The following is an 85,504-nucleotide window of genomic DNA, read 5'->3' as shown; positions in this document are numbered from 1 at the left end:
ACTTTTTTTAAAAATAATCGTAATTATAAACAAACCGCAGAAGATCTTTTTGTCCATCCAAAGACCGTTCATTATCGAATAAACAAACTTGCCGATATCTTAGCTCTTGATTTTTCAAATTCGGTAGAGTTAGTTAATTATGAATTAGCTACTTACTTTCTTCATATGAAAAAAGAAAATACCTTCATTTAAGATAAAATTTTTAACAAATAGACAAAAAAATAGTGCTGGCAAACAAAAAACTTCCTTGTTTGCCAGCACTCACTCTTATGATTTTATTCTGTCACTTCTAAATCTACTTCACCAACGTGTTCAAAACTTGCCTTGTAATGCCCTTTTTCCAAGGGTTCGGGTAAAACAAAAGTACCTGAGGAAACAAATTGTCCAGCTTTTAATTTTTTTCCATGCTTTTCTAATTCTTTAGCCAACCACAAAACAGCTTTAGCTGGATGACCTAGCACTTCTGTTGAAGGCCCCTCTTTTACAAATTTATCCTCTAAAGTCAATGTTGCTTTAATAGCAGCAACATCTGAGTAAACCAATTTTCGCGGATTACCTATAACAATTGCGCCATTGACTGCGCCATCAGCAACCACTTCATACAAACTAGCTTTAGGAAACCAATCTTCATAGCGTCCGTCCGGCACTTCAATTCCCGGAGCCACACGACATTTTTCAAAAACCTGCTCTGCAGTGTCATCAGAAGAAATGGGTTCATCTACTAAAAAGACAAGTTCCAGTTCTAATAGTGGACGATTATATTCCTTTAAAGAAACAGTATTTTTTACTGTGACATCTGTCATACCACCGTATAAAGGAGAGTCACTAGCAAAAAGTTCTTGTGTCTCTTGGCTAGTTAAGCTGATCTTATAACCAGCTAGCTTTTCTCCTGCTTCTTCTTTAAGTTGCAACACCTCATCTTGAATTTGATAAGCTTCTGTTTTGTCATTAAGGCCTAATTCACCTAACTTTAAAGGTGTATTTGTATGATAAGCTTGATAAAGCTTTTCCACAACTGACATAACTTCCCTCCCAAATATTAGTTATTTTGTAAATTTTCCATTGTGTTGTCAAATTTTGTTTTAATATACTGAGCCGAAAGTCGCAATTTTTCAATCTCTTCATCTGTTAAATCAAGTTGTAGTGTTTCGACGACGCCAGCTTTTCCTATCACAGCTGGATAGGAAAGGTAGGTATTATATTCATTACGAAAGTTTGAAACTGGCAGTTCTGCTCTAGCATCACTCATTACAATATCAGCCAATCGCACAGCTGCTGTTGCAATACCATAGCTCGTATAGTTTTTCCCATGCAATACAGTAAAACCTCCAGCCCGAGCAATTTCATCTAATTGAGTAAAATCAACGGGACGCTCTTGTTCGACTTCTACAATCGGTTTTCCCAAAACATTAACAGTCGACCAAGCAGTAAATTGTGAATTTCCATGTTCACCTAAGTTATACCCAGCAACAGAACGTGGATCGGTCTTAAATACCTTCCCTACCGCACGTTTCATCCTAGCTGAATCTAACAGCGTACCTGTACCAATTACTTGGTTTTTGGGTAAGCCTGTCATCGTTTGATAAATCGCTGTAATAACATCACAAGGGTTTGTAATATCAATTAATACACCATCAAACCCTGAGTCTTTAATTTTTAACGCGACTTTAGCCGCTTGTTGGCTAGTAAAGGGTAATTCCACAAAGCGATCGTTTGTCGTATTATTTTCCAATAATTTTATATTTCCTATAGCTGAAATGACAACATCTGCATCCTTTAACGCAGCGTAATCATTGACAATTAATTTGGTATGAAAAGTTGCGTTTGCCATAGCATCTTCAAAATCCAAAGCATCTGCATTTACCTTAGCTTCATTGGTATCAATCAAAACCATTTCATCAGTTAAACCTTTGGCAATAATATCATGCGCAACGGTAGACCCAACATGTCCCATACCAATGACACCTATTTTTCGGGCCATTTGATCACTCCCTATCATTAACAATCCTTAAACGTTGACTGTATCCTTTTTAATAAAAAGAAAACCAATTTTATAAAGTACTATCGGTTTTCTTTTCTTAGCAATTTTATTTAGACCTCAACCTTTTGGATCCAACCTTCTGGTGCTGGACGATCGCCTAATTGGATCCCTACAAGTTCGTCATACAATGCTTGTGTTTTTGGTCCTACTTCAGTTTCGTTAAAGATATACTTTTTACCATGATAGGTTAAAGAACCCACAGGAGAAATAACAGCTGCCGTTCCCATGGCTCCAGCTTCAACAAACTGATCAATATCTTCTAAAGCGATGGATGTTTCTTTAGGATTCAACCCTTGTTTTTCCGCAATTTCAACTAAGGATTGCTTCGTGATTGACGGCAAAATCGAATCCGACTTAGGGGTTAAAAATTGCCCATCTTTAGTAATACCATAAAAATTAGCTCCGCCAAATTCGTCGATGTATTTATGTTCTCTTGGGTCTAAATACAAACAATCCGCGTAACCTTCTTTTTTAGCTTGCGTCGCTGGATATAAGCTGCCTGCATAATTACCCGAAGTCTTAACTTGGCCTGTACCCGCAAAAGCAGCACGATCAAAGTCACTAATCAGATAAGGTGTAGGTGTCAAACCTTGCACATAAGCCCCCACTGGCGTTGCGTAAATACGAAATTGAAACTCTGTTGAAGGTGCTACGCCGACAAGCGGTTCTGTGCCGATCATAAATGGACGAAGGTACAAAGATCCCCCTGTACCATAGGGTGGCACATATTCTTCGTTAGCACGGACCACTTCTTTGACAGCTTCAACAAATTTATCAGCAGGATAAGCTTCCATCGCCATTCTTTTGGCAGAATTTGCAAAACGTTGTGCATTCATTTCCGGACGAAAAAGATTGATAGTGCCATCTTTTTGCCGATAAGCCTTCAGTCCCTCAAAAATTTCCTGCCCGTAATGTAAAACCTCTGCTGCTTCTGAAAGATGCATTGTTGAATCGGTGGTTAATTCACCTTCCTGCCACTTTCCCTCTTTAAATTCTGCCTTAAATCTATAAGGTAAGTCTCGATAATGAAAGCCCAAATTATTCCAATCCAAATCTTCTACTCTTTGTTTTACCATATAAAAAATCCCCCTCAACTAAAATAAAATTCTCTATAACAACTAAATACGCCCCACAAAGCTTATGCTTTATAGGGCGTTTCCACGGTACCACCTATTTTTTGCTTTGAATTTCACTCAAAACCTCCACATACGGCTAAATATTGTTTAAGCATATGCGTCCTTTTTAATGGTAGGCAACCAGCAAAAACGTTTGTTTTCACCACTCCGAGCTGATAAATTTGCAGGCGACGTTGATTTTTTTCAGCTAGCAAAATCTCTCTAAAAACGTCCAATACCTCAAATAAGACTCATCATTGTGTTTTGTGTTATTTATTTACTGAATAATCTAACTCTTCTGACAAAAGAAGTCAACCTTTTTCTAAAAATTTTCAAAATTAAGACAACTAAAATGAAAATGAGTAGGAAAAAACGATATTTTCCATTTTACCTAGTCTTTCCAATGGATTATTGGACATTTTATTTTATATTTCTTCCTCATTCTGCAAAGCTTTTTGTAAATTCTGATAAAAGTCTTTGCCATAGTCGTAGATAATCTGCGGCTGCCAGTCAGAAGAAGCCTTTTCTTTTTGTAACATCGGTTGAATCCATTGGTTAGTTGGTAAAAGCTTAAGCAAACGATGTCTAGAAAATTGAGAAAACAACAGGTTTCGTCCATACAAAATAGCTAATTGCGCTTGAAAATGAGAATTGTTAAATAACTGGAGAAAAGAGTTAACATTATTTCGATCCGTTAGAAATAACTCTGTTTTCATAAAATCAGTTCGCAAATCTAGCGGCTGCTTTTTAAAAGCTTCAAAAATTTCCTCTGGTAAGCGAATTGCCCACACGAAGCCATTTTGCTGGCACTTATCTAATAAATACAAAATAGCTAATTGGCTTTTTGACATTTGAAACCAATCTTTTGTATTTTCACTTCTAGAAAGTATTCTTTGAAGCATTTCAGGTAAACGGATTAAATCCGCAGGTGATCCGACATCAATGGAAAGCTGCTGAGCATTTTTCAGCCACAATGGATGGTCTGCTATACGTAAAGTCAACCAGCTATTTTGTTTTTTTCTATTATTCTTTTGCAGTAAACTATATACACTCATATCAGTTTTGGAAATATTATAAGCAAATAGCTCTATGAAACTCGGCAGTTCCTTTTTTATAGATGAAATAATTTGCTTTTGCCCGAATTTACGAATTTGTTCTCGGTCTTGTCTCATCTACAGCGTCCTTTCTGTTACTTTTATTAAATTAGGACAATTCCAGCTTGCCTGTATACAGTTGGTAATAGGTCTTTTTGTTTGCAATTAACTGTTCATGCGTTCCTCGTTCTATAATTTGTCCATGGTCTAAAACAATAATCACATCAGAGTTTTAAATGGTTGATAGACGATGAGCAATGACAAAAACTGTTCTACCTTTCATTAGAGAGTCCATACCATCTTGAACTAACCTTTCAGTTAAAGTATCGATACTTGAAGTTGCTTCATCTAAAATCAAAACCGGATGATTCGCTAAAGCAGCACGAGCAATGGAAAGTAATTGCTGTTGACCTTGCGAAAGATTTGATTCTTGACCGCTAATAAATGTATCATATCCATCCGTAAATTCTTCAATAAAACGATGAGCATTGGCTAGCTTAGCAGCTGCAACGACCTGTTGATCCGTTGCAGCTAGATTCCCATAACGAATATTTTCTCGGATGGTGCCACTAAACAAATGCGTATCTTGTAACACCATGCCTAAAGAACGTCGTAAATCTGCTTTTCTTATCTGGCGAATGTCGATTCCATCATAAAAAATCGTTCCTTGATTAATATCATAAAACCGATTAAGCAAATTGGTAATCGTTGTTTTTCCAGCCCCTGTTGCACCAACTAAAGCGATCTTTTGTCCAGAATGTGCGTAAAGAGAAATATCATGAAGAATCGTCTGATTTTCCTTATAACCGAAAAAAACCTGATCAAAACGAATATCTCCTTTTACTTCAGTATAAACAACACTACCATCTGCTTGTGGCTGTTTCCAGGCCCAACGTCCGGTCCGCTGAGAACTTTCTCTTAACTGTTTTTCTTGTTGATAAACATTTACCAACCTCACCTCTCCACTATCTTCTTCCGGTTTGGTATCAATCAATTCGAAAATACGTGCTGCTCCAGCCAAAGCCATTACAATAAAATTAACTTGTTGGGAGATTTGGTTGAGTGGACCACTGAAACTTCTACTTAATTGTAAAAAAGCAATCAACGTTCCAATCGATAAAGTAATCATCCCTTCGATCGATAAAAGTCCTCCTACCAAAGCAATTAAGACATATTGTAAATTTCCCAAATTAATCATGATAGGAAGTAAGATATTGGCCAACTGGTTGGCTTTGGATGCATCATCAAATAACCGATCGTTTTTTTCCACGAAACCCCGTTTTGTTTCTGCTTCGTGAGTAAATACTTTAATCACTTTTTGACCAAATGTCATTTCTTCAATATAGCCATCCACATCACCTAAAGAATGCTGTTGGTAGACAAAATAGCGAGCACTTAAACCGGCAATTTTCTTTACTACAAAATAAATCATACTAACCGTAAATAAAACCACAAAAGTCAAAGGAACATTTAAGGTTAACATTGCAATAAAAACGCCTAACATTTGGGTAGCTGCTTGAAAAACTTGGGGAATACTTTGAGAAATCATTTGCCTAAGCGTATCAATGTCGTTTGTATAATGGCTCATGATATCTCCAGAAGGAGTTTCGTCAAAAAACCGAATCGCTAATGCCTGCATTTTAGCAAACATCTCATTTCGTATATTTTTTTGCGTCCCCTGACTGATTGTAACCATCAATCGATTAAACAACAAAGCTGAGATGACCCCAATAAGATAGATAACTGCCATAATTAAAATGACCTTTAAAAGGCCAGTGTAAACCGGATTACTTTGTGATAAAAGAGGCGAGATATAGTCATCTACCACTCTTTGAATAAATAAAGAACCCAAAGTATTGGCTGCTGTGCTCAATAGAACAAACAAAATGACAAACAGAAAGTTAATTTTATAATCCCGCCATATATAGCCTAGGATGCGTAGCAAAGGCGCTAATGTTTTATTATTTTGCATTTGCTTCACCAAATCCTTTCGTTTGTGCCTGGTAAATTTCCTGATAAATCGCGCTGGTTTGTAATAGTTTTTCGTGGGGACCTATATCATTAATTTGTCCATTATCAAGAACAATAATTTTATCAGCATCTTGTACAGACGTAATCCGTTGAGCAACAATAAATTTCGTGGTGAGAGGCATTTTCGTTCGAAAAGTTTCAAGAATTTTCGATTCAGTCTTCGTATCAACAGCGCTGGTTGAATCATCTAAAATTAAAATTTTGGGATTCTTCAATAGTGCACGCGCAATACACAAACGTTGCCTTTGCCCTCCTGAAACATTCGTACCTCCTTGTTCAATATGGGATTTGTAGCCGTCTGGAAGTTCTTGTATAAATTCATCTGCTTGTGCCATAATACAAGCTTCTCGGACTTCTTCTAGCGTTGCTGTTGGATTTCCCCAACGCATATTTTCCAGTATTGTTCCAGAAAATAACACATTATTTTGTAAAACAACGCCAATAATTTTTCTAAGTGTGTCCATATCGTAATCTTGCACGTTTCTTCCAGCAATCTCAATTTTCCCTTTTGTTACATCATACAAACGAGGAATTAATTGTACAAGCGTCGTTTTGGCACTTCCTGTCCCACCAACAATTCCAATGGTTTCGCCGGTTTTTGCTGAAAAAGTAACATCTTTAAGGACGTCCTGCCCCAGCTTTGTAGGATATTGGAAAAAGACATGCTCAAAACAAACTCGACCATCAGAGATAGTTTTTAAGGCCAGCTGATTATTTTTTAAATCACTTTCTTCATCCATAACCGCTACAACCCGCTCAGCAGAAGCACGAGAAATTAAAAACATGACAAATACCATGGAAAACATATTCAAACTAATTAAAATTTGAAAGGTATAAACAAATAAACTAGATAATTCTCCTGTAGTCATTGTTTGACTTACAATCAAATGAGCGCCCACCCATGAAATCAGTAAAATACAAATATAAGCCGTTGACTGCATAAGCGGCTGGTTAAAAGCTAATAATTTTTCAGCTTTAGTAAACCGTTTATAAACCACTTGGGAAATATTTTGAAATTTATTTATTTCGAAAGCTTGTCTTACATAAGCCTTCACCACTCGAATACCATGTAAATTTTCTTGTACAATATTGTTTAAATGATCATAACTACGAAATACACGTTCAAAGATGGGGTGAACTTTTCTGCCAATAAAAATTAGCGTACCAGCTAAAAATGGGGCCACGACGACAAAAATCAACACCATATTCGGGTTAATCAAAGCTGACATAATAATTGCAAAAGTAAATTGAACTGGGCTTTTAATCATAATACGTACCAACATTTGGTAAGCGTTTTGTAAGTTCGTCACATCAGTCGTCATTCGCGTAATCAAACTTGGTGCTGTGAATTTATCAATATTTGAAAAAGAAAATGTTTGCACGTTAAAAAATAATGTTTTCCGTAAATTTTTAGCAAAACCAGCAGAAGCAATCGCTGCATAACGACCAGATAAAGCGCCAATAAATAAGCCTAATATAGCCAATAAAATAAGCAAACTGCCAATTTGCCAAACAATCGATGTTTCATTTTGCGAAATTCCCTCATCTATAAGAATTGCCATTAAGGTGGGAATTAAAATTTCTATAAATGATTCAAAAATCACAAAGACCATGCTAAGCGCAGTTGCTTTTTTATACTCACCTAAACAACTTAAAAGCTTTTTTATCATTAGCAGAACTCCTTTTGATAACCTAAATTAAACCTATTATAGCAAAAAATAAAGCGGTTGCTAAAGTAAATAATAAATTTCACATGTTATTTGTAAAAAAGCAAAAATCTCGCTCTAAAATAACTTGCAAAGTTTTTTACCAACAATAAGGAGCTACCATTGCCTTCTTTTTTAAACTTGAAGATTTTTGAAAATATCAAAAGCCGAAAATGTTATCTATCAAGAATAAGAGTTTTTCCGGCTATTGAAAAGATGTTTTATTTAACTATTTTTTCTACTCAATTTCTACTTGCTCAAACTCTTTTACTGCATCGCCTGTAATCATCTTCCCGTTAGACGGCAAAGTGATGGGATCGCGATTAACAGCGACCATTTCGGCATCCGAAGATGCATATTGAATTAAACCAGCAAAAGGATACACCACAAAAGAAGTCCCCGCTACAACGATCAGGTCAGCTTGACTAATTGCTTCTACAGCTTTTTCGATCTTTTGTGTATCAATCGCTTCTTCATATAGCACAATATCTGTTCGTAATATTCCGCCACAGTTTTTATGGTACATGCTCGTTAAATAATCTTTTAGTTCAACATCCTGTCCACATTTTTGACAGTAGATAGAATAAATGTTGCCATGAAATTCAACTAAATGCTGAGGATCTGCACCAGCAGCAAGATGCAAGCCGTCGACATTTTGAGTAATAATATCTGCTTTTCCCCGGCGGGTAAATTCCGCCATTTTTTTATGAATAACATTTGGTTTAGCCTCTGGATAGATCATGTTATTTTTAACAAATTCATAATGTTTTTCGGGTTCGTTTGCTAAACAGCTATGACTTAACAAATATTCCGGGGCTTCTCCTGTAGAGTATAAACCGTTTTTTGAACGATAATCTGGGATACCAGACGCTGTCGATACACCAGCTCCAGTCAAAAATACAATTTTTCTTCCAGCGTGCAATAAGTTATTTAATTTACTCATTTAATTTCCTCCTTTGATAAGTGCAAAAAACACACAAGTAGTAGCTTCCTTGTGCGTTTTTTATAATCGTCTACTTTTTATTCATCATGTTTTATAAAACCTGTTTCTGCTATCGTTGGACCTGGCTTTTCAAGTGCTTTTTTTAACGCATTCCAAGATAATGTAGCACATTTGATACGAGCAGGAAATTTTGAGACACCGCTAAGTATCTCGGCATCACCTAATTTTTCTGCATTTTTTATATCTTTTCCTTGTACTAATAAAGAAAAAGTCTCTGCTAAATCCATGGCCTCTTCTATTGTTCTTCCTTTAACGACTTCTGTCATCATAGAGGCACTGGCCGTTGAAATTGAACAGCCGTGACCAGAAAAAGCAATCTCATGAATTGTATCATCTTTTATCTCAAGCTCCAAACAAAGGACATCTCCACATGTAGGATTATTTAACTCTATATGGTAGTTGGAATTTTCTAAATTTCCATGATTACGAGGGTGACTGGAATGGTCTAGGATAACCTGCCGATACAAATTTTGTAATTTAGAAAGTGCCATATTTAAAAAACTCCTTTGTCTCTTTGACCGCTTCAACTAAACGATCCGCATCTTCCTTTGTATTATATAAATAAAAACTTGCTCTTACCGTAGCTGCAACACCCAAATATTGTAAAAGAGGTTGTGCGCAGTGATGACCAGCTCGAGTTGCAACTCCTTGCATATCTAAAGCAGTCGCTACGTCATGTGGATGCAAATCATCTAAATTAAAAGCAATTACACCAGTATGTTCATAAGGGTCCTGCGGGCCATAAACTGTTAAACCTTCAATTGCCTGTAATTTGGGCAACACATAGGAGACCAGCTCTTTTTCATGCTGAAAAATCTCTACTAAACCTATCTTATCCAAATAGTCTATCGCCTCACCTAATCCGATTCCGCCAGCAATATTAGGCGTTCCTGCTTCAAATTTCCAAGGCAAATCCGCCCAAGTACTCTCATATAGGTGAACAAAATTAATCATTTCACCGCCAAATTCTACTGGTTCCATTTGTTCTAACCATTCTTGCTTGCCATATAACACACCAATTCCTGTCGGTCCACACATTTTATGTCCAGAAAAGGCATAAAAATCAACATCCAATTCTTTTACATTAACTGGCATATGAGGAACTGCTTGTGCTCCATCTACTACCATTATTGCCTGATGTAAGTGAGCTAAGTTCGTCAATTCAGCGATCGGATTTAACACACCTAAAACGTTGGAAGCATGGGTAATCGCTACAACTGCTGTTTTATTTGTAATCTGCTTTTTGGCTTCTTCCATGTCTAAAAATCCTTTTTTAGTTAAAGGAATATATTTTAAAACAGCCTTTTTTCTTTTGGCTAATTGTTGCCAAGCTACAATGTTAGAATGATGTTCCATATAGGAAATAACAATTTCATCACCTGCTTGTACAAAGCGATCACCAAAACTTCTAGCTATCCAATTTAAACTAGCTGTCGTTCCCTTAGTAAAAAGAATTTCCTCTGTTTTTTCAGCATGAATGAACTGGCATACTTTTTCTCGAGCTGTTTCATATTTCTGTGTTGCCCGCTGCGCTAAAGTATGCACTCCACGATGGACATTGGCATTTTCTTTCCGATAGTAGTTTTCAAGTGTTTGTAAAACAGCTTCTGGTTTTTGGGTTGTCGCTGCATTATCCAAATACACTAAGGCCTCATCATTTACAACTTGTTCTAAAATGGGAAACTCCTGGCGCAGCTTTTGAGCATTTATCACGCTTGTAACTTCCTTTCAATAACATTCACTAGCTCTTCTTCTACTTCTTTTATCGGTATAAAGCTTAAAACAGTACTTAAAAAGCCGCGGATGACCAAACGTTCTGCTTCTTTTTTAGGTAAGCCACGACTCATCAAATAATACATTTGCTCAGGGTCCACGCGACCTACACTAGCAGCATGACCCGCGGTCACTTCATTTTCATCAATCAACAAAATAGGATTGGCATCCCCGCGTGCCTTACTAGAAAGCATTAATACACGGCTTTCTTGTTGCGCGTCTGCCCCTTTTGCTCCTTTTAAAATTTGACCGATTCCATTAAAGGTTAATGTCGCACGATCACGAATAACACCATGCTGCAAGATATGCCCAATTGAGTGAGAAGCTTTGTTTGTTACGCGTGTATCAATCGCCTGCTTTTGATTTAAAGCGCTGATGGCAACTACATTGGTTTCAGCATGAGAACCTTCTCCTTCTAATTCAGAATCAAAATCCCCTATGACATCTCCCTCATTCATAACACCTATTGCCCAATCAATTGAAGCATTACGCAATAAATAGCCGCGCCTTTTTATATAACAAGAAAGATTTTCTCCTAATTGGTCAATTCCTGCAAACTTAATTTTAGCTTCGTCTTTAGCAATCACTTCTACCATCACATTGGCTGACACATTTTTTGCTGAACTACCTTCTGAAATAAAACGTTCAAGATAGCTAAATTCGCTATTTTCTTCCGCTACAATTAAAACATGCTTAAAAAAATGACTAGGCAAATCACTGTTATGATAAAAAACGGCTTCAATAGGTTGGGGAATAACCACATTTTTAGGAACATATAAAAATAATCCGCCGTTCATAAATGCAGCATGAGCTGCTGTTATTTTGTCCTCTTCTACTGAAACTGCTTTTGTCATGTAATATTTTTTCACCAATTCAGGGTATTGCTGCATCGCTGTAAAAATATCAGTGAAAATCACCCCTTTATCGACCAGGTCTTGGGGTAATTGTTCAAAAATAACTTTATCCCCTTGCTGAACTAAAACAGGACCTTCTTTTTTATTGTCAAGAGTAGAAAGATTATTAGTTATTTCTTGCTGCCGGGCTAAGCTCTTTTCATCAATGTTAAATAAAGGCCAATGATCATAACGTACTCGTTCAATTCTGCGTAAATCCAAAGCGTCCACTTTCTTTAATGCTGCTTGACGCAAATTATACATCCATTCAGGTTCTTTTTTTGCTATCGAAAAAGCGTTAACTGCATCAAGATAATCTATCAGATTTTTTTTCATAATCCTTGAGCCTCCCTACGCCTTTTCCTCTTCGTATTCAAAACCTAATTCTTTACTGATACCAGCATACCCTTCTTTTTCTAAACGTTTTGCTAGCTCTGCGTCCCCCGTTATAACTACACGACCGTCCATCATAATATGAACCACATCCGGTGTAATATAATTTAACAAACGCTGATAGTGAGTGATAATTAATGCGCCGAAATTTTCACCACGCATAGCATTGACTCCTTTAGCAACCACTTTTAGGGCATCAATATCAAGACCGGAATCAATTTCATCTAAGATGGCAAACGTGGGCTTTAGCATCAATAACTGTAAGATTTCATTTCGTTTTTTTTCTCCACCGGAAAATCCTTCATTTAAATAACGTTCGGCCATTTCTTCTGGCATATTTAGCAGTGCCATTTTTTGATCTAGTTCCTTAATAAATTGCATGACCGAAATTTGATCATCTTCCGCTCTTTTTGCATTAATAGAAGCGCGCATAAATTCAGCATTAGTAATCCCTGGAATTTCACTAGGATATTGCATAGCTAAAAACAAACCTAAACGTGCACGTTCATCTACTTCCATTTCCAGCACATTTTGTCCGTCGAATAACACTTCTCCTTGGGTTACTTTGTAATTTGGATTTCCCATAATAGCTGCTGATAAAGTTGACTTCCCGGTTCCATTAGGACCCATAATAGCGTGAACTTCTCCTGACTTGAGTACAAGATTGACACCCTTTAAAATTTCTTTATCTTCAATAGCTACGTGTAAATCTTTTATTTCTAAAATGGACATAGACTTTCCTCCATATTCTTTCTCTGTTCTCATTCATTGTAGACCAATTGTGAAAGAAGTTCAAATAACAATAGTAAACTTCATTTCAATAAAACTGAGTTAATTATTTAGAAAATCCGTTTTATTTTGTTATACTTTAATTAAAAGGAGGCGATTTCAATGAGATATCATTTGGAACCGATCACACAAAAAAATTGGCGCAAAGTTGCTCAGTTATCCGTAGCGCCTAATCAAAACGAACTAATTGAAGACAACGCCGAGTCATTACTAGAAGCTGCTTACGATTCATCCTATGATTGGACCCCAATTGCATTATGTGTTGACAATAAAATTGTTGGCTTTGCGATGATTGGAGCAGAAGACAAACAAAATAGAACGATTTTATTCGATCGTTTCATGATTGACCATAATGAACAAAAACAAGGGTATGGCCATGCGCTTTTCCAAGCAGTTTTAACTTATTTAGAAAATCGCTTTAAAGTGGATCATATTTATATCCGAGTACATCAAAAAAATGAACAAGCGATTCCTTTTTATGAATCATTTAACTTTGAGTTGACAGGTGAAAAAGACCCTAAAACAGAGAAGAAATTGATGTGGCGAAAAGTCCAGCGATAGACAAAAAGAGCTAAGACAAGAACATGAACTCTACTCAGTCAAGTAGACAGTAAAAAATTGTCTTAGCTTTTTTATTATTTTAAACTTGCCCCAATCTCATACCTTTTTGATAAATTGGTAATGACATTTGGAACAGTGGATCTTTATCTTCCCTTTGCCTTTAGGTGCTCGCAATGCTTTCTTACATTGCGGGCAGTGAAAATAAACGTAATTTTTACGATTTTGAAAAGCTTCTTTTCTTAATTTAAAGAAATTCTTTGTTTTATTTTTCCAACGTAAATATTTCTGATTTTCATTAGAACGAACATAAATACGTTTGGAGAAAAAACGATAGTAAACAATAACTATCAATAGCAGAGGGAGTAAATTTACCAATGGAATTGTGATAAATATATTCAAAATAAGTAGTGCTGCTGTTAAAATAAGCAACATTTTATTTAAAGAGTCGAAAACACCATATCTTCCTCGCATAAATTGAACGATTTTATTTTGCCAATTATATCTCATACATGATTCTCCTACTTATATTTATTATTACCATAGCACCCGCAGAGTAAAAAATTTTTATTTATGAAAAACACCTTACAAGCAATGACTACTTATAAGGTGTTCTTAAGGCTACTTTTATTTCTTATCTTTTTTGTCTTCTGATGTATTATCTTTCAACATTGCCTTTCTTGAAAGATTAATCCGTCCTTGCTTGTCAATTTCTGTTACTTTGACAAGAACTTCATCACCGACATGAAGAACATCTTCTACTTTATTTATTCGTTCGTTTGCTATTTGTGAAATGTGGACTAGCCCATCTTTGCCTTTTGCAATATTGACAAAGGCACCAAACTTTTCAATTCGAACGACTTTACCTAAATAAACTTCACCGGGCTTAATTTCTTTTGTCAAGTCTTTAATAATCGATACCGCTTTTTTAATCATTTCTGCATCAGAAGAAGCAATAGAAACATTGCCTTCTTGGTCAATATCAATTTTCACACCTGTTTCATCAATGATGCCATTAATGACGTCTCCACCCTTGCCGATAACGTCTTTAATCTTTTCTGGGTCAATCGAAATCATTTCAATCTTCGGTGCGTAAGAGCTTAATTCTTGTCTTGGTTGAGCAATCGTTGATGTTAGTTGTTGCAAAATCTCCATCCGTGCTTGTTTAGCTTGCGCTAAAGCTTCACGAAGAATTTGTTCTGTAATCCCTTGAATTTTGATATCCATCTGCAAGGCAGTAATTCCATCTTTGGTTCCGGCAACTTTAAAGTCCATATCCCCTAAGTGGTCTTCCATTCCTTGGATATCTGTTAGAATCGTATAATTTTCACCATCAGAAACAAGTCCCATAGCGATTCCAGCAACCGGCGCCTTAATTGGAACCCCTGCATCCATCAATGCTAAAGTGCCTGCACAAATACTTGCCTGTGAAGAAGAACCGTTTGATTCTAAAACTTCAGCAACTAAACGAATTGTATAAGGGAATTCTTCTTCGCTTGGAATAATTTGTGCTAATGCGCGTTCACCTAGTGCCCCATGTCCGATTTCTCGACGTCCTGGAGAACCTGCACGTCCGGTCGAGCCTACACTAAATTTAGGAAAATTATAATGATGGATAAAACGTTTCGATTCTTCTACGCCTAAACCATCGATAACTTGATGTTCGCCCAAAGGAGCCAATGTACATGCCGATAAAGCCTGTGTTTGTCCGCGTGTAAACAAACCTGAACCGTGAACACGCGGCAGCAAACCTACTTCAGAAGAAAGCGCTCGGATTTCATCAATTTTTCTACCATCCGGACGGATTTTATCAATGGTAATTAATTCGCGCACTACATCTTTTTCCAAATCTTCAGCAATTTGTGCAACTTCATTTGCTAAATGTTGTGCTTCCTCTTCTTCTAATTCATCAATTTGGTTTTCATACGCTTGTTTAACTGTTTCTTTCACGTTTTCAATTTCATCTTCACGTGCTAACTTTTCTTCTGTTAATACTGCGGTTTTCATTGTTTGATAATAAGCATCGTAAATTGTCTTTTGTAGATCTTCATCCACTTGCAACAAAGAAATTTCCATTTTTTCTTTGCCGCAGCTTGCTGTAACTTCTTCTTCAAAAGCAACCAATTCTTGAATCGCTGCATGACCAAACATCAAGGCACCTAACATATCTGCTTCAGTAACTTCTTTTGCGCCAGATTCAACCATATTAATGGCTTCACTAGTACCTGCCACTGTCAAATCAATATCTGATTTTTCATGTTGCTCTACGGTTGGGTTCAAAATATATTCTCCGTCAACACGGCCAACTTCCACACCTGCAATAGGACCATCGAATGGGATATCTGAAATGGATAAGGCCAACGATGAACCTAACATTGCTGCCATAGCTGGGGAGCAATCTTGCTCGACACTCATCACCGTATTTGTTACCTGAACTTCATTACGGAATCCTTCTGCAAACATTGGGCGAATCGGACGATCGATTAAACGTGCGGTCAATGTAGCATCCGTACTAGGACGTCCTTCCCTTTTGATAAAACCTCCAGGGATTTTTCCTACTGCATACATTTTTTCTTCATAATTGATCGTTAATGGGAAAAAGTCTGTTCCCTTTGCTTCTTTTGAAGCCACAACTGCACTTAATACTACAGTATCACCATAACGCACCAAAACAGCTCCATTTGCTTGTTTGGCAAGTTGTCCAACTTCTACTTGTAAGGGACGTCCTCCCCAAGTTGTTTCAAAAACTTGTTTTGTCATAACTTCTCCTTTTCTACTGTGCGTATAGGCTTGCTACTAAACAAATAAAAACATTGAAGTCTATTCAGTGCTTTTATTTGGTTAGTAGTTCAATCAAGCCAACAGTCACAGCTTTTTTATTAATTTATTAAAGTATAATATTTTAACATCCGTACTTACTACACCTTTTTTGCCGTCTAGTACGGTTCATCTCTCCGCTTAGCTCCCTTTGGTCGCTAAATCGTAGTGATTCGGTTTGGGGAACTACGCTCGTTCCTCTCGCCTAGTACTGTTCATCATCTTCTCTTAGCTCCCTTTGGTCGCTAAATCGCAGTGATTCACAGCAAAAAAGTGAGATCCGCTAGAACCCCACTTTTCTTTTTATCTTGATTAACGACGTAATCCTAAAGCTTGAATCAATTCGCGGTAACGAGTCACATCTTTATTACGTAAATATGCTAAAAGGTTACGACGATGTCCTACTTTTTTCATCAATCCGCGGTATGAATGGTGATCCTTTTTATGTTCACGAATATGTTCGTTCAATGAATTGATATCTTCAGTCAAAACAGCGATTTGAACTTCTGGTGAACCCGTATCTCCTTCATGACGCGCAAACTTTTTGATGATCTCATTTTTGCGTTCTTGTGAAATTGCCATTTTCTTCACCTCTTTTTCCTTATTCCTGTAACTGAGTAAAACGTTGGTGACTCGTTAAACTAAGAGACAGGCTATGCCTACAATAGACACAGGTATACTTTACTTGATTCTGACAAAAAAAGCAAGTTTGTCAGTTTATTTCTTGTTTTTTCTTTTTATGCTTTGCAAACATTAAGAAAAGTTTCAGTTCTTTTACATTATGAATGCACAAACTTGCATCTTAGATCAAAATCACCTACAATCAGACTTATCCAAAAAAGAAATGAGGGATATTATGCAATCCATTACCTTGCAAGACTTTCGTTCATTGCTTGGACAGTCCATTGCTGTTTTGGATATTAGAGATAAAGGCGCTTATAAAGAAAACCATATTAAAGGTGCCATCTCTATGCCAACAACTAGTCTGCCTAATCGGTTAGCTGAATTAGATAAGAATACGACGTATTACGTTTTAAGTCATTCTGGGCGTCGTTCTGAGATTATCGCTGAATTTTTAAATAATCATGGATACCAAGCAGTTCACGTTATTGGCGGCATGAAAGCATTAAAACAAGTTGCCGCTTGATAAATAAAAAAGCGTTGCAGCAAACATACAAGCTGCAACGCTTTTTTATTTATTTTTTTCATTTGTTGTATTTTTTGGTTCTTCATCTTCTGTATAAAGCCCAGAAACTACCTTATACCAATTAAAGACATTGGTGATAACCACCTTTAAAGCCGCATACGCCGGTACCCCTAAAACAACTCCAAAAAAGCCAAATAATTTACCTGCTGTTAATAATACAAATAAAATAGTAACTGGATGTATAGCTAACTGATTGCCTAGTACTAATGGAGAAATGAGGCGTCCTTCAATCGTCTGTTCAATAGCAAATACAATAATGACTTTAACTAATAACACAGGACCTCCAACGATCCCTAGAAAAATCGCCGGTATCATCGCTAAAAATGAACCAATATATGGAACTAAATTTAAAAATCCTGCAATTACGCCTAAAGTAATGGCATAATCTAAACCAATAATTGAAAAACCTACCATAAATAAAATAGCTACCGCAAAAGCAACAGCTAACTGCCCTCGAATGTAAGAAGAAACCTGCTGATTCATTTCTTTTAGCACTCTTAAGGTAGGCTGGCGCATTTTTGTTGGTAAAAATTGAACAAAATAAGGTGCAATTTTTTCCCCGTCTTTTAACAAATAAAATAAAATCACTGGCATTGTAACAATTGCAATAAAGATCGAAGCAACGGCACCAAAAAAGTTCCCAATACTTTGAACCGTCGTTTTCGAAATATTTTGTACTACATCGGTAATGGAGGACATAATTCTTTCACCAGAAATAGCGATTTGATCTTGAACTTTATCAAAAATTGGGTCAGAAAAAAAGTTTGCCAGAGCAGCTTGGACTGTATTAATATATCCTGGTAAACGATCGATGAAAGTAGCTGTCTGTTCCCGTATTTCTGGGACAATTACAACAACTCCCCAAGCAATGAGACTAGCAACTATAATGAATAAAGCAACAATGCTATAGTAGCGTTTAATCCCTTTTCTTTCAAAAAAGTCGACCACTGGATTCATCAAATAAAACAAAATCCCTGCTAGTATGATCGGTAAACCAACAATAGCCAAAAATTGCCAAACAGGGGAAAAAAGATAAGAAACTTTTGTAAAAAGATTGATAATCAATAAAACTAACAAAACAACTAATAGCCCTGTTACAAACTGATTATCTAAAAACCACTTCCAAAACCAGGAAAAAGGTCGTTTATCCTTTTTTTCCATAAAAAATTTCCTCCTCTAGCAATAAGTAATTGTCATCCCTTCAGAAATATCCGGAACTTTTGCCGGTGTTAAGTAAACACTACTTGACATTTTGTTTTGTGCATCCTCAGAAAATACAAACGAAGTGTGTTGAATTGTCTGTAAATTTTGATTGACTAAACGTCCTACATAGGTCACTTGGTATTCTTGCTCGCCGAAATAAACCTTATTCCCTGCAGTTAATTCAATTTTTTCAGGTTCATCTATGGCTTGTATGATCGAATAAGGTTTTAGCCCTTCAGTCACATTTTCTCCGAAAAATATCAGTATGTTTTCATCTTTATCAACGGCTTGATCGCCAACTTGCAAGATTTTACCTTGTTGCATATATGCGTTCCTCCTAGTATCTTTTTATAATTAGAATTATACCACATTAATCCCTTAGCCGAAGGAATTCCGTTTTAATTCTGTGCTTTTAACAAGTAAAACAGATTTTTTTCTAACTATTCTATGGTAAAATAAAGTGTGCATAATTTACAAGGAGGAATAATATGCGTGAAAGAATATTATTAGGAACTTATACCAGAGGAGAAAGTAAAGGAATTTATTCAGCTCAATTGGACACACAAGAAAAAAAGCTGTCAGATTTAACTCTTGAAGCTGCAGAAGTAAGCCCGACTTATTTAGCACAAAGTCAAACAAAGAATCTTTATAATGTCACTTCTGTTGATGATAAAGGCGGAATAGCTGCTTACGATTCTTCATTTAATTTTTTAAATGCAGTAACTGAAGAAGGGGCTCCTTTGTGCTATGTTGCAGTTGATAACCAAAGACAGTTAGTTTATGGCGCAAATTATCATAAAGGCGAAGTAAATGTCTATCAAATTTTAGCCGATGGGTCGCTCAAAGCTAGCGATGCTGTCTACCATGATGAACCGACAGGTCCTCATGAAAACCAAGATCATGCACATGCCCACTATGCAAACTTAACTCCCGATAACCGCCTAGCTGTTTGTGATTTAGGTACTGACTGTGTGTACACCTACGACGTATCCGCAGATGGAAAGCTAACAGAAACCGCCGTATTTCAAGCACCGGCTGGTACTGGTCCTCGACACCTTGTTTTCCATCCAAATGAAAAATACGCTTATCTTTTCGGCGAGTTGGATAGCACGGTAACTGTATTAACTTACGATGCAGCCACAGGACAATTTACACAAGATAATAAATTATCCACGATACCGGAAGATTACCATGACTTTAATGGCGGCGCAGCTATCCGTATTACTTCAGATGGAAAATTCCTTTACGTTTCAAACCGTGGACATAACTCACTTACTGTCTTTGCTGTAAAAGATAACGGAAAAAACTTAGAAACGATTCAAAATATTTCAACTGAAGGCGACTTTCCCCGTGATTTTAATCTAGATCCGACTGAAAAATTTATTGTTTGCGGCCATCAAAAATCAGACAATCTTACACTATTTGAACGTAATGAGCAAACGGGAGAGCTTACTCTTATTAGCAAAGACTTCTATGCTCCTGAATGTGTCTGCGTATTATTTGGTTAATCATAAAACCCAAGCGAACTTTTACTAATAAAGATCGCTTGGGTTTTTAATTGTTTTTCATATGCTATCTTTTCTAGTAAGTCTTCTGAATACTTTCCTTTATTAAAATAAATATTACAAATAAACTATTTTTGTGGCAATATTTTGCAAAAAAGTGGCTTCATGTTCCACAACTAGCATAGTTGGTTGCACACTTTGAATCACCGCTTCTAATTGTTCATGGTTAAAAACGTCTAAATAATTTAACGGTTCATCCCAAATGAATAACTCTGCTGGTGTAGCTAATGATTTCGCTAATTCTACGCGTTTGCGTTGACCTAAACTCATCTGTTCAATACGATTAGCAAATACTTTACGTTCCACTCCTAATTTATGCAAATTAGTCAGTAATTCTTCGTACGATAAATGGTGTGCTTGAGCAAATTCTTGCAGCGTTCCGGTGTTATCTTCATAATTTTGCCGCACATAGCTGATACTTAAATCGTGTGCGAAAGTCGCTTTTCCGCTGACCTTTCCGTTAAACTCTCCTAATAAAAATTGGATAATCGAAGACTTTCCAGAACCATTGGGCCCTTGAATCGCTAAACGCTGCCCTTGTTTAATTTCAAAAGAAGCAGGGGGAAACAGAGGCTGTTCTGTATAGCTAAGTTGCAATGCTTCTACTTTGAGTAATTGCTTATGATAAGAAGGCTGATAGTTCATGGTTAAAGACTCAACATCTTCAATATCATACAATAAACCCTTTTTTTCATCAGCCTTTTCTTCCATACGGTTAACAATAGCTTTAGAGCGCTTCATCGTACGGGCTGCCCTGGCTCCAATGGCTCCCGTGTCATAAATCGCACCGCTGCCTTTTTGCGTAGGCTTCCCTTTTTTATCTTTTTCTCTACTACGTGACCACTCAGCTTTTTCCGCAGCTGATTGCTGCAGTCGTCCGATTTCTTTTTTTAGCTTTTGATTTTGTTCTTGTTCGTAACGGTCACGTTTTTCTTTTTGCTCTTCATAAGTAGCAAAGTTTCCTTGATATAATACAAGTTGGCTTTTTTCAATCGAAAGGATATGATCTACTATCTCATTAACAAAACTACGGTCATGACTTACTACAATAAATCCACTTCTTTTTGCTTTTAAATAATCAGCTACTTGTTGGCGAGCAGTAATATCTAGATGATTGGTTGGCTCATCAATTAAAGGAAAATATTGGTCATCAACAAATAACAAAGCAAGTAATGCTTTTGTCTGCTCTCCACCTGACAAACTAGCAAAAGGGCGCCATAAAATTTCAGGGTCTGCCTGTAATAGATTTAATTCTCGCTCCATTTCCCATAAAGCAAAAGCAGACACTTCTTGCAAACAATCATAGGTTAATTGGGTTTTATCGGATATTTCTTGTGGAAAATAGGTAAACTTCAACTGATGACTAATTGTCCCGCTATAAGAATATTTTCCTAACATTAACTGTAGTAAAGTCGTTTTGCCGCGACCATTTCTACCAATTAGCCCCAGTTTCCACTGAGTATCAATAACTAAATTTGCTTGATCAAACAGCAAACTTGCCATAGTGTCAAAACCAAACGTTAAATTCTTCATCTCAATCTTACTCATCATCTTCACCTCGCCTTGCTTGTTAAAGCAAGAAAAAATGCCAATCCTATTTTCAAGGACGGCATTTCAAAAAAGGTATACAAAAAGACCTTCAAAGAAAAATAGCCGACCTTGAAAATCTGCACACTGCTCCCTTTATAAAAGTTACAGTCTTTTTGCAGCCTTCAACTAATCGACTTAATTTTTCAATAGAAGATCCCTCGTTTCTGTATTTATTGATTTTAAAGTAACATATTCAGCTAAGCTTGGCAAACTAAAACATTGCTTTAAAATTTATATCAAAGAATTCGTGATTTTTTGTAAAGCAAGAGCAATACTATCTGTTGCTTGGTCTTGCTTTTGTTCAGCAGCATCAAAAGCTGCGACATCAACATCGTTAGTGATACTTTCTATCATGTCCTGGCAACCATCCACATAGCTTTGATAGGCTTGCTCCATTTTTTTATGAACGCCCATTACGCGAGCAGGGACTCGCAAACCAGACAATGTTTTAAGCAGCTGGCGATATTGTGCTGTGCCTTTTTTAAAGACTTCAACTGTTTCTAACTGCTTATCCTCTGTTAATTCATCTATTTTGTCTTCATCGATCAGTGTACGAATTTCTTCATAATGAGAATTCATTGTTTCTCCAACTTCTTCTGTTTCTTTGACAATCTGATTGATTTTTTGCATGTAAAAATTAGGATTGGGTTTCAAAAGTTTATCCCTCTTTCTTTTTTATTCGATAAACTTATTTTACCTTGTTTCTTTTCATTAGAAAAGAGTAAACTCCTTACTTCAAAAAAGAAGAAAATATACTTAATCTTCTTCATTTACTTCAAGCACTTCACCGCTTTGAGCATTTATTTTTACTTCAACTTCGTTGTGCCCTTTTTTTACTTCAACTTCCCAATAAGTAATCTTTAAATCCTTATCTAGTTTCCAATCGACTGCTTCACCTCCGCCTGCTTCATCGGTAGCGATTTTCGCTGCTTCTTGTATGCTTAAAAGCTTTGTTAAATCAACTTTATCCTGTGCTCGTTTTTTTCCATCTTGTTCATTTGTATCCAATTTTTCCGTTTCTTGCTTTTCAGTATTTTCGTTTTTTGCATCAATTCGCAATTCATATTCTGTATCATCATCTAAGCCTTCAACTTCATAATAATACTTTCCATTTGAACGCTCTAAATTGATTTCTGTAATGTCTGTATCTGGCAATTCATCTTGATAAATTTGGATGGCATCTGCTACTGAAACGCTGATTTGGTCTTGCTTATAGGAAGCTGTTTCTTCTGAATTTGAGCTTGCTGACTGCGAAGAAGTAGAACCGCTATCTAAAGTTTGACTAGTTGTAGTACTTTGAGTGGTTTGAGAACTTCTACTTTGTTCTGATTGTTCGTCCTCACTTTGCGTACATCCTGCTAATGTCAATGTTGCTACAAACGGCATGATATAAAACAACGCTTTTCTCATCAAAAGTCCCTCCCTTTGAGTTATGTACTTAAACTTCTATCTTCGTTTCACTTTCATAGTAGCCTTATCTCACAATAAACACAATGATTTGAGCTTAAAAAAGCCTCGATACGATAACGTATCGAGGTCTTCTTTTAAGATTTGCCCATTGCGCGCTGTACAACTTTCACAATTTCTACAATTGGGATAATCGCAAAGGATGTTCCTAGCACAATCCCCCATTGGTACATGTCTAAATGGGCCACTCTAAAGATATCGTTTAGACCCGGCACAATAATAATGATCATCATCATGACAAAGGAGAGTAAAATCGCCCAATTAAAGGATCGATTTCTAAAAGGCCCTACCTTAAATAAAGATTGATGGATGGATTTCACATTAAAGGCATGGAATAACTGCATCAACCCCAAAGTCGCAAAAGCCATCGTCAAAGCATCTTCGTGAATCGCATTATACGTCGCATGGACCGGCCATTGGATGGCAGACCAATAAACAAATAATACCGAAGCTGCTTCTACAATCCCTTGATAAACAATGCTGCTCATCACACCGCCAGAAAAGAAATTTGATTTCTTGCCCCGTGGTTTGTGCTGCATCAGATTTCTTTCTGCCGGTTCCATCCCCAGAGCGATTGCCGGGAAGGTATCCGTTACAAGGTTAATCCACAACAAATGAATCGGAAGCAAGGTATCCCATCCCATCAAAGTGGAGATGAACAACGTTAAAACTTCTCCTAGGTTGGCTGCCATCAGATATTGAATAGCTTTTTGGATATTAGAGAAAACTTTTCGTCCTTCTTCTACAGCTACAACAATAGTGGCAAAGTTATCATCGGCTAATACCATATCAGAAGCGCCTTTAGAAACTTCCGTTCCAGTAATTCCCATACCGATTCCGATATCGGCTTGTTTTAGCGCCGGCGCATCATTGACGCCATCGCCTGTCATACCTACAACTTTTCCTTCTTCTTGCCAAGCACCGACAATTCGCACTTTATGTTCTGGCGATACCCGAGCATAGACCGAATATTTTTCAACATTTTGTTTAAATTCTTCATCTGACATCTTATCAAGCTGAGCTCCTGTCAATACAGCATGCTCATCGCCTTTATTAATGATGCCTAAACGAGCAGCAATCGCTTCAGCTGTGTCTCGGTGATCTCCTGTAATCATAATTGGCCGGATGCCAGCGCCTTTAGCTTCTTTTACTGCTTCCGCAGCTTCTGGACGTTCCGGATCGATCATCCCCACAAGCCCCGCAAATATTAAGTCATTTTCAACCCATTGAGGCTCCAAAGTTTCGGGCACTTCTTCAATATATTTATAAGCCGTTCCTAAGACACGTAAGGCTTGCCGTGCCATATTTTGGTTATTGTCCAAAATCGTTTGTTTTTGCTTTTCATCTAATGTTTTCACTTCGCCGGAAAGCAACACTTGATTGGTTCGTTCGAGTAAAACATCCGGTGCCCCTTTAACAGCCACCAAGTAATTTCCCTCTGCTAATTTATGGATCGTACTCATCATTTTTCGATCTGAATCAAACGGAAGGTCTGCCACACGGGGTTCTTTTTTGACCGCTTCTCTTACATCAAATCCTTTATTTAAGCCAAACTGCACCAGCGCTGTTTCTGTTGGGTCTCCTAATAATTGCCCTTCTTTACCAAACTGGGTATCATTGGCAAAATTCATAATTTTAAGCGCCATATTATCTTGTGAAATTTCATCTGAAGCTGCATATTGATGATCATCAACATACAGTTTTTCTACAGTCATTTGGTTTAATGTTAAAGTCCCCGTTTTATCGGAAGCAATAATATCGGTAGCTCCTAAGGTTTCAACCGCCGGTAATTTTCGAATCATCGAATTCCGCTTGGACAATACTTGCGTCCCTAAAGCTAAAATAATCGTTACAATCGCTGGTAGTCCTTCCGGAATGGCAGCTACTGCAAGAGAGATGGAAGTTAACAACATATCCACCCAGCCACGATCGTTAATTCCTGTTCCCACAAAGAACATCACAATCGCTATACCGATAATCGCATAAGTCAAGAATTTCCCTAACTGGTTCAAATTGCGTTTTAGCGGCGTTTGCGTTTCGTCTGCAGAAGCAATCATTCCCGCAATTTTCCCCACTTCTGTCGTCATGCCGGTGTTTACTACAACACCTTTCCCACGCCCATAGGTCACATTACTATTCGAATAAGCCATGTTTACCCGATCGCCAATACCGATATCCTCACCTTCAAGGACGTCTAATTTCTTTTCAACCGGTACTGATTCACCGGTCAAGGCGGCTTCCTCGATCTTTAAAGAACTCGCCTCTAACAGCCGCATATCTGCCGGAACGACATCGCCTGCTTCTAATAAAACAATATCCCCAGGTACGAGCTGCTCACTATTTACTGTGATTCTATGGCCATTACGTAAGATATTGGCTTCTGGCGTTGACATTTCACGCAAAGCTTCAATCGCTTGCTCAGCTTTCGATTCTTGAACAACCCCCATAACGGCATTAATTACAACGACCGCCAAAATGATAATCGCGTCAACCCATTCTCTATTTCCCTCTTCATTCGGAACAATAGCTGAAATCGCCGCAGCGACTAATAAGACGATGATCATTAAATCCTTAAATTGAGCAATAAATTTTTGCAAGGTCGTCGTCGTTTTTCCCTCTTCTAATTCATTGGGCCCATATTCAGACAAACGCTGCTCGGCTTGCTCATCAGTAAGACCTTCTGAAGAAGTATCCAGCTCATTTAACACTTCTTCTGAATTTTGGGAATAAAAAGCTTGGGATAGCTGTTCCTTTTTTTCCTTTTCTTCTGGCATAGTTCTCCTCCTCTAAATTTGTCACACAAGAATATCTTAAAAAAATAGACTTGTGTATGCCAAAAAACATACATAAGTCTCACTAATTAAGGCAACACCAGAAATTTCTTCCAGGGTTGGTGATGTTGCCACAGCGTGCTTGCTGCTAGTTACTCCCTTATGAAAAATTATTGATAAAATTATTATACAAGATGTTGTGCGGCATTACAATTTTAAAAAACAAATATTCGTAAAAAGCTTGCAGAAAGTTTTTCCATATGTGCACCCATGTTTTCAATAAAAAAAAGCACATCATTTTTTTCTTCCTATAAAGATTACGCTATACATAATTATTTCAATAAAAAATACCACCTTGTATTTGGCAAGATGGTATTTTTTAAATTTAAGCGACAATAGCACCATTAGGCATTTCTTTAGGTGCTTCAACAATCTTTAATTTGCCCGTTGCGGGATCTTCTGCTGAAAGAATCATCCCTTGGCTAACCTGTCCTCGCATTTTACGTGGTTTTAAGTTGGCCACAACAACCACTTTAGTTCCAATCAACGCATTAGGGTCTGGATAAAATTCAGCAATTCCTGAAAGGATTTGACGATCTTGTTTATCACCACAAGCTAAACGGAATTGTAGTAATTTATCTGCTCCTTCCACCTTCTTGCAATCAATCACTTCAGCTACTTTTAATTCGACTTTATCAAAATCATCGTACTTAATTTGTTTGTTTTTTTCAGAAACAAGTTCAGTTTCTTCAGGGTCCCATTTAACAGTTTCGTCATTTGTTTGTGTGCCCTCTGCCATTTTATTTTGAATGTAAGCTATCTCAACTTCTGCATCTAAACGTGGAAAGATAGGAGAACCCTTACTAACCACTTTTGTATCATGAGGGAACTCACCAAACCGTAGTTCTTGTAGTTCTTTAGGTTCTTCGTCAAGACCTAGTTGTTTGAAAATCTTCGTTGAAGTTTCAATCATCACTGGTTGTAAAAGAATTGCTGTAATACGTAAACTTTCAGCTAAATGTACCATGACACTGTTTAATTCTGCTTTTTTATCTTCTTCTTTAGCTAATTTCCAAGGTTCAGTTTCATCAATGTATTTATTGGCTCGCGAAATTAAACCCCATATTTCAGAAAGCGCAGTACTAAATTCCATCTTATCCATCGCTTCACGGTAACGACCCACTACGTTCGCAGCTGTCGTCGACAATTCGCTATCGTATGGAGTTACTTTAGAAGCATAATCGGGAACAATTCCGTCACAATATTTATTAATCATCGCAACAGTACGATTCAACAAGTTGCCCAAATCATTCGCTAAGTCATAATTTACCCGAGAAACAAAATCTTCTGGCGTAAACACACCGTCACTGCCAAAAGGAACAGAACGTAAAAGATAATAACGTAAAGCATCTAAGCCATAACGTTCTACCAACATTTCAGGATACACAACGTTTCCTTTTGACTTAGACATTTTACCGTCTTTCATTAGTAACCATCCGTGCGCAAAAACTTGTTTGGGTAAAGGAAGCCCCAATGCCATTAACATAATCGGCCAATAAATTGTATGAAAACGTACAATTTCTTTACCTACCATGTGCACATCAGCTGGCCAATATTTTTCAAAGTTGGTTTCATCTTCCGAGCCGTAACCTAAAGCTGTAATATAAGTTGACAAAGCGTCAATCCAAACATAAACAACATGTTCAGGGTTCGCATTGACCGGGATTCCCCAATTAAATGTCGTCCTTGAAACGGCCAAGTCTTCTAAACCAGGTTCAATGAAGTTTTTTAGCATTTCATTTTTTCGCGATTCAGGTCGGATAAATTCAGGATGCTCTTCATAATACTGTACCAAACGGTCAGCGTACTTACTCATCCGGAAAAAATAAGATTCTTCTTGAATAAGTTCAACTTCATGCCCACTGGGAGCTTTCCCGCCGATTACATTTCCTTGTTCGTCACGGTATACTTCTTCTAATTGTTTTTCAGTGAAAAATTCTTCATCAGAGACAGAATACCAACCTTCGTATTTTCCTAGATAAATATCTCCTTGATCTAATAACTGCTGAAAAATCTTTTGCACAGCTTTTTGGTGATAATCATCCGTTGTACGAATAAATTTATCATAACTAATGTCTAAGGTTTTCCATAGTTTTTTAATATCAGCCGCCATTTTGTCCACATAGTCTTGCGGCTCTACTCCTAATTCTTCTGCTTTTTGTTCAATTTTTTGCCCGTGTTCATCTACACCGGTCAAATAAAATACGTCAAACCCCATTAAACGCTTATAACGAGCCATTGCATCACAGGCGATCGTTGTATAAGAGTTTCCAATATGTAATTTACCACTAGGATAATAAATCGGTGTAGTAATATAAAATGTTTCTTTTTCCCCCATGGGTAAAAGTTCCTCCTTTAAAGACAAGTTCATACTTTTGATAGTATAACATAATTTAATTCACCTGTTCTATTTTTCTAGTCTGAATTTGTTATTTTCTTATTAACAAAATTATTTTTTGAGATAAAAACAACTTTTGCTATAATAGATTTAGCTCAAATTTTTAAGGAGTCCTTATGACAAAAAAACAAAAACAATCCGCTACTATCTTTTTTATTCTTACTATTTTGCATACCTTATTTTGTAATTTCTATACGCAAATCTATGCCTTTATGAACATACAAGACTGGCTTACACCTTTTTTAATTGCTACTTTGCTTTTACGGCTGGCACTTTTGCTTGCTTTGTTTTGGACAGGCCTGCGTCAAGTACAAAAAAATAGAAAGCTGGCACTTTTTTATTTGCTATTATTTTTCTTTAACTTAGTCATGATTTTTGCTTTTTACTAGTTTCACCACAAATATGCTACAATGCTAAGAAAACCGATGCAAAACACTTTCTCTAGTGTTTTTCAAAGTGAGGGAAAGCTATGGAATTCTCTTCTAAAAAAGAAGAAAAAAATTATTATCAACATATCGCAAGTGAACAAGAATTTTTAGAGTGGTATAAAAGACAAGAACGGCCCACCTATCAAAAGCCTTCAGTGACGGTTGATATGGTCTTACTATGCTATAACAAAGATACAGATCAAATTAAAGTACTTCTCATACAACGGCGTAGTCATCCTTATCGTAACTCATGGGCTTTACCGGGAGGTTTTGTCAATCCGAACGAGTCGACTGGAGACAGCGTCCTCCGCGAAACAAAGGAAGAAACCGGTGTTGCAATATCAGCAAAAAATATTGAACAACTACATACTTTTAGTACCCCTGATCGCGACCCGCGCGGTTGGGTCATCACGGTCAGTTATCTAGCTTTTATCGGAGAAGCCATACTATCAGCTGGTGATGATGCAAATCAAGCACGCTGGTTTTCTTTGGAACGTAAAAAAGATCACCTTTATCTGATAGATGGCGATGTAAAAATTGTTCTTGACTTAAAAACACAAAAATCCTTAAGTGAAGACACGCTGGCTTTTGATCACAGTCAAATTATCGTTAAAGCATTTAACCGTATTGTAAATAAAATGGATCATGAACCGCAAGTACTGCAAGTCTTGGGAGACACTTTTACGATCACAGAAGCTCGCAAGGTTTTTGCTAAATTTTTAGGTGTAGATTACCACTCTATCGATCACTCGAATTTCAAGAAAAGTTTGATCGAATTCTTAGATGAAGTAGGTGAACGACCTTCTGGAGTAGGACGGCCATCAAAACTTTATCAACTAAAAGAAAACTTTTATGATAACTAAGCTTTCTATGTCCTGTTTAAAAAGACTACCTTTTGTTAATAAAGGTAGTCTTTTTACGGTTTTTTATAATTAGTGAACAGCATTTCCTAGAAACAAAAATCGAAAAAGATTTTTTATATCCCCTAGGCGATCCCTGGCGTTCCGTCCAGTTCTTAACACTCATAATGACTAATAACTGTTTTATTCAAACGTTCAATGGCGAGTTTTCTTTTGTTCTCACATTTTCTACTGCATCAACAAAGATAATTTTTTTACCATACCACTGTACTTTATATTGAAGTTTGCGCAAAAAATGATGCCAATCTGTTTCTGAAAAATTCATGTTCTCCATAAAAGTTGGTGTTTTTTCTAAATAAATATAATCGTAGTCTCTTACTAAGCGATAAGATACTTGGTTCATGTAATTCTTTTTTTGTTCATTTTTTGCCATATACAGTTTTTGTACTTTCACTTTTTGCTTTTGATAATTTTTTGCTTTTTCAAGTAAAACCTTACGATTTTTCGCTGCTTTTGCTCGGACTTTCAAGCGTTTCATCGCTTTATCCAGTTGCCATTGCAGCTTCTCCTGCCTAAAAGCAGGCAGATAATTAGTTGCAGGTATCTGAACTAAATGCTTTGGACAATAGGAAATAGCAATTGATTTCCCAGTTTTGGGTAAAGGAGTAACTTCTTCTAAGCAGAGAATAGAAACAAAAAATAGTTGATTATCTTTAGCAGAAATCGTCGCTGATTTAATTTCACCTAAAACCTCTCTATGCAGGTTTACGTTAATCAAAGTTTTTAATTTAGGTAATTTTAGCTGATTACCAACAAAATAAATTGTATGTTTCTGGTTATTTGTCGTATAAGTTTGCCAGCTGTTTTTCTTTGTTTTTAATTTAGGATAACCTGCTCTTTTACTAAAATAATTTTTAAAAGCACGGTCTAAATTACGTTGGGCGTTCGCTAAAGCTAGACTATCCGTCTTTTTTAAAAACGGATAGTCCAGTTTTAATTTAGCCGGAGATACGTCTGTCTTATACTCTCCTTCTTGCAAAGCTTTTTGCCGAGCAAGTAACAACTGGTTATAGGTAAAACGTACACAGCCGAAAGTCTGTATAAAATATTGTATTTGTTTTTCATCTGGGTAAATACGAAATTTATAACCTTTTAATACTTTCACTAGGTCCTCCTTTTTCATGAGGCCTTAAAAAATATTTGACTTTTCACCAGGAAAGCAAATCAAATTTAGATGGCTTGCTTTTCAGCCGCGGCCTTTTTATCTGCAAGTTTTTCTTGATACTTCGTTTTTTCCTCTTCAGTGGCATAAATATAATGTCCAGGCGCAATTTCTAGCATTTGTCGAAGTACATCTGGCTGATCCTGTTCACCTGTGTATTTGATTCTTTTTCTCGTTTGCTCGTATTCCGGATCTGGTAAAGGAATGGCCGAAAGTAAACTTTCTGTATAAGGATGAACGCCATAATTATAAATATCATCACTTGTGCCTACTTCTAATAACTTCCCATTGTGCATGACTCCAATATGGTCGCTAATATGTTTAACCATAGACAAATCATGTGCAATAAAGAGATAAGTCAAATTATGTTCTTTTTGCAAATCTTGTAATAAATTAACTACTTGGGCTTGAATCGATACGTCCAAAGCCGAAATCGGCTCATCACAGATGATAAATTTAGGGTCTACGGCTAAAGCACGTGCGACCCCGATTCTTTGACGTTGTCCACCAGAAAATTCATGAGGATAACGTGTCCCATGGTTAGGATTTAGCCCTACGGTTCTCAATAGTTCGTTTACTCGCTCATTACGTTCATTTTCTGTTTTTGCTAAACCATTAATGTCGATTCCCTCGGCAATAATATCGCGCACTTTCATCCGTCCATTTAAAGAGGCATATGGGTCTTGAAAAATCATCTGTACATCACGGCGAAAGACATTCATTTCCTTTTTACCATGTAATTTCATTACGTCTTTACCGTCAAATTCAATTGAACCATCTGTTGGTTTATTTAATCGGATGATGGTCCGACCTGTAGTAGACTTTCCGCTACCTGATTCACCAACCAAACCGAATGTCTCACCTTCATAAATGTGAAAAGTAATATCATCGACCGCTTTTACTTCATCTTTGCGACCTGTATTAAAGTACTGTTTTAAATTTTTTACATCTAATAAAACTTTCTTCATTTACTTTCCTCCATTTCTGGCTGCTTTTTCTTTTTAAATTCTTCCCAACGCAGCAAAATTTCTTTAGGAGGCTCTACTTTAGGTGCTTGTGGAGCTAGCAGCCAAGTAGCGGCTTTGTGTGTGCTAGAAATCTCAAAGAATGGCGGTTGTTTTTGTGTATCGATTTTCATAGCATATTCATTTCTAGGATAAAAAGCATCGCCGGTAGGTGGCTCTAATAAATCTGGCGGCGTTCCTGGAATAGCATACAACCGATCGCCTGTTCCTTCTAATGTAGGCATTGACCCCAAAAGTCCCCAAGTATAAGGATGCTGTGGATTATAAAAGATTTCTGCCGCCGTACCAATTTCTACAATTTTACCCGCATACATAACTGCCACACGGTCCGCGACATTTGCTACAACACCTAAATCGTGAGTAATAAAAATTGTCGAAGAGTTTACTTTTTGCTGGATGTCTTTTAGTAATTCTAAAATTTGCGCTTGGATTGTTACATCCAAAGCAGTCGTTGGTTCATCAGCAATTAAAATTTCTGGATAACAGATCAAAGCCACAGCAATGACAATCCGCTGACGTTGTCCGCCAGAAAACTGGTGAGGATAATTTTTCAATCTTTTTTTAGCATTCGGAATGCCTACAAGCTCTAATAGCTCTAAAGCTTTTTGTAAAGCATCTTTTTTAGATACTTTTGTATGTTTTAACAAGGACTCAGCCACTTGTTTGCCAATTTTCATGGTCGGGTCAAGAGAAGTCATCGGGTCTTGGAAGATCATTGAAATTTCTTTTCCACGAATTTTTTGCATTCGTTTTTCAGAGTTTTTTAGAATATCTTCTCCGTTAAATAAAATCTCGCCATTTTCTACTACCGCATTACTAGCTAGTAACCCCATAATACTTCTTGTTGTTACAGATTTTCCACTACCTGATTCGCCTACAATAGCTAGCGTTTCTCCTTCATATAAATCAAAGCTTACATCACGAATCGCTTGAACTTTTCCGGCAAAGGTAGTAAACGAAATTTCCAAATTTTTTACTTCTAAAACTTTTTTCATCAGGCTCACTCCTTCATCTTCGGATCAAACGCATCTCGTAATCCATCTGCTAATAAGTTAAATCCAATCATAATCACTGAAAGAACAACAGCAGGTATTGCCATTTGATAAGGCAAGAACAAGAAAGTTTTGTATCCATCGTTTAGCAACGTACCTAAAGATGCAGAAGGTGGTCTTAATCCTAGCCCAATAAAGCTTAGGAAGGCTTCAAAGAAAATCGCTTCTGGAATACTAAACATCATTTGTACAATAATGACGCTAGAAATATTAGGTAAAATATGTTTAAAAGCAATCTTCGTCCTACTTTCTCCTAAAGTTGTCGCTGCTAAAACAAATTCTTGGTCTTTTAGCTTTAGCGTCTGGGCTCTTACAATCCTAGCCATCGGTATCCAATTGGTAATAGCCATCGCAGCTACAATAGAAAAAATTCCCGGTTTAAATATAACAAGCATCAAAATCATCACAACTAAGTTAGGAATTCCAGATAAAACTTCTAAAATACGCTGCATGACATTATCCACTCTACCGCCTAACAAGCCAGAAATTAAACCATAAGTTACACCAAAAACGATGTCTAACGCCGCTGCAATAAAGGCAATCAATAAAGAGATTCTTACTCCCATAAATAGACGGCTCAGTAAATCGCGCCCTAGCCCATCTGTCCCTAAATAAAAATGAACATCGTCAGGTACATTAGCAGCTTCATATTTATCAACTAATTGCCCACCAACTTCAGATACCCCATTTAATCCGTTAATATCTACTCCTGGAATTTTAGGAGGTAAATTAATATAACTAACATTTTGTTCGGTCGGGTCATGTGGTGATACAAAAATAGTTACAACTGAAATTACAATGACAATCAAAAGAAAAATGGATGAAAAGACAGCTGCTTTATTCTTTTTCAGACGGCGCCATGAATCTTGTAAGAAATTCAACGAAGGAGCTGTAATTGCTTCTCGTTCGACTTTTGTACTTTTTTCTAAAGGCTCAAATTCAGAAGAAGGAATTTGTGCTAATTGGTCTTTTGTATAGTTATTATCTTCCATTATCCACGACTCCCTTCTGATATACGAATACGAGGGTCAACAATGCCATATAACACATCCACAATAAAGATAATTGACACTAACATCGTAGAATAAAGAATGGTTACTGCCATAATGGTTGGATAGTCGTTTGTCATAATTGATTTAACAAATTGTTCACCAATCCCAGGTATCGCAAAAATATTTTCAACAACTAAAGAACCCGTCATCAATCCAACTGCTAGAGGACCAAGCAAAGTTAAAATTGGAATTAAGCTGTTACGAAGCCCATGTTTAAAAGCTGTCTCCCAGCGACTGAGCCCTTTTGACTTAGCCAATTCTACTTGATCACTGTGCAAAACTTCTACCATCTCTGTTCGTATAAACCGAGCAGAGTCAGCTAGTGGCGACATTGCTAAAGCCAGTGTAGGTAAAAGTGTATAAGCAAAGCTTTCCCATTTAGCGATAGGTAGCACTTCTAATTTGATAGCAAAAACATATTGCAATAACACAGCAAATACAAAGTTAGGGATAGAGCGTCCTAAAATGGCAATCAAAGTACTCAAGGTATCTACCCAAGTATTTTGTTTCATTGCTGAAATTGTGCCTAGGATGATACCAAAAAATGTACCAAACCCAATGGCTTGTAAACCTAGCTGAACAGAAGGACCAATACGTCCGCCTAGTAGATTGGATACCGCTTGGTTTTTAAATTGGAAAGAAATACCAAAATCGCCCTTCATAATATTTATTAAGTAATTTCCATACTGTACGATTATTGGTTTATCCAATCCCATTTGCTTGTTTAGTAAAGCAATTTGTTCTGGACTTAATTTTTCAGCGTTCGTATATGGTGTCCCTGGCAGAAATTGCATCATGAAAAAAGTGATCGTTGCAATCAACCATAGGGTAATCGCCATAAAAAATACACGCTTTAACAGATATTTGATAAAATCATTCACGTTTTTTCCCCCTATTCTTTGACTTCTAAGCAATATTTTTATACATTAAACATATCTTTATTTTCATAATTTAAGAAAGGAAATATTCATGCGAATAAAAAAAAGTTCTTGGATCATCAGCCTAACAAGTCTGTTAGTCAGCTTTTTGCTTACAATCATCCAAAAAGATTTTTCCCTTACTGTTTTATCCGATAATTTATTTTTGTTTACTCTATTTTTTCTGATTATCGGCGGCTTTCTTTGGGTATTTTCTTCTGGTTTTTTTGATAATTTTCAACGCTCTTTCAAGAAAAGAAATAAAAAAACAAAAACAGAAGGCATGAAATTGTCAGAAGTCGGTCGTTCCAGCTTTCGTTTCTGGCTAGAACCTGCAGGAATACTATTTTTATTAAGCCTGCTAACGTTATTTTTGGCAAGCTTTTAATCAATAAAGACTGAGACACTGCCATTAGCAGTCTGTTGTCTCAGTCTATTTTTATCTTGAGATTGCCGTAAAAACTATTCTTCTATTGATGCCCACTTAAAGTCATACTGAACACCAGCTGGATGAACAACAACTCCTTTAACTCTGTCTGCTCTTAGATGAGCTTCGGCTTGTTGATACAATGGAATAACACCTTGTTCGTCCATAATAATATTTTCAGCTTTTACCAAGTTATCCCAACGTGCTTCTGGGTCGTTGGCATTTTCGTTTGCTGCTTCCTCCACTTGTTTATCGTACTCTTTGTTACTGTAATGACCTTCATTATTTGAAGCTCCGGTTTTGAACAAATCGATAAAAGCACTTGGGTCAGCATAATCAGCACCCCAACCAGTAATGACTAAATCAAAATCTCCGGAAGTTGAACGATCTAAACGGACTGAAAAAGGTACAGAACTTGATGTAATCTTCACACCGTCTAAAGTATCTTCAATTGCATCTTGCAAATATTCTTGTACTCGTTTAGCTCCGTCAGTATCATCGCCTAATACTTCAATGTCTAACGAATCGATATCTAACTCTTCTTTGGCTTTTTCCCAATATTTCTGAGCTTTTTTCTGATCGTATTCTAACTTACTGCCAGCGTCTTTTGTGAAATCATCATCTGTTTTTGGATTACTACTCATGTCACTTGGTACAAGGCCAGAAGGTGCAATTGAACCATCCGCCAAAATTGAATCTGACAAAGCATCTCGATCGATAGAATAAGAAATAGCTTTGCGCAAGTTTTCATTACGATATGGAGAATCTTTATCCTCTTGGTTTAATTGCAAATAAAAAGTAGAAGCCTTTGGCTGAGTAACATAATTCGGATCGTTAGCCATTTGCTGTGCTAGCTCTCCGCTTAGTGTGACATCATCTGCCTGTCCATCTTGGAATAAGTTCAAAGAAGTTGACGCTTCTTTTACAACGTTAACATTAATTTTATCTAAAGAAACGTTATCTGCATCCCAATAATCTTTATTTTTTTCAAAAGTCCAATCGGTATCTGAACCAGGGCCATCAAAATCAGCTAAAGTAAATGGTCCATTGTAAACCATATTATCGCTTGTCTTTGCATAGTCACTGCCATTTTCTTCTACAACGTCTTCATTTTGAGGGAAGAATGGAGGGAATGCCAATAAATAATCAAAGTATTCTGTTGCTTTGTTTAATTTGATTTCTAACTCATAATCATCTATTGCTTTAATACCTAGTTCGTCTAGATCCTTATCTCCATTATTAACTTCTGTTGCATTTTCAACTGGTTCAAAAATGTAAGCAAATTCTGATGCTGTTTCGGGATCTACTGTACGTTGCCAACCATACACATAATCATCCGCTGTTACTGGGTCCCCATTTGACCATTTGGCATCTTCACGTAGTTTTATCGTATAAGTTTTCCCATCTTCTGAAACATCTGCTTCTTCCGCTGCTCCTGCAGGCTGTGGTTTATTATCTTTATCTAAACGATAAATTCCTTCATAAACGTTATTTAAAGCAGTGAAACTAACTGTGTCTGTTGCTTGCGATAAATCCGCTGTTGGCATTTCTTGCCTTTCGATAAAAGTAAATTCGTTACCAGAAGTGCCAGAACCGCTTCCTGCAGCTTCACTGTCGCTTGAACTATTAGTTGAACCTGTAGTACAACCAGCAAGAGCGACGGTACATGCTACAAATAAACCAAAAACATATTTCTTTTTCACACCACTTGCTCCTTTTTTTATTGGGAATTTTCAGAATTATTATCTTTTTCTGAAGTTATATAAGATTGTAATTATTAATTATTAAAAAATCAAGAGAAAAATGGAAATAAAATGAGGAAGCCATAAGTAATTTTTAGAAAAGAGCGAATTATCAGCAATTTCACTAATAAAAAAACCCCAGATATTTAACTGGGGTCTGTAACATAAGCAAATTATTCTGTGACATAAGTGGTTCGATAAGAAACCGAACGTCCAAAAGGAAAAACTTGTAAACCTTCAAGTCGATCGGTTTTTAAGTAAGCGACGGCTCCTTGGTATAAAGGTAGTACAGCAGCATCTTCTTCTACTAGGAGTTTTTCCATTTCGCGCAATTTTTTCCAACGTGCATCAGGATCATTGGCCAATGTTGTACGAGCTTCTTCGAGACCTTTATCATAATCTGGATTATCATAACCTGAAGAATTTAATCCACTTTTAGAATCATAAAAATTCAAAAAGTCAATTGGATCTGCATAATCCGGTGTCCAAGTACCAAAAACTAAATCAAAATCTCCTTCTGTTTGTAAGTCTAGCCGATTTTGTAAAGGAACTGATTTTAATGTGATTGTTAACCCGGGGAGAGTTTCTTCTAATTGTCCTTGAATAAACTCAATCGTTTTTTTACTCATTGCTGCATCTGCCGAAAGTAACTCTAAAGTAATCTCATCTTTGCCAAGCTCTTTTTTTGCCTTTTCCCAAGACGCTTGGGCAGCCTTTTTGTTATAAGGTAAAAGATCGCCATTTTCTTCTCGGAAATCTTCTCCTGTGGAAGGGTTATCAGCAAAATCAGCTGCAACAAATCCATTCAATGGCGTAGAACCATCAGATAAAATATTCTGAGTAAAGTTTTTCTTGTCTATTGCCTGTAAAATGGCTTTTCTAACATGCACATTGCTAGTTACTTCCCGTTTCTGGTTAGGACTGATGTAGCCTACCATGGCTTTAGGTTCAAAATGTGCATGCTCATCATTTTGATATTGCTGAGCTTGTGTATCGGCTAATAAAGTATAGTCTAATTGATTATCATTAAACAGGTTCGTTCCGGTAGCCACTTCTTTGACCACTTGTACATTGATTGTTTCCATTTGTACATTATCTTGGTCCCAATATTCTGGGTTTTTTTCTAATGTCCAATTTTCATTATTTCCATCCCAGCCATTAATTACAAAGGGGCCATTACCAAGAAAGTTTTCTGTGCTGGTACCATATTGTTTGCCTTTGTCTTCGGCAAACTCTTTTTGTTTGGGCATAAAAGGAGTCCCTGTCAAAATTTCGGGTAAAAATGGTAAAGGGTCTTCTAGCTGTAGCTCCAAAGTGTTATCATCAATTGCTTTAGCCCCTAATTCATCTACCTCTTTATCACCTTCACGGATTGCTCGTCCGTTTTTAAAGATATCCATCCGATTACTACTGCTAGAAGCGGTCTCAGGGTCAACTACTGATTGAAAGGCGTAAACAAAATCTTCTGCTTTTACCGCCGTTCCATCGCTATAGTTCGTATCTTTTAATTTAAATGTGTAGGTTAAGCCGTCTTCGCTGACTTCTGGCTCTTCACTGGCCAAAGCTAACTCTGGTTTACCATCTTCATCATAACGATACAAACCTTCTGTTAGCTGACCAATCATATCAGAGCTGTTTACATCAGTATACTGAGCACTATCTAAGGTTGACAATTCACCTGAAAGTGAGACAGAAATTTCTTGTTGTACTGATCCACCGTTGGAACTCTCATCTGAGTTGTCGCCATTTTTAAAACAAGCTGTGAGCACGAATAACCCTGCAAATAATATAAAACCTAACTTTTTCATAAAATCTACTCCTTCTCATTTTTTAAGTTTATAGATTTTTTACTACATAATGAAATATTGTCATTTCATTAGGCTGAACTTCAAAAGCAAAATCAGGATGCCATTGAACGCCTAATAACCGTTGTCCCTTGTTTTCCACAGCCTCAATAACGCCATCTGGACAAAAAGCAGATTCAGTTAAGCTAGTGGAAACGCGATTTAAAGCTTGGTTATGAAAGGAGTTGACATTTGCCTTTGTTCCATAAATCTGTTGCAAAATACTGTAATCTTTGGTGAGTAACTCATGAGAAGGTTGCTCTTTAGGAATAGGAATTTGCATATGTAAAATCTTAGTAAATGACGATAAATCCTGTTTCAAATCCCCGCCAAAAAACACATTCATTAATTGCATTCCCCGACAAACAGCAAACACTGGTTTATTTTGAAGCAAAGCTTCATCTAAAAGCGCTAATTCAAAGCGATCACGAGCTTCAGAATAGCTACCTTGAACAGTTTTTATCTGCTTATAAAATTTAGGAGAGACATCTTGACCGCCGGCCAATATTAATTTATCGATTTGGGAGATATATTCTTTAGCTAAGTTCTCTTCACCAATGGGTAAAACAAGTGGCAGTCCACCAGCTTTTTGAACAGCTTTTACGTAACCTCCAGGCGTATAACTCACTGGCAAATGATGTAACGCTTCACCTGAGTCCAACACTTCATTTGCCGCAATGCCAATAATTGGGCGTTTCACGTTGCGTCCTCCTTCCTCTTTACTTGTTAAAATCATAGCGTCTTTGTTTACAGCTGTCAACAAATCAAGCTGTAAAAAACTATATCCAAAGAACTTCCATTTCTTAAAAAGAGGCTATGTCCCAGACCTAATCAAAAGCTTCTCTTTATTTTGATTTTAAAGTATAAACAAAAGAACCCGATGGTTTAATTAAACATCGGGTTCTTTTGTTTTAAAATTATTTTATTCTAGAGGTTCATCTTGATAAGAATCTTCTGCAGGTTCTTCAGTCTTGTCCACTAACACCTTCCGTGGTTTACTACCTTCTGAAGCGCCCACCACATGATTAGCTTCTAATTCATCAACTAATCGTGCTGCACGATTATAGCCGATTCTAAAGCGACGCTGTAATAAAGAAACACTAGCCGTTTGCATATCAATAACCAACTCTTTGGCTTGATCATAGAGTTCATCTTCTGATTCCTCTTTTTTGTCTTTAGCGACCTCTTCATCAGAAACCATCATTTTTTCTTCATAATTAGCTCCCTGTTGATCAGTCACAAATTTAACTACTTCTTCTACTTCTTGGTCAGAAATAAACGCTCCTTGCACACGTATACCTTTATTTTCACCCATTGGTAAAAATAACATATCGCCACGTCCTAGTAATTTTTCTGCACCGTTAGAGTCGATAATAGTGCGCGAATCTGTACCACTAGATACCGCAAAAGCAATTCGCGAGGGAACATTGGCTTTAATAATGCCAGTGATGACATCCACACTGGGACGTTGCGTAGCTAAAATCATATGGATTCCTGCAGCACGAGCCATTTGCGCTAAACGAGTAATCGCATCTTCTACTTCATTGCTAGCTACCATCATCAAATCAGCCAACTCATCGACAATCACAACAATGAACGGCATTGTTGGATATTTTTGCCCTTCCGTTTGATTCTTTTGTTTAATCATTTCATTATAACCTGTAATATTACGTACACCTGTCGCAGCAAATTTTTCATAACGTTCTTCCATTTCTTTCACGACTTTTTGTAATGCTTGTGCCGCTTTTCTTGGATTCGTTACAACGGGGGTTAAAAGATGCGGAATGCCATTATAGACATTTAATTCAACCATTTTGGGATCAACCATCATTAATTTGACCTCATGCGGTTTTGCCTGCATTAAAATGCTTGTAATAATCCCATTAATCGCGACAGACTTCCCGCTACCTGTCGAACCAGCAACAAGTAGATGGGGCATCTTAGTCAAATCAGCCGTCTGAATTTTGCCAGAAATATCTCTTCCTAGTGGGACTTCTAGGATATGATCCGGGTGAGCCGGTGTTTCATCAATCATCTCTTTAAAAGCTACGGTGCTAACTGTTTCATTAGGAACCTCAATCCCTATTAATGATTTTCCTGGAATCGGAGCTTCCATACGAATATCTTTAGCAGCAAGAGCTAGAGCTATATCGTCGGAAAGATTGACAATTTTACTAACTTTAACACCGATTGCGGGTTCAATTTCAAATTTAGTTACAGATGGACCTAAGCTAGCTTTAACAACTTTGGCATCTACCCCAAAACTTTTGAATGTTTTTTCCAAAATCGTAATATTTTTTTCGATCTTTTTATATTCTCCACTCTGATCGGTTGATTTCACCTCAGATAAAAGTGATGATGGCGGCAACTCATAATCCTCATCTTCGACTTCTTGTGAGATTTCAAACTCAAGCGGTTTGCCATCATCTGCAGTTTCTTCTGTTAAATTTACATCCGTAGCTTTGTCTTCTGCATTTTTATTTTTACCAGCAGTTTGGCTTTGCTGATAACTATCGATTGGAACAAAACTTAGTTGTTCTACTTCGCCACTGGCTTCTTCTTTTTGTTCTTGTGCTAATTTTTCTGCTTCAGACAACGGGCGTACTTGATTTTTTTCTTGTTCTTTTATTTGACGTAACGCAGCTTCACGTTCTTGTGCTTGCTTTTGTGCTTTCTGTTCTTTTTTTGCTTGTTTTTTAGCCTCTTTATCCGCTTGTTTTTGTGCTCTTTTCTCAGGATTACCTTCAATGAATTTTTGTAATTTCTCTTTTATTTTATGCAAAAACTCTAATAACTGCTGACTATCCATTGAACTTACAAAATAGCCTCCCCATACGATCAAAAGTACAGCAATAACATAACTACCGATTTTTGAAACCAAAAAGAAGGTCAATTGATAAAGCAATGCCCCTATCATTCCGCCACCAACATTGGCACTTACTTGTTGATTTTGAATATCTCCCAATAATATTTGCCAAGTCGTTGATAAAATCTGCGGATCAGTGGTCTGGACCCTACCAAATAATTGGGCATGGAAAAAAATTAACACGCCTAAATAAATAAAAAGCCCGCCAATCAGTTTTCTTCCGTAAGTTATTTTAGCTTCGTTATTTTTGATCATTACCCATAGGCCATAACCAGCTAATAAGATACAAAGAACGGGATAAGTATTTCCACCAATGATACGAAAACCATTAGCTATTAACGTTCCTAAAAAGCCTAATTGAAATAGTGCAAATACAGCAAATAAAATAAATAAAAAACCACAGGCTATTAACGTTAATTTTTCTTGCTGGCGCATTTGTTTTTTTGTCTTACGTTTTTTCGTGCGCTTTCTTTTTTGTGCCATTTCATCCCTCTTTTCATTCTCATCCATTATACAAAAAAAAAGAAGGGAACAAAAGTTTCTTCCCTACTTTCTTTAATTTTTCTCAATCAGGTGATACATCTTCCCCGAACCATTTTTCTGAAATCTTTGCAAATTCTCCGTTATCTTGTAGCTCTTGTAGTCCGTTATTAACTTCTTCTAACAATTCATCATCATCTTGTCTAACGCCTACCGCAAAGTTTTCATCTTCATAAGGTGTTTCAATTAGATTAAAGTCGTCCATCTTTTCATTTTGATTTAAATAATATTCAGCATAGACTCTGTCAATCAGAAGCCCATCAATTCGTCCACTTTCCAAGTCGATAAATGCCTCATTAAAACTATCATAAAGCGTGGCGTCCTTTCCTTCTACAATATCTTTTAATGCTTCTGGTTCTTGATTGAATGAATTATACCCAGAAGAGCCTTCTTGAGCTCCCAGTGTTTTCCCATCCATTTGGTCAATTGAATCAATATTACTATCCTTGGAAGTAACTAATAACTGGCTATTGCTCATGTAAGGGTCGGAAAAAGCAACCTTTTCTTCCCGTTCGGGTGTTTGACTATAACCATTCCAAATCAGTTCAATGGTTTCATTATTCAATTCTGTTTCTTTCATAGACCAATCAATCGGCTGAAATGCAACCTCGGTATCATTTAAAGCAAATACTGCTTCAGCTAACTCAATGTCAAAGCCGGTTAAATTCCCATCGTCGTCTCGAAAACCCATAGGTACAAAGGTATCATCCAAACCGACAACAACATCTGCATCTTCATTATTTCCAGCTCGCTCATTTTCTCCAGAAGAACATGCTCCCAATACAAAGACACTCGCCAAAACAAGCCCTAGTCCTTTTAATTTTTTCATCTCTTTTCCTCCCATATTAATTGATTTCTGAAACCTCTAATAAATTATCTGCAATATTTTCAGCAAAAGTCATATCATGTGTAACCACCAGTTGGGTAACGCCTTGTTGCTTTAGTCCCAAAATAATTCGTTCAACATGTTCACGTAAAGCAGGGTCCAATGCGCTGGTGGGTTCGTCATAAGCTAATACTTTAGGATCCATTGCCATCGCTCTAGCAATCGCTACCCGTTGCTTTTGCCCGCCTGATAACTGATAAGGATATTGTTGCAACAGCGATTCTATCCCTAATTGAGCCGCAATATCTTCTGCCTTTTTAGTATAGACGCCTTTTTCTTCTTGTAGAGCTAGTCTGGGAGCTAACACTATATTTTCAAAAACACTTAAGTGGGGAAATAATTCAAATTCTTGAAATACCACTCCTACCACTTGTTCTTGATTTTTTGAACTTACAGGATCAAACTTTTCTCCATCTAATAAAAAATCTCCACTATCGACTGTTTCTAATCCTGCCAAAGTTCGCAGCAAAGTTGTTTTCCCTCCTCCAGAGGGCCCCACAATAGCTAAAATTGAGCCATCTGGAATGGTTAGGTCTAACGAATTAATCACTTTTTTTGAACCGAAAGATTTACTGACATTTTTAAGTTCTAACATAGAATTTTTCCTCCTAACGATAATAATTCATACGTTTTTCTAACATACGAAGAATAAGAGTGAACACAGCAGTCATAAGTAGGTACAAAATTCCTACACCCAACAGAGGAACTAATGAAACGTCACGTTCCATCGCCACTTTTCCGATACGCATCACATCTTGTAAACCTAAAATATAAACGAGCGAGGTATCCTTTACCAAATTAATAATTTCGTTTCCTACAGAAGGTAAAGTAATTTTTACCACTTGCGGGATAATGATTTTTCGCAATGTTTGTCCATAAGTCAAACGTAATACTCGGGCTGCTTCATACTGCCCATTAGGGATCGATTGAATACCTCCACGAAAAATTTCTGCAAAATATGCTGCATAATTAAAGATAAAAGCAATCAACGCTGCTTCAAAACGATCAAAAACAATTCCCATAATAGGTAACCCATAAAAAACGAAGATTAACTGTAATAACAGCGGCGTACCACGCATTAACCAAACATAAACTTGAATGATTGACTTGAAAATTTTTGACCGACTACACAATACAAACGCTAGAATAATACCAATAGGAACCGATCCGATGATCGTTAAACCAAATAAACGGAAAGTTACTTCCATCCCTGTAAATAATTGCGGAAAAATAGAAATTAAATAGCTCATAAACATTCTCCTTTAAAATAAAAATAGCCTCTGGTTTTACCCAGAGGACGCAAAAATACGTGGTTCCACCTCACTTCATCTTTTCTTTACAGAAAAGACCTCAATAAGTTATTGAATGAAAATAAAAAAAGTCCCTTAGCCAAACGGCTAAAGGACGTCAATTACGCGGTTCCACCTTTATTTATTTATTCTTCGCAGAATAAAACTCAATAAGTTATCAAACAATAACTTTCGCTATAACGGGCTACCCGAACTTTTCTACTTTATCTTCAAAAAGCCGACTCCAAGATGTGTTTCACAATCATTTTATTATCTCTTTGCACCAACCAGAGACTCTCTTTAAATAAAACCAAAGCTACTCTTCTTTTCGATGTCGCTTATTTAAGTTGTCCTCTACTTTACGCGTTTACTATAAAGTTGTCAAGCGTTTTATTCAAAAAATCGTTTTAGCTAACTTATTATACCAATCAGTAAGCGAAATTTTTAGTCCTTACCATTAAAAGTCTGCGGGTTCTTTCCCTTTGGTAAAATAATCGTTTTTTGGTTACAATAATATAAACAATTCTTTTTGTAAGGCGGATTGAATATGAAAAAACAAAAACTGCAAGAAATTTACCCTACTTCCTCTATGCATGCATATCCAACCAATGATTCAAGTTATTTATCGATTGCAATGGAGCATGGTTTCTTATGGGTTCCTAAAAAAAGCTTATCTCATACCGAAAAACAATTACTACAAGCCATTCATACGTCAAACATAACTGACATTCCCATCTCAAATAAACAACATCCTTGGTATGCTAGTTTATTTTCTAGTCAGCCGCTTCCAAAAGATGAAGGTGCTTTTCGGCTCATCCAGATCGAATCACAAGCTTTGGAAGAAAGTACGCTGAGAGCTTTACAAGAGGAAATGAGCACGATTTTACCTCACGCAGTCGATTTATTTTTCCTTAGTAGAAATTATGCCATTATTGTCGAAGCTTTTAGCGAAGACGCTTTAGACTCCAAAGAATTAGAAGGTCTTTTTCTAGCTTTAGATAGTGATTTTAATAGTTATACGCGCCTTTTTAGCGGAGCTTTCCATTCCTTTAACAACGATTTTACCCGTCTTTTACATGAAGAAGAACAATTATTTCTTTATTTACTAGAACATAATACGCAAACTAAAGTTTTTGATACAGGAACAGCTGCTGTACCATTTTTTGCGTTTTATAATGTGTCTCAAAGTTACTTAATGCAGTCTCTTTTTGAAGAATGGATTGACTCAGAGCTAATACAAATAATATTAGCTCTTTGGAAGATGCAAGGGAATATTAGTTCAGCAGCCAAAGAATTATTCATGCATCGCAACACCTTACAATACAAAGTGGATAAATTTCAGCAGCAGACATTACTTAACTTAAAAAAAATGGATGATCTCTTTTTATGTTATTTACTTATTCAGACTTTCAATCAATAAAAACGCTTTTATAACATGCACAAAAAAGAAATGCTTTTTTGTGCATGTTGATATTGTGTCTATGAAAGAGTTTCCTTTAAAGTATACATAACAAATCAATTTGAAAGAAGGAATAATCTTATGGTTGAAATGTCGTTAAAAAACATAGGAAAAAAATATGATAATGCAGATCATTTTTCTGTATCCAATTTTAATTTAGAAGTTAAAGACCGGGAATTCATCGTCTTTGTCGGTCCATCTGGATGCGGAAAATCAACGACGCTACGAATGATTGCTGGCTTAGAAGATATTACAGAAGGCGAACTAAGAATCGGAGAACAGGTTATGAACGATGTCGCGCCCAAAGATCGAAAAATTGCAATGGTTTTTCAAAACTATGCGTTATACCCGCACATGACTGTCTTTGATAATATGGCTTTTGGTCTAAAACTACGTAAGTACAGTAAAAAGGAAATCAGACAGCGAGTAAAAAATGCAGCTGACATCTTAGGCCTCAATGATTTTTTAGATCGCAAACCTGCAGCTTTATCAGGTGGACAACGTCAACGGGTCGCTTTAGGACGGGCGATTGTTCGCGATGCAAAAGTCTTTTTAATGGATGAACCATTGTCTAACTTAGATGCTAAATTACGGGTCGCTATGAGAGCTGAGATTGCTAAGCTACATCGCCGCCTGAAAACAACCACTATCTATGTAACCCATGATCAAACAGAGGCTATGACGATGGCCGATCGAATTGTCATCATGAAAGATGGCCTTGTTCAACAAATCGGTACACCTTCAGAAGTTTATAATACACCAATAAACGTATTTGTGGCTGGCTTTATTGGCTCCCCAGCAATGAACTTCTTTGACGTCACCTTAAAAGATGGGATCATTACAAACAATTATGGCTTGCAGCTAAAAATTCCCGCAGGGCGAAACAAAACATTAGTAGAAAAAGGATACGATGGCAAGGAAATCACCTTTGGCATCCGTCCAGAAGACATTCATGGTGAACAGCTAGCTCTCGAAGCAACGCCAGAAACTAATGTTCATACTGAAGTCGTGGTATCTGAATTACTCGGTGCAGAAACCATGTTATATACTAAAATCGACGATACGGAGTTTGTGTCAAAAGTAGACGCACGTGATTTTCATGAGCCTGGTGAAATGATTGATTTGAGTTTTGATCTTAATAAAGCACATTTTTTTGACAAAGACACAGAAGAAGTGATCAAATAGCTTTGTGAAAATCCAGTACGTTCTCTCATAAACTAGCCTTAAACGATTTTACAGAACTTATTTGTTTATTTTGAATAACGTTTTCTTTATTCAATTACTTAATAAAAAAACATCAAGCATTAAAAACTTGATGTTTTTTATTTTAATCTTCTTTATTCATTGCTTCTTTTAAGGCAATAGCCAATGGACTTTCTTCTGGTTCTTCTGGTTTTGAATATTTCTTTAACAGCCGTTTTTCCTCTTGCTTAGTCATCTTTTTCTTTTGTTCTTTTTTATTTGGGATTTTTTCAGTAATCCCGTCAAATTTGCAACGGAAATAAGCACCATTTTTTCCTTCAATAATTTCCATTTTTTTATGGCATTGTGGACAACGATGGTTACTTACCTTAGGATCCTTGCGTCGATGATACTGACATTCGGAATTGGTACAAACATAGATTTTACCATTACGTGTGTTTTTTTCACGCAAGAAAGAACCACACTCTGGGCATTTCTTTTGTGTCAAAGAAAAGTCTTGATATTTTTGTTGGCTTTGTTTTACTTCTTGAACGAGTTGCTTCGTATCTTTTTCAATTTGCACTAAAAACTTATGACTAGAAAATTTACCTTGGGCAATTCCTTCTAGCTGGTCTTCCCATTTTTTGGTTAAATCAGGTGTTACTAAAGAAGGGTTCACTAAATCTAAGAGCTGTTTACCTTTGGGCGATACCTGCAAACCGCTTGGTGTTCGTTCCATTAATTCAGACCGAAGCAGCTTTTCTATGATTTCTGCCCGGGTTGCCGGCGTTCCTAGTCCAAATTTTTCCATTTTTGCCAACAAAGTCGCCTCATTCAAGGGTTTTGGTGGTTTAGTTAATTCTTTTTTAATGGAAAAATTTGGTTGAATTTTTTGGCCTTCTTGCCATTTCGTTACAGGTTCTGACTTTTCTTCGGCTGCTTTCCAACCTGGCTCAACGATCTTATTTTGTGTAAAGATAAACTTTTCTTTAGCAAATGCCACTGTGGCTTTTTGTTGAAGCTTCTTGTGGGGCTTGGCAAATAACATTAAAAAACGAGAGACAATCAGATGATAAATCTTTTGTTCATCGTTTGAGAACTTGGCTGCATTCGCACGCTGTTCTGTAGGAATTAATCCAGAGTGATCAGAAACTTTCGCATCGTTAAAGACCGCCTTTTGCTCAACCTTAGCTCCAGATTTGATATACTCTTTTACTTCAGGCGCAAAATTGGCCACAGCTTGCAACCGTTCTTTCATCGTTTTTTTCATATCATTTGTTAAATACTTGCTATCTGTACGCGGGTAAGTAACTACTTTATGTGTTTCATAAAGACTTTGTACTAATGAGAGTGTTTTTTTAGCTGAAAAGCCATACCGCTGATTCGCTTCTCTTTGAATTTCGGTTAAATCATAAGGCAAAGGAGCATTTTCTGTCTTGGTTTTTTCAGTCACTGATACGACTGTCCCAGCGTGTTGACTTAATTGTTCCACTAAATTTTGCGCTGTTTGTTGAGCCTGTAATTCATATGGATTTTTTTGCAAGCGTACTGCTTTTTGTCCGGCAACCTCTAATTCAATCACATAATAGGTTTGTGGACGAAACTTATCTATTTGTTTTTCTTGTTGACGTACAAACGATAATGTCGGCGTTTGTACTCTTCCAGCGCTTAAACTATCCTCATACTTTACCGTTAACGCTCTAGAAATATTTAAACCAACAAGCCAATCCGCTTTTGCTCGAGCTAGAGCCGACTCATATAATGCCTCATACTCTTTGGCTGGTTTTAACTGTTTAAAACCTTCCTTTATGGCCTTGTCCGTTTGCGAAGAAATCCACAAGCGTTTAACTGGTTTGTTAAAATGAACCCATTCCAGAATCCAACGAGCGACTAATTCGCCTTCTCTTCCGGCATCTGTCGCAATAACAAATTCTTTTATGTCTTTTCTGTGGGCTAATTGTTTAATCGCTTTTAATTGCTGCCCAGTTTTGGGCAAAGGTTTAATCCCGATGTCTTTAGGCACCATCGGTAGTGTCTCCATCTGCCAACTTTGCCAATTTTTATTGATATCTTCTGGCATTTTTAGGCCCAATAAATGACCGAGGGCCCATGTGACAATCACATTAGGGCCTTCGTAGTAGTTCTTTGTTTTTTTATTAGCGCCTAATACTTTGCTCAGGTCTTTGGCAACGCTTGGCTTTTCCGCTAGAATTAGTTGCTTCATAAAATTTCCTTTCGCTTTCGATTGTCAGTGGTTTATGATCTTCTAATAGTGCCAATCCCATATATTGTTGTAAATCATCATCGCATTCCTCGCACCAGCGCTCCTCACCATCGTTCCAAAAAGCACTTAAGAAGTTTGTCTTAGAATTGATATATGTATAGTTTTTACAAATTAATTCCCATTTTTCTTGAAAAAAACGGACGGCTTCATCCAACGATAAAAAGCTGGTCTCTTCTTGAATATCTTTTTCCCATTCTTCAAAAAACCACCATGGTTCATTATCTCCATACATGGTTATTACTTGATACATAGTCTCACTCCTTCATTATATCTCTTAGAGTCATGGTAGTGAGTTTTAAAAAAAGTTGCAATGAATTAGCTTGTGAAAAAGTAAGCCGCTGATTTTTATAACGTTGTTTCTGCAAAATTCTTGCCTTAAAAAATTGAGGAACGAACCAAGAAAAATTTTACTCAATAAATGAATAATGAGTGAAGAAATCCAGTTTCTTTACCCAATTAATCATTAAATAAACTAGAACCAGCACAATAGTTTTTCTAAGCTTTCTAAAAAAGTCTGCTTTCTTTATCAGTAAATAAGGAGGTCAAAAGTTTGTTAATGTTGAAAACTTTTGACCTCCTTCTCTCATCTCTTAAACATATTGTAAAGTTTTTTCCGCCTTATAAGCATGATCGATTAAACCGCCACCCAAGCACTCATCTCCATCATAAAAGACAACAGCTTGTCCAGGTGTAATTGCGCGGACTGGTTCGTCAAAAATCACTTCAGCACGTTCATTTTCTAATAAACGTACCGTTACTGCCGTATCTTTTTGACGATAACGGAATTTGGCTGTACAACGAAATTCGGTTGGTTTTTCTTCTTCGGTAGTAAAATGGACTTCACTTGCATCTAAACGATCCGCGTACAGCTCAGGATTTTCAAAACCTTGTCCTACATACAAGGTATTAGAAGCTAAATCTTTTCCAATCACAAACCACGGAGCGCTAGATTTACCACCGCCACCGATTCCTAGACCTTGACGTTGACCAATTGTATAATACATCAGGCCATCATGTTGACCTTTGATTTCTCCGTCAAGAGTCATCATATCGCCTTTTTGTGCTGGCAAGTAATGACTTAAAAATTGTTTGAAATTCCGTTCACCAATAAAACATACGCCTGTAGAGTCTTTTTTCTTGGCTGTCGCAAGTCCAGCTTTTTCAGCAATTTCTCGAACTTTTGGCTTTTCAATGCCACCTAAAGGAAACATTACCTTCGCCAATTGTTTTTGCGATAATTGACTTAAAAAGTAAGTTTGGTCTTTATTATTATCAGCGCCGCGTAACATATGTACGACACCATTTTCATCTTTTTCTACTTGAGCATAGTGTCCTGTTGCTACATAATCGGCGCCCAAATCCATGGCATAATCTAAGAATGCTTTAAATTTGATTTCTTTATTACACATTACATCTGGATTAGGTGTACGCCCTGCTCGGTACTCTGCTAAGAAATATTCAAATACTCGGTCCCAATATTCTTTTTCAAAGTTAACCGAATAATAAGGTACCCCAATCTGAGCAGCTACTTTGGCAACATCTTTATAATCTTCAGTTGCCGTACAAACGCCGTTTTCATCAGTATCGTCCCAATTTTTCATGAAAATACCGATCACATCGTACCCTTGTTCTTTCAACAAAAGAGCTGTAACAGAGGAGTCCACTCCCCCACTCATTCCGACGACAACTCGTGTATCACTGTTGTCTGTCATGCTATCACCATCATTTCAATATAGATTCTGAAACATCTACGATTTGAAGGTCGCAACTTTTTCAGTACTCACTATTATACAGCAGAACCCAAAGAATTTCACGCGAGGATTCTTAAAGTCAATAAATAATTAAAAGAACAAATATGAGGGAGTGAAAAGTTTGATTTACTCCCTATGTTTGAAAAGTTGGGGAATAAAATCTGAAAACATTACCTGATACGCTCAAGATAGGTAACAAATCGCTAAAACACTCTCCAACTTTTAGCAAAAACGAGGAAAAATAATTAAAATTGTTCAAAATAGCAAAAAGTCAGGGAGTGAAAAGTTTGATTTACTCCCTATGTTTGAAAAGTTGGGGAATAAAATCTGAAAACATTACCTGATACGCTTAAGATAGGTAATAAATCTTGAAAACACTCTCCAACTTTTAGCAAAAACGAGGAAAAATAATTAAAATTGATTAAAATAGCAAAAAGTCAGGGAGTGAAACTTCGATCTACTCCTCATGTTTTCAAACATGAGGAGTAAAAACGAAAAATACTCCCTGAAAATATAAAGTTAGCAATGATTTTCCCATAGTAAAATCTAGCAAAAAACTTGCAAATTTTGAATAATAAACTATTTTAAGCTTTTTCAAATAAACCTCGATCAATAAATGCATCCATCAAAAAGTAAAACTGCTCTTGTATTAATTCGTTCTTATTCTTAAAGATATTGACGGCTTTCAATCCATTAGCTGTAGTAACAGACATTTTTAATTTTTGAATATCCTTATCTACAGTGATTTTCAACTTAAGCCCTTCTTTGCTTTGGGGAGTTGCCTCCAGTGGTCGAATTAATTGAAAATTCCCACTCGATGTTTCAGTAAATCCATTATCTCGTAATGTATATTTTTTAGCTGTAGGAGCTAATTTGTAATTAGTCTTTGCGCCTAAAACTGTCGCTTTTTCTTGAAACGCCATTTTTTCACCTCATTAATTACTTTTAACTTCATTATAAAGGCTGGGAATCAGTTTTTCTAGTGTTTCTTTTTTAAACGTTTGACTGTATCAGCAATGGTTTGAGCAAATTGATCGACTTCTTCTTGCGTATTGCCATAACCAAAGCTGATTCGAACAGATTCGTTAATCGCTGTAGAATTTTTGCCATGCATTGCTTCAAGGACATGAGACGGCTCAACATTCCCTGCGGTACAGGCTGAACCAGTTGAAATAGCAAATCCCTTCAAATCCAAATGCATCAACAATAAATTATTAGACACGCCCGGAAATTGCAGGTTAAGTACATGTGACAATTTGTTTTTCGAATCTCCGTTTAGCTTATATTCAACGCCTTGAGCAGATAAAGCATCAAATAATCTTGACGAAAATTCGTAATATTTTGTTTGCTGGCTTTCTTGGACTTCTGAAGGCAAGAGTTCAATTGCTTTAGCCATTGCACAGATCGCAGGCAAATTTTGTGTGCCTGCTCGCTGTTTTTCTTCTTGTTCACCCCCATGCAGAAAAACAGGTAGTGATACATCATCACGTTTATATAAAAATCCGATCCCTTTAGGTCCGTTAAATTTATGAGCAGATGTACTCAATAAATCGACTTGTAGTTCATTAGGATAAACCGCGATTTTTCCGTAAGCCTGTACAGCATCAGTGTGAAAAACAGCAGGATGATTTTTTAACAGCTCTCCTATTTCAGCAATTGGAAAAAGGTTCCCTGTTTCATTATTAGCCATCATAATAGAGACCAATATTGTGTCTTCACGCAATGCTTTTTTCACGGTTTCAACAGCTAATTGTCCCTTTTTATCTACAGGTAAATACGTTACCTCAAACCCTATTTTTTCTAAGTACTTAGCCGTGTTTAAAACAGCTGGGTGTTCAACGGCTGTGGTAATAATATGTTTTCCTTGCGCTCGTTTTGCTAAAGCTGTCTCAATTAGCGCTGTATTGTCGCTTTCTGTGCCACCGCTATTAAAAATAATTTCATGTGGCTTTACTTGTAAGCTATCCGCAATTATTTGGCGCGCATTTTCTAATTTTGCTTGGCCGCTGCGCCCATATTGATGAATACTAGAGGGATTACCAAAAGTTTCTTTCATTACTTTCGTCATCTCTTCGATAACAGCAGGGTGCATAGGCGTAGTAGCTGCATGATCCAAATAAGTCATTTTTTCACCTTCTTTTATTTACAACTTAAACCTTTACTATAAAAAATACCAATGAAAAAATCAAATATTTTTCATTGGCGGCTATTTTATAAGAAATCTTTGTCTACCTTATTAAATAGAGGGCTCATCGGTGTATTGTCATGGATTCGTTTGACTGCTTCGCCTAAAAGTTTTGAACAAGTAATATAATTCATATTTTGAGGGTGACGACTTTTTTCCGTTAAACAAGAATCTGTCACACAAATATCAAGAATTTCTGATTGTTCCAGTGTTTCCTTTGCTCCATCAGAAAGTAGCGCATGAGAAGCACAAGCATAAACCTTTTTAGCGCCGTTTTCTTTTAAAAGTTCAGCAGCTTTTGCTAAAGTTTTCCCTGAATTTAAGATATCATCGACAAGAATACAATTTTTGTCCTGTACATCACCGATGACATAACCTTCGTCTGTCTCAACTTCGCCTTGATCAACAATGGCAATCGTTGTATCCAAATATTCCGCCAAGCTACGGGCACGCTGAACTCCGCTATTTTTAGGAGATACAACCACATAATCATCCTCTGTCATGTCTTGTTCCCGATAATATTGAGCAAATAATGGCATTGTAAATAAGTTATCTACAGGGATATCAAAAAAACCTTGAACTTGTACTGTATGAAGATCTAGTGTCAATACTCGTGTAGCTCCAGCTTCAACAAGTAGATTGGCAACCAATTTTGCCGTAATGGGTTCATGTGGGTTAGCAGTACGATCTTGTCGTGCATAAGCATAATATGGCAAAACAATATTAATCGTCCTAGCACTCGCACGTTTCATCGCATCAATCATGATCAATAATTCCATATAATAATCATTAACTGGTTGATTTGTTGCTTGGATGATGAAAGTATCTACTCCTCGCACGCTTTCTTCGATGCTGATAGAAATTTCGCCATCACTAAAACTTTTAATTGAACATTGCCCCAAATCAGTACCAAAAACCTGAGCTACCTTTTTTGCTAAGGGGATATTCCCATTCAAACTAAAAATTTTTAACGATTCATTTTCATATTTTGCGACCATGAGTGCCTCCAATTAAACTTTTTCTTTATTTTATCATATTTTCATATTCATTTGCTATGAATTTTAAGGTAAAGAAATCGTTCCATTTATCCATTTTGCCGGAATAATTTCCTGATAGTTCCCCCAGTTATCATGGACTTTTACATAACGTTTTCCTTCAGCAGTCTCTTTGTAAGCATACGCCACTACCCAATGATTACCATAATTGCTACCTAACAGCTGGTTTAATCCAATAATTACAGGTTTGCCTTGATTAATACGCTTAACCACACGTTGCCAACCGCCAATCATTGTTGCACGTGCTCGATAATTAAGACCAAAATAAGAAAAATAGCTTGATAAACCATGAGCTACTTGATAAGCGACCGTCGGAAAACCGCGTTTTTGAATAAATAAGCGTAAGTAATGCACCAAGTTTTCCTTATTTTTGCTATTTTTTTGTCGGATAAAACTTGGAACAATTGCGCTATCTATATGATCCTGATAAAAAGCTATTAGCACAAGTGCGGCATAACTTCCACACAAGCCATTTTCAGTCGTGGTCCAATTTTTATAAGCTTTAAATTTGTCTGCAGATAATCCGATCCACTGTTCTTTTGTCATAAGCATCTTCCTTTTCTATCATTATACAATATTTACAGACAAAAAGTTCTCTCAGTTGTCTTTTAGGTATATGTCAAGCTCATTTTGGAATACTACATTTATGAACAAAAGACAAGAGACTTGTTTCCCTTTTTTATTTGTATCATAATTAGTAGCAGAAACGGAGGAGAACAATGACAAACTTAAAAGACGACTTTTATGAAGCAATTAATGAGAATTGGTTAAAAACAGCAGAAATTCCAGCTGATAAGCCCGCAACAGGAGGTTTTCAAGATTTAGCAGAAGATATTGAACAACTTTTAATCAATGAACTAAATGAAATGTCTTCTAATGAAGAACGCCTTGCAAAAGGGAAGATGAAAGAAGCTGTAGCTTTTTATCGTTTAGCCAATGACTATGACAAAAGAAATGCGCTAAAAGCCTCCCCAATCAAAGATTTACTTAAACGTATTCATACCATTAATGATTTTAATGATCTTAATCAACAACTAGGTAATTGGCTTAAAGAAGGTCTTGCTTTACCTTTCGAATTTTTTGTTGACGCAGACATGAAAAATACCCAAGAACATACTTTATATCTAGCGCCAGCCTCTTTGATTTTACCCGACAAGACCTACTATGATAAAGACAATCAGCAAGGCGAGCAATTATTGCAAGTCTTTTTCGAAATGGCAGTCAAACTATTAAAATTAACTGGCTACAGTCAATCAGAAAGTGAAACGATTGCTGAACAAGCGCTGGCCTTTGATAAAAGCTTAGTCCCATATGTGCGTAATGCAGAAGAAAATGCAGATTATACTAAAATCTATAATCCACGTGATAAAAAGACAGTTATTGCTTATTCCGATCAGATTGATTTTGCAGCTGCTTTCGATGAACTCTTTGATAAAACTGTCGATCAAGTCATCGTTACTGAACCTGAATATTTTGAACACTTTAATACTTTTGTCACACAAGGACATTTATCTTTATTAAAAAGCTGGATGCTGACGCTAACAGTCTTTAGTTATGCGAATTATTTAAGTGAAGACTTTCGTCAAACAGCTAGTTTATATCGCCGTGCTCTATCTGGCATCGATGAATTACCGTCACAAGAAAAAGCGGCCTTTCATTTAACTTTAGGCCAATTCGACCAAGTGATAGGTCTTTATTATGGAAAAAAATATTTTGGCGAACAAGCCAAACAAGATGTTGAACATATGGTACGTTCCATGATCAAAATTTATAAAAAACGGCTGGAACAAAACGACTGGCTCAGTGAAGCAACGAAAGAAAAAGCCATTGTAAAATTGGACAAAATAGGAATCAATGTCGGTTATCCGGATAAAATTCCAGCTGTTTACGAAAAATTCATCACCAACAAAGACGAATCTCTTGTGGCGAATGTTCGTCGTTTTACTCAGCTTGCCCGAAAAGATCACTTTAAAAAATTCAAGCAGCCAGTAGATCGTAAGGAATGGGAAATGGCAGCGTCTACTGTCAATGCTTATTACAATGGTTCTTTAAACATTATTGTCTTTCCTGCTGCGATCTTACAAGCACCGTTTTATAGCCTTAACCAATCAGCTAGTGCGAATTATGGTGGAATTGGAGCTGTGATCGCTCACGAAATTTCTCATGCTTTCGATAATAATGGCGCTAAGTTCGATGAATATGGGAATTTAAACAATTGGTGGACAAAAGATGATCTATCCCACTTTGAGGAATTGGCGCAAGGAATGATTCAAGAATTCGACGGCTTAGAAATTGCTGGTGGAACAGTCAATGGAAAATTGACAGTTTCAGAAAATATTGCCGATGCTGGTGGGTTAAGTTGTGCTTTAGAAGCAGCCAAAAATGAAAAACAGACAGATTTAGAAGCCTTCTTTTGTAATTGGGCCAAAATTTGGCGGACCAAAGCTAAATCACAATATCAGCAGTTACTTTTAGCTATTGATGTGCATGCACCAGCAAAACTTCGCGCGAATATTCAACTTCAAAATTTAGATGATTTTTTCACTGTTTTTGATATTCATCCTACAGACAAAATGTACCGTAAACCAGAAGATCGTGTTAAAATTTGGTAATATCTGACAAAAAACGAAGGTAGCAAGATTTGCCGCCTTCGTTTTTTATTTAAACTATTGTCCTTTTTCTAATTATCAGACATTACTCAACCGAACTTTTGTCCTGTAAGCAAGGATAAGGACATAAGTAACAACTTCTTTTGTCCGATAAGTAAACAATTACAAGAAAATCCTTTTGTTTTTGCCGAAATTAGACATAAATTCGTAAAAATAATGGCTCATTTCTAGTTACCGGACATTATTCAGCTGAATTTTTGTCCTATTAGTCATTGTCGGACATAAGTAATAAACTTTTATGTCCAGTAAGCATGAATTTAACCCTAATGACCGATGTTTTCTCCTTTTAACAGATATTCAATAGGGTCTAGTCTAGCTCTTTAAATGGAATGGACAAATGTCATAACCATTTCGGCAGAACGCTGACCCGCTTGGTCAATAAATTCATCAAAACTTTGAGTTGCAGCATGGTCAGCAGTATCACTCATTGCTCGAATAACAACCACAGGCACATCGAACTGATAAGCCGTCTGCGCAATTGCTGTGCCTTCCATTTCACAACATAAGGCCCTAGGAAAATGAGATAAAATTTCGTTAATTTTTGCTTGATCATCAATAAAAGAGTCGCCGGTAACAATGAGCCCTTTTTTAATTGCAAGATCTGACTTTTCAGCTGCTTCAGCTATTTTTTTAACTAATGTGCTATCAGCTTCATAATACAACGGCATTCCCCCAGGAAGTTGACCATATTGATAGCCAAACCCCGTAGCATCTACATCATAATAAGCCAATTTTTCAGCAATTACTACATCGCCAACTGAAAGGCCTTCTCCGATACCACCAGCTGATCCAGTATTGATTAAAATATCTACTTGATATTGTTGAATCAAAAGGCTGGCTGTCAGTGAAGCTAATACCTTGCCAATCCCTGATTGGACAACGATTACTTCATGTCCGGCCATCTCGCCAGAATAAAAAATCGCCCCAGCTTTCTCCCATTTTTTTATTTCATTGAATGACTCAGTCAAAACTTTTACTTCTTGCGCCATCGCACCAATAATTCCTATTTTCATATATTTCTTCCCTTTTTGTTAAGTTTATAAAAAGAAAACCATCATTAACACAAGTACTAGTAATAAAAATACAATAACGATCCACTTCATCAAAAAACTGTTCATTTGCCGTGACCGTTGATTTCGACTAGAACGTGTTGTATTAATGGGTTTATTTTTTTTCAATTGTTTACGATAATAATTATCGATTTGTTTTTCTTTTTCCCGATAATCTGAAGCTGCTTGGTTTTGTTCCTGATGTTGTTTCTTTTCTTCTTCGTCACGATATTTACGCAGCTGTGCGCGCGATACAAGTGGGCCTTTTGCCATATCAAACACTCCCTTGAGCGACTAACAATTTCCACCACGTAATCGCATAAACTGTTTTAGCGTCACAAATCGTTTGATCTTTTACCGCTTGTTCGGCTTCTTCTAACGTTAATTCATAAAGCTCAATAAGCTCATCTTCATCTTGCGATTTAGGATGTGCCGCTTTTTTTATCTCATTTGCAAGGTAAATATGCATCATTTCGTTTGAAAAGCCAGGCGATAAATACATCGAAGCAATATGAGTCATAAAATCACATGTATAGCCGGTTTCTTCTTCTAGTTCCCTTTTTCCTGTTATTTCCGGATGATCATTTTCACCTGGGTCAATTTTACCCGCTGGAATTTCTAAGAGGACTTTTTCCAAAGGCTTTCTAAACTGACGTACAAATACCATTTTATTTTCTGGTGTAATAGCGATAATACCTACTCCACCTGCATGAAACACCAATTCTCGCTTAGAAGTTTGTCCATTCGGTAGCTTAACATCATCTAATGCTACATCAATAATTTTTCCATTAAATATCTCTTTTCGAGATATTGTTTTTTCTTCAAAATCTTCAAAATTCAGCATCATTTCACCAAACTTTCTTTTTTATCTTCGCAATTTCTTATATTTTAACACAAAAAAAGGTTATGTTTTTTCTAAATTATAGAAATACACCGCAAGTCGGATTCTTTTATTATCGATATCATGCTAGAATAAAAGAGTAGAAAGAAAAGATAGAAGCGTGTATATACAAGGATTTTAGGAGGTTTTAAATAAATGAAAAACTCAAAATGGGCATTATGGACTGGCATCATTTTAGGAGCCGTTTATCTGCTTATTATTTTTTCTGGAGAAGGTTTATTCGATTTATTCCCATTGATGTTTTTTATTGCTGGTGGATGCTTAATTTATTATGGTTTAAAAGGAAAACCGCAAAATGCTCACAAAAGTGAATTACCAGCATTGTCAAAAAAACGGGAGCAAAGTTATGTCAACGCTGGTATGTCCGATAGTGAGATTGACATGTTTCGGCAAACAATGAATCAAACAAAAAAGCAAATTATCCATCTACAAGCCACAATGAACCAAAGTGGGAAATTAAGAGCGGTCGACCTACGCCACGACACAATCAAAGCTGCCAAAGCTTTGTTTAAAGAAATCGTCGCTTCTCCTAAGCGAATGCCTGAAGCAAACCACTTTTTATACACTCATTTACCAAATTTAGTGGATTTAACTGATAAATTTGTTGAAATTAATGAACATGAAATTAAAAATCGAGATACCTACGAAAAAATCGAAGAAAGTATTCAAATTATCGATCAAATGGCTGCTCTAATCGCAATCGACTACCAAAAATTCGTAGCAGATGATTTGGATGATTTAGACGTAGAAATATCTATTGCTAAACAAAGTTTAAAACAAAATGGAAATTATTAAGAACACGAAGCTAGATAAAAGCTATGCTTTTATCTTCTTCTAATTTTCAGTCCATTGAAGGAGGAATAATTATTATGGCTACTCACTCTGATCAACCAACATCTGTTGATAAAACACTTGAAGACTTAATGGATGATTCGTTTACACCAGATTTAAACCAGCTGACAAATTCTCAGCAGAAAGAATTGTCTGAATTACACACCCAAGAACAAGCCCCACGATTAGTTGACAAATTGTCTGATGAAAGACAACAACAAGCTAAACAACTAGCTGATCAAATTGACGCGACCGATCAACAAGCTGTACTAAGTTATGGCACCAAAGCGCAAACAAAACTGAGTGAATTTTCTCAATCCATGTTAAACCAGGTACAAACTTCTGATATTGGTCCTATTGGAGATTCGCTTAATGAATTGATGTACCGATTGCAAGAAGCCAACCCCGATGAACTTCGAGCGGGAGAAGGCAATATTTTCCAACGGATGTTTGGCAAAGTCAAACAATCGATCTACGAAATTACAGCCAAATATCAAAAAATTGGTGCACAAGTAGATAAAGTTGCTGCTAAATTAGATAAAGAAAAGGAAGGTCTTTTAGAAGACCATGCTATGCTTGAACAACTTTATCAAAAAAATAAGGATTATTTTGACGCCTTAAATATCTATATTGCTGCTAGCGAGCTAAAAATGGAAGAATTAGAACAAAAAACAATTCCTGAAAGCATGGAAAAAGCTCGTCAAACTGGCGATCAAATGGATGTTCAAATCGCTAATGACTACGCTCAATTTTTAGACCGCTTAGATAAACGAACCCATGATTTACGTTTAACTCGAGAAATCACTTTACAGCAAGCTCCACAAATACGGATGATTCAAAATACAAATCAGGCATTAGCGGAAAAAATTCAATCATCGATTAATACCGCTATTCCTTTATGGAAAAACCAAGTGGTCATTGCCTTAACATTATTACGTCAAAAAGATGCGGTAACTGCTCAAAGACAAGTGTCTGAAACAACAAATGACTTGCTAAAGAAAAATGCAGAAATGTTAAAAGTTTCAGCTGTTGAAACCGCCAAAGAAAATGAGCGTGGAATTGTGGATATCGATACCTTGCAACAAACCCAAAACGATCTAGTAGAAACGATTGAAGAAACACTGCGTATCCAAAAAGAAGGAAAAGAAAACCGGCGTCATGCTGAAGTAGAACTTGGCGAGATGGAAGAAAATTTAAAACAAAAGTTAATCGAATTAACAACCAAAAAAGGTCAATAAAAAAGAGCTGATAAACTGCTTCTTAGAAGAACAAAATCTCCCAAGAAGCAATTTATATCAGCTCTTTTTTTTATTTAAATCACTATGCTGATAGCCATATCCAAAATAGATACACAACCCTAAAAGAAGAACTATGATAAAGACAATCCATGTGACCTTATCCAGACGTAACATTAAGAATAAACAAGAAATAACAGAAACAATCGGCAGCAAAGGAACAAAAGGTACTTTAAATTCGTCTTTTTTTGGCTGTCCCAACATTTTACGTAAACGAATCACACCTAATGCCATTAAGGCAAGACAAGCAAGGGCTGTAATATTGGTTAACTCCGCTAAAATATTTAATGGAAAAGCCGCAGCAAAGAACAGTCCAATCGCTCCTGCTAAAAAAGTAGCATTTTTAGGAGTACGACGCTTACTATCAATCTGCCGTAAAAATTTAGGCAATAAACCGTCTTTGCTAATGGAATAAATAAGTCTGGCTAAAGAATACAGCATAGAAATCGTGACTGTTAATAAGGTTAAAATTGTTCCAACAGAAATTACAGAGCCAATAAAATCTTGATTAATATAACGCATGGCAAATGCAACCGGGTCTGCTACGCCTAATTTTGAAAAAGGCACGATTCCCGTTAATATTAAGGTTACACCTACATATAAAATAGTGGCAATTAAAATTGAACCGATAATTCCGCGCGGAACATCTCTTTGTGGATTTTCCACTTCTTCAGCTGCCATTGAGATGGAATCAAAGCCTAAAAAGGCAAAAAACACTAAAGCTGCCCCATTAAAGACTCCTTGTATTCCATAAGGCATATAAGGTTGCCAGTTGTCTGGTTGAACAAAGAACACTCCGACAGCCACAAATAAAACAATTACGCCAAACTTTACCCAAACCATAGCATTGTTTAAGCGTAATGCTTTTTTAGCTTCTTGTGTCACCCATAACGTAACTAAAACCATTATTAGCGCAGCAATTAAATCAATGTAGGTTCCTTGTTCAGGATTATACCCTGCAGTTAAAGCCTGCGGAAGCTGGATTCCCCAATTACTCAAAAAGCCTTGAAAATACCCTGACCAGCCCGAAGCAACAGAAGAAACAGCTAACATATATTCACATATCAATAACCAGCCGGCAATCCAGGCAGTCAATTCACCAAAGACAATGTACATATAGCTATAAGGTCCACCAGAAACCGGCACACGTGAGGCAAATTCTGCAAAACAAAGACCATTTAAAATGACAACTAAGGCAGCAATAATAAAGGAAAATATGGAAGCAGGACCTGCATAATTCGCTGAAGCTTGTCCAGTAACAACAAAAATCCCTGTACCAATGATGGCTCCAATTCCTAGCATAATCAGATCTTTTAATTTTAATTCTCGTTTTAGTGTATTTACCGTATCTTTTTTTATCGATCTTTTCCGGAAAATTTCCATTGTTTTGCCTCCATTTTTCAATTCTTATCTATTATATAGATTTTTCTTTTTATTTTCAAACGAAGGAAAATTCAATAACCAAACTTTTTTACAAAGAAACTCCAAGTAAAGTTTGACATTCCTTCCCTTACTTGGAGTTTCGTATTTATCTTTGTTTTTTACAATGGCTCTTCAATTAGCGGTAGTAATTTTTCTTGATTCACCTCAGGATATTGGCATAAAAATTGATGAATTTGTTCTAATATAGGAACAATATATCCTTTCTCATCATTTTCAACCTGTAAAACAAGTAAGGGTTCATGTAAACTCATACGAAGTAAAAACCAGCCTTGTCCGTATGGTTGAGTTAAATAAAAGCGAATACCTTCTTCATTTTCAGGATCGACTTGCCAACCAGAAATATCAATAGCGGCAATGTCTCGAATCACTTTTTCGCCTAGTGTACGATAATTTTCGGCTTCTAATTTAAAGCGAACCTCTTGTGTTTCAAGTGGTTGTTTTAAATCAGTAATTAACGATTCCAGTGTTTTGCCTTCTGCTTGTAATTTTGGTAATAGCATTAAAATTTTAGCAATCACATACGCCCCGTCATCTAGAAAATAATTTTCTTTAAAAGCAGCATGTCCACTAGTTTCAATGGCTAGTTGTGTATCTACCCCTGTGCGATTTAATTCCAATGCTTTATTAATCACATTGCGATAACCTGAAATATAACGGACTTGTTTACCACCTAAAGCTTCGATAAATTCTTTCAGATGTCCGGAAGTTGGAGAATTGGTAACAATACTTGTTCCCGGATGTTCTGTTAAAATAATACGACTAAGTACTGCAATCAAATTGTTTCGGTTCAACACATCGCCTGATTTTGTTACCACAGCTGAACGATCTACATCCGTATCAAAAATGACACCTAAATCAGCTTTATTTTCTAAAACTGCCGTCTGGATACTTTTCATAGCTTCTTTGTTATCAGGATTAGGGATATGATTAGGAAAGTTGCCATCAGGTTCTAAAAATTGTGAGCCGGAAGTATCCGCTCCTAAAGGCTGGAGAACTTTTTTAGTAAAAAAGCCTCCTGCTCCATTTCCCGCATCCACAATAATTTTAAAGCCAGCTAAGGGCATTTCAGTATTTTTCTCACTGGCTGTACGAATCTTTTCAACAAGATCCTTTGCATAAACCGAGAGCAAGTCCGCTTCTATCACCTTACCCACAGAAGGACCTACTTTTTTTTCAGTATGGGATAGAATATAAGTGATATCTTCTTTTTCTGCCCCACCATTTTGGCTAAAAATTTTTACACCGTTATAATAATAAGGCAAGTGACTGGCAGTCAACATAATGCCCGCGTCACACGCAAATTGGGAAAATTGTGTACTCATAAATAAAGCAGGCGTTGTTGCAAGTCCAAAGTCATAGACATCAGCACCACAATCATTCAATTCTTCGATGAATGCCTCTTTTAATTCTGGTCCACTTAAGCGACTATCTCTACCTACACCAATTGTTAATCTATCCTTATTTTCGGATTTTTGTAACCAGTTTATAATACCTGCTACAATTTCTCTTATTGAACTAACTGTTAAGTTTGCCTGGTATTCTTTTGTGTCAATAGCAATCCCTCGAATATCAGATTCATTTTGTAAATCCATTCGTTTTCCCACAAAATCTCCCCCTCTTAGCCATAATTGTAAGCCTTTTATTTAATATCAAAGTCATTATATCAAATTTTGGTGCTAAAGAACGAGGGGGAAAGTTATTTTTTTACACTAGCTTATTTCTAAATCACTATTGCTAACTTCATACCCATTAATGATGGTATTTAATTTTATTAAATACACCTACAACTATTGTAGATAAAATAGCCGCAGCTAAAATCATTCCCCAAGTAATAAGTCTTAAAGGCTCAGTTCCTAAAAGATCATTCATTAATGGAACATAAATAGCAACGAGTTGCAAGGCAATAGATAATACAATCGAACCAACCAGTGCTTTATTTTGGAGAAATGAACGGTTCAAACCAAACGAATTTGTTTTACGTACGTTAAAAATATGCATCAATTATGCAATAGCCATAAAACTAAATACTGCACTTTGTACGTATTCATTTGAATGATCGCCATTTAATAAGATTCTAAATAGAACAAAGGCTGATAAACCAATAATCACTCCGCTAAATATAATACGCGTTAAGAAATGTCGGTTAACTAAACTATCTTTTTTAGATCGCGGTCCTCTTGCCATCACATCATCTTCTGCTGGTTCAAAAGATAACGACATCGCTGGAGCAATATCGATAATTAAATTTAAAAATAAAATGTGTAACGGAGCAATCGGCATTGGTAATAAGAAGACAACGCTGGCAAAAATAGTTACAATTTCCACCATGTTACAAGCAAATAAGAAAGAGACATATTTTTTAATGTTGTCAAAAATAATTCTTCCTTCTTTAACTGCATCTACAATCGTGCCAAAACGATCATCTGTTAAAATCATATCGGACGCTTCTTTAGCTACTTCAGTTCCTCTGATTCCCATCGCAACTCCGATATTGGCATCGTTTAATGCAGGCGCGTCGTTGACACCATCACCTGTCATAGAGACAACTTCATTTTCTTTTTTTAAAGCTGTCACAATTTGCATTTTATTTTCTGGCGAAACACGGGCAAAAATTGCCGTTTCATCTACTGTCTCTTCAAAATCGTCATTGTCTACTTGCTCATCAATTTCCTTACCTGTCATGATTTTTTCATAATCGGCTATTCCGATATCTTTCGCAATAATAGAAGCTGTTTTAGGATGATCTCCTGTGATCATCTTAACCTTGATACCAGCATTTTGAGCAATTTCAACTGATTCATAAGCATCAGGACGTGGTGGATCGATAATACCGACTAAGCCTTGGACTTTTAAGCCATCTAATGAATTTTTTATTTCCTCTTCAGATAAGCCACCATCATAATTTTCTATACTTGCAATAGCAATGACACGTTGTCCTTTTTCGGCGAACCCTTCATTTTGTCGCCGCAAAGCATCTTTTGTTTCTTGTGATTGTTCAACTAAATCTAAAATAACATCAAAAGCGCCTTTAATAATCAACTGACGCTGTTCGTCTTTTTCATAAACGACAATCATATATTTATTCTCAGAAGAAAACGGCACTTCAGCAAGTTTTTCATAGCCTTCTTTTTCTAATTCTTCTCTATCTAAGCCTACTTTTTTCCCTAATGTGACCAGCGCACCATCTGTCGGATCACCAACAACTTCATATTGGCCCTCCTTATTTTGGTCTATATGGGCAACATTACATAAAACACCGGCTTGGATAAATTCCATCAAATTTTGGTTATTAGAAGCTTTGATCTGTTCACCATCTTTTTTGATAGTCCCTTCTGGATCGTAGCCTTCTCCTGTAACCTCATAATGAGTTTCATCACTTAGTACCAATTCTGATGCCATCATCTGATTTTCAGTCAAGGTTCCCGTTTTGTCACTGGCAATAACACTGGTTGCACCTAATGTCTCTACAGCAGGTAAAGCTTTTACTAAAGCTTTATGCTGAGCCATCGTACGCATTCCTTTTGATAAGGTAATTGTCTCTACAGCCGGCATTGCTTCTGGAATAGCTGCCACGGCTAAAATAATGGAAATATGAATCATTTCTACAAATGGTTTATCGGTTAAAACCCCGGCAACAAGTACAGCAACTCCTGCAATAAGAGCCGCTAAAATAATGGCTTTACTCAATTTGTCTAACTCAATATCTAACGGAGTTTTATCATCACTTGCTTCATCGAGCATGCCACTAATCTTACCCATTTCAGTTGCCATAGCAGTTTCTGTTACCACAACATAAGCATAGCCGCGCGTTACTGCAGTTCCAGCAAACACCATATTTTTTTGATCGCCTAATGGCATTTCTTCTTCGTAAATTTCATCTGCACTTTTTTCAACAGCTTCTGATTCTCCTGTTAATGACGACTCAATACAAGCAAAGTTATTGCTAGAAATTATTCGACCATCAGCTGCGATTGCATCTCCTTCTCTTAGTAAGAGAATATCTCCCGGGACTACCTTAGATGCTTCGATTGTCTGTGTTTTCCCATCACGAATTACTGTGGTTGTGGTATAAATCATATCTTGCAAGGATTCAACCGACTTTTGTGCTTTTAACTCAGTAAAAAAACCTGTCAATACTGCAAGTAGTAAAGCTAGTAATATCGCAATCGTTTCCGCTAAATCATCCATAGCAAATGAGATAGCTGCAGCTGCTAATAATAAATACACAATCAAATTATTTATATTATTCCACAATAGTTTCCATGGTGATGTTTTCTTACCTTGCTGAATTTCATTTAACCCATTTTCTGCTAAACGCTGGTCAGCTGTTTGTTGTGTCAGGCCTTTTTGTTGATTTGATTTCAAATATTCTATCGTCTTATCAATCGGTATTTGATAATATTCTTTCATCCTTTGTCCTCCCCATTGTTATTTTGAGCTGTGTCACTGTCTTTGTCCGGGCAAAAAGCTTCAATTAAGTTTAAAATTGCTGCTTTTTGTTGGACTTGCATATTTGCAAATTTATGCAATAACTCAACATCTAAAGGGGCCTCATCTTCTTGAAAAAATTCACTTAATGAAATATTCAGCCCCCCGCATAATTGTTCTAATGTCGCAATTGAAGCACTGGTTGTATGATGTTCCAATGCTGAAATAAAAGCAGCAGACACCCCCACTTTTTTTGCTAGTTCCTTTGCACTCATTTTTTGGTTCATACGTAAGTCATAGATTCGTTTACCGATATCCACTTTCAACCCTTTTCACCTCCTCTACTATTTTCAGGTTAAGTACAGCTTAACAATTTTTCGAGATATAGTAAAGTAATAGTTATTTTATTTATTTAAAAATTAAGTATAAGTATATAAAACGTTGGTTTATTCAAAAAAAAACTGATAGTTAACTTAAAAAGTTAACTACCAGTTATTTTTTGCTTATAATTTAGCTAATACTCGACATAACGCTTCTTCTGTTTCCTTAGGTAAAGCATCGTAACCTTCATTTTCATCATTTTCTCTTAAAATAAAATCTAAGCGATTTTGCAGACGCATTCTCACTTTTTCCACATATTCTTCATTACTAAAATCTAGCTCGTACTCTGCAAGCGGTAAATAGGACATTTCTTTAATTGGCCCAAATGTTTTAAAAGCAGTTTTTCTAGTAATAATATTTTCAATGCTAGACAAAGTTATATCAGGTGTTATATCTTTCCCTTGAAAAGCTCCCGTATTTAAAATATAACAATCAATATTATTTTTATTAAATAAATCACGAAAGTTTCGATAATCTTCGGCTAAAGGATAAGCTCTAAATGGATCAGCATAAGGTTCAATAACTAGCTGAGTTAAGTCAATATCTTCCACAATATTTTCAGCTGTCGTGCGTTTTGTGGCTAAAGTTAACCCAAAAACTGCTGCCAGAATAGGATCTTCTACTTTAACCACCGGCGGTAAGCTATCATCTTTCATAATCCAAAATACTGCATCTAATTTGTCATCTAATACATCCACTCGATTTTGGGTAACATAGCGTGATTTTACCGTCCGACCGTTTCCGTTTCTAATGTCTTGTAAGACAGGAACAATATTATCGTTCTTATCTTTGGTTGCACCTACATTTTGCATAGTCAAATAATAATCCACTGTAGCGTGAGACAATGGATAATCTTGAACTTTATCAAAATAAGAAGGTTCAAGCGCAATAGTAGCTCCTGTATCACGGTGAATAATAAAGGCATCATCATGTAAAACATCCACTTTATATTTTCCACCGTGCTTAGTTAAAGTAATCGTCGACTTTCCTGAACCAGAAAGCCCAAAAGCTGCCATAGTGTATTTTCCCCCTTCGGGTAAATGATATTGTTTAATACCACCATGACAAGCGACATAATTATTACGGTGAGCGGTAGCCCAAGCAAGTGTCAAGGTCGCTTTTTTCAATTCACCAAAATAACGCAAACCTAAAATGGCAGCTACATTGTGTTCAGGATCAAATAAAGCTAAGCCAAAAGGAAAGTCCGGATGTCGCCAGTTAGGATCGGCAAAAAGATAGATATCATTTTCTTTATAAGAATGAGAGTCTTCATAGCGCTCCTGCCACTTCTCATTTACCATTTGAAAGTTCAATAGATAAGAATAAAGATTATTTTCAAACCCTTCAGGGAGTGTTAAATGCCCTTTTACCATAAATTTTTCATCTAAACCGACAATAACATCTGCTGAATAAAAATTTTGCTTTGACGATTGAAACAATGCTTCACGCAAAATCCCCTGATAGTAATCAGAATCTACGCCAGGATGACCAATTACTACGCGAGCCGCCGCTGTTCTCCCCACAACTTTTCCATCATTGAAAATAAGCATCTTAGCCTCTTCGGGCAGCCCTAAGTCTGTTGTATGACTAACTGGCATATCGGTAACGATTGTTCCCGGAGCTTGGGTAGCGCTTTTATACGCCTGCCGCAAATCTTCTATATGTGTCACGTTATTTCCATAAAAAGCCGTTTCTACTAGTGACTTAAAACGAGAAAATAATTGATTTTCTTTTCTAACCTCACTATGATCAAAATTCCCGATCGTTGCCATAGATAAACTCCTTTCGTTAAAACAAGCACAAAGTATTAGTAATGAATATAAATGAATATTTCTCCTACAATTCTTATTATCCCACATTTATAAAGCGCTTACAAATCTTTTTAATGGCAAAATTGGACAAATATGTAGCTACTTCCTTAAAAAACCAACTTCTAAAGACGATTTTAGAATAGAGACCATTTTCATTAAAAAATGATCTCTCATTTCTAATTACAGGCCATTACTCAACCAATCTTTTGCCTCGGAATTAGATTAGGAGCATAACTAATGAATTCTTTTGCCTTAAAAGGAAAAACCACCGTTTTTGATGAAATAGGACATAACTTCACTAAAATTTTGGCCGATTTCTCACTGTAGGACATTACTCAACTGAACTTTTAGCTCATAATCAGTTATCAGACAAAAATAATAAAGTTTTATGTCCAGTAAACACCATTTTAAAACCAATAAGCGACGGTTTGTCTTTAATAAGCATTCAGCAGAAACAAAAAAACTAGCGGCCCAAAACATTTCTTGGACGCTAGCGCTATAATTCAAATTTTTACTTATAAGCATGGTCCAACAGTCCAGCTTTTATGTACAAAGTAAATTAGGATTTTTCTCTAGTATCATAAATAATCGTAACTGGACCATCGTTAACCAGTGAAACTTGCATATCTGCACCGAATTCACCTGTTACTACATCAATTCCTTGTTGGTTTAATCCTTGGTTAAAAGCTTTATAAAGCGGAATTGCACTTTCTGGACGTGCAGCTTTAATAAAACTTGGCCGATTGCCTTTTTTAGTATCTGCATATAAGGTAAATTGTGAAATGCTTAAAATACTGCCACCTACTGCTTGAATACTCAAGTTCAACTTGCCATTTTCGTCTTCAAAAACACGGGACTTGGAAATTTTTTTTACTAAGTACTCCGCATCTTCGCGTGTATCCTCTTCATGAATTCCTAATAAAATCATAAAGCCACGGCCGATTTTTCCTACAGTTTTTTCATCAATTGCAACACTGGCATTTTTGACTCTTTGAACTACTGCACGCATAATCTCTATCCTTTCAAACGATGAACGCTATAAATATCTTTAACCTGTTTGATCTTATCTACAATTGTTTGTAAATGCGATAAGTTTTTAATCGAAACTTTAATACGAATGGTTGCTGTTTTTTCTTTATTCGAACGAGCTCCCACATTCACAATACGTTGATTTTGGGAACTAACGACCTGTAGGATGTCATTTAACAATCCAGCTCGGTCATAACCATGAACTTCAATTTCAGCATCATATTCTTTGTTAACATTACTTGTATCTTCCCACTCAACTTCAATCAAGCGATCTTTCATCTGTTCAGAATTTTGCACATTTGGACAATCTTTCCGGTGAATTGATACTCCACGTCCTTTGGTAATATAGCCTACAATCTCATCACCTGGAACCGGGTTACAGCAATGACTAATGCGAATCAATAAATTTTGTACCCCTTGAATAACCACGCCACCATCATGACGGATTTTCATTTTTTCCGGCTCTTTTTTAGGACCATTATTTACCATATCTTGCACGCGCTGTTTTTCTTCTGCTTCTTGACGCTTGCGTCGTTGCTCTTCTGTTAAACGATTCGCTAACGTGATAGGACTAATCTCGCCATAACCTACAGCTGCATATAGATCATCTTCTGATTGATAGTTAAAGCGTTCTAAGGCTTCTTGAATTTTAGTTTTTGAAAGGATCTCTTTGGCTGAAAAGTCCATTTCCTGTAATGCTTTAACTAGCATTGTATGACCTTTTTCAATATTTTCATCACGGTCTTGCGCTTTAAAGAAACGTTTAATTTTATTTCTAGCTTTACTGGTCGCAACAAATTTCAGCCAATCTCTACTTGGTCCAAATGAATTAGGTGAGGTTAAAATTTCTACAATGTCTCCATTTTTCAATTTGTAATCAAGCTGCGCCATTTTCCCGTTAATTTTTGCTCCCACAGTTTTGTTGCCGATATCCGTGTGAATATGATAAGCAAAGTCTAAAGGCCCAGATCCTTTTGGTAATTCAGAAACATCCCCTTTAGGAGTAAATACATACACCTTATCGCTAAAGATATCCCCCTTCACGCTTTCCATGAAATCAGAAGCATCGAAACTTTCATCTTGTAATTCCAATAGCTCTTTAAACCAACTTACTTGATTCGTCATTTCGTCCGGTTGAATCTCTTCTGTGCGTCCTTCTTTATATGCCCAATGAGCAGCTACGCCAAATTCAGCAACTTCGTGCATTTGATGTGTTCGTATTTGAACTTCCACTGGATTTCCATGAGGACCAATAACTGTTGTATGAATCGATTGATACATATTTGCTTTAGGCATAGCAATATAGTCTTTAAAACGCCCTGGCAGCGGCTTCCACTTTGTGTGAATAGCTCCTAGTACTGCATAACAGTCTTTAATCGAATCGACAATGACTCGAATTGCCAGCAGGTCATAAATTTCATCAAATTGTTTCTTTTGATCTACCATTTTACGATAAACCGAATAGATATGTTTAGGGCGACCGTAAATTTCGGCATAAATATCCAATTCTTCTGTCGCAATTCGAATTTCTTCCACAGCCTGTGCTACATATTTTTCACGCTCTTCGCGTTTAGACTGCATTAAATGTACAATGCGATAATATTGCTTAGGGTTTAAGTAGCGTAAGGACAAATCTTCTAGCTCCCATTTAATACGGCTAATCCCTAAGCGATCTGCCAATGGAGCATAGATCTCCAAAGTTTCTCTAGCAATTCGTCGCTGTTTATCGTCTCGTAAGTGTTTTAAAGTACGCATGTTATGCAATCGGTCAGCTAATTTTACCATGATCACTCGCAAATCTTGTGCCATAGCTAAAAGCATTTTTCGATGATTTTCTGCCAGTTGTTCCTCATGAGATTTATATTTAATTTTTCCCAGTTTTGTGACACCATCGACAATCATTGCCACATCTGTACCAAATTCATTTTTTAAATCTTCTAACGTTACGTCTGTATCTTCCACCACATCGTGTAAAAAACCTGCAGAAATCGTATGTGGATCCATATGTAATTCAGCTAAAATTCCCGCTACTTGAATAGGGTGGATGATGTAAGGTTCTCCAGATTTACGATATTGATCTTTATGCGCTTCTACTGCGTATTCATAGGCTTTTTTTACAAAAGCGGTATGTACATCGCTCATATAAAACGATACCAGTTTAATCACGCTAGTTCCTGACATTACGCTGTCTTTTGCCATATTAACCCTCCTTGTCAAAAATGTCTGGGTTTTTTACCCAGACACTTTTTCTTATTTATATACAAAAGAAGAAAAAACAAATAAACGTTACAAAAAACGTTTGTCCTAGTCATCTAACGATTCTATTATACAATAAAAACTTTGCTTTTTTCAAATATTCACTTTATTTATTAAGAAGCTCTAAATGGTAACTAACTGCACTCAATAGATATAATGGTGCTGTTTCTGCGCGTAAAATTCTCGGACCAAGACCACAAAGTACGGCCTGTTTTTGTAAAAAAGCAGTTGTCTCTTCGGGTAAAAAACCACCTTCAGGTCCAAAAATAGCTAACACACGACTGTTGTTTTGAACTGTCTGCAATAAGTGAACTAATTCAGCTGTTTCTCCTTGTTTTGCAGATTCTTCGTAAGCAACCAGCACATAATCATAATGCGAAAAAAGCGTCAGAAAGTCTTCTTGCTTAGATAAAAGATGCACTTTAGGCAAAACACTGCGCTGTGACTGTTCAGCGGCTTCTCGAGCAATTTTAGCTAAACGTTGTTGTTTTTTAGCTAGTTTTTTTTCGTCCCATTTTACTACAGAAGTTTTAGCAGGAAAACCAATAAACTCGGCTGCACCTAACTCTGTTGCCTTTTGGACAATCCATTCAAACTTATCTCCTTTAGGATAACCACAAGCCACCGTTATTGCTAAAGAAAGTTCTTTTTCCTGATTTTCTTTAGCAATTTCTTTCACATGTACTTCATGGCTATAAATGCCTATAATTTCGACTTGTATAACTACTTGATCCGAAAAAACTAAGTAAAATTGTGCGCCTTCTTTCATCCGCATCACATGAGTAATATGATGATAAGGCTCGCCACTTATTTTATAGGTAGTTTTTGGTTCGTATTTTTCATCGATAAAGTAGCGTTGCATCTCACTCATCCTCTACTTTTTTAAAGGTTAAGGCATACCAATCCTTTTGTTGAAAAATCTGATCGATAATAAATCCTTGTGCTTGTATCGCATCAATCACCATTTGTTTTTTAGCTTCGATAATTCCTGATACAATTAAAGTTCCTTTATCGTTCAATAAACGCCAAGCATCCGGCAGCATTTTAATAATAATATCGGCTAGGATATTAGCTACAATGACGTCAGCCTTTTGTTTAACTCCAGCTAATAAGTCATTAGTTTTGACTTGAACATTTTTTACCGCAGGATTCAGTGCAATATTTTCTTTTGCTGCTTTCACAGCTACTTCATCTAAGTCATAGGCAAAAACTTTTTTCGCATCTAAAAAACTAGCGGCAATACTCAATACACCAGAGCCTGTACCTACATCTAAAACCACTTCATTGCCATGTAAAGCAGTTTCTAAAGCTTGTAGGGTTAAGCGCGTGGTTGGATGCGTTCCCGTGCCAAAAGCCATTCCCGGATCTAAATTGATGACTTGTTCTTTAGGATCGACGGTTTGGTATTCTTCCCAACTAGGTTTAATCGTCAAAAAACGGGAAATACGAACAGGATGATAATATTTCTTCCAAGCAGTGGCCCAATCTTTTTCCGCGACTTCGGTTACTTGTATCTCATTTTTCCCAATTGCCAACCCAAAATCAGGTAATTTATTTATTTTTTCTTCAATCGCTGGCAGAATTTCGGGTACAAAAATTGTTTCCGGAAAATATGCCTTAACATAGGCTCCCTCAGTCAAGGAAGTGACCATTTCTGGATCGATAATTTCTCCAAATTCGTCTGTTTGAAAATTTTCAATGTCTTTTGTATCTTCAATAGCTACTCCACTAGCGCCAGCTTCCATCAGGATATTGGCAACGGCTTCTACTGCTTCACTGGCAGTTTCTACTTTAATTTCATTCCATTTCATCTGTGGCAAACCTCCAGTTAGTACTTTGGATAAGGCAAGTAGTCAGTTGGCCCTTGTTTAATGCGTGCTGTCCATTCGTCTTTATTAAACATTAATTCAAAAGTCTCTTGATCGCTTGTCAAAAAATCCAATAAATCACTTTGTCCCTCATCTAATATATCTTTAATGTAATCAACCAAACCGGCAATTTGATTTTTTGGCATTCCCTTTTTACCCGCAAAAGGAATTACAGCTAAAAAGTCATCAGGATTAAATTGAGATTTTTGCGGATTATAAAGTAATATCGCGTCTTCAAATTCAATAACCTCTTCATCTGAAGATACTCCTTTAGCATCATTGATCACTTCTTGTGTTTGATTTTTAGCAAATAATTGCAATATAATCTCAAAAGTATGGTTTTTAACATCCCAATCTACAGCTGTGTCGTAATCTGCTAGTTTCGTTTCTATCTGTTTTTCTAAAAAACGTAACATCGTTTCTTTAGCCATAAAATTAGCCCTCCTCTTTTTGCCAGCTACCTTCTGGATCGATTTCTTGTCGGCGGGCTTTGGTTATATAAGGATTTCCGCTAGCAACAAAACGCAACGGCATATCCGTCCACTCTCCTTTATTAGGAATACCTACGCGTGGGAGTGATTTTATTTTTTTAGGGATCCTTCTTTTTTCAGGAACTAAGTGTAAGGCACTGGAAAAAATCGACTGACCATAAAGTTCTCTTGAGATATCTAAAGCCTCGACCAATTTGCCAGGTCCGTTTGAAAGTTCAGGACCCGTTTTCGCACGAATAGCTTCCATTTGTTTTTTACCTTCAACAGGTTCAATGGCACGAATCATCACCCCTTGAGGATGACCTTCAGGTTGTGTCACCATGTTTAATATTAAATGTGTGTGCATTGTATATAAATAAATTGTGCCAGGCTTTTGATACATCGCTTTTAATCGAGGGGTATTTCTCATTCCATAGCTATGAGCTGCCATATCTTCCGGGCCTAAATAAGCTTCACAATCAACGATGTAGCCGCCTAATTTTCCATTTGTTGTTTCATGTTCAAGGTACATCCCCACTAAATAACGAGCAATGTCGACCGTTGAAGCTGTTTCAAAAATTTTTATTGTTTCGTCCATTCCTATCACCTATTGCCCATCATACACAAAACTTATCGTTTGCGCCATCCTTTTATTTTGTCCTTTTTTCATACTGCTGCCTTTCTTAAACGAAGAAGCAGTAACATATTATGTTATACTGTGGTCAGTAAGAAAAGAAAGAAGGATAAACATGCAACAGCCACTAAGTTATCGGATGCGGCCACAAAACTTAAATGAAGTTGTGGGTCAACAACACTTGGTTGGAAAAGGAAAAATCATCCGACGTATGATCGATGCCCAGATGTTATCATCTATGATTTTATACGGTCCACCAGGAACTGGAAAAACGAGTATTGCGAGTGCTATTGCTGGAACGACTCAATATGCTTTTCGTATGCTTAATGCTGCAACTGATACTAAAAAAGATTTACAAATTGTGGCAGAAGAAGCAAAAATGAGCGGTACTGTTATTTTATTGCTAGACGAAGTTCACCGTTTAGATAAAACAAAACAAGACTTTTTGTTGCCTCATTTAGAAAATGGGCGCATCATCATGATTGGAGCAACTACAGAAAACCCCTATATTACAATTAATCCCGCTATTAGAAGCCGGACGCAAATCTTTGAAGTTCTTCCTTTAACAGAAGCAGACCTGGCGCAAGCTCTAGATACTGCACTTGCTGACAAAGAACGCGGACTAGGTAATTATTCTGTCATTTTGGATGAAAAGGCCAAAGTTCATTTGTGTCGTGCTACCAATGGCGACTTACGTAGTGCTTTAAACGGACTTGAATTAGCTGTTCGTTCCACTCCTGCACAAGAAAATGGACAAATTCACATTACGTTAGCCATTATTGAAGAATGTATCCAAAAGAAAGCTTTGACTCATGACAAGGGCGGAGATGCTCACTATGATGTCATCTCCGCTTTTCAAAAATCCATCCGCGGTAGCGATGTAGATGCTGCTCTTCATTATTTAGCAAGATTGGTTGAAGCAGGTGACTTAGCTGTTATCTGTCGACGCTTGATGGTCATTGGATATGAAGATATTGGTTTAGCGAATCCGCAGGCTGCGGCACGTTGTGTGGAAGCCGTACTTGCAGCAGAAAAAATTGGGCTACCTGAAGCGCGTATACCTCTAGCAGAAACCGTCGTTGATCTATGCTTATCTCCTAAATCAAATTCTGCTCATACAGCTTTGGACAAAGCTATCACAGATGTACAAGCCGGAAAATCCGGAGATGTACCTGCTCACTTACGCGATAGCCATTACAAAGGAGCTAAAAATTTGAAACGCGGAGTCGGCTACCAGTACCCTCACGACTATCAAGAGGCTTGGGTAAACCAACAGTACTTACCTGATAAATTAAAAAAAGCCAGTTATTATGAACCTAAAGACACTGGAAAATACGAAAAAGCACTGGCGATGCGCTACAAACAATTAAATGATTGGAAAAAATAACCCTTTTTTCTTTGATTATTTAAAAATTAGCGGTTCGGTCTGATGAGTCTGTCTATTGCCACATTTACAAGATTATGCTACTATAGATTTGGGAAATCTGTGATGTACGAGTTATCCATTTTTAGTATTGACCGAACATTTTTATTGATATATTGGGATCCGTTAGGTGCCAACGTCAGTAGCACGCCTTTTCATTTGGTAGCTCAATTCGTTGGCCATGGAACCCACCTGCTTAGACTTTGCGGGATCAATACTCCAGGACAATAAACGGCATCTACGGATATTACCCTTTTTTTTAAAACAAACCCCTTATCATTTTTTGATAAGGGATTTTTTGTTACTCACTATTTTTTTACATTTAAAAGCCGTTATGCTCGTTGTCAGTGGAGCCTTTATGCGTGTGAAAAGCTCGTACTCTTTCTAAAAGAAGTAAATCAACGACGAGGATTAAGATGGCAAAAGCTAGCATTAAAGCATCTAAGCCGCCGCCATGTTCTAACAAAAGCTTACGTGAGACAGCGGTAATTCCAATTAAGATAAGATAACGAACTGGCACGTGATGGCCTTCTTTTACATAACGTAATAACATTAAAAACACTTCTAACAAAATAAACCAAGTAGCTATTTCTTCAATAACATAATAGAGTTCACTCATTGAAGACATCACCAACACATGGCTAAAAATATCATAGATAGCTGTTGCCATTGCAATCAAAACCACAATGACTAATATAGCCAACATAATATCAACCACTAAACTAACAATTTTTTCAAAACTATCAAATCGCTTCATCCATGACCTCCTTTAATTTTTCAAATGGACAACGCTTTAACTAAGCGAAAATAAGAGACGATTTTTTACGAAAAATCAATTGAAGAAAAAATAGTATGCCAATAAGACTGCATTACATTCTATAAATATTATATTATAAAAAAAGAATAAAAAGAATTATTTTTTACAAAAAAACAATTTAAATACTGTCCTTCCTAAGTTGCCCTTTACTTCTTCTTCCCTTATAATTTAATTACATCTAAGCTAAAGGAGCATTTGATGATTATTCTATTACTGTCCATTATGGCCATCGTTTTATTCCTTATGGGAATGACGTTAAGTGTAAAACAAGCTGTCTTTTTTTCTTTAATTAAAGAAAATAGACAAAATAAAACTTTTTTATCTGTTTTTGGTGTAATTTTTATTATTTTAAGTATTTTATGTCTATTTGTCGGTTTATTCAATCAACTAGAATGGGCGGTCGTCTTTTTATGCATAATGTTAGTAATTTCAGGAATTTTTAGCTTTTTATTGGCTAAGAAGATGTCATAAGTAAAATAATTTTTCTTTTTTTAATAAAAAACGGTACAATAGAATTAGAAATAAAAGGAAGGTCGTGATGTGATGTTACAACAATATCAACAAATCCTGGTAGCCGTGGATGGTTCTAGTGAAGCTGAACTGGCATTTCAAAAAGCAGTGAGCATTGCTAAACGTAATGACGCAAACTTGTTGTTGGTTCACGTGATTGACACAAGGGCATTTCAAGATGTAAATTCTTTTGATTCGATGTTAGCAGAACAAGCGACTGATTTGGCTAAGCAATCATTGGCTGATTATAAAAAAGAAGCTGAAAGTAATGGCGTTGAAAAAGTGGAAACTACCATTGAATACGGTTCTCCTAAGTTGATTATTGCTAAACAAATTCCACAGGATAAAAAAGTAGATCTTGTCGTTTTAGGAGCAACGGGACTAAACGCAGTTGAACGTTTATTTATTGGTTCAGTATCTGAGTATGTCACACGTAATGCTTCATGCGATGTTTTGATTGTCCGTACTGACACTGAAAATAAAAAACCGAATATCGAAAAAAACTAATAAAAAACACCAAGTGGGTAAGTAAGCTGGCCTCCAGATATTACTATTAGACTTTAGATCTAATTTTTTGAGGTTGCTATAAAGCTTAATCTAACCTTGCTTGGTGTTTTTCATTTAACTACTGATAAATGATTGCTTACCTATCAATGATTGAAAAAGTGTTTATCTTGAAGCTGTGACATAAGTTCCTTTAATCATAAAGTATCCGAACTATAGGAGAGATCGCTCCTGCGATTACTCGTCGCAAATTCACGACAATTAGAGAATCTTATCAAATATAGTTCGGATATTTTGCCTTGTCTTTACTTATAACACAGCCCCTTATTACAAACCTTAAAAAAGAAAGTCTATACTAACTTTTGCCAAAATTTTTTTTGGTAATGACGGTACCAAAGAAAACTTCCTACAATAAACAAAGCTCCCACTGCAAGGTTCACCCCTAATGAAGATAATAAAATGACAGCAAGGCTATATACGAACAATACAATGGCACTTAAAAAAACGGTAGCTATCATCGTGCTTACTAAACCTACATTACCAGCACCTCGAGAAAATAGCTGGTTAATTTCCGTCCAATCTAATAACAGCAAACGATAATCCCGGCTAAAGTAACGTAAGCTAATAAGATAAGTTCCAACAATACCTCCGCTAAGAGTGCTAATCAATGGAATGAACGGCATATGAAATACCAAAGCTATAATCACTATAACGCTACTAGTTAAAGCAAGTTGCAGTAGGCAGGCAAAACGAAATTTTTCTTGTAAATACCTCTTCAACGACAACGGCAAAGACTTTATAAAAGAAAAATTTTCTTTATCTAAAGAGATAATATTGGCTACAAAAGAAGTCTGGTTAGTCATAAGGGTAGAAAGAGCAACACCTCCTAGAAATGTTACGCCAAAAAACTGTAAACCAACTAAACGTAGATCCACTTGCCCATTAAAAGCAAAGGTAATGGTAAAAATTAGCGGCATCAAAATGGAATTTGTAAATACTTGCATCAAAAAAGATGGGTTACGAATTAATTGAATATTATAACGAAGTAAAAGTTGCCGCAAATTTTGGTTTGTCTTATGCTGCCTCTTTGTTGTCTCATTGTTAGAAGACGAGATGATCAACTGGTCATATAGTTTTGGTAACAATAACCGACTAAATACAAAAACCAGAACGTTTAAGAAAACCAGCAAACCAAACAAACCCAGTAACCCTTTAGCTGTTAGTGGCTGTGAAGCTATATAAAAAAAGGGGAGTAAAAAACTAATGACAGGGCGATCGGTAAACGTCGCTCCTGTTTCTGGCATTTGCCAGCTCATGATTAAAATTCCTAAAACTGCAACTACCGTAGAAACGATCAACAATAAACTGGTCATTAATTGTTTGTGCTGTTTAAAAAGCTTAGTTTTTGTTAAACCAAAGACAATAAAACTACATATACTAAAAATAATTCCTAAGAATAATAAAAAGAGGCCAAAAGCAAGCAAAATCGCCCAAATAATAAACATACTGACTCGTATGCTCGTTAAAATAAATAAGACAAAAACTGGTAATACAAATGGGACAATTGTGAACGTAACCACTGCAATTTTAGCTAAAAAAAGTTCACTTTGCCGAAAAGGCAATGGCAAAAAATGAGGGAGATCTTGGCTTTCAAAGAAAACATTATAAATAGAAGAAATCCCCTGCGAAAAGGCAATAATACTAAAAAGTGCGATATAGTAAGTAAAGTATCCTGGCAATTGACTGAAATCAAGGCTAAACATAGTAAAGCCATAAACCATCAAGAAAAGCAAACCAGAGCCTAAATATTGCATAGCTAACGAGCGTACCAATGCATTCCCGTTCTTACCTTTTTTTCTGGTCTTTGTAGTTTGTTGCGGATTGGCATAGAGCAAATTCACTTTAAGCAAGGCTGTTAAGCGCTTTTTAGACATCGTCTCCCTCCATTTCTGTATCACTTGCTTTGCCCGTTAATTTTAAATAAACAGTTTCAAGTGATTCGTTAGGAGCCTGTGCTAATAAATCGCTGACAGTTCCGTTGTAAATCAACTGCCCTTTTTTAAGAATCGCTAACTCATCACACAACTGTTGGGCTGTTGCCAGATCGTGAGTCGAAAATATCACTGTCTTGCCTTCATTTGCGTGTTCTCGCATCATTTGTTTCAAATCATAAGACGCTTGTGGATCCAACCCTTGAATGGGTTCATCTAAAACCCAAATAGCTGGATTGGGCAATAAAGTACCAATAATGATCGTTTTTTGCCGCATCCCATGGGAAAAACTAGCAATCGTTTCATCTTGATGTTTGCTCATATCAAAAAGTTCCATTAATTTTTTTAAACGATTTTCTTTTTCTTCTTCATCTAAAGGAAAAGCCGCTGCCATTAAATCCCAATATTCAGCAGCAGTTAATTGTAAAAATAAATCCGGATTATCTGGAACATATCCAATTTTTTCTTTTATTTGCAAACGATACTTTGTTAATTCTTGTTGATCAACGATAATTTCTCCTGACGTGGGATTAATAATACTGACAAGGCTTTTAATCGTGGTGGATTTTCCAGCCCCATTGTGTCCGAGAAAACCGAAAATTTCCCCTTCTTTTATTGTTAGGTTCAAATTATCCAACGCTCTTGTTGTCCCATAATTTTTACTTACACCTTTGAACTCAATCATTGTTTCAACTCCTTATTTAATTATCATGACCTTAGCAGTAAACGAAAAGATAGTAACTCAAGCCTGCTTGATAATAAAGTAACCGAACTATAAAAAATAGCTCCTGTGACTACTTCTCGCACGAAAAGCATTACTTGTGCTGCAACAGGTCACAAACGCAGCTGCATAATATCAGCAGCCCTTATTTTATATAGTTCGGTTAATTTGTCTTATTTACATTTATATCATAGTCACTTTATTTCAAGCAAGATACTTTTCTAACGTAAAAGCAATCCCATCCTGGTTATTACTTAACGTTATTTCGTCAGCTACTTGTTTTAGTTCTTCTGTTCCATTTGCCATTGCAACTCCCCTACCAGCATATTCAATCATCGCTTGATCATTTTGTCCGTCACCAAAAGCTAGTAGTTCTTCTGGTTTTATTCCTAATCTAGACAAAGTTGCAGTTAGACCTTTAGCTTTTGTAATGCCAACATCAGTAAATTCAAAATAAAAGGGTGCAGAAAAAAGGGCGCTTACTTGTCCGCTAAAAGGTTCCATCATTTCTTTATAATGTCTATTTAGGTAATCCGGATCAGCTGCTACTAAAATTTTGTACAAAGGAAAATCACAAAAGCTAGCTAGATCGTTAACTTCGCAAAGCTTATAACCACCTGCTCTTGCTTCATATTCTATAATATTCATTTTTTCATTTCCTAGTTGTATCTCATTATCGTAAACATTATTGACATACATATAATTTTGATGGCAAACCATTGGTTTGACAGCAAAATTCTTCAAATGTTCTAGAATCGCCTGTGAAACTTCTAATGGCAATGCTTGTTCAAACAATACTTCATTTGTTTGATAATCAAGCACATGAGCACCATTAAACGATAGGCCCACGCCGTCGTATTTTTCCATCGCCAGTTCTTCTGCATATTTAAACAAGCCTGGTGTAGGTCGACCTGAGGCTAAAATTATTTTAATCCCTCGTTTTTGTGCTTTGATTAGGGCTTCTTTCGTCTTTTCAGTAATTATCTTTTCTTCATTAAGTAATGTTCCATCCATATCCATTGCAATTGCTTTAATTGTCATCATTTACCTCCAATTTTCCAACTCTTTTCATAGTAGCGGAAAAGATACATGGTTGCAAATGTTCTCAAAAAAAGACTAGAACAAAAATGCTCTAGTCTGCTAGCTTAAAAAATGTTACTGTTCACTGATCTTGTGTTTATCTTCATCTGAAAGTTCAAAATCAAAAATTTCTAAATTTTGCTCTTGTCGTTTTTGATTATGTGATTTAGGAATTACCGCTACACCACGTTCAATTTGGTAACGCAAGATCACTTGCGCCCAAGTTTTCCCATATTTCTTTCCAATTCTTTCTAATTCTTCTTTGGCTTGCTCGCTGACCCTAGTTAAAGGACCCCAAGCTTCAGGGACAACATGATGTTCTAAGGAGTAATCAATGATTGCGTCATTCCAATTTCCAGGGTGAGACTCTACTTGATTTACAGCTGGTTTAATCCGTCCATTTTCAATAAGATAGCCAAGCTGTTGTTCATCAAAGTTAGACACACCAATTGCTTTTAATACTCCTTTATCTACATAGCTTTCCAAAACACGCCACATAGATAATATTTGTTCTAGATTATCCCATGGATGATGAATTAAATATAAGTCAATATAATCGGTATTTAAGGCTTGTAAACTTTGCTCAATTCCTTTTTTGACTGCATCTTCATTCACATAATATTCTTCTTTTCCTGGGATTTTCGACGTGAGAAAAAGTTCATTGCGACTTTTGTTACTTTCTTGCACTGCTTTTCCTACTACTGATTCATTACGGTAAGAAATTGCTGTGTCAAAATGACGATAGCCCGCATCCATTGCCATAAGAATTTCTGTCGTATCTCCATTAATTTCACCCATATAGTCATGGTTTACTTTACCAAAGGTATTCGTACCACTACCGACAATGGGCATCTTTATTCCTGTATTTAAAGTAACTGTTTTCATATACAAAACCTCCTTATATTATTCTACACTTTCCAGTGTACTAGCTCCTTAAAAAAGCAGCAAATAAAAAAGCTAAGTCCCGTAACAACAAAGATTTGACTAAAGATAATTATCTCCTCTATACCTTTCAGTTAGCAAAAAAGTGCCCATTACTCGTATCTTGTCTGCAGTTTTTCTTTGTGAGAATTCATAATTTGTTCTAGGGAAATATCATATTTATCTGCAAGGATGAAGAGATTATCAAGTACATCGCCCAATTCTTCTGTTAAATTTTCAAGCTGTTGGTTATAATCTGTCTTGCGTTCATCTGGACGATCGCGTCCGATTTCAATAGTGCGAATTGCTCGGCATACTTCTCCAACTTCTTCCGAAAGGAAATTCACACGAATAAATGGTTGATATTCATACCAATTCCTTTGCTTATAAAATTGGCTAATCCATTGTTGATAACTATTGATATCCATATAAACACTCCTACACGATTTTTTCTATCCGAAAAAAAATTTTTTATTATATACTAGAGTTAGTATAACAAAAGAACGCTCATTTTTGGAAAAACTAGAAAATGGATTGTAGATAAACACTAGTTGAAAAAAATAGAGCTAGCTTATCAAATCAACACTAGAGCTTAAAAAATTTAGTGTTCCTTTTACAGACGGACTCTAAATCTTCAAAAAATACAAAAAGAATCAGGTGAAAAACTTGAATATCACAGTTTATTGCGGCGCTAGACAAGGAAATTTACCGTTGTACAGCCAAGTAGCAGTAAAACTAGGAAATTGGATTACTACACACGATCATACTTTGATTTATGGCGGTGGAAAAGCAGGTATGATGGGAAAACTTGCAGATACAGTTTTACAAAAAAATGGGGAAGTAATTGGAATTATTCCTACTTTTCTTAAAGAAAGAGAACTTGCTCACCCAGATTTAACTAAAATCATTGAAGTGGACTCAATGGCAGAAAGGAAACAAAGAATGCTAGATTATGGCGATGCTTGTATTGCACTTCCAGGTGGGCCGGGTACTTACCGAAGTAATTTCTTGGTCAAGGATTGGCAAAAACCAAAACCCTTGTATCGTTTATAATGAAAATAATTATTATGAAGCCCTTAAAAATATGTATGATACAATGGTAAATTACGGCTTTTTAACTTATACTGAACGTGCAAATATATTATTTTCCAACGATTTATCGCAAATTGAGTCCTTCATTCAAAATTACAAAAGTCCTGAAATCCGAAGTTACCAATAATGTAGTCTCTTTTTTACTATAGTTAATGTACTTCAATATTTTTATATCAAAAGAGGAGCGAAATAGAATGACAATTCATGCAAGCCTTGCTCTAAGCAGCGAAAAAACAGAGATCATTTTAACTGATTATAACAGTCGAATAAATATCTTTTATTCACCAGAGATACTTACTTATGATAAAGACAGCTTTTATCTGTTATTTAAAGGAAATCAATTCAAGGCCGTACACTCGGATCTAAATAAAGAGATACGGACAAAAGCAGATGTTTTTATCCAAGTCATTCCTCCAAAAGATCTAGATAATTCACATTTAATCAAGCGTTTATCTGAAATAACACAAAAAAACAGTGCACAGAAAAATCAGAGACAACAATCAACTCTCGATGTTTATTTAACTGATCTTTTGTTACTTTTAAAGAAATTTGGCTTTTCTTTTACTTTGAAGAAAAAAACACCAACTAAAACTCAGCATCGCTGGAATCAGACACTCAGTGAAATTGAATTTTTTGTCAATGATTTTGGTAGTCAGGCCACTGTTATTTGGCAAAAACGTAACGAGATGCTAATTAAAAAAGGCGCCCGTCTACGCAAAGAATATCAATTAAATAAAGACGGTTCCATTGGTTTAGGCGCTCGAATGGGAACGCAATTACGTGATGAGCAAAAAGACAAAATACAAGACTTTGTTACAACAGAAGATATCGTATTAAAAA

At 36.4% G+C, this 85,504-nt stretch carries 74 protein-coding genes, 1 other RNA gene, 3 pseudogenes and 1 other annotated feature; of the genes and pseudogenes, 18 read left to right on the top strand and 60 right to left on the bottom strand.

Annotated features, from left to right (window positions below; translation table 11 throughout):
* The coding region (locus tag TS1_RS03915) for a helix-turn-helix domain-containing protein (RefSeq protein WP_169792358.1) at positions 1–192 on the top strand (192 nt) is incomplete at its 5' end.
* Positions 193–275: 83 nt separating this feature from the next.
* Here the strand turns inward: TS1_RS03915 and TS1_RS03910 are convergent.
* The 11 genes and pseudogenes from TS1_RS03910 to sufC form a co-directional block, all read right to left on the bottom strand.
* Positions 276–1,022: a 2-keto-4-pentenoate hydratase gene (locus TS1_RS03910; RefSeq protein ID WP_068708055.1), complete on the bottom strand. Its 747-nt coding sequence runs from the start codon at positions 1,020–1,022 to the stop codon at positions 276–278.
* 17 nt (positions 1,023–1,039) lie between these two features.
* Positions 1,040–1,981, bottom strand: a complete 942-nt coding sequence (locus tag TS1_RS03905) for an L-lactate dehydrogenase (protein WP_068708054.1) — start codon at positions 1,979–1,981, stop codon at positions 1,040–1,042.
* 110 nt (positions 1,982–2,091) lie between these two features.
* Positions 2,092–3,117, bottom strand: a complete 1,026-nt coding sequence (locus TS1_RS03900; protein ID WP_068708052.1) for a branched-chain amino acid aminotransferase — start codon at positions 3,115–3,117, stop codon at positions 2,092–2,094.
* Positions 3,118–3,581: 464 nt separating this feature from the next.
* Positions 3,582–4,328, bottom strand: coding sequence for a hypothetical protein (locus TS1_RS03895; RefSeq protein ID WP_068708043.1), 747 nt, complete (start codon positions 4,326–4,328; stop codon positions 3,582–3,584).
* Between the two features lie 31 nt (positions 4,329–4,359).
* Positions 4,360–6,222: pseudogene (locus TS1_RS03890) on the bottom strand (ABC transporter ATP-binding protein).
* Positions 6,212–7,951, bottom strand: coding sequence for an ABC transporter ATP-binding protein (locus TS1_RS03885; RefSeq protein ID WP_068708041.1), 1,740 nt, complete (start codon positions 7,949–7,951; stop codon positions 6,212–6,214). Before TS1_RS03885 ends, TS1_RS03890 begins: the two are co-directional and overlap by 11 nt.
* Before the next feature lie 274 nt (positions 7,952–8,225).
* Positions 8,226–8,930 (bottom strand): NAD-dependent protein deacylase, encoded by a 705-nt coding sequence (locus TS1_RS03880; RefSeq protein WP_068708039.1) that lies wholly within the window; start codon positions 8,928–8,930, stop codon positions 8,226–8,228.
* A gap of 77 nt (positions 8,931–9,007) precedes the next feature.
* Complete coding sequence (gene sufU / locus TS1_RS03875) at positions 9,008–9,481, bottom strand: Fe-S cluster assembly sulfur transfer protein SufU (protein WP_068708037.1); 474 nt, start codon at positions 9,479–9,481, stop codon at positions 9,008–9,010.
* A complete protein-coding gene (locus tag TS1_RS03870; protein ID WP_068708031.1) occupies positions 9,468–10,703 on the bottom strand; it encodes a cysteine desulfurase in 1,236 nt (411 codons plus the stop codon). The genes sufU and TS1_RS03870 overlap by 14 nt, the downstream gene beginning before the upstream one ends.
* The gene (sufD, locus tag TS1_RS03865; protein WP_068708029.1) at positions 10,700–11,992 is read right to left on the bottom strand and encodes a Fe-S cluster assembly protein SufD; all 1,293 of its coding nucleotides are present in this window, start codon (positions 11,990–11,992) and stop codon (positions 10,700–10,702) included. Before sufD ends, TS1_RS03870 begins: the two co-directional genes overlap by 4 nt.
* A 15-nt stretch (positions 11,993–12,007) precedes the next feature.
* The gene (sufC, locus tag TS1_RS03860) at positions 12,008–12,781 is read right to left on the bottom strand and encodes a Fe-S cluster assembly ATPase SufC (RefSeq protein ID WP_068708027.1); all 774 of its coding nucleotides are present in this window, start codon (positions 12,779–12,781) and stop codon (positions 12,008–12,010) included.
* A gap of 159 nt (positions 12,782–12,940) precedes the next feature.
* Here sufC and TS1_RS03855 point away from each other — a divergent pair, with 159 nt between their 5' ends.
* Positions 12,941–13,399 (top strand): GNAT family N-acetyltransferase, encoded by a 459-nt coding sequence (locus TS1_RS03855; protein WP_068708025.1) that lies wholly within the window; start codon positions 12,941–12,943, stop codon positions 13,397–13,399.
* 96 nt (positions 13,400–13,495) lie between these two features.
* Here the strand turns inward: TS1_RS03855 and TS1_RS03850 are convergent, their stop codons facing one another.
* From TS1_RS03850 to rpsO, 3 genes are all read right to left on the bottom strand, one after another.
* Positions 13,496–13,906, bottom strand: a complete 411-nt coding sequence (locus tag TS1_RS03850; RefSeq protein ID WP_068708023.1) for a hypothetical protein — start codon at positions 13,904–13,906, stop codon at positions 13,496–13,498.
* 117 nt (positions 13,907–14,023) lie between these two features.
* On the bottom strand, positions 14,024–16,156 hold the full coding sequence (pnp, locus tag TS1_RS03845) for a polyribonucleotide nucleotidyltransferase (protein ID WP_068708021.1): 2,133 nt from the start codon (positions 16,154–16,156) through the stop codon (positions 14,024–14,026).
* Positions 16,157–16,525: 369 nt separating this feature from the next.
* The gene (rpsO, locus tag TS1_RS03840; RefSeq protein WP_068708019.1) at positions 16,526–16,795 is read right to left on the bottom strand and encodes a 30S ribosomal protein S15; all 270 of its coding nucleotides are present in this window, start codon (positions 16,793–16,795) and stop codon (positions 16,526–16,528) included.
* A 274-nt stretch (positions 16,796–17,069) separates the two neighbouring features.
* On the opposite strand from rpsO, the gene TS1_RS03835 reads away from it, so the two are divergent.
* Complete coding sequence (locus tag TS1_RS03835; protein WP_068708017.1) at positions 17,070–17,360, top strand: rhodanese-like domain-containing protein; 291 nt, start codon at positions 17,070–17,072, stop codon at positions 17,358–17,360.
* Positions 17,361–17,405: 45 nt separating this feature from the next.
* Here the strand turns inward: TS1_RS03835 and TS1_RS03830 are convergent, their stop codons facing one another.
* Together TS1_RS03830 and TS1_RS03825 are read right to left on the bottom strand one after the other, a co-directional pair.
* Entirely contained in the window at positions 17,406–18,581 is a 1,176-nt protein-coding gene (locus TS1_RS03830) for an AI-2E family transporter (RefSeq protein WP_068708015.1), read from the bottom strand.
* Between the two features lie 15 nt (positions 18,582–18,596).
* Positions 18,597–18,947 carry a PTS glucitol/sorbitol transporter subunit IIA gene (locus TS1_RS03825; protein ID WP_068708013.1) on the bottom strand — a complete coding sequence of 117 codons (351 nt, stop codon included), beginning with the start codon at positions 18,945–18,947 and terminating at the stop codon, positions 18,597–18,599.
* A gap of 164 nt (positions 18,948–19,111) precedes the next feature.
* Between TS1_RS03825 and TS1_RS03820 the strand changes: the two genes are divergently transcribed.
* Positions 19,112–20,131, top strand: a complete 1,020-nt coding sequence (locus TS1_RS03820) for a lactonase family protein (protein ID WP_068708011.1) — start codon at positions 19,112–19,114, stop codon at positions 20,129–20,131.
* Positions 20,132–20,245: 114 nt separating this feature from the next.
* Here the strand turns inward: TS1_RS03820 and abc-f are convergent, their stop codons facing one another.
* From abc-f to metG, 5 genes are all read right to left on the bottom strand, one after another.
* A complete protein-coding gene (gene abc-f, locus TS1_RS03815; RefSeq protein WP_068708009.1) occupies positions 20,246–21,736 on the bottom strand; it encodes a ribosomal protection-like ABC-F family protein in 1,491 nt (496 codons plus the stop codon).
* A 273-nt stretch (positions 21,737–22,009) separates the two neighbouring features.
* Positions 22,010–22,432 carry a hypothetical protein gene (locus TS1_RS03810; RefSeq protein ID WP_068708007.1) on the bottom strand — a complete coding sequence of 141 codons (423 nt, stop codon included), beginning with the start codon at positions 22,430–22,432 and terminating at the stop codon, positions 22,010–22,012.
* A gap of 102 nt (positions 22,433–22,534) precedes the next feature.
* Positions 22,535–23,188 (bottom strand): PepSY domain-containing protein, encoded by a 654-nt coding sequence (locus tag TS1_RS03805; protein WP_068708004.1) that lies wholly within the window; start codon positions 23,186–23,188, stop codon positions 22,535–22,537.
* A 134-nt stretch (positions 23,189–23,322) separates the two neighbouring features.
* On the bottom strand, positions 23,323–26,019 hold the full coding sequence (locus TS1_RS03800) for a cation-translocating P-type ATPase (protein WP_068708002.1): 2,697 nt from the start codon (positions 26,017–26,019) through the stop codon (positions 23,323–23,325).
* Positions 26,020–26,401: 382 nt separating this feature from the next.
* Positions 26,402–28,414: a methionine--tRNA ligase gene (gene metG / locus TS1_RS03795; protein ID WP_068708000.1), complete on the bottom strand. Its 2,013-nt coding sequence runs from the start codon at positions 28,412–28,414 to the stop codon at positions 26,402–26,404.
* A gap of 176 nt (positions 28,415–28,590) precedes the next feature.
* On the opposite strand from metG, the gene TS1_RS03790 reads away from it, so the two are divergent.
* Together TS1_RS03790 and TS1_RS03785 are read left to right on the top strand one after the other, a co-directional pair.
* The gene (locus TS1_RS03790) at positions 28,591–28,863 is read left to right on the top strand and encodes a hypothetical protein (RefSeq protein WP_068707998.1); all 273 of its coding nucleotides are present in this window, start codon (positions 28,591–28,593) and stop codon (positions 28,861–28,863) included.
* 80 nt (positions 28,864–28,943) lie between these two features.
* A complete protein-coding gene (locus TS1_RS03785) occupies positions 28,944–29,765 on the top strand; it encodes an NUDIX hydrolase (protein WP_068707996.1) in 822 nt (273 codons plus the stop codon).
* A gap of 184 nt (positions 29,766–29,949) precedes the next feature.
* Here the strand turns inward: TS1_RS03785 and TS1_RS03780 are convergent, their stop codons facing one another.
* The 5 genes from TS1_RS03780 to opp3b form a co-directional block, all read right to left on the bottom strand.
* Positions 29,950–30,927, bottom strand: coding sequence for an RNA-guided endonuclease TnpB family protein (locus TS1_RS03780; RefSeq protein WP_407701882.1), 978 nt, complete (start codon positions 30,925–30,927; stop codon positions 29,950–29,952).
* Positions 30,928–30,992: 65 nt separating this feature from the next.
* The gene (locus TS1_RS03775) at positions 30,993–31,952 is read right to left on the bottom strand and encodes an ABC transporter ATP-binding protein (RefSeq protein ID WP_068707992.1); all 960 of its coding nucleotides are present in this window, start codon (positions 31,950–31,952) and stop codon (positions 30,993–30,995) included.
* Positions 31,949–33,004 (bottom strand): ABC transporter ATP-binding protein, encoded by a 1,056-nt coding sequence (locus TS1_RS03770; protein WP_068707990.1) that lies wholly within the window; start codon positions 33,002–33,004, stop codon positions 31,949–31,951. The genes TS1_RS03775 and TS1_RS03770 overlap by 4 nt, the downstream gene beginning before the upstream one ends.
* Before the next feature lie 5 nt (positions 33,005–33,009).
* Positions 33,010–34,053 (bottom strand): oligopeptide ABC transporter permease, encoded by a 1,044-nt coding sequence (gene opp3C, locus TS1_RS03765; protein WP_068707988.1) that lies wholly within the window; start codon positions 34,051–34,053, stop codon positions 33,010–33,012.
* On the bottom strand, positions 34,053–34,994 hold the full coding sequence (opp3b, locus tag TS1_RS03760; protein ID WP_068707986.1) for an oligopeptide ABC transporter permease: 942 nt from the start codon (positions 34,992–34,994) through the stop codon (positions 34,053–34,055). The genes opp3C and opp3b overlap by 1 nt, the downstream gene beginning before the upstream one ends.
* Positions 34,995–35,082: 88 nt before the next feature.
* Between opp3b and TS1_RS03755 the strand changes: the two genes are divergently transcribed.
* Entirely contained in the window at positions 35,083–35,418 is a 336-nt protein-coding gene (locus TS1_RS03755) for a DUF3899 domain-containing protein (protein WP_068707984.1), read from the top strand.
* A 74-nt stretch (positions 35,419–35,492) separates the two neighbouring features.
* Here the strand turns inward: TS1_RS03755 and TS1_RS03750 are convergent, their stop codons facing one another.
* The 7 genes from TS1_RS03750 to TS1_RS03720 all read right to left on the bottom strand — a co-directional run bounded on the left by TS1_RS03750 (position 35,493) and on the right by TS1_RS03720 (position 44,585).
* Positions 35,493–37,160 (bottom strand): peptide ABC transporter substrate-binding protein, encoded by a 1,668-nt coding sequence (locus tag TS1_RS03750; protein WP_068707982.1) that lies wholly within the window; start codon positions 37,158–37,160, stop codon positions 35,493–35,495.
* 212 nt (positions 37,161–37,372) lie between these two features.
* Complete coding sequence (locus tag TS1_RS03745; protein WP_068707980.1) at positions 37,373–39,007, bottom strand: peptide ABC transporter substrate-binding protein; 1,635 nt, start codon at positions 39,005–39,007, stop codon at positions 37,373–37,375.
* A 28-nt stretch (positions 39,008–39,035) separates the two neighbouring features.
* Positions 39,036–39,743 (bottom strand): gamma-glutamyl-gamma-aminobutyrate hydrolase family protein, encoded by a 708-nt coding sequence (locus tag TS1_RS03740; RefSeq protein WP_068707978.1) that lies wholly within the window; start codon positions 39,741–39,743, stop codon positions 39,036–39,038.
* 222 nt (positions 39,744–39,965) lie between these two features.
* Positions 39,966–42,392, bottom strand: a complete 2,427-nt coding sequence (locus TS1_RS03735) for a DNA translocase FtsK (RefSeq protein ID WP_068707976.1) — start codon at positions 42,390–42,392, stop codon at positions 39,966–39,968.
* Between the two features lie 82 nt (positions 42,393–42,474).
* The gene (locus tag TS1_RS03730) at positions 42,475–43,278 is read right to left on the bottom strand and encodes an amino acid ABC transporter substrate-binding protein (protein ID WP_068707974.1); all 804 of its coding nucleotides are present in this window, start codon (positions 43,276–43,278) and stop codon (positions 42,475–42,477) included.
* Between the two features lie 16 nt (positions 43,279–43,294).
* Positions 43,295–43,930 (bottom strand): amino acid ABC transporter ATP-binding protein, encoded by a 636-nt coding sequence (locus TS1_RS03725; RefSeq protein ID WP_068707972.1) that lies wholly within the window; start codon positions 43,928–43,930, stop codon positions 43,295–43,297.
* Positions 43,931–43,943: 13 nt separating this feature from the next.
* Entirely contained in the window at positions 43,944–44,585 is a 642-nt protein-coding gene (locus tag TS1_RS03720) for an amino acid ABC transporter permease (RefSeq protein ID WP_068707970.1), read from the bottom strand.
* A gap of 147 nt (positions 44,586–44,732) precedes the next feature.
* Positions 44,733–44,965: a binding site (T-box leader), on the bottom strand.
* A 206-nt stretch (positions 44,966–45,171) separates the two neighbouring features.
* Between TS1_RS03720 and TS1_RS03715 the strand changes: the two genes are divergently transcribed.
* On the top strand, positions 45,172–46,044 hold the full coding sequence (locus tag TS1_RS03715) for a helix-turn-helix domain-containing protein (RefSeq protein ID WP_068707968.1): 873 nt from the start codon (positions 45,172–45,174) through the stop codon (positions 46,042–46,044).
* Between the two features lie 120 nt (positions 46,045–46,164).
* The gene (locus TS1_RS03710) at positions 46,165–47,268 is read left to right on the top strand and encodes an ABC transporter ATP-binding protein (RefSeq protein ID WP_068707966.1); all 1,104 of its coding nucleotides are present in this window, start codon (positions 46,165–46,167) and stop codon (positions 47,266–47,268) included.
* A 142-nt stretch (positions 47,269–47,410) separates the two neighbouring features.
* Here TS1_RS03710 and TS1_RS03705 read toward each other — a convergent pair whose 3' ends face one another.
* The 7 genes from TS1_RS03705 to TS1_RS03675 form a co-directional block, all read right to left on the bottom strand.
* Entirely contained in the window at positions 47,411–49,489 is a 2,079-nt protein-coding gene (locus TS1_RS03705; protein ID WP_068707964.1) for a DNA topoisomerase III, read from the bottom strand.
* Positions 49,422–49,799: a DUF1033 family protein gene (locus TS1_RS03700; RefSeq protein WP_068707962.1), complete on the bottom strand. Its 378-nt coding sequence runs from the start codon at positions 49,797–49,799 to the stop codon at positions 49,422–49,424. The genes TS1_RS03705 and TS1_RS03700 overlap by 68 nt, the downstream gene beginning before the upstream one ends.
* Positions 49,800–50,139: 340 nt before the next feature.
* Positions 50,140–51,261 carry a tRNA 2-thiouridine(34) synthase MnmA gene (gene mnmA / locus TS1_RS03695; RefSeq protein WP_068707960.1) on the bottom strand — a complete coding sequence of 374 codons (1,122 nt, stop codon included), beginning with the start codon at positions 51,259–51,261 and terminating at the stop codon, positions 50,140–50,142.
* Between the two features lie 623 nt (positions 51,262–51,884).
* Positions 51,885–52,223, bottom strand: a complete 339-nt coding sequence (locus tag TS1_RS03690; RefSeq protein WP_068707957.1) for a DUF1831 domain-containing protein — start codon at positions 52,221–52,223, stop codon at positions 51,885–51,887.
* A 56-nt stretch (positions 52,224–52,279) separates the two neighbouring features.
* Positions 52,280–53,425, bottom strand: coding sequence for a cysteine desulfurase family protein (locus tag TS1_RS03685; RefSeq protein WP_068707955.1), 1,146 nt, complete (start codon positions 53,423–53,425; stop codon positions 52,280–52,282).
* An 86-nt stretch (positions 53,426–53,511) separates the two neighbouring features.
* On the bottom strand, positions 53,512–54,483 hold the full coding sequence (locus TS1_RS03680) for a ribose-phosphate diphosphokinase (RefSeq protein ID WP_068707946.1): 972 nt from the start codon (positions 54,481–54,483) through the stop codon (positions 53,512–53,514).
* Between the two features lie 63 nt (positions 54,484–54,546).
* Positions 54,547–55,086, bottom strand: coding sequence for a C39 family peptidase (locus tag TS1_RS03675; RefSeq protein ID WP_068707944.1), 540 nt, complete (start codon positions 55,084–55,086; stop codon positions 54,547–54,549).
* Positions 55,087–55,259: 173 nt separating this feature from the next.
* Between TS1_RS03675 and TS1_RS03670 the strand changes: the two genes are divergently transcribed.
* Complete coding sequence (locus TS1_RS03670) at positions 55,260–57,152, top strand: M13 family metallopeptidase (protein WP_068707942.1); 1,893 nt, start codon at positions 55,260–55,262, stop codon at positions 57,150–57,152.
* A 377-nt stretch (positions 57,153–57,529) separates the two neighbouring features.
* Here TS1_RS03670 and TS1_RS03665 read toward each other — a convergent pair whose 3' ends face one another.
* Genes TS1_RS03665 through TS1_RS03655 form a run of 3 tightly spaced genes read right to left on the bottom strand, consistent with a single transcriptional unit; the run spans position 57,530 to position 59,102 of the window.
* Positions 57,530–58,222 carry a 5'-methylthioadenosine/adenosylhomocysteine nucleosidase gene (locus tag TS1_RS03665; protein WP_068707940.1) on the bottom strand — a complete coding sequence of 231 codons (693 nt, stop codon included), beginning with the start codon at positions 58,220–58,222 and terminating at the stop codon, positions 57,530–57,532.
* 24 nt (positions 58,223–58,246) lie between these two features.
* Positions 58,247–58,531 (bottom strand): cell wall synthase accessory phosphoprotein MacP, encoded by a 285-nt coding sequence (macP, locus tag TS1_RS03660; protein ID WP_068707938.1) that lies wholly within the window; start codon positions 58,529–58,531, stop codon positions 58,247–58,249.
* Between the two features lies 1 nt (position 58,532).
* Positions 58,533–59,102, bottom strand: a complete 570-nt coding sequence (locus TS1_RS03655) for an NUDIX hydrolase (RefSeq protein ID WP_068708058.1) — start codon at positions 59,100–59,102, stop codon at positions 58,533–58,535.
* 192 nt (positions 59,103–59,294) lie between these two features.
* On the opposite strand from TS1_RS03655, the gene TS1_RS03650 reads away from it, so the two are divergent.
* Positions 59,295–59,954: a 5-bromo-4-chloroindolyl phosphate hydrolysis family protein gene (locus TS1_RS03650; RefSeq protein ID WP_068707936.1), complete on the top strand. Its 660-nt coding sequence runs from the start codon at positions 59,295–59,297 to the stop codon at positions 59,952–59,954.
* A gap of 74 nt (positions 59,955–60,028) precedes the next feature.
* Complete coding sequence (locus TS1_RS03645; protein ID WP_068707934.1) at positions 60,029–61,228, top strand: toxic anion resistance protein; 1,200 nt, start codon at positions 60,029–60,031, stop codon at positions 61,226–61,228.
* 57 nt (positions 61,229–61,285) lie between these two features.
* Here TS1_RS03645 and TS1_RS03640 read toward each other — a convergent pair whose 3' ends face one another.
* The 11 genes and pseudogenes from TS1_RS03640 to TS1_RS03590 form a co-directional block, all read right to left on the bottom strand.
* Positions 61,286–62,668 (bottom strand): APC family permease, encoded by a 1,383-nt coding sequence (locus TS1_RS03640; RefSeq protein ID WP_068707932.1) that lies wholly within the window; start codon positions 62,666–62,668, stop codon positions 61,286–61,288.
* A 158-nt stretch (positions 62,669–62,826) separates the two neighbouring features.
* Positions 62,827–64,320 (bottom strand): phosphohexomutase domain-containing protein, encoded by a 1,494-nt coding sequence (locus tag TS1_RS03635; RefSeq protein ID WP_068708056.1) that lies wholly within the window; start codon positions 64,318–64,320, stop codon positions 62,827–62,829.
* Between the two features lie 157 nt (positions 64,321–64,477).
* A pseudogene (locus TS1_RS03630) lies at positions 64,478–67,138 on the bottom strand (cation-translocating P-type ATPase).
* The gene (locus TS1_RS03625; RefSeq protein WP_245610105.1) at positions 67,135–67,476 is read right to left on the bottom strand and encodes a helix-turn-helix domain-containing protein; all 342 of its coding nucleotides are present in this window, start codon (positions 67,474–67,476) and stop codon (positions 67,135–67,137) included. The pseudogene TS1_RS03630 and the gene TS1_RS03625 overlap by 4 nt, the downstream one beginning before the upstream one ends.
* Before the next feature lie 183 nt (positions 67,477–67,659).
* Positions 67,660–69,309, bottom strand: coding sequence for a phosphoenolpyruvate carboxykinase (ATP) (locus TS1_RS03620; RefSeq protein WP_068707928.1), 1,650 nt, complete (start codon positions 69,307–69,309; stop codon positions 67,660–67,662).
* Between the two features lie 598 nt (positions 69,310–69,907).
* A complete protein-coding gene (gene dtd / locus TS1_RS03615) occupies positions 69,908–70,357 on the bottom strand; it encodes a D-aminoacyl-tRNA deacylase (RefSeq protein WP_068707926.1) in 450 nt (149 codons plus the stop codon).
* A gap of 5 nt (positions 70,358–70,362) precedes the next feature.
* Positions 70,363–72,576 carry a RelA/SpoT family protein gene (locus TS1_RS03610; RefSeq protein WP_068707923.1) on the bottom strand — a complete coding sequence of 738 codons (2,214 nt, stop codon included), beginning with the start codon at positions 72,574–72,576 and terminating at the stop codon, positions 70,363–70,365.
* A gap of 163 nt (positions 72,577–72,739) precedes the next feature.
* Positions 72,740–73,495 carry a 16S rRNA (uracil(1498)-N(3))-methyltransferase gene (locus TS1_RS03605; RefSeq protein WP_068707921.1) on the bottom strand — a complete coding sequence of 252 codons (756 nt, stop codon included), beginning with the start codon at positions 73,493–73,495 and terminating at the stop codon, positions 72,740–72,742.
* Position 73,496: 1 nt separating this feature from the next.
* The gene (gene prmA, locus TS1_RS03600; protein WP_068707918.1) at positions 73,497–74,444 is read right to left on the bottom strand and encodes a 50S ribosomal protein L11 methyltransferase; all 948 of its coding nucleotides are present in this window, start codon (positions 74,442–74,444) and stop codon (positions 73,497–73,499) included.
* Positions 74,445–74,461: 17 nt separating this feature from the next.
* Positions 74,462–74,932, bottom strand: coding sequence for a DUF3013 family protein (locus TS1_RS03595; RefSeq protein WP_068707916.1), 471 nt, complete (start codon positions 74,930–74,932; stop codon positions 74,462–74,464).
* A 4-nt stretch (positions 74,933–74,936) separates the two neighbouring features.
* A complete protein-coding gene (locus TS1_RS03590; protein WP_068707915.1) occupies positions 74,937–75,569 on the bottom strand; it encodes a DNA-3-methyladenine glycosylase in 633 nt (210 codons plus the stop codon).
* A 151-nt stretch (positions 75,570–75,720) separates the two neighbouring features.
* Between TS1_RS03590 and TS1_RS03585 the strand changes: the two genes are divergently transcribed.
* Entirely contained in the window at positions 75,721–76,992 is a 1,272-nt protein-coding gene (locus tag TS1_RS03585; protein WP_068707913.1) for a replication-associated recombination protein A, read from the top strand.
* A 91-nt stretch (positions 76,993–77,083) separates the two neighbouring features.
* A non-coding RNA gene (gene ssrS / locus TS1_RS03580) (6S RNA) lies at positions 77,084–77,279 on the top strand.
* Between the two features lie 71 nt (positions 77,280–77,350).
* On the opposite strand, the gene TS1_RS03575 is transcribed toward ssrS, so the two are convergent.
* Positions 77,351–77,785, bottom strand: a complete 435-nt coding sequence (locus tag TS1_RS03575; protein WP_068707911.1) for a phosphate-starvation-inducible protein PsiE — start codon at positions 77,783–77,785, stop codon at positions 77,351–77,353.
* A gap of 258 nt (positions 77,786–78,043) precedes the next feature.
* Between TS1_RS03575 and TS1_RS03570 the strand changes: the two genes are divergently transcribed.
* Positions 78,044–78,316: a hypothetical protein gene (locus tag TS1_RS03570; protein ID WP_068707909.1), complete on the top strand. Its 273-nt coding sequence runs from the start codon at positions 78,044–78,046 to the stop codon at positions 78,314–78,316.
* Positions 78,317–78,388: 72 nt separating this feature from the next.
* Positions 78,389–78,862, top strand: a complete 474-nt coding sequence (locus tag TS1_RS03565) for a universal stress protein (protein ID WP_068707907.1) — start codon at positions 78,389–78,391, stop codon at positions 78,860–78,862.
* Between the two features lie 347 nt (positions 78,863–79,209).
* On the opposite strand, the gene TS1_RS03560 is transcribed toward TS1_RS03565, so the two are convergent.
* From TS1_RS03560 to TS1_RS03540, 5 genes are all read right to left on the bottom strand, one after another.
* Complete coding sequence (locus TS1_RS03560; protein WP_068707905.1) at positions 79,210–80,793, bottom strand: ABC transporter; 1,584 nt, start codon at positions 80,791–80,793, stop codon at positions 79,210–79,212.
* On the bottom strand, positions 80,786–81,535 hold the full coding sequence (locus TS1_RS03555) for an ABC transporter ATP-binding protein (protein ID WP_068707903.1): 750 nt from the start codon (positions 81,533–81,535) through the stop codon (positions 80,786–80,788). Before TS1_RS03555 ends, TS1_RS03560 begins: the two co-directional genes overlap by 8 nt.
* Positions 81,536–81,775: 240 nt before the next feature.
* Positions 81,776–82,612: a Cof-type HAD-IIB family hydrolase gene (locus TS1_RS03550; RefSeq protein ID WP_083498235.1), complete on the bottom strand. Its 837-nt coding sequence runs from the start codon at positions 82,610–82,612 to the stop codon at positions 81,776–81,778.
* 114 nt (positions 82,613–82,726) lie between these two features.
* Positions 82,727–83,536, bottom strand: coding sequence for an aldo/keto reductase family protein (locus TS1_RS03545; protein ID WP_068707899.1), 810 nt, complete (start codon positions 83,534–83,536; stop codon positions 82,727–82,729).
* Between the two features lie 149 nt (positions 83,537–83,685).
* A complete protein-coding gene (locus tag TS1_RS03540) occupies positions 83,686–84,000 on the bottom strand; it encodes a MazG nucleotide pyrophosphohydrolase domain-containing protein (protein WP_068707897.1) in 315 nt (104 codons plus the stop codon).
* Between the two features lie 238 nt (positions 84,001–84,238).
* Here TS1_RS03540 and TS1_RS03535 point away from each other — a divergent pair.
* Positions 84,239–84,791, top strand: a pseudogene (locus TS1_RS03535) (LOG family protein).
* Between the two features lie 67 nt (positions 84,792–84,858).
* A partial coding sequence (locus TS1_RS03530; protein WP_068707895.1) for a hypothetical protein occupies positions 84,859–85,504 on the top strand: 646 nt, incomplete at its 3' end.

The organism is Tetragenococcus solitarius NBRC 100494, from assembly GCF_001544195.1.
GTDB classification, from domain to species: domain Bacteria; phylum Bacillota; class Bacilli; order Lactobacillales; family Enterococcaceae; genus Tetragenococcus; species Tetragenococcus solitarius.
This window is presented reverse-complemented; position numbering and strand designations above follow the sequence as displayed.

Bases quoted from the DNA above. Each gene is read 5' to 3' on its own strand.
- TS1_RS03565 (WP_068707907.1), top strand. From the start codon at position 78,389: ATGTTACAACAATATCAACAAATCCTGGTAGCCGTGGATGGTTCTAGT.
- rpsO (WP_068708019.1), bottom strand. From the start codon at position 16,795: ATGGCAATTTCACAAGAACGCAAAAATGAGATCATCAAAAAGTTTGCG.
- TS1_RS03680 (WP_068707946.1), bottom strand. From the start codon at position 54,483: ATGGTCGCAAAATATGAAAATGAATCGTTAAAAATTTTTAGTTTGAAT.
- TS1_RS03560 (WP_068707905.1), bottom strand. From the start codon at position 80,793: ATGTCTAAAAAGCGCTTAACAGCCTTGCTTAAAGTGAATTTGCTCTAT.
- TS1_RS03555 (WP_068707903.1), bottom strand. From the start codon at position 81,535: ATGATTGAGTTCAAAGGTGTAAGTAAAAATTATGGGACAACAAGAGCG.
- TS1_RS03690 (WP_068707957.1), bottom strand. From the start codon at position 52,223: ATGGCGTTTCAAGAAAAAGCGACAGTTTTAGGCGCAAAGACTAATTAC.
- TS1_RS03595 (WP_068707916.1), bottom strand. From the start codon at position 74,932: ATGGCTAAAGAAACGATGTTACGTTTTTTAGAAAAACAGATAGAAACG.
- TS1_RS03710 (WP_068707966.1), top strand. From the start codon at position 46,165: ATGGTTGAAATGTCGTTAAAAAACATAGGAAAAAAATATGATAATGCA.
- TS1_RS03670 (WP_068707942.1), top strand. From the start codon at position 55,260: ATGACAAACTTAAAAGACGACTTTTATGAAGCAATTAATGAGAATTGG.
- TS1_RS03550 (WP_083498235.1), bottom strand. From the start codon at position 82,612: ATGACAATTAAAGCAATTGCAATGGATATGGATGGAACATTACTTAAT.
- sufC (WP_068708027.1), bottom strand. From the start codon at position 12,781: ATGTCCATTTTAGAAATAAAAGATTTACACGTAGCTATTGAAGATAAA.
- TS1_RS03610 (WP_068707923.1), bottom strand. From the start codon at position 72,576: ATGGCAAAAGACAGCGTAATGTCAGGAACTAGCGTGATTAAACTGGTA.
- TS1_RS03895 (WP_068708043.1), bottom strand. From the start codon at position 4,328: ATGAGACAAGACCGAGAACAAATTCGTAAATTCGGGCAAAAGCAAATT.
- TS1_RS03805 (WP_068708004.1), bottom strand. From the start codon at position 23,188: ATGAGAAAAGCGTTGTTTTATATCATGCCGTTTGTAGCAACATTGACA.
- TS1_RS03830 (WP_068708015.1), bottom strand. From the start codon at position 18,581: ATGGAAAAAAAGGATAAACGACCTTTTTCCTGGTTTTGGAAGTGGTTT.
- sufU (WP_068708037.1), bottom strand. From the start codon at position 9,481: ATGGCACTTTCTAAATTACAAAATTTGTATCGGCAGGTTATCCTAGAC.
- TS1_RS03720 (WP_068707970.1), bottom strand. From the start codon at position 44,585: ATGAGCTATTTAATTTCTATTTTTCCGCAATTATTTACAGGGATGGAA.
- TS1_RS03575 (WP_068707911.1), bottom strand. From the start codon at position 77,785: ATGAAGCGATTTGATAGTTTTGAAAAAATTGTTAGTTTAGTGGTTGAT.
- TS1_RS03570 (WP_068707909.1), top strand. From the start codon at position 78,044: ATGATTATTCTATTACTGTCCATTATGGCCATCGTTTTATTCCTTATG.
- TS1_RS03800 (WP_068708002.1), bottom strand. From the start codon at position 26,019: ATGCCAGAAGAAAAGGAAAAAAAGGAACAGCTATCCCAAGCTTTTTAT.
- TS1_RS03880 (WP_068708039.1), bottom strand. From the start codon at position 8,930: ATGAGTAAATTAAATAACTTATTGCACGCTGGAAGAAAAATTGTATTT.
- TS1_RS03545 (WP_068707899.1), bottom strand. From the start codon at position 83,536: ATGAAAACAGTTACTTTAAATACAGGAATAAAGATGCCCATTGTCGGT.
- TS1_RS03835 (WP_068708017.1), top strand. From the start codon at position 17,070: ATGCAATCCATTACCTTGCAAGACTTTCGTTCATTGCTTGGACAGTCC.
- mnmA (WP_068707960.1), bottom strand. From the start codon at position 51,261: ATGACAGACAACAGTGATACACGAGTTGTCGTCGGAATGAGTGGGGGA.
- TS1_RS03585 (WP_068707913.1), top strand. From the start codon at position 75,721: ATGCAACAGCCACTAAGTTATCGGATGCGGCCACAAAACTTAAATGAA.
- sufD (WP_068708029.1), bottom strand. From the start codon at position 11,992: ATGAAAAAAAATCTGATAGATTATCTTGATGCAGTTAACGCTTTTTCG.
- TS1_RS03910 (WP_068708055.1), bottom strand. From the start codon at position 1,022: ATGTCAGTTGTGGAAAAGCTTTATCAAGCTTATCATACAAATACACCT.
- dtd (WP_068707926.1), bottom strand. From the start codon at position 70,357: ATGCGTGCAGTAGTTCAAAGAGTCAAAAATGCCAGTGTTGCAATTGAT.
- TS1_RS03700 (WP_068707962.1), bottom strand. From the start codon at position 49,799: ATGTATCAAGTAATAACCATGTATGGAGATAATGAACCATGGTGGTTT.
- metG (WP_068708000.1), bottom strand. From the start codon at position 28,414: ATGGGGGAAAAAGAAACATTTTATATTACTACACCGATTTATTATCCT.
- TS1_RS03665 (WP_068707940.1), bottom strand. From the start codon at position 58,222: ATGAAAATAGGAATTATTGGTGCGATGGCGCAAGAAGTAAAAGTTTTG.
- opp3C (WP_068707988.1), bottom strand. From the start codon at position 34,053: ATGGAAGATAATAACTATACAAAAGACCAATTAGCACAAATTCCTTCT.
- TS1_RS03775 (WP_068707992.1), bottom strand. From the start codon at position 31,952: ATGAAGAAAGTTTTATTAGATGTAAAAAATTTAAAACAGTACTTTAAT.
- TS1_RS03885 (WP_068708041.1), bottom strand. From the start codon at position 7,951: ATGATAAAAAAGCTTTTAAGTTGTTTAGGTGAGTATAAAAAAGCAACT.
- TS1_RS03675 (WP_068707944.1), bottom strand. From the start codon at position 55,086: ATGACAAAAGAACAGTGGATCGGATTATCTGCAGACAAATTTAAAGCT.
- TS1_RS03645 (WP_068707934.1), top strand. From the start codon at position 60,029: ATGGCTACTCACTCTGATCAACCAACATCTGTTGATAAAACACTTGAA.
- TS1_RS03900 (WP_068708052.1), bottom strand. From the start codon at position 3,117: ATGGTAAAACAAAGAGTAGAAGATTTGGATTGGAATAATTTGGGCTTT.
- TS1_RS03650 (WP_068707936.1), top strand. From the start codon at position 59,295: ATGAAAAACTCAAAATGGGCATTATGGACTGGCATCATTTTAGGAGCC.
- TS1_RS03850 (WP_068708023.1), bottom strand. From the start codon at position 13,906: ATGAGATATAATTGGCAAAATAAAATCGTTCAATTTATGCGAGGAAGA.
- TS1_RS03590 (WP_068707915.1), bottom strand. From the start codon at position 75,569: ATGGACGAAACAATAAAAATTTTTGAAACAGCTTCAACGGTCGACATT.
- TS1_RS03635 (WP_068708056.1), bottom strand. From the start codon at position 64,320: ATGGATTTACAAAATGAATCTGATATTCGAGGGATTGCTATTGACACA.
- TS1_RS03770 (WP_068707990.1), bottom strand. From the start codon at position 33,004: ATGAAAAAAGTTTTAGAAGTAAAAAATTTGGAAATTTCGTTTACTACC.
- TS1_RS03820 (WP_068708011.1), top strand. From the start codon at position 19,112: ATGCGTGAAAGAATATTATTAGGAACTTATACCAGAGGAGAAAGTAAA.
- TS1_RS03725 (WP_068707972.1), bottom strand. From the start codon at position 43,930: ATGTTAGAACTTAAAAATGTCAGTAAATCTTTCGGTTCAAAAAAAGTG.
- TS1_RS03730 (WP_068707974.1), bottom strand. From the start codon at position 43,278: ATGAAAAAATTAAAAGGACTAGGGCTTGTTTTGGCGAGTGTCTTTGTA.
- TS1_RS03825 (WP_068708013.1), bottom strand. From the start codon at position 18,947: ATGCAACAAGGTAAAATCTTGCAAGTTGGCGATCAAGCCGTTGATAAA.
- TS1_RS03855 (WP_068708025.1), top strand. From the start codon at position 12,941: ATGAGATATCATTTGGAACCGATCACACAAAAAAATTGGCGCAAAGTT.
- TS1_RS03655 (WP_068708058.1), bottom strand. From the start codon at position 59,102: ATGCTGAATTTTGAAGATTTTGAAGAAAAAACAATATCTCGAAAAGAG.
- pnp (WP_068708021.1), bottom strand. From the start codon at position 16,156: ATGACAAAACAAGTTTTTGAAACAACTTGGGGAGGACGTCCCTTACAA.
- TS1_RS03540 (WP_068707897.1), bottom strand. From the start codon at position 84,000: ATGGATATCAATAGTTATCAACAATGGATTAGCCAATTTTATAAGCAA.
- TS1_RS03790 (WP_068707998.1), top strand. From the start codon at position 28,591: ATGACAAAAAAACAAAAACAATCCGCTACTATCTTTTTTATTCTTACT.
- abc-f (WP_068708009.1), bottom strand. From the start codon at position 21,736: ATGAGTAAGATTGAGATGAAGAATTTAACGTTTGGTTTTGACACTATG.
- TS1_RS03705 (WP_068707964.1), bottom strand. From the start codon at position 49,489: ATGAAGCAACTAATTCTAGCGGAAAAGCCAAGCGTTGCCAAAGACCTG.
- TS1_RS03685 (WP_068707955.1), bottom strand. From the start codon at position 53,425: ATGACTTATTTGGATCATGCAGCTACTACGCCTATGCACCCTGCTGTT.
- TS1_RS03620 (WP_068707928.1), bottom strand. From the start codon at position 69,309: ATGGCAACGATCGGGAATTTTGATCATAGTGAGGTTAGAAAAGAAAAT.
- TS1_RS03755 (WP_068707984.1), top strand. From the start codon at position 35,083: ATGCGAATAAAAAAAAGTTCTTGGATCATCAGCCTAACAAGTCTGTTA.
- TS1_RS03745 (WP_068707980.1), bottom strand. From the start codon at position 39,007: ATGAAAAAGTTAGGTTTTATATTATTTGCAGGGTTATTCGTGCTCACA.
- TS1_RS03735 (WP_068707976.1), bottom strand. From the start codon at position 42,392: ATGGCACAAAAAAGAAAGCGCACGAAAAAACGTAAGACAAAAAAACAA.
- TS1_RS03715 (WP_068707968.1), top strand. From the start codon at position 45,172: ATGAAAAAACAAAAACTGCAAGAAATTTACCCTACTTCCTCTATGCAT.
- prmA (WP_068707918.1), bottom strand. From the start codon at position 74,444: ATGAAATGGAATGAAATTAAAGTAGAAACTGCCAGTGAAGCAGTAGAA.
- TS1_RS03785 (WP_068707996.1), top strand. From the start codon at position 28,944: ATGGAATTCTCTTCTAAAAAAGAAGAAAAAAATTATTATCAACATATC.
- TS1_RS03605 (WP_068707921.1), bottom strand. From the start codon at position 73,495: ATGCAACGCTACTTTATCGATGAAAAATACGAACCAAAAACTACCTAT.
- TS1_RS03640 (WP_068707932.1), bottom strand. From the start codon at position 62,668: ATGGAAATTTTCCGGAAAAGATCGATAAAAAAAGATACGGTAAATACA.
- TS1_RS03905 (WP_068708054.1), bottom strand. From the start codon at position 1,981: ATGGCCCGAAAAATAGGTGTCATTGGTATGGGACATGTTGGGTCTACC.
- macP (WP_068707938.1), bottom strand. From the start codon at position 58,531: ATGGCAAAAGGCCCACTTGTATCGCGCGCACAGCTGCGTAAATATCGT.